This window comes from Mycobacterium sp. 20KCMC460, assembly GCF_022179425.1.
GTDB lineage: Bacteria > Actinomycetota > Actinomycetes > Mycobacteriales > Mycobacteriaceae > Mycobacterium > Mycobacterium kiyosense.
Window position 1 is genome coordinate 4,517,517 of sequence record NZ_AP025524.1, and the last position, 113,466, is coordinate 4,630,982.

The 113,466-nt window shown below is 66.3% G+C and carries 108 protein-coding genes, 2 tRNA genes, 3 rRNA genes and 1 pseudogene (2 of these 114 running past the window's edge); 34 read left to right on the top strand and 80 right to left on the bottom strand.

What is annotated here, in order from left to right; genetic code table 11:
* From MKCMC460_RS20810 to MKCMC460_RS20845, 8 genes are all read right to left on the bottom strand, one after another.
* Positions 1-395, bottom strand: the start of a protein-coding gene (locus tag MKCMC460_RS20810; protein ID WP_236976779.1) for an acyl-CoA dehydrogenase family protein. It extends 652 nt beyond the left edge of the window; only the first 395 of its 1,047 coding nucleotides appear in the window; the start codon lies at positions 393-395; its stop codon lies beyond the left edge, outside the window.
* Positions 395-1,249 carry an amidohydrolase family protein gene (locus MKCMC460_RS20815; RefSeq protein WP_236976781.1) on the bottom strand — a complete coding sequence of 285 codons (855 nt, stop codon included), beginning with the start codon at positions 1,247-1,249 and terminating at the stop codon, positions 395-397. The genes MKCMC460_RS20810 and MKCMC460_RS20815 overlap by 1 nt, the downstream gene beginning before the upstream one ends.
* Entirely contained in the window at positions 1,246-2,877 is a 1,632-nt protein-coding gene (locus MKCMC460_RS20820) for an acyl-CoA synthetase (RefSeq protein WP_238304756.1), read from the bottom strand. The genes MKCMC460_RS20815 and MKCMC460_RS20820 overlap by 4 nt, the downstream gene beginning before the upstream one ends.
* A gap of 3 nt (positions 2,878-2,880) precedes the next feature.
* Positions 2,881-4,092: an amidohydrolase family protein gene (locus MKCMC460_RS20825; protein WP_236976782.1), complete on the bottom strand. Its 1,212-nt coding sequence runs from the start codon at positions 4,090-4,092 to the stop codon at positions 2,881-2,883.
* A gap of 27 nt (positions 4,093-4,119) precedes the next feature.
* A complete protein-coding gene (locus MKCMC460_RS20830) occupies positions 4,120-5,010 on the bottom strand; it encodes an enoyl-CoA hydratase (RefSeq protein ID WP_236976783.1) in 891 nt (296 codons plus the stop codon).
* A gap of 130 nt (positions 5,011-5,140) precedes the next feature.
* Positions 5,141-6,052, bottom strand: coding sequence for an alpha/beta hydrolase (locus MKCMC460_RS20835; protein WP_236976784.1), 912 nt, complete (start codon positions 6,050-6,052; stop codon positions 5,141-5,143).
* 10 nt (positions 6,053-6,062) lie between these two features.
* Positions 6,063-6,689 (bottom strand): TetR/AcrR family transcriptional regulator, encoded by a 627-nt coding sequence (locus MKCMC460_RS20840; protein ID WP_236976785.1) that lies wholly within the window; start codon positions 6,687-6,689, stop codon positions 6,063-6,065.
* Positions 6,686-8,017 carry an NAD(P)/FAD-dependent oxidoreductase gene (locus MKCMC460_RS20845; protein WP_236976786.1) on the bottom strand — a complete coding sequence of 444 codons (1,332 nt, stop codon included), beginning with the start codon at positions 8,015-8,017 and terminating at the stop codon, positions 6,686-6,688. The genes MKCMC460_RS20840 and MKCMC460_RS20845 overlap by 4 nt, the downstream gene beginning before the upstream one ends.
* 194 nt (positions 8,018-8,211) lie before the next feature.
* On the opposite strand from MKCMC460_RS20845, the gene MKCMC460_RS20850 reads away from it, so the two are divergent.
* A complete protein-coding gene (locus MKCMC460_RS20850) occupies positions 8,212-9,426 on the top strand; it encodes a CaiB/BaiF CoA-transferase family protein (protein WP_236984288.1) in 1,215 nt (404 codons plus the stop codon).
* Between the two features lie 21 nt (positions 9,427-9,447).
* Here the strand turns inward: MKCMC460_RS20850 and MKCMC460_RS20855 are convergent, their stop codons facing one another.
* Positions 9,448-10,449: a dihydrodipicolinate synthase family protein gene (locus tag MKCMC460_RS20855; protein WP_238304757.1), complete on the bottom strand. Its 1,002-nt coding sequence runs from the start codon at positions 10,447-10,449 to the stop codon at positions 9,448-9,450.
* A 265-nt stretch (positions 10,450-10,714) separates the two neighbouring features.
* On the opposite strand from MKCMC460_RS20855, the gene MKCMC460_RS20860 reads away from it, so the two are divergent.
* A complete protein-coding gene (locus tag MKCMC460_RS20860; protein WP_236976787.1) occupies positions 10,715-11,506 on the top strand; it encodes a TetR/AcrR family transcriptional regulator in 792 nt (263 codons plus the stop codon).
* On the opposite strand, the gene MKCMC460_RS20865 is transcribed toward MKCMC460_RS20860, so the two are convergent.
* Positions 11,503-12,402: an enoyl-CoA hydratase/isomerase family protein gene (locus tag MKCMC460_RS20865; protein ID WP_236976788.1), complete on the bottom strand. Its 900-nt coding sequence runs from the start codon at positions 12,400-12,402 to the stop codon at positions 11,503-11,505. The two genes, MKCMC460_RS20860 and MKCMC460_RS20865, sit on opposite strands and share 4 nt — an antisense overlap.
* Positions 12,399-13,097: a PaaI family thioesterase gene (locus MKCMC460_RS20870; protein ID WP_236976789.1), complete on the bottom strand. Its 699-nt coding sequence runs from the start codon at positions 13,095-13,097 to the stop codon at positions 12,399-12,401. Before MKCMC460_RS20870 ends, MKCMC460_RS20865 begins: the two co-directional genes overlap by 4 nt.
* A 131-nt stretch (positions 13,098-13,228) precedes the next feature.
* On the opposite strand from MKCMC460_RS20870, the gene MKCMC460_RS20875 reads away from it, so the two are divergent.
* Genes MKCMC460_RS20875 through MKCMC460_RS20900 form a run of 6 tightly spaced genes read left to right on the top strand, consistent with a single transcriptional unit; the run spans position 13,229 to position 20,124 of the window.
* Positions 13,229-14,050, top strand: a complete 822-nt coding sequence (locus MKCMC460_RS20875; protein WP_236976791.1) for an enoyl-CoA hydratase/isomerase family protein — start codon at positions 13,229-13,231, stop codon at positions 14,048-14,050.
* Between the two features lie 14 nt (positions 14,051-14,064).
* Positions 14,065-14,886 (top strand): enoyl-CoA hydratase/isomerase family protein, encoded by an 822-nt coding sequence (locus MKCMC460_RS20880; RefSeq protein ID WP_370652922.1) that lies wholly within the window; start codon positions 14,065-14,067, stop codon positions 14,884-14,886.
* The gene (locus tag MKCMC460_RS20885; RefSeq protein ID WP_236976795.1) at positions 14,886-15,671 is read left to right on the top strand and encodes an enoyl-CoA hydratase/isomerase family protein; all 786 of its coding nucleotides are present in this window, start codon (positions 14,886-14,888) and stop codon (positions 15,669-15,671) included. The genes MKCMC460_RS20880 and MKCMC460_RS20885 overlap by 1 nt, the downstream gene beginning before the upstream one ends.
* A complete protein-coding gene (locus tag MKCMC460_RS20890) occupies positions 15,671-17,137 on the top strand; it encodes a class I adenylate-forming enzyme family protein (protein WP_236976796.1) in 1,467 nt (488 codons plus the stop codon). Before MKCMC460_RS20885 ends, MKCMC460_RS20890 begins: the two co-directional genes overlap by 1 nt.
* Positions 17,127-18,614, top strand: a complete 1,488-nt coding sequence (locus tag MKCMC460_RS20895) for a class I adenylate-forming enzyme family protein (RefSeq protein WP_236976797.1) — start codon at positions 17,127-17,129, stop codon at positions 18,612-18,614. Before MKCMC460_RS20890 ends, MKCMC460_RS20895 begins: the two co-directional genes overlap by 11 nt.
* The gene (locus MKCMC460_RS20900) at positions 18,607-20,124 is read left to right on the top strand and encodes a class I adenylate-forming enzyme family protein (RefSeq protein WP_236976798.1); all 1,518 of its coding nucleotides are present in this window, start codon (positions 18,607-18,609) and stop codon (positions 20,122-20,124) included. Before MKCMC460_RS20895 ends, MKCMC460_RS20900 begins: the two co-directional genes overlap by 8 nt.
* A gap of 5 nt (positions 20,125-20,129) precedes the next feature.
* On the opposite strand, the gene MKCMC460_RS20905 is transcribed toward MKCMC460_RS20900, so the two are convergent.
* The gene (locus tag MKCMC460_RS20905) at positions 20,130-20,498 is read right to left on the bottom strand and encodes a hypothetical protein (RefSeq protein ID WP_236976799.1); all 369 of its coding nucleotides are present in this window, start codon (positions 20,496-20,498) and stop codon (positions 20,130-20,132) included.
* A gap of 282 nt (positions 20,499-20,780) precedes the next feature.
* Between MKCMC460_RS20905 and MKCMC460_RS20910 the strand changes: the two genes are divergently transcribed.
* On the top strand, positions 20,781-22,142 hold the full coding sequence (locus MKCMC460_RS20910; protein WP_238304758.1) for an HNH endonuclease signature motif containing protein: 1,362 nt from the start codon (positions 20,781-20,783) through the stop codon (positions 22,140-22,142).
* Between the two features lie 180 nt (positions 22,143-22,322).
* On the opposite strand, the gene MKCMC460_RS20915 is transcribed toward MKCMC460_RS20910, so the two are convergent.
* From MKCMC460_RS20915 to fabG, 5 genes are read right to left on the bottom strand one after another with little or no spacing between them, the layout of a single operon-like run.
* Entirely contained in the window at positions 22,323-23,024 is a 702-nt protein-coding gene (locus MKCMC460_RS20915) for a GntR family transcriptional regulator (protein WP_238304759.1), read from the bottom strand.
* A 4-nt stretch (positions 23,025-23,028) separates the two neighbouring features.
* On the bottom strand, positions 23,029-24,222 hold the full coding sequence (locus MKCMC460_RS20920) for an acyl-CoA dehydrogenase family protein (protein ID WP_236976800.1): 1,194 nt from the start codon (positions 24,220-24,222) through the stop codon (positions 23,029-23,031).
* Positions 24,219-25,412, bottom strand: coding sequence for a CoA transferase (locus MKCMC460_RS20925; RefSeq protein ID WP_236976801.1), 1,194 nt, complete (start codon positions 25,410-25,412; stop codon positions 24,219-24,221). The genes MKCMC460_RS20920 and MKCMC460_RS20925 overlap by 4 nt, the downstream gene beginning before the upstream one ends.
* Positions 25,409-26,635 (bottom strand): acetyl-CoA C-acetyltransferase, encoded by a 1,227-nt coding sequence (locus MKCMC460_RS20930; protein WP_236976802.1) that lies wholly within the window; start codon positions 26,633-26,635, stop codon positions 25,409-25,411. Before MKCMC460_RS20930 ends, MKCMC460_RS20925 begins: the two co-directional genes overlap by 4 nt.
* Positions 26,632-27,372, bottom strand: coding sequence for a 3-oxoacyl-ACP reductase FabG (fabG, locus tag MKCMC460_RS20935; protein WP_236976804.1), 741 nt, complete (start codon positions 27,370-27,372; stop codon positions 26,632-26,634). The genes MKCMC460_RS20930 and fabG overlap by 4 nt, the downstream gene beginning before the upstream one ends.
* A gap of 102 nt (positions 27,373-27,474) precedes the next feature.
* On the opposite strand from fabG, the gene MKCMC460_RS20940 reads away from it, so the two are divergent.
* On the top strand, positions 27,475-28,638 hold the full coding sequence (locus MKCMC460_RS20940; protein WP_236976806.1) for an acyl-CoA dehydrogenase family protein: 1,164 nt from the start codon (positions 27,475-27,477) through the stop codon (positions 28,636-28,638).
* Positions 28,639-28,741: 103 nt separating this feature from the next.
* Positions 28,742-28,867, top strand: a pseudogene (locus MKCMC460_RS31870) (response regulator transcription factor); the annotation flags it as partial.
* Between the two features lie 9 nt (positions 28,868-28,876).
* Here the strand turns inward: MKCMC460_RS31870 and MKCMC460_RS20945 are convergent.
* From MKCMC460_RS20945 to MKCMC460_RS20980, 8 genes are all read right to left on the bottom strand, one after another.
* Positions 28,877-29,941 carry a phosphotransferase family protein gene (locus MKCMC460_RS20945; RefSeq protein ID WP_236984290.1) on the bottom strand — a complete coding sequence of 355 codons (1,065 nt, stop codon included), beginning with the start codon at positions 29,939-29,941 and terminating at the stop codon, positions 28,877-28,879.
* 164 nt (positions 29,942-30,105) lie between these two features.
* The gene (locus tag MKCMC460_RS20950; RefSeq protein WP_236976808.1) at positions 30,106-31,842 is read right to left on the bottom strand and encodes an ABC transporter ATP-binding protein; all 1,737 of its coding nucleotides are present in this window, start codon (positions 31,840-31,842) and stop codon (positions 30,106-30,108) included.
* Complete coding sequence (locus MKCMC460_RS20955; protein ID WP_238304760.1) at positions 31,839-34,421, bottom strand: ABC transporter ATP-binding protein/permease; 2,583 nt, start codon at positions 34,419-34,421, stop codon at positions 31,839-31,841. Before MKCMC460_RS20955 ends, MKCMC460_RS20950 begins: the two co-directional genes overlap by 4 nt.
* Positions 34,351-35,133: a TetR/AcrR family transcriptional regulator gene (locus tag MKCMC460_RS20960; RefSeq protein WP_236976810.1), complete on the bottom strand. Its 783-nt coding sequence runs from the start codon at positions 35,131-35,133 to the stop codon at positions 34,351-34,353. Before MKCMC460_RS20960 ends, MKCMC460_RS20955 begins: the two co-directional genes overlap by 71 nt.
* Positions 35,134-35,217: 84 nt before the next feature.
* Positions 35,218-35,838, bottom strand: coding sequence for a TIGR03085 family metal-binding protein (locus MKCMC460_RS20965; RefSeq protein ID WP_236976812.1), 621 nt, complete (start codon positions 35,836-35,838; stop codon positions 35,218-35,220).
* A 61-nt stretch (positions 35,839-35,899) separates the two neighbouring features.
* Positions 35,900-37,120 (bottom strand): acyl-CoA desaturase, encoded by a 1,221-nt coding sequence (locus MKCMC460_RS20970; protein ID WP_236976814.1) that lies wholly within the window; start codon positions 37,118-37,120, stop codon positions 35,900-35,902.
* 10 nt (positions 37,121-37,130) lie between these two features.
* Entirely contained in the window at positions 37,131-38,261 is a 1,131-nt protein-coding gene (locus MKCMC460_RS20975; RefSeq protein ID WP_236976815.1) for a ferredoxin reductase, read from the bottom strand.
* A 470-nt stretch (positions 38,262-38,731) separates the two neighbouring features.
* Positions 38,732-38,815 (bottom strand) — tRNA-Leu (locus MKCMC460_RS20980).
* Positions 38,816-38,920: 105 nt separating this feature from the next.
* Here MKCMC460_RS20980 and MKCMC460_RS20985 point away from each other — a divergent pair.
* Both MKCMC460_RS20985 and MKCMC460_RS20990 read left to right on the top strand, forming a co-directional pair.
* Entirely contained in the window at positions 38,921-39,304 is a 384-nt protein-coding gene (locus MKCMC460_RS20985; RefSeq protein ID WP_236976816.1) for a hypothetical protein, read from the top strand.
* On the top strand, positions 39,301-39,669 hold the full coding sequence (locus tag MKCMC460_RS20990; RefSeq protein ID WP_370652925.1) for a DUF3817 domain-containing protein: 369 nt from the start codon (positions 39,301-39,303) through the stop codon (positions 39,667-39,669). Before MKCMC460_RS20985 ends, MKCMC460_RS20990 begins: the two co-directional genes overlap by 4 nt.
* On the opposite strand, the gene rdgB is transcribed toward MKCMC460_RS20990, so the two are convergent.
* From rdgB to clpS, 8 genes are all read right to left on the bottom strand, one after another.
* Positions 39,647-40,273 carry an RdgB/HAM1 family non-canonical purine NTP pyrophosphatase gene (gene rdgB / locus MKCMC460_RS20995; protein WP_236984296.1) on the bottom strand — a complete coding sequence of 209 codons (627 nt, stop codon included), beginning with the start codon at positions 40,271-40,273 and terminating at the stop codon, positions 39,647-39,649. The two genes, MKCMC460_RS20990 and rdgB, sit on opposite strands and share 23 nt — an antisense overlap.
* Positions 40,270-41,049 carry a ribonuclease PH gene (rph, locus tag MKCMC460_RS21000; RefSeq protein WP_236976817.1) on the bottom strand — a complete coding sequence of 260 codons (780 nt, stop codon included), beginning with the start codon at positions 41,047-41,049 and terminating at the stop codon, positions 40,270-40,272. The genes rdgB and rph overlap by 4 nt, the downstream gene beginning before the upstream one ends.
* A gap of 87 nt (positions 41,050-41,136) precedes the next feature.
* Complete coding sequence (locus MKCMC460_RS21005; protein WP_238304761.1) at positions 41,137-41,913, bottom strand: cyclic nucleotide-degrading phosphodiesterase; 777 nt, start codon at positions 41,911-41,913, stop codon at positions 41,137-41,139.
* Between the two features lie 70 nt (positions 41,914-41,983).
* Positions 41,984-42,814, bottom strand: coding sequence for a glutamate racemase (gene murI / locus MKCMC460_RS21010; RefSeq protein ID WP_236976818.1), 831 nt, complete (start codon positions 42,812-42,814; stop codon positions 41,984-41,986).
* Between the two features lie 3 nt (positions 42,815-42,817).
* Positions 42,818-43,474 (bottom strand): rhomboid family intramembrane serine protease, encoded by a 657-nt coding sequence (locus tag MKCMC460_RS21015; RefSeq protein WP_238304762.1) that lies wholly within the window; start codon positions 43,472-43,474, stop codon positions 42,818-42,820.
* Positions 43,475-43,574: 100 nt separating this feature from the next.
* Entirely contained in the window at positions 43,575-44,621 is a 1,047-nt protein-coding gene (locus MKCMC460_RS21020; protein WP_236976819.1) for a P1 family peptidase, read from the bottom strand.
* A gap of 17 nt (positions 44,622-44,638) precedes the next feature.
* Positions 44,639-45,220, bottom strand: coding sequence for a DUF2017 domain-containing protein (locus tag MKCMC460_RS21025; protein WP_236976821.1), 582 nt, complete (start codon positions 45,218-45,220; stop codon positions 44,639-44,641).
* A 25-nt stretch (positions 45,221-45,245) separates the two neighbouring features.
* Positions 45,246-45,551 (bottom strand): ATP-dependent Clp protease adapter ClpS, encoded by a 306-nt coding sequence (clpS, locus tag MKCMC460_RS21030; RefSeq protein WP_180914679.1) that lies wholly within the window; start codon positions 45,549-45,551, stop codon positions 45,246-45,248.
* Positions 45,552-45,667: 116 nt separating this feature from the next.
* On the opposite strand from clpS, the gene MKCMC460_RS21035 reads away from it, so the two are divergent.
* The gene (locus MKCMC460_RS21035) at positions 45,668-46,915 is read left to right on the top strand and encodes a nicotinate phosphoribosyltransferase (protein ID WP_238306031.1); all 1,248 of its coding nucleotides are present in this window, start codon (positions 45,668-45,670) and stop codon (positions 46,913-46,915) included.
* A gap of 15 nt (positions 46,916-46,930) precedes the next feature.
* The gene (locus MKCMC460_RS21040; protein WP_236976822.1) at positions 46,931-48,901 is read left to right on the top strand and encodes an ATP-dependent DNA helicase; all 1,971 of its coding nucleotides are present in this window, start codon (positions 46,931-46,933) and stop codon (positions 48,899-48,901) included.
* On the opposite strand, the gene glgP is transcribed toward MKCMC460_RS21040, so the two are convergent.
* Positions 48,898-51,489, bottom strand: a complete 2,592-nt coding sequence (gene glgP / locus MKCMC460_RS21045; protein WP_238304763.1) for an alpha-glucan family phosphorylase — start codon at positions 51,487-51,489, stop codon at positions 48,898-48,900. The two genes, MKCMC460_RS21040 and glgP, sit on opposite strands and share 4 nt — an antisense overlap.
* A 273-nt stretch (positions 51,490-51,762) precedes the next feature.
* Between glgP and MKCMC460_RS21050 the strand changes: the two genes are divergently transcribed.
* Positions 51,763-53,859 (top strand): alpha-1,4-glucan--maltose-1-phosphate maltosyltransferase, encoded by a 2,097-nt coding sequence (locus MKCMC460_RS21050; protein ID WP_238304765.1) that lies wholly within the window; start codon positions 51,763-51,765, stop codon positions 53,857-53,859.
* 6 nt (positions 53,860-53,865) lie between these two features.
* The gene (gene glgB, locus MKCMC460_RS21055) at positions 53,866-56,061 is read left to right on the top strand and encodes a 1,4-alpha-glucan branching protein GlgB (protein WP_236976823.1); all 2,196 of its coding nucleotides are present in this window, start codon (positions 53,866-53,868) and stop codon (positions 56,059-56,061) included.
* A gap of 7 nt (positions 56,062-56,068) precedes the next feature.
* Here the strand turns inward: glgB and MKCMC460_RS21060 are convergent, their stop codons facing one another.
* Both MKCMC460_RS21060 and MKCMC460_RS21065 read right to left on the bottom strand, forming a co-directional pair.
* Positions 56,069-57,004 (bottom strand): tetratricopeptide repeat protein, encoded by a 936-nt coding sequence (locus MKCMC460_RS21060; protein ID WP_236976824.1) that lies wholly within the window; start codon positions 57,002-57,004, stop codon positions 56,069-56,071.
* 168 nt (positions 57,005-57,172) lie between these two features.
* On the bottom strand, positions 57,173-58,354 hold the full coding sequence (locus tag MKCMC460_RS21065; protein ID WP_238304767.1) for an acetyl-CoA C-acetyltransferase: 1,182 nt from the start codon (positions 58,352-58,354) through the stop codon (positions 57,173-57,175).
* 81 nt (positions 58,355-58,435) lie between these two features.
* On the opposite strand from MKCMC460_RS21065, the gene mce reads away from it, so the two are divergent.
* Positions 58,436-58,894, top strand: coding sequence for a methylmalonyl-CoA epimerase (gene mce / locus MKCMC460_RS21070; protein WP_236976826.1), 459 nt, complete (start codon positions 58,436-58,438; stop codon positions 58,892-58,894).
* A gap of 8 nt (positions 58,895-58,902) precedes the next feature.
* On the opposite strand, the gene MKCMC460_RS21075 is transcribed toward mce, so the two are convergent.
* Both MKCMC460_RS21075 and nucS read right to left on the bottom strand, forming a co-directional pair.
* Positions 58,903-59,190: a hypothetical protein gene (locus MKCMC460_RS21075; RefSeq protein ID WP_236976827.1), complete on the bottom strand. Its 288-nt coding sequence runs from the start codon at positions 59,188-59,190 to the stop codon at positions 58,903-58,905.
* On the bottom strand, positions 59,190-59,852 hold the full coding sequence (gene nucS, locus MKCMC460_RS21080; RefSeq protein ID WP_236976828.1) for an endonuclease NucS: 663 nt from the start codon (positions 59,850-59,852) through the stop codon (positions 59,190-59,192). The genes MKCMC460_RS21075 and nucS overlap by 1 nt, the downstream gene beginning before the upstream one ends.
* Before the next feature lie 76 nt (positions 59,853-59,928).
* Between nucS and MKCMC460_RS21085 the strand changes: the two genes are divergently transcribed.
* From MKCMC460_RS21085 to MKCMC460_RS21105, 5 genes are all read left to right on the top strand, one after another.
* On the top strand, positions 59,929-61,578 hold the full coding sequence (locus tag MKCMC460_RS21085; protein WP_236976829.1) for an adenylate/guanylate cyclase domain-containing protein: 1,650 nt from the start codon (positions 59,929-59,931) through the stop codon (positions 61,576-61,578).
* 23 nt (positions 61,579-61,601) lie between these two features.
* A complete protein-coding gene (locus MKCMC460_RS21090) occupies positions 61,602-61,778 on the top strand; it encodes a hypothetical protein (protein WP_236976830.1) in 177 nt (58 codons plus the stop codon).
* An 11-nt stretch (positions 61,779-61,789) separates the two neighbouring features.
* Positions 61,790-62,281: a hypothetical protein gene (locus MKCMC460_RS21095; RefSeq protein WP_236976831.1), complete on the top strand. Its 492-nt coding sequence runs from the start codon at positions 61,790-61,792 to the stop codon at positions 62,279-62,281.
* Positions 62,282-62,356: 75 nt separating this feature from the next.
* Positions 62,357-63,856, top strand: a complete 1,500-nt coding sequence (locus MKCMC460_RS21100) for a DNA-3-methyladenine glycosylase 2 family protein (RefSeq protein ID WP_238304768.1) — start codon at positions 62,357-62,359, stop codon at positions 63,854-63,856.
* A complete protein-coding gene (locus MKCMC460_RS21105; protein ID WP_236976832.1) occupies positions 63,853-64,344 on the top strand; it encodes a methylated-DNA--[protein]-cysteine S-methyltransferase in 492 nt (163 codons plus the stop codon). The genes MKCMC460_RS21100 and MKCMC460_RS21105 overlap by 4 nt, the downstream gene beginning before the upstream one ends.
* A 127-nt stretch (positions 64,345-64,471) precedes the next feature.
* Here MKCMC460_RS21105 and rrf read toward each other — a convergent pair.
* The 4 genes from rrf to murA form a co-directional block, all read right to left on the bottom strand.
* Positions 64,472-64,585: ribosomal RNA gene (gene rrf / locus MKCMC460_RS21110) — 5S ribosomal RNA — on the bottom strand.
* A 94-nt stretch (positions 64,586-64,679) separates the two neighbouring features.
* Positions 64,680-67,791 (bottom strand): 23S ribosomal RNA (locus MKCMC460_RS21115).
* A gap of 281 nt (positions 67,792-68,072) precedes the next feature.
* Positions 68,073-69,602, bottom strand: a 16S ribosomal RNA gene (locus tag MKCMC460_RS21120).
* The 16S, 23S and 5S rRNA genes sit together here, the layout of an rRNA operon.
* A 317-nt stretch (positions 69,603-69,919) precedes the next feature.
* The gene (gene murA / locus MKCMC460_RS21125; protein WP_238304769.1) at positions 69,920-71,173 is read right to left on the bottom strand and encodes a UDP-N-acetylglucosamine 1-carboxyvinyltransferase; all 1,254 of its coding nucleotides are present in this window, start codon (positions 71,171-71,173) and stop codon (positions 69,920-69,922) included.
* A gap of 72 nt (positions 71,174-71,245) precedes the next feature.
* On the opposite strand from murA, the gene MKCMC460_RS21130 reads away from it, so the two are divergent.
* Positions 71,246-71,821 (top strand): cob(I)yrinic acid a,c-diamide adenosyltransferase, encoded by a 576-nt coding sequence (locus tag MKCMC460_RS21130; protein ID WP_236976833.1) that lies wholly within the window; start codon positions 71,246-71,248, stop codon positions 71,819-71,821.
* On the opposite strand, the gene MKCMC460_RS21135 is transcribed toward MKCMC460_RS21130, so the two are convergent.
* From MKCMC460_RS21135 to argS, 22 genes are all read right to left on the bottom strand, one after another.
* A complete protein-coding gene (locus MKCMC460_RS21135; RefSeq protein WP_236976834.1) occupies positions 71,822-72,214 on the bottom strand; it encodes an NINE protein in 393 nt (130 codons plus the stop codon).
* A 135-nt stretch (positions 72,215-72,349) separates the two neighbouring features.
* Positions 72,350-72,793, bottom strand: coding sequence for a DUF2550 domain-containing protein (locus tag MKCMC460_RS21140; protein WP_236976836.1), 444 nt, complete (start codon positions 72,791-72,793; stop codon positions 72,350-72,352).
* Positions 72,794-72,801: 8 nt separating this feature from the next.
* Positions 72,802-73,167: a F0F1 ATP synthase subunit epsilon gene (locus MKCMC460_RS21145; RefSeq protein ID WP_236976838.1), complete on the bottom strand. Its 366-nt coding sequence runs from the start codon at positions 73,165-73,167 to the stop codon at positions 72,802-72,804.
* Between the two features lie 33 nt (positions 73,168-73,200).
* Positions 73,201-74,664, bottom strand: coding sequence for a F0F1 ATP synthase subunit beta (gene atpD / locus MKCMC460_RS21150; RefSeq protein WP_236976839.1), 1,464 nt, complete (start codon positions 74,662-74,664; stop codon positions 73,201-73,203).
* A 23-nt stretch (positions 74,665-74,687) separates the two neighbouring features.
* On the bottom strand, positions 74,688-75,620 hold the full coding sequence (locus MKCMC460_RS21155; RefSeq protein WP_236976840.1) for a F0F1 ATP synthase subunit gamma: 933 nt from the start codon (positions 75,618-75,620) through the stop codon (positions 74,688-74,690).
* A gap of 6 nt (positions 75,621-75,626) precedes the next feature.
* Positions 75,627-77,291, bottom strand: a complete 1,665-nt coding sequence (gene atpA / locus MKCMC460_RS21160; RefSeq protein ID WP_236976841.1) for a F0F1 ATP synthase subunit alpha — start codon at positions 77,289-77,291, stop codon at positions 75,627-75,629.
* Positions 77,292-77,348: 57 nt separating this feature from the next.
* A complete protein-coding gene (locus tag MKCMC460_RS21165) occupies positions 77,349-78,689 on the bottom strand; it encodes a F0F1 ATP synthase subunit B/delta (RefSeq protein ID WP_236976842.1) in 1,341 nt (446 codons plus the stop codon).
* Between the two features lie 8 nt (positions 78,690-78,697).
* Positions 78,698-79,189 carry a F0F1 ATP synthase subunit B gene (locus tag MKCMC460_RS21170; RefSeq protein WP_370652931.1) on the bottom strand — a complete coding sequence of 164 codons (492 nt, stop codon included), beginning with the start codon at positions 79,187-79,189 and terminating at the stop codon, positions 78,698-78,700.
* A 24-nt stretch (positions 79,190-79,213) separates the two neighbouring features.
* A complete protein-coding gene (locus MKCMC460_RS21175) occupies positions 79,214-79,468 on the bottom strand; it encodes a F0F1 ATP synthase subunit C (protein ID WP_236976844.1) in 255 nt (84 codons plus the stop codon).
* Positions 79,469-79,510: 42 nt separating this feature from the next.
* On the bottom strand, positions 79,511-80,263 hold the full coding sequence (gene atpB / locus MKCMC460_RS21180; RefSeq protein WP_236976845.1) for a F0F1 ATP synthase subunit A: 753 nt from the start codon (positions 80,261-80,263) through the stop codon (positions 79,511-79,513).
* Positions 80,256-80,738, bottom strand: coding sequence for an ATP synthase subunit I (locus MKCMC460_RS21185; protein WP_236976847.1), 483 nt, complete (start codon positions 80,736-80,738; stop codon positions 80,256-80,258). The genes atpB and MKCMC460_RS21185 overlap by 8 nt, the downstream gene beginning before the upstream one ends.
* Before the next feature lie 227 nt (positions 80,739-80,965).
* The gene (gene rfe / locus MKCMC460_RS21190; protein WP_236976848.1) at positions 80,966-82,168 is read right to left on the bottom strand and encodes a glycosyltransferase family 4 protein; all 1,203 of its coding nucleotides are present in this window, start codon (positions 82,166-82,168) and stop codon (positions 80,966-80,968) included.
* Positions 82,169-82,225: 57 nt separating this feature from the next.
* Positions 82,226-82,879, bottom strand: a complete 654-nt coding sequence (locus MKCMC460_RS21195; protein ID WP_236976849.1) for an L-threonylcarbamoyladenylate synthase — start codon at positions 82,877-82,879, stop codon at positions 82,226-82,228.
* On the bottom strand, positions 82,872-83,735 hold the full coding sequence (gene prmC, locus MKCMC460_RS21200; protein ID WP_236976850.1) for a peptide chain release factor N(5)-glutamine methyltransferase: 864 nt from the start codon (positions 83,733-83,735) through the stop codon (positions 82,872-82,874). The genes MKCMC460_RS21195 and prmC overlap by 8 nt, the downstream gene beginning before the upstream one ends.
* The gene (prfA, locus tag MKCMC460_RS21205) at positions 83,732-84,808 is read right to left on the bottom strand and encodes a peptide chain release factor 1 (protein ID WP_236976851.1); all 1,077 of its coding nucleotides are present in this window, start codon (positions 84,806-84,808) and stop codon (positions 83,732-83,734) included. The genes prmC and prfA overlap by 4 nt, the downstream gene beginning before the upstream one ends.
* Before the next feature lie 99 nt (positions 84,809-84,907).
* Entirely contained in the window at positions 84,908-85,144 is a 237-nt protein-coding gene (rpmE, locus tag MKCMC460_RS21210; protein ID WP_236976852.1) for a 50S ribosomal protein L31, read from the bottom strand.
* Between the two features lie 92 nt (positions 85,145-85,236).
* A complete protein-coding gene (gene rho, locus MKCMC460_RS21215) occupies positions 85,237-87,144 on the bottom strand; it encodes a transcription termination factor Rho (protein ID WP_238304770.1) in 1,908 nt (635 codons plus the stop codon).
* 273 nt (positions 87,145-87,417) lie between these two features.
* Positions 87,418-88,374 carry a homoserine kinase gene (gene thrB, locus MKCMC460_RS21220; protein WP_236976854.1) on the bottom strand — a complete coding sequence of 319 codons (957 nt, stop codon included), beginning with the start codon at positions 88,372-88,374 and terminating at the stop codon, positions 87,418-87,420.
* A 2-nt stretch (positions 88,375-88,376) separates the two neighbouring features.
* A complete protein-coding gene (gene thrC / locus MKCMC460_RS21225; protein ID WP_236976856.1) occupies positions 88,377-89,453 on the bottom strand; it encodes a threonine synthase in 1,077 nt (358 codons plus the stop codon).
* Positions 89,450-90,775 carry a homoserine dehydrogenase gene (locus MKCMC460_RS21230; RefSeq protein ID WP_236976858.1) on the bottom strand — a complete coding sequence of 442 codons (1,326 nt, stop codon included), beginning with the start codon at positions 90,773-90,775 and terminating at the stop codon, positions 89,450-89,452. Before MKCMC460_RS21230 ends, thrC begins: the two co-directional genes overlap by 4 nt.
* Before the next feature lie 3 nt (positions 90,776-90,778).
* Complete coding sequence (gene lysA / locus MKCMC460_RS21235) at positions 90,779-92,113, bottom strand: diaminopimelate decarboxylase (protein ID WP_236984300.1); 1,335 nt, start codon at positions 92,111-92,113, stop codon at positions 90,779-90,781.
* 80 nt (positions 92,114-92,193) lie between these two features.
* Positions 92,194-93,846, bottom strand: coding sequence for an arginine--tRNA ligase (argS, locus tag MKCMC460_RS21240; RefSeq protein ID WP_236976860.1), 1,653 nt, complete (start codon positions 93,844-93,846; stop codon positions 92,194-92,196).
* A gap of 122 nt (positions 93,847-93,968) precedes the next feature.
* On the opposite strand from argS, the gene MKCMC460_RS21245 reads away from it, so the two are divergent.
* Positions 93,969-94,044 (top strand) — tRNA-Arg (locus MKCMC460_RS21245).
* A gap of 118 nt (positions 94,045-94,162) precedes the next feature.
* Positions 94,163-94,393 carry a hypothetical protein gene (locus tag MKCMC460_RS21250; protein ID WP_236976861.1) on the top strand — a complete coding sequence of 77 codons (231 nt, stop codon included), beginning with the start codon at positions 94,163-94,165 and terminating at the stop codon, positions 94,391-94,393.
* A gap of 76 nt (positions 94,394-94,469) precedes the next feature.
* Here the strand turns inward: MKCMC460_RS21250 and MKCMC460_RS21255 are convergent, their stop codons facing one another.
* Positions 94,470-94,613 carry a hypothetical protein gene (locus MKCMC460_RS21255; protein WP_236976863.1) on the bottom strand — a complete coding sequence of 48 codons (144 nt, stop codon included), beginning with the start codon at positions 94,611-94,613 and terminating at the stop codon, positions 94,470-94,472.
* 25 nt (positions 94,614-94,638) lie between these two features.
* Positions 94,639-95,115, bottom strand: coding sequence for a very short patch repair endonuclease (locus tag MKCMC460_RS21260; RefSeq protein ID WP_236976865.1), 477 nt, complete (start codon positions 95,113-95,115; stop codon positions 94,639-94,641).
* Positions 95,116-95,137: 22 nt separating this feature from the next.
* Here MKCMC460_RS21260 and MKCMC460_RS21265 point away from each other — a divergent pair, with 22 nt between their 5' ends.
* Positions 95,138-95,962, top strand: coding sequence for a hypothetical protein (locus MKCMC460_RS21265; RefSeq protein ID WP_238304771.1), 825 nt, complete (start codon positions 95,138-95,140; stop codon positions 95,960-95,962).
* On the opposite strand, the gene MKCMC460_RS21270 is transcribed toward MKCMC460_RS21265, so the two are convergent.
* The 10 genes from MKCMC460_RS21270 to MKCMC460_RS21315 form a co-directional block, all read right to left on the bottom strand.
* On the bottom strand, positions 95,920-97,149 hold the full coding sequence (locus tag MKCMC460_RS21270) for a DNA cytosine methyltransferase (protein WP_236976869.1): 1,230 nt from the start codon (positions 97,147-97,149) through the stop codon (positions 95,920-95,922). The genes MKCMC460_RS21265 and MKCMC460_RS21270 overlap by 43 nt on opposite strands.
* 290 nt (positions 97,150-97,439) lie before the next feature.
* The gene (locus MKCMC460_RS21275; protein WP_255730797.1) at positions 97,440-98,294 is read right to left on the bottom strand and encodes a phage major capsid protein; all 855 of its coding nucleotides are present in this window, start codon (positions 98,292-98,294) and stop codon (positions 97,440-97,442) included.
* A gap of 172 nt (positions 98,295-98,466) precedes the next feature.
* The gene (locus MKCMC460_RS21280; protein WP_236976871.1) at positions 98,467-98,958 is read right to left on the bottom strand and encodes a hypothetical protein; all 492 of its coding nucleotides are present in this window, start codon (positions 98,956-98,958) and stop codon (positions 98,467-98,469) included.
* Positions 98,959-98,963: 5 nt separating this feature from the next.
* Positions 98,964-99,269, bottom strand: a complete 306-nt coding sequence (locus MKCMC460_RS21285; RefSeq protein ID WP_236976872.1) for a hypothetical protein — start codon at positions 99,267-99,269, stop codon at positions 98,964-98,966.
* Positions 99,266-99,835, bottom strand: coding sequence for a hypothetical protein (locus MKCMC460_RS21290; RefSeq protein WP_236976873.1), 570 nt, complete (start codon positions 99,833-99,835; stop codon positions 99,266-99,268). Before MKCMC460_RS21290 ends, MKCMC460_RS21285 begins: the two co-directional genes overlap by 4 nt.
* Positions 99,832-100,344, bottom strand: coding sequence for a hypothetical protein (locus tag MKCMC460_RS21295; RefSeq protein WP_238304772.1), 513 nt, complete (start codon positions 100,342-100,344; stop codon positions 99,832-99,834). Before MKCMC460_RS21295 ends, MKCMC460_RS21290 begins: the two co-directional genes overlap by 4 nt.
* Positions 100,341-100,697, bottom strand: a complete 357-nt coding sequence (locus MKCMC460_RS21300; protein ID WP_236976875.1) for a hypothetical protein — start codon at positions 100,695-100,697, stop codon at positions 100,341-100,343. The genes MKCMC460_RS21295 and MKCMC460_RS21300 overlap by 4 nt, the downstream gene beginning before the upstream one ends.
* Positions 100,698-100,890: 193 nt before the next feature.
* Positions 100,891-102,486 (bottom strand): AAA family ATPase, encoded by a 1,596-nt coding sequence (locus tag MKCMC460_RS21305; RefSeq protein WP_238304773.1) that lies wholly within the window; start codon positions 102,484-102,486, stop codon positions 100,891-100,893.
* A 94-nt stretch (positions 102,487-102,580) separates the two neighbouring features.
* Entirely contained in the window at positions 102,581-102,781 is a 201-nt protein-coding gene (locus MKCMC460_RS21310) for a helix-turn-helix domain-containing protein (protein WP_236976878.1), read from the bottom strand.
* Between the two features lie 145 nt (positions 102,782-102,926).
* Positions 102,927-104,075 (bottom strand): site-specific integrase, encoded by a 1,149-nt coding sequence (locus MKCMC460_RS21315; RefSeq protein WP_236976879.1) that lies wholly within the window; start codon positions 104,073-104,075, stop codon positions 102,927-102,929.
* Between the two features lie 350 nt (positions 104,076-104,425).
* Here MKCMC460_RS21315 and MKCMC460_RS21320 point away from each other — a divergent pair, with 350 nt between their 5' ends.
* Positions 104,426-104,980 (top strand): VOC family protein, encoded by a 555-nt coding sequence (locus MKCMC460_RS21320; protein ID WP_236976880.1) that lies wholly within the window; start codon positions 104,426-104,428, stop codon positions 104,978-104,980.
* Between the two features lie 117 nt (positions 104,981-105,097).
* Here MKCMC460_RS21320 and MKCMC460_RS21325 read toward each other — a convergent pair whose 3' ends face one another.
* Positions 105,098-106,492 (bottom strand): NAD(P)/FAD-dependent oxidoreductase, encoded by a 1,395-nt coding sequence (locus MKCMC460_RS21325; RefSeq protein WP_236976881.1) that lies wholly within the window; start codon positions 106,490-106,492, stop codon positions 105,098-105,100.
* Between the two features lie 8 nt (positions 106,493-106,500).
* The gene (locus MKCMC460_RS21330) at positions 106,501-107,316 is read right to left on the bottom strand and encodes a DUF1295 domain-containing protein (RefSeq protein ID WP_236976882.1); all 816 of its coding nucleotides are present in this window, start codon (positions 107,314-107,316) and stop codon (positions 106,501-106,503) included.
* Between the two features lie 105 nt (positions 107,317-107,421).
* Between MKCMC460_RS21330 and MKCMC460_RS21335 the strand changes: the two genes are divergently transcribed.
* Genes MKCMC460_RS21335 through MKCMC460_RS21345 form a run of 3 tightly spaced genes read left to right on the top strand, consistent with a single transcriptional unit; the run spans position 107,422 to position 109,669 of the window.
* Entirely contained in the window at positions 107,422-108,066 is a 645-nt protein-coding gene (locus MKCMC460_RS21335; RefSeq protein WP_236976883.1) for a TetR/AcrR family transcriptional regulator, read from the top strand.
* Positions 108,067-108,080: 14 nt separating this feature from the next.
* Positions 108,081-108,923 (top strand): hypothetical protein, encoded by an 843-nt coding sequence (locus tag MKCMC460_RS21340; RefSeq protein WP_236976884.1) that lies wholly within the window; start codon positions 108,081-108,083, stop codon positions 108,921-108,923.
* Positions 108,920-109,669, top strand: a complete 750-nt coding sequence (locus MKCMC460_RS21345; RefSeq protein ID WP_236976886.1) for a hypothetical protein — start codon at positions 108,920-108,922, stop codon at positions 109,667-109,669. Before MKCMC460_RS21340 ends, MKCMC460_RS21345 begins: the two co-directional genes overlap by 4 nt.
* 180 nt (positions 109,670-109,849) lie before the next feature.
* Here MKCMC460_RS21345 and MKCMC460_RS21350 read toward each other — a convergent pair whose 3' ends face one another.
* Both MKCMC460_RS21350 and MKCMC460_RS21355 read right to left on the bottom strand, forming a co-directional pair.
* Positions 109,850-110,269 (bottom strand): hypothetical protein, encoded by a 420-nt coding sequence (locus tag MKCMC460_RS21350; RefSeq protein ID WP_236976888.1) that lies wholly within the window; start codon positions 110,267-110,269, stop codon positions 109,850-109,852.
* Positions 110,270-110,525: 256 nt separating this feature from the next.
* Complete coding sequence (locus MKCMC460_RS21355; RefSeq protein WP_236976890.1) at positions 110,526-111,377, bottom strand: virginiamycin B lyase; 852 nt, start codon at positions 111,375-111,377, stop codon at positions 110,526-110,528.
* Positions 111,378-111,652: 275 nt separating this feature from the next.
* On the opposite strand from MKCMC460_RS21355, the gene MKCMC460_RS21360 reads away from it, so the two are divergent.
* The 3 genes from MKCMC460_RS21360 to MKCMC460_RS21370 all read left to right on the top strand — a co-directional run.
* Entirely contained in the window at positions 111,653-112,390 is a 738-nt protein-coding gene (locus MKCMC460_RS21360) for a DUF998 domain-containing protein (protein ID WP_236976891.1), read from the top strand.
* Positions 112,387-113,223 carry an alpha/beta fold hydrolase gene (locus MKCMC460_RS21365; RefSeq protein ID WP_236976892.1) on the top strand — a complete coding sequence of 279 codons (837 nt, stop codon included), beginning with the start codon at positions 112,387-112,389 and terminating at the stop codon, positions 113,221-113,223. Before MKCMC460_RS21360 ends, MKCMC460_RS21365 begins: the two co-directional genes overlap by 4 nt.
* A gap of 182 nt (positions 113,224-113,405) precedes the next feature.
* Positions 113,406-113,466: the 5' portion of a hypothetical protein gene (locus MKCMC460_RS21370; RefSeq protein ID WP_236976893.1), read on the top strand. 383 nt of this gene lie beyond the right edge of the window; 61 of the gene's 444 nt are visible here — the first part of the coding sequence; it begins with the start codon at positions 113,406-113,408; its stop codon lies off the right edge, out of view.

A 113,466-nucleotide genomic window follows, 5' to 3' on the forward strand; every position in this document is an offset into this window, starting at 1 on the left:
GTCGATTCCGGCGCGACGTCGAGTCCCAGGATGCGGCTGCCCTTGACCACGTCGGCAAGATCGGCCTCGGCGACGCCGAGCCGTTCGGCCAGCCGCGCCGCGCAGACGTGCTCGATCCACGGCACCGGGGCCAGCGCCCGACCCAATTCCTCGGCCACCAGTGCGAGATCCACCAGCGTCGCGCCGTCGCCGCCCGAGTCCTCCCCCACCGCCATCGACGTCGCGCCGGTCGCGCACAATCGCTCCCACAAGCTCTTGTCGAACCCGGTTTCCTGTGCTGCCCAGACGGTTTCGATCGGGCAGTGGGTTTCCAGCAGCTGCCGATAGGCGGACTGAAGAGCCTTGTGGTCGTCGGTCAGGCTGTAGTCGACTCGGCGTAATTCGTAGCGATCCATCAGGGCTCCTGATCCTCGTCCGCGTTGAAGAAGAATGTGTCGGCATTGTTGTACAGGTAGTTGTCCAGGACTTCCGCGGGCAGGTCCAGGGCGTTGGCCTCCGGCACCACCCGGTGCTGGCGCAGCACCGGCCAGTCCGAGGCGAAGATCACCTTCTCGGCACCGCGGCTGCGCATGTAGTGAATCAGGCTGTCCGGCAACCGCTTCGGTGACCACGCTGAGGTCATCAGCCGCAGGTTGCGGTACTTGATCAGCATCCGGATCGCGATCTCCCACCACGGGTCTGCACCGTGAATCATGCACAACTTGAGTTCCGGGAAACGCACGCACACCCGGTCCAGATGGATCGGGTTCTGTACCTCGCCGGGGATCGGTGGGCCCGGGATGCCGGTGTTGACGCAGAGCGGCAGCCCGATCTCGGCGCATTTGGCATACAGCGGGTAGTAGACGGCGTCACTCGGCGGGTATTGCCCGTCTGCCCAGAAGCTGGGCCCCACAACGGTATAGGCGACCGGAAGGTCGGCCACCGTGGCGGCCAACTCGCGCAGCGACGCCACCGGGCGCAACAGGTTGACGCCCCCCATGGCGAGCGCGAAGCGGTCCGGGCGGGCTTCGACGAACTTGCGGGCGGTGACCGAAGGCTTGGCCAGGTTGTCCATCAGGATGGCCTTGCGCACCCCGTGCTGGTCCATCTCGTCGAGCAACTCAGGAAGCTCCACCGGGTCGAACATCGACTTGGGGCCCTTGAAGTAGTCGTCGCGGACTCTCTTCATGAATTCCGGTTGGGTCTCGGTCTCGCCGAAGTGGACGTTGACCAGGCAGTCGATGACTCGGCGGGGTCCGGACGGCGTCATCGGTGCATCCTTGCCGTGTCCGTGGCCTGTCGTCGGGCCCAGCGGTAGTCGGCCTTGCCGTTGCCCAGCCGGCGCACCTTGTCCACCACGATGAAGGCTTTCGGCGTCTTGAATCGCGCCAGCTCGGCGTTGCAGTGCTCCCGCAGCTCTTCCTCGGGCGCCTCGGCCCCGTCGCGTAACTCGACGAGCGCCACCACCTCCTGCCCCCAGCGTTCGCTGTCGCGGCCGATGACCAACGCGTCGGCGATGGCGGGATGGGCGCGCAGCACCTCTTCGACCTCCTCGACGAACACCTTCTCGCCACCGGTGTTGACCACCAGGGAATCGCGGCCGAACAGCCGCAACGTGCCGTCGGCGTCGACGGCGGCCCGGTCACCGGAGATCACCACCCGCTGTCCCTGCACCACCGGGAACGTCTTTGCGGTCGCGGCCTCGTCCTCGAAGTAGCCCAACGGGATTCGGCCGGTGCGGGCCACCCACCCGACGTGTGGTTCGCCCGGCCGCAGGAAGCGGGCGTAGTCCTCCGACAGCACCAGGCCGCCGGGCCGGATGGTGAAGGTGTCGGCCTGGGTGTCCTGCTTGCTGTGCCCGAATCCCATGTTTCCGGTCTCCGAAGATCCGTAGCCGTTGATCACGGTGATGTGCGGCAGGTACTTCAGCAGCGCCCGTTGGTGTTTGACGTTGGTGGCCGCTCCGCCGGTGCCGATGGCGAACAGACTGGACAGGTCGTAGCGGCGCCGGCCGAGTTCCTCGACGATCGGCGCGGCGTATGCGTCACCGACCATCGTCATCAGGCCCACTTTCTCGCGTTCGGCGATCTGCAGCACCGCGGCCGGGTCGAACTTCTGGCGGGTGTCGTAGAGCACGACGGTCTGCCCGTTCAGGATCGCCGAGAAGGCGGTCCACATGCCGGCCGCATGCATCAGTGGGGACACCGCGAACCAGGGCGCCCCGGCGTGTTGCACGCGCTGGTGGATTTCGGCGGCTTCCGCGTGGTCGGCACCGTTCATCGAGGACACATAGATGTCGGCCTGGCGCCACAGCACCCCCTTGGGGCGTCCGGTCGTGCCGCCGGTGCAGATCATCAGCAGATCATCCGGCTGCGGCGTCGTTGGGTGGTCGGAATCACCTTGTGCCAGTGCATCTTCGAGTGGCACAGCACCGGACAGCTCGGGCAGCTCGCTGCCGTCGTCGATCGAGATCAGCAGTTCGGTGCCTGCCCAGGACAGCGCGGGCAGGACGTCGGCGAACTTGGCGCCCAGCGCGCGGTGATAGATGACGCCGCGCGGCTTGACGTAGGCCAGCAGGTCGGCAACCTCGCGCGGGGTGTAGTAGTGATTCACGTTGACCGGAACCACCCGCGCCTTGAGGCACGCGATCACCATTTCTGGATACAGGTCGTTGTGCATGATCAGCGCGACCCGGTCCTGACCACACTCCCAGTTGCCCAGCTGGTCACGCTCGGTGTGCACGCCGAATCCGTTGGCCGCCAGGTAATTGGCCAGCCGGCGGGTCCGGTCCGCGGATTGCGCGAAGGTACTGCGGCGACTGCCACAGATCGTCATCAGCCGATCGGGCACTGCGTCGGCGACCGCGTCGAGGACCGCCCCGATCGTCCATTCGCCCATCGGCTACGCCGACACCGGCACGTTCGCACCGAGCAGGTCAAGTGCGTTGTCGCGCATGACTTTACGGGTATCCTCGGCGCTGAACTCGGGGAACTGCGGTATGTCGGCGGTGAACGCCATCGGGTCGGCCAGTCCCTCCCCGTGCGGCCAGTCCGAGCCGAACAAGATCTTGTCCACCCCGATCGTCTCGGCGAGCAGCTTCACGTCGTCCTCGTAATACGGTGCGATCCAGACGTTGTTACGCAGCTGCGCGACCGGGTCCTCCTTGAAGTGATAGGGCGCGGTGTTGGCGGCCTTCTTGAGACGCTTGATCAACCGGTAGACGAAGTAAGAGCCGTTCTCGATGCTGGCGACCTTCAGCTTGGGATGCCGGGTGAAGACCTGATGCACGATCATCGACGCCATGGTGTCGTGGATCGCACGGTCGTCGAGCAGCACCTGGTCCAACGGATCCTTTTTGCCGAATCCTTCGAAAGTCGCCTTGCCACCCCACAGCGCGTTGATCGCCAGGTAGCCGCTGTCGCTCAGGTGAAAGCCCACCGGCACACCGGCTTCGGCCAGCCGCGCCCATACCGGGTCATGCAATGGGTCGCCCAATGAACGCGGTTTGACCACCCCGGGTACCGGCGCGGGACGCACCAGCACCATTTTCGCTCCCCTACCGAGCACGAATTCCACTTCCCCGACCGCCATTTCGGGATCGGCCAGCGAGATGATGGGCGCCGAGATGATCCGGTGGTCGGGACGGTCGAAGCCCCAGTCGTCGTCGAGCCACTCGTTGAAGGCGTGCACCGACGCCATCGTCGCGGGAATGTCGTGCTTGAGGGCCTCCTCCACGCCGCAGGCGAAGGTCGGCAGCATGAACACGGTCTCGAGGTTCTGGGTGTCCATCACCTTCACCCGGGCGTCCCGGTTCTGGTATTCGGGATGATTCTCCAGCCGGTCCACCTTCATCAGCGAGGCGGGGTCGACGCCTTCGGGGATCTCGCCGCGGAACAACAGATCCAGGCAGCCCGGCTCGATGATCGGGTCGAAGGTGGGGTTCGGGATGAACTGGTTGATCCGCTCACCGATCACCGCCCAGGTGCGCTTGCCGTCCCGCAGCATCTGCACACCGCGGCGCTTGAACTCCTTGGGCAGGTACCGGGTGAACGAGTCGATCGGTTCGTAGTAGTGGTTGTCGACGTCAATCGCTCGGTAGTCCAACGTGGTCATCGTGGACGTCCTCTCAGTCTGCAATCTCTAATCTTCGGGGCTGTGATCTTCGGGGCTGTCGTCTATCTTCGGGGCGGTCAGAGATGGAAAGTTCGGCGCACGCTTCTGGAAGAACGCGGTGATGCCCTCGATGAAATCGCTGCGGGTCATCGATTCGTGCATCAGCTGCTCGGCCTTCTCGCTGGTCTGCACGATCGGCAGCTCGGCGTCGGCGTAGAGCTGCTGTTTCATCACCGCCAGCGAGCTGGGCGCGCAGTTGCGGGCGATGTCCTCGGCGTAGGACAGGGCGCGACCCAGCAACTGCTCACCCGGCACCACTTCTTTGACCAGACCCAGCTCGAGCGCCTCCTCGGCCAGGAAGGTGCGCCCGGACAGCAGCAGGTCGATGGCCGCGCCCCAGCCGACCAATCGTGGCAGGATCCACGAGATCCCGTACTCGGCGACCAGTCCCCGGCGCGCGAACGACGTGGTGAACTTCGCCCCGGCAGCGGCAAAGCGGACATCTGACATCAGCGCCAGCGACAGTCCGATGCCGGCGACCGAGCCGTTGATCGCGGTGATCACCGGCTTGCGCAGCTGAGTCAGGAAATACGGATGCTTTTCGGCGACCAGGGAACGGACATCCGTCTTGCCGGCCGACTCGATGGTGGTCGACGAGATCGAATCCAGGTCCCCCATGTCCGCACCGACGCAGAACGCACCGCCGCTGCCGGTCAGCAGGATGACCCGGACGTTGCTGTCCGCCTCGGCCGTTTCGACATAGCGGAAGAACCGATCCGTCATCCCCCCACCCCAGGCATTGCGGCGCTCGGGACGGTTGAGGGTGATCACCGCGACGCCGGATTCGGAGACTTCGTAGAGCACCGGCTCGCTGGACGCGATCGGCCGCTCGGCGACCGCGCTGCCGTCGGTGGTCATCGGGGCTGTCCCTTCGTCATGCGGCAACCGTCGGGGGATGACCGGTCATAGGTTGGTACATACTGTATACCTATCGGTACTGCTTTCTGCAATGCGGCCCACCGGTGCCACCGACCCGTCGAACGCCTGCTCAGACCGGCAGTTGCGCCGGCCCCAATGCTCTTGCCAGGAAGCCGATCTGGTCGTTGGACGCTTGGTCGAACCAGTCATGACCGGGCCACACGTCGAAGTGATCGCACGGGTAGTGGTGCACCTGCGCCCGGCCGTGCACGGCGGTCTTGGCGATCGAGGACGCCGGCACGAACCGGTCGAAGTCCGCGATTTGGATCAACAGGGCCGCCCGCAGGCTCTTCGCGGCCGCTTTGGTCTTGACCTTGGCCAGTTCGAACCCCACCCCGGAATCCACTTCGTTGCGCCAGGACGGCCCGGCGATCGAGAGGTAGTTCTCGTACGCTCCGTCCAGCGACAGCGCGCCGTGTTCGCCGGGTCGGGAGGTCAGTTTCATCAGCACCGGGGTGCGCCCGCGCGCTACCGCCCAGCGACTGCGCACGCCGTCGACGGTCGTACGCAGCGCCGTACCCAGGGTGTGCTGTTTGAGCACGGCAGCACCGGTGGCCAACGGATCGGTCAGCGGTGTCATGGCGATCACCGCGACGACGTCGTCGCGACCCGCGGCCACCCGCAGCACGTGCCCGCCGGACATCGAAACACCCCAGAGCACAACGCGGTTCGGGTCGACTCCGGGCAGCGCCTTGGCGCAGGCGACAGCTGCTTGGTAGTCCTGCTCCTGTCGCTTGATCGAAATAGACTGCCGCGGAGCGCCTTCGGAGGTGCCGAAGCCACGGTAGTCGAACGCCAGCACGTCGAGGCCGGCGGCGCTGAACTTCTCCGCGAAGGGTTGCAGACCGGAATCCTTGGTGCCGCCGAAGCCGTGCGCCATCACCACCACCGGCCGGGCCGGCGTACCGTCATCGCGGCCGGCAAAGTGCCAACCGCTGCACATGCTGTCCTGCGATCGGAATGTCAGTTCCTGATAGGACATCTCGCACTCCTCATCGTGTCGGTTCCGCGACGATTCCATAAACCGCACCCAGCCATATCGCCGCCGCACCGTCGAGCAGTTCGGTCCGGTTCAGCGGGCCGCCCAAGGTCATCCGTTCCAGCATGCGGTCGTTGACTTCCAGCAGAACGGTGGCCAGAATCGTCGCGTCGATTCCCTCCGGCGCGGTACCCGCGACGCGTTCGGCACGGATCATGCCGGCCACCGATTCGACGAACGTGGCGCGCCCGTCATCCCACATCCGCCTACCCGCCGCGCTGTGTCCGCGGGCTTGCAGGGCGGCCTTGAACATCGACCGATGCCGCTCCCAGGTGTCGAACAACCCCTCGAGCATGCCGCGTACCCGCTCCCGCGGCGGGCAGTCGCTCATCGTGAAGATGTCGTTGACGAACATGGTGTCGTCGACCATCCGCTCCATCAACGCCGCGACAGCCGACGCCTTGCTCTCGAAGTAGAAGTAGAAGGCCGGCCGGGTGACCCCGGCGCGGGCAGCCACCTCGGCGATGTTCACGTCGTCGAAATCGTGCTCCTGCAGCGTCTTTTCGAGCGCGTCGAGGATGGCCTCGCGGCGCTGGTCGCCACGCTGCGGGGCACGGCGGTCGGTGCGCGCCCGGGTCACAGCGCAGCCCCCGCACGGGCTTCGGCACGCTTCATGCCGGCCGGGATCTCGCGGGCCCGCAGGTCGTGCTCGTAGTAGAAGTAGTCGACCTGCTGGGTGTGCCGCGGCCGGTCGACACAATGCCCGGTGTACAGGCGCTGGTCGGCGTCGATCACCCGCTCCATCTCGTCGACGGACGGCAGCGCGTAGCGGCCGACGGCGTATGCGGCGAGTAACCGAGACTGGCATTCCACGAACGGGAACAGCGTGGGAATGGCCTGGGCGAAGCCGATGAACACCAGGTTGTCCACGCCGGGCTTGAACATCCGCTTGTAAAGCCGGATCTGGTTGTCGGGCGCGTCGATGAAGTCGGGGTCGAAGAACGGGAAGGTGATGTTGTAGCCGGTGGCGTACACGATCACGTCGAAGACACCGCTGGAGCCGTCTTCGAAATGTACTGTGTCACCGTCGAGTCGGGTCACATTGGGCTTGGGCGTGATATCACCGGACCCGAGCCGCAGCGGCAGTTCGACCGACTGGGTGGGGTGGGCTTCGAACAGTTTGTGGTTGGCCGGCGGCAGACCGTACAGGGTCGGGTCGATACCCAGCATCGGGGCCATCAGCTGCGCCAGTTTCCGCTGCCAGGACAGCGGCAGATAGGGCGTGGTGCGGAAGAAGCGGTCGCCGGGCTGGCCGGCGAGGTACTTCGGCACAATCCACGCGCTGGACCGGGTGGACAGGGTGACGGTGTTCTGCAGTGTGCGGGAAGACAATTCGACGGCGATGTCCGCGGCGCTGTTGCCGATTCCCACCACCAGGATGCGCTTGCCGGTGAGCTCCAGCGGGGTGTGCGGGTCGATGTAGTGATGCGAATGGATCGACTCCCCGGTGAAGGTACCCGGGAAGTCGGCCAGGCGGGGATCCCAGTGGTGTCCGTTGCCCACCACCAACAGGTCGAATTCGCGCGTCGCACCGCGCTGATCTTCGATCTCCCAGCCGGCACCCACTTTGCGCGCGTGCACTACGCCGTTATTGAACTCGATGTGCTCGAGCAGCCCGAATGCCTGGGCGTAGGAGTCCAGGTAGGCCTTGATGTCGGAGTGATGCGGAAACGACGGGAAGTCCTCGGGGATCGGAAAATCCTTGAACGACAAGCGATGTTTCGAGGTGTCGATGTGCAGCGACCGGTAGGCGCTGCTGTGTCCGTTGGGGTTGCCGAACGCCCAGTTGCCGCCGATTCGGTCGGACAACTCGAAGGTGGTGTAGGGAACGCCGTAATCCTTGAGCATTTTGCCGGCGGTCAGGCCGCTGATGCCGGCGCCGATGACCGCGGTGCGTGGACGCAACATCACCGGAGGCTAACACCCGTTTTTGACGCGGGTCAATGATTTCTGACAGATGTCAAAAGGTCGGGTGATGGCCGCCGGCACTCGGTTACTGTTGGATCAACTGTACTGGATTCGGCTGATCTGCAGTACGCTGCCTAAGGTGACCGCGCCGCGCTGCCGGTCACCTTCGACAAAGGGTACGAATGATCAAAGTAATGCAAGGCTTTCGGGTCCTGGAGGTCGCACAGTTCACCTTCGTCCCGGCGGCCGGCGCCATTCTGGCCGACTGGGGCGCCGACGTCATCAAGGTGGAGCACCCGCTGCGCGGCGACACCCAGCGAGGTTTCATCAACATGGGCGGCATCCAGGTCGACCCGGAACGGCATCCCCTGATGGAGCATCCCAACCGGGGCAAACGCAGCGTCGGAATCGACATCTCCACGCCGGGTGGTCAGGAGGTGATCTACGAACTGGCCAAGACCGCCGACGTGTTCCTGACCAACTACATGCCCCGGGTGCGGCAGAAGAACAAGTTCGACCTGGAACACATCCGCGCGGTCAACCCGGACATCGTCTACGCGCGTGGCACCGCCTACGGCGACAAGGGCGCCGAACGTGACGTCGGCGGGTTCGACGGCACGGTGTTCTGGACGCGCAGCGGCATCGGGTACGCCTGCACCCCGGAGGAGCTGGGTGCGCCACTGTCGCAAGGGATTCCCGCGTTCGGCGATTCCATCGGCGGCATGTTCATCGCCGGTGGCATCTCGGCCGCCCTGCTGCATCGCGAACGGACCGGCGAGGCGCTCGAACTCGACGTCTCGCTGCTCAGTACCGCCTGGTGGGCGGCCGGCGCGAGCGTCACGCAAGGCATGGAGACCGGCGAGGTGATGCGCGCACCGATGCCGGGAACCACCGGCCCACTGGTGAATCCGTTCATGGGCAACTACCAGACCTCCGACGGCGGCACCATCAACCTGTGCATCATCAGCCCGACCGGGCTGATCCGCGACACCTTCGAGCATCTCGGCATCCCCGAGGCCGCCGACGATCCACGCTTCTCCGAGGTGCTCCCACTGATCCAAAATGCCGGCGAGGCAGCCGAATTGATCGCGAAGGCGTTCGCCGGCAAGCCTTTCGACTACTGGCGAGAGCACCTGAGGACGATGCGGGGCCAGTGGGCGCCGTTCCAAAGCCTCGTCGAGCTGGCCAGCGACGAGCAGGCGCTGGCCAACGACATGATCGCCGAGGTCGAACTCGCCGGCGGCGGTGCGCCGTTCAAGGTGGTGCGCGGCCCGGTCCAGTTCAACCACGAACCGCTGGAGACCACCAGAGCCCCGCAAGCCTCCGAGCACACCGAGATCGTGCTGATGGAACTGGGCATGGACTGGGACCGCATCGCCGAGCTCAAAGACTCGGGCGCCATCGCCTGAACGGGTACGGCCACCTCGCGACTAGATCAGGCCCAGCTTCTGGTAGGCGGCTTGCATCTGGATCCTGGCTTCCTCCGGCAACTCGGCCTGCGGCGGCCGGGAATGCGGATAAGCCCCGATCGGCAAGCCCAGCAGCGAGGCCGCGTACTTGAACGCGCCGCCCCAGTGGGTGAAGTACTCAGGTCGTCCCGGGTAGCAGGTGAACCAGGACCCCATGTCGAGCTCGAACTGGTCCAAGCCCGAATCGCGGCCGTAATCCATGGCTTCCAGCAGCTTGCCGCTCTGGATCAGGTCCCAGTACTCGGAGAAGACAGGGCGTGCCGGGGTTTCGTGGAGGTAGCCTGCGGTACCCAGTTGAGCGGGGCACACGATCCCCTCGCGCAGCCAGCCCGCCCGATACACCGTCTTGTCGCATTCCCACAGCACCAGCCCGGGCGCCAACTCGTGCAGTCGCCGGCTGGCCGCGGGACGGAACGCACCCTCCTTGGTGGCACACACCGCCGGTACTTCGTGGTAGATCCGCGCGCTTTCGGCCGGCGTCAACACGTAACCGGAGGACGGCGAATTGAACATGCCCAGCGCGATGTCGGTACGGGCGGCGATGTACTTGATGAACCGCAGCACGCCCTCGCCGCCGTGCGTCTCCATCATCGGCGTCTGGATGTAGGCGATATCGGCGCCCGACCGCTGGGCGTGCAGCGTGAGATCGAGGCAGTCCTTGGCCGTGATGGCCGCCGTGCAGGCTTGCACGACGACGTCGGGGTTGATCGCACGCGCCTCTTCGACGGCGACCTCGAGCAAGCGCTTGCGCTCGTCGAGGGTCAGTGCCCAGAATTCGGCGATCCCGCTGGTGCACCACAACATCGGGTGGCCCAGATCTTTGACGCAGTAACGCACCAATGTGCGATAGGCGTCCCAGTCGATGTCGTCGCCGTCCTCGCCGCGGAACGGCGTGTACAGGGAGTTGCCGATACCGCGTAGCGCACCGTGCGCCCAGGTGCGCGCCTGCGCTGCCGTAGCCATCGTCCACTCCTCCTGCCGGACAACTGTTTTCAGCCAGCTTCACGTAGTTTCCGGGACACCGGTGCCCCACGCCCGCGGAGGCGCCGGCGCAGCGGCAGATCCGGTGCCACCACTACCGCCGCAGGGCGCTCGGAGACGAGATACCAAAATGCCTACGATAGGGATTACAGTAGCAGAGGTAACATCGGATTCAGCGAGCATCGCCAAGGGCTACCGGTAAGCTAGTCGATCAACGAAACGCCCGGAATACGCAGCACGGATCGTCATGGAGGTGCCCGTAGTGGCAAAGCAGGCAACCGCCGAGAAACGTCAGCGACGCGAACGCGGTTCCATCAATCCCGATGACATCATCAGCGGTGCATTTGAACTCGCCGAACAGGTGTCGGTCGACAACCTCAGCATGCCGTTGCTCGGCAAACACCTGGGTGTCGGTGTGACGAGTATCTACTGGTACTTCCGTAAGAAGGACGACCTGCTCAACGCGATGACCGACCGCGCGCTGGGCAAATACGTCTTCGCCACGCCGTACGTCGAAGCCAGCGACTGGCGCGAGACGCTGCGTAACCACGCCCGCTCCATGCGTAAGACGTTCATGGGTAACCCGATTCTGTGCGACCTGATTCTGATTCGTGCGGCGCTGAGCCCCAAGGCGGCGCGGATGGGCGCTCAGGAGATGGAGCGCGCGATCTCCAATCTGGTGGAGGCCGGGCTGTCACCGGAGGACGCGTTCGACACCTATTCGGCCGTCTCCCTGCATGTCCGCGGATCCGTGGTGCTGCAACGACTGTTCGAGAAGAACCAGACCCCGGACAGCGGCCCGCGCTCGATCGAGGACGCGGTGGGTATCGACCCGCAGACCACTCCACTGATCGCTCAGGTCACCGGCAAGGGTCACCGCATCGGCGCCCCCGACGAAACCAATTTCGAATACGGCTTGGACTGCATCCTCGACCATGCCGAGCGACTCATCGAAGAGGGCGCGAAGTCCGCCAAGACCGGGGCACGGCCACGCAAGGCCGCCAAGTCCAGCACGCCGCGCGCCAAGACGAACGGTTAGGTATCCGTCAGGCGTTCCGGCTCCGGCACGTGAAAGTGCTCGTCGCGCAACCGGAAAGCCTCCTTGGTCCCGTGTTCGGCGCGGGTCTTGACGAAATTGAATTCGCCGGGGCCGAACTGCAGATTGGTGCCGTAGGCGTGGAAGAGATAGCTCGCGACTTCCTCGCCGTTGTAGGCCTGGGTCTGCTCGACGAGCCGGAACGCCTCCTTGGCGATCACGATCCCGTCCGCCGGCATCTTGGCGACCTTCTCGGCCCAGTACCGTGCGCGGGCGGTGACCATGCCGGGATCGCAGGTGTCGGTAAAGATTCCGAGGTGCTCGAGCTGGCCCGCCTCGATGATGTCGCCCGTCAGCAGCAGCCGGCGCGCCAGCACCGGTCCGAGCCGATGGAAGAACATGTGCAGGCTGCCCAGCGCGGGACCGAGGAACCGTGTTGCCGGCATCCCGATCTTGGTGTCGCGGCCGATCACCGAGATGTCGGTCATCAGCGCCATTTCGAAGCCGCCGCCGAGGGCGTAGCCGGAAATCTCTCCGACCGTCACCTTCGGAAAGCCCATCAGGTTGTGATAGAAGCCGAATGATTTGCGGTCCACAGTAAGTCGGCGGCGCTGGCTGGGCCGGCTCCGCTGCGGTCGTTGCTCTTTGCCGGCTCCGTACCAGCCGTAGGCATTGTTCATGTCGGCGCCGGTGCTGAAGACGCCGTCGGCGCCGCGCAGAATGACCACGGTGATGTCGTCGTCGTCGGCGACGTCGTCGAGGTGACGGGCGACGGCGTTACGCATCGCGGCGTCATAGGAGTTGCGCTGCTTGGGGTTGTTCAGGGTGATCGTGGCGATGCGCCGGTCCGGGTCGACGTCGTAGCGCACCCGATCGTCGGTGGTGTCGGTGTCTGTCATGCTTGGGTCTCCGTTCTGCGCCTGCCGAACCGGGTGGTGGACAACTGATCCGGTCGCGACGCCAGGGTGCTGACCTCACCGGTGCACAGCACCTCGCCGTCGAGCAGCAACCGCGCCGTCGAGGTGATCCCCCGCTCCACCTGCGAGCGGGCGATGTCGAAGCCTAATTCGGTCAGCAGCGGTGTCGGACGACGGAAGGTGATGTTCAGCGACCTCGTCTTGCCCGAGCGCCCGGTGTGGCAATTATGGTGCTGTATAACGCAATCGAAGAAGACACCGAGAAAGCCACCGTGCACCAGGCCGGGCGGGCCTTCATACAGCACCGGGAACGTGACGCGTCCGGACGCGGCGTCGGGGTCGAGTCGCTCGAACCGGTATTCGGGGAAACAGGGATTGTAGGCCCCGATGTCGGTGGCGTGGTTCAGATAGACCCGGCGGGCGTCGTTCTCGCGCTCACCGATGCGCGGGGCGCTGTCGGCCGGGGCGGCAGCGGCGAGCTCGGCCTCCCACTCGGCGAACTTGGCCACCATGGCGTCCACAGCCGGGTGCGGGGATTCCAGCGACAGCATCAGCGAAGCGAGCCGGCGCATCGCAGCGGCCGCGGCGACGGTCTGGTCCAGCGGCGTCTCGCCGAATCTGACGGAGGCTTCGGACGGATCGTCGGACGGGCGGCGGCTGCTGGTGCCCTCGGCCATTTCCCCTCTTTGGTCGCCGGTTCCACCGGCCCCGTTTCCGCCGGTTGGGTTTCTTGCTAACTTATACACGTCAGCAATCGTATTGCCTACTGTATGGGTAACCGTAGGGCTGGGGAAGGTCGGAGTCCAGCGTGAGCCACGAGGCGCAGACCGCCGCCGGCGACGGTTCGGTGGCGCTCAGCCGTGCCGACGCGGTGTTGCGGATAACCCTGGATCGCCCGTCTCGGCGTAATTCGTTGACGCCGTTGATGATCGACGCCCTGATCGACGCCTTGACCGACGCGGCCGCGGACGATTCGCTGCGCGCGATCCACATCTGCGGCGCCGGGGACGATTTCTGCTCCGGCTCTGACTGGGTGACCGCGAACCGCCCCGGCGCCGCGCGCCCGCGCGCCGGTGACCTGGTGCGCCGGGTGCCGCACGGAGCACACCGCGTCATCGAACTGGTCCACACCATTCAGTTGCCGGTGGTCTGCAGCGTGCGCGGCTGGGCGGTGGGGCTGGGTTGCAACCTGGCGCTGGCCGCCGATTTCACCGTGGCCAGCCGGGATGCCACCTTCTGGGAGCCGTTCGTGGACCGCGGGTTCAGCCCGGACTCGGGCTCGACGTGGCTGGTGTCCCGACTCGTCGGGCTGGCCCGGGCCCGGCGGATGTTGCTGCTCGCCGAGCAGATCAGCGGCGCCGACGCGGCCGACTGGGGCCTGATCCACCAGGCGGTGACGGCGGACGAGCTCGACGACGCCGCCGAGCGCCTGCTCGCGCGGCTGGCCGGCGGAGCGACGGTGGCGATCGGCCTGGCCAAGCAGGCATTGCAGTACGGTCAGCGGGCAACCTTGGCCGAGTCCCTGAACCAGGAGCTCTACAACCTCGAACTGTCTTGCCGCACTGGTGATTTCAAAGAGGGTCTGGCAGCATTTCGGGAGCGCCGCGCGCCGCGGTTCGAGGGCCGCTGAGCGGTGACACGACCATGAAGGGAACCCCTATGCCCGCGTTCGACAACATCCGCTACGAGGTCGACGGGCACACCGCCACCATCACACTGGACCGCCCCGAGGCTCTCAACGCGCTGAGCCCACACATGATCACCGAGCTGCGAGCCGCCTATGAGGAGGCGGAGAACGACGACCAGGTGTGGCTGACCATCGTCACCGGAACCGGCCGCGCCTTCTGCACGGGCGCCGACGTCAAGGAGATTCCCGAAGACGGCAAGGTGATCTACGAGCGGCCCTACCTGTCGACCTACGACCAGTGGGAGGCGCCGCAGGAGGGCACCCCGCCGTTTCGCACCGCGGCCAAGCCGGTGATCACCGCAGTCAACGGATTGTGTTGCGGCGCGGGCATGGACTGGGTCACCACGACCGACATCGTCATCGCGTCCGAACAGGCCACCTTCTTCGATCCGCACGTCAGCATCGGACTGGTGGCCGGCCGCGAGATGGTGCGGGTGTCGCGGGTGCTTCCCCGCTCGATCGCCCTGCGGATGGCCCTGATGGGCAAGCACGAACGGATGAGCGCCCAGCGCGCCTACGAATTGGGGTTGATCAGCGAGGTCGTCGAGCATGAGCGGCTGCTGGACCGGGCCCGCGAAATCGGCGACATCGTCAATTCCAATGCGCCGCTGGCCGTTCGCGGCACCCGGCTGGCGATCCTGAAGGGACTCAACGTCAACCTGCACGAGGCCGAGATCCTCGCCGAGACGTTCCGCGAGCGGGTGCTGCGCACCGAGGACGCCCAGGAGGGACCGAAAGCCTTCGTGGAGAAGCGCAAACCGGACTGGCAGTGCCGCTGATGACCACAGCTTTCCAGACCATCCTGCTCGACGTCGACGCCGCCGACCACGTCGCGACGATCACGCTGAACCGGCCCGAGCAACTCAACGCCTTCAACCGCACCATGTGTGAGGAGATGGCCGAAGCCTGGCGCAGCGTCAAATTCGACGATGCGGTGCACGCGGTCGTGCTGCGCGCCGCCGGTGATCGTGCCTTCAGCGCCGGACTGGACATCAAGACCTCCTATGGGCAGCCCGACAATGTCTGGAATCACGAGGATCCGGGCGAGTTGCTCAGCCCGAAGTGGCAGAAGATGTGGAAACCGGTGGTGTGTGCGGTGCAGGGGATGTGCACCGCGGGCGCGTATTACTTCGTCAACGAGTCCGACGTGGTGATCTGCTCTACCGACGCAACGTTTTTCGACTCGCACGTATCGGCCGGCCTGGTCTGCGCGTTGGAACCGATCGGCCTGATGCGCCGGGTCGGCCTGGGCGAAGCGCTGCGGATCGCGCTGATGGGGAACGACGAGCGGGTCTGCGCCGACACCGCGCTGCGGATCGGCTTGGTAACCGAAGTGGTTGCCCCGGAAAGCCTCTGGGCGCGGGCCCATGAGATCGCCGCGACCATCGCCGCCAAACCGCCCACGGCGACCCAGGGCACCGTGAAGGCCATTTGGGAGTCGCTGGACAAGCCCTACCGCACCGCTATGGAGCAGGGACTGATTTACACCAGGCTGGGCAATCCGCTGGGCACGGCCGAGCTTGCCGCCCAGCCGAAATCGTCCGGCGCGCCCAGGCTGCGGTGATGAGCCGGCATCCCCTCAGCCGGCGCATCGGGCAGGTGCCGGAGCTTGAGCCTGGCGCGCCTGCCATCGAATACGGTGCCGACTGGTATACGTGGGCGTGGGTCGGCGAAAACGCCCGCCGCATAGCGTCGTTGACCTGTGACCATCCGCAGGTCGGCATTCTGCTGCGCAACCGGCCCGGGCACGTGGCTGCATTCCTCGGGGTGCTGCTGGGTGGCGGCACCGTCGTCACCATCAACCCGTCCCGCGGCGACGACCGCACCCGAGCCGACATCGCCGAACTGCGACTGCCGTTGGTGATCGGCGAAACCGACGATCTGGCCCGATTCGTGGCGGCGGGCACGCCCACGGTCACTATCTCCGGGACGTTGGCGGAGCCCGGGGATCTTAGTCAACCCGTCGGCGATGGAGCCGGTTCGGCTGTCGCGGTCCGCATGCTGACCAGCGGGACCACCGGGCCGCCCAAGCGAATCGACCTCAGCTACGACATGCTGGCGCACAGCGTGATGGGCGCCGGGTACGCCGGCGCGGCCGCGCCCACCGAATTGCGGCGTGGGGTCGCTATCGTCAATTCCCCGCTGGTGCACATCGGCGGCGTGTTCCGGGTACTTCAGTGTGTCGTGGAGCCGCGACCCTTCGTGTTGCTGGAAAAGTTCGAGTTGCAGGCGTGGGCCGACGCGGTACGGCGACACCGGCCCCGCGCGGTTTCGCTGGTGCCCGCAGCGCTGCGCACGGTATTGCACTCCGAGATGACGCGTGCCGACCTGGCCGGCATCCGCGCAGTCACCTGCGGTACCGCGCCGTTATCGGCCGACGACGCCGACGCATTCACCGAGAAGTTCGGTATCCCGGTGCTGACCTCCTACGCCGCAACGGAATTCGGCGGTGGCGTGGCCGGCTGGACACTTGCTGACCATCAGCGGTACTGGCGGGAAAAGCGCGGCAGCGTGGGGCGCATCAATCCCGGCGCCAAGCTGCGGGTGGTCGGCGAGGACGGCGAACCACGCGCGTTCGGCCAGCCGGGCCGGCTCGAGGTCAAACCCGCTCAGCTCGGCCCCGCCGCCGACTGGATGCCGACCAACGACATGGCCCGCATCGACGAAGACGGCTTCGTCTGGATTCTGGGGCGCGCCGATCAGGCGATAATCCGCGGCGGATTCAAGGTCATGCCCGACGACGTGCGCGCCGCCCTGGAGGCACACCCCGCCGTCGCGGGCGCGGCGGTGGTCGGCCGGATCGACGACCGTCTCGGCGAAACCCCGGTCGCCATGGTGGAATTGCGCGCCAGCGCCGAACCCGACGAGCTGGTGGATTTCCTGCGAACACGATTGGCCCGCTACGAGATCCCCACCGATATCGCGATCGTCGACGCCATCCCGCGCACTGCGTCCGGCAAAGCGGACCTCAGCGCCGTGCGTGCCTACTTCCGGCCGGCACCCGCAGACCCCGGCAACCATGTCCGGTGAACCCTGCACGGTCGCCGCCACCTTGCGACGACAAGCCACCGCGCGGGCCGAGCACACCCTGTTGGTATGCGACCGCGAGCGGATCTCGTACGCCGAAGCCGACCGGCGCTCCGCGGACCTCGCCCACGGATTGATCGCCCTGGGGGCGGGCAAGGGAACCCATATCGGGCTGCTCTACCCCAACGGCCCCGAGTTCGTGGTCGCGATGCTGGCCGCGGCGCGCATCGGTGCGGTGGTGATCCCGTTCTCGACCTTCGCCACCCCGCGCGAGATCCGCGAGCAACTGGTGCACAGTGACACCGCGATATTGCTGAGCGCCCGGTCGTTCCGTACCCACGACTACGTCGAGCGACTGCGGGACGTGAGTGCGGGTGCGCCGCTGTTGCGCCACGTGGTGTTCGATTGCGATGAGCTGGCCTGCGATGCCGACGCCGCACTGCTGAACGCACTCGAGGCCGATGTCGACGGCTGCGACGTGCTGGCCATCGTCTACACCTCCGGATCCACCAGCGCCCCGAAGGGGGTGGTACACACTCACGCCGGCCTGCTGGGAAACCAGCTCGGCCTCAATATGATTCGCGGTCTCACCGCCGCCGACAGACTATTCTGCAACTCACCGTTCTGCTGGATCGGGGGGTTCGCGTTCGGGCTGCTGGCCACCCTGTCCGCCGGCTCGACCTTGGTGTGTTCCAACGCCGCCGATGCGGGCGTGACACTCGATCTCATCGAGAACGTGAAGCCGACCATGACAAACGGTTTCGTTTCCGGAATCAGGCATCTCATCGAGCACCCCAGCTACCCCGCACGGGATTTCTCCTCGTCGCGGCGGGGCAATCTCTACCCGATCAACGCACCGGACACACGGCCGGCCGATCCGGAATTGCGGCACAACATGTTGGGGATGACCGAAGCCGGGTCCGTGTTGCTGATCAGCGACGACGAGTCCGACCAGCCCGAACATCGGCGCGGATCCTACGGACGCCCGGCCCCGGGTTTCGAGACCAAGGTCCTCGACTCGGGCGAGCTGTGCATCCGCGGGCCCTACGTGATGCAGGGCTACTACAAACGCAGTCGCGAAGAATGCTTCGACGCCGACGGATGGTTCCACACCGGCGATCTGGTGCGTGTCGACGGCGAGGGATACGTGTACTTTCTCGGACGGATGTCCGGCATGATCAAGACCGCCGGCGCCAATGTCTCCGCCGCGGAAGTCGAAACGGCGATTGGCCGTGCGGGTTTGACGGCCCACGTAGTTGGTCTGCCCGACGCCGGGCGCGGTCAGGTGGTGGCGGCGGCGATCGTGCTACCGGACGGCGTGGCCGGCTTCGACGAAGCAGCGCTGCGTGATCGGCTGCGCACCGAACTTTCGGCGTACAAGATCCCGCGCCGATTCGTCGCCGTCCCGCGCGCGGACGTGCCATTGCTGTCCAGCGGAAAAGTCGACCTGGCGCAACTGAAAAAGCTGTTCGATGCCTGACACCGTCGATGGGCTACTACGGCGCCGTGCTCTCGGCGCAGCGGGCAAGCCAGCGGTGATCGACCCGACGACCCGGCTCAGCTACGCCGAACTCGACTCGACGACAACCGAACTGGCCGCTGCGCTGGTCGCGCTGGGGGTGAGCAAGGGCACCCGGGTCGGACTGATCATGCCCAACAGTGTGCGCTGGGTACAGATCGCCCTGGCGGTCACCCGCATAGGTGCGGTGCTGGTGCCGCTGAGCACGCTGCTGCGGCCACGCGAACTCCGGGCGCAGCTGCGAATGGCGGCCGTTCAGGTGCTGATCAGCGTGCAGGAGTTCCGCAGGCACCGCTACATCGACGACGTCCGGGCCGTGCCACGGATGGATCTACCAGCGCTACATAGTGTTTGGTTGGCAGACGAGCTCTCTTCGGCGCCCTTTGGTGACCGTGGGGCCGTCGCAACGATAGCTGCCACCGTCACGCCGGCCGACCCGATGGTGATCATCTTCACCTCGGGCAGCAGCGGAGCGCCCAAGGGGGTCGTGCACTCACACGGCAGCGCGTTGGGCGCGGTGGGCTCCGGCCTCCACGCGCGCTGCATCGATGCCGGCACCCGGCTGTATCTGCCGATGCCGTTCTTCTGGGTAGGCGGGTTCGGTGGCGGCATCCTGTCGGCGCTGCTGGCCGGTGCCACGCTGGTGACCGAAGAGTCCCCACAACCCAATACCACCCTGCGGCTGCTGGAACGCGAACGAGTCACGCTGTTCCGCGGCTGGCCCGACCAGGCCCAGATGCTGGCACGCCACGCGCAGCGGGCACAGACTGACCTGTCCGCACTGCGGCCGGGCAGCCTGGAGGCACTGCTGCCACCGCAGCAGCGAACGCAACCGGGCGCCCGCGCAACGCTGTTCGGCATGACGGAGTCGTTCGGGCCGTACTGCGGCTGGCGCGCTGACACCGACCTGCCGACATCGGCCTGGGGTAGTTGTGGAAAACCGTTCTCCGGCACGGAAGTTCGCATCGTCGATCCCCATACCGGGGTGCCGGTCCCGTCCGGAACTGTCGGGATGATCCAGTTGCGTGGCCCGCATACGCTGCGTGGCATCTGCCGCCGCAGCCGCGAAGAAGTCTTCACCGTCGACGGCTTCTACCCCACCGGCGACCTCGGGCGTCTGGACGCCGAAGGCTTCCTGTTCTACCACGGCCGCTGCGACGACATGTTCAAGGTCAGCGGCGCCACCGTCTACCCCAGCGAAGTCGAGAAGGCACTGCGCACCGTCGCGGGAGTCGAAGCGGTCGTCGTCACCAATGTGCCCGTCGGCGCTGGGCAGCGGGTGGGAGCCGCGGTGGTGTGCCGTGAAGTTGGGGTCGACCAATTGCGTGTTGCGGCACGCGAATTGCTGAGCGCCTTCAAGGTCCCGACCGTGTGGTTGCTGCTGGACTCCGTCGACGATCTGCCCCGCGGCGGCACCGGGAAAGTCGACGTCAGGTTGCTGCGCGAGATGCTGACCGAAGCGGGGTCTTAGCGTCGCTACGGAACCCGCGTCCACGGTTGGCAGTTCTGCGATTCGAAGGCCTTGACCGATGTGTTGATGTTGGCGAACATCGGCCCGACCGAGATATTCGTCTGCAGGACATGCTCTTTGTTCGCATCCGGCGTGCTGTAGGTGAACCAGGCGCACATCGAATCCTGGGTCGGCACATTGTTGATCCAGACGCCGAACGTCGACGCCGACCCGGCCGTACGGTAGAGCCCCGGGACGATGTCGGGTCCCACGACGAAGACACCGTTACCCGGGATGGGATCCAGCGGTTCGGCAACGGCGGGTGGCGCCAGTGGGATCGCCGACAGGCAGGCGAGCGCTGCGGCCGATGCGCGGGAAGCGAACGTGTGCGGCATTTGGTTCTTCCTCTCATGCCACCCCCAGGCACAGTATGCCGTTTCGCGCAAGTCACCACCACGGGCCGATCCGTTGTCTGACCATCACTTTTGGGCACCTCTGGAGGTCGTTGGCCGCTCCCGGACTCGATATTGCGGGCGATATCTGTTGTGCGGCTTGCTTTTTCGGTATCTCCGCCATTCGGCGGCGTGGGCTATCCACAGTTGAGGGTTGATCCACAGGCTTGCTTTTGGGCTGGCGACGGCCGGGGTGGTGTCGCCGCGGGGCGATTTCATTCGAACATGCTTGCGAACACGCGTGCGGAGATCGTCGAGGTCCTCGACGCGTGTGATGCGGCCGTCGAGCGGTTGTGTGAGTTGCGGTTTGAGGTGCTGAGCACCCCGGAGCGGATGGCGATCCTGGAGCGCTTGGAGACGGTGGCGCGGCGGCTGCCGGTGCCGCAGCATCAGCTGCTCAACCAGTTGGGCACCGCCACCAAAGAGGAGCTGGGCGACACCCTGCGCAATACGCTGGCCGACCGGCTGCGCATCACCCGCGCCCAGGCCAGCCGGCGCATCGCCGACGCCGCCGACCTCGGTCCCCGGATGTCGCTGACGGGGGAGCCGCTGCCCCCGAAGCTGGCCGCCACCGCCGCCGCCCAACGCCGCGGCCGCATCGGCAGTGAGCACGTGGCGGAAATCCGCAAATTCTTCACACACCTGCCCGCCGACATCGACGCCGGCACCCGCGAACACGCCGAAGCCGACCTGGCCGACCAAGCCGCCACCACCCGGCCCGACGAGGTCGCCGACTACGCCACCGCACTACTGACCTACCTGCACCCCGACGGGGAATTCTCCGACGACGAACGCGCGAAAAAGCGCGGCCTGAGTCTGGGCAAACAAGACCCCGACGGCATGTCCAAACTCACCGGCTGGATCACCCCCGCGCTGCGCGCCGCCCTGCAAGCCGCCTGGGCCAAGCTGGCCGCCCCCGGCATCGCCAACCCCGACGACCACCTGCCCCACATCGACGAGGGCGAGCCCGACCCCGAGGCGGTCCGCCGCGACACCCGCACCACGGCTCAGCGTCAGCACGATGGGCTGCAGGCCGGGCTGCTGGCGCTGCTGGCCTGCGGCAAACTCGGCCACCATAACGGGTTGCCGGTCACCCTGATCGTCACCACCACCCTGACCGAATTGGAAGCCGGCACCGGCAAAGCCCGCACCGGCGGCGGCAGTCTAGTGCCGATGTCCGATGTGATCCGCTGGTCGGGCGCCGCGCACCCCTACCTCGCCCTGTTCGACGGCGCCACACCGCTGGCCCTCTACCACACCAAGCGGCTGGCCAACCGCGCCCAACGCCTGATCCTGTATGCCCGCGACCGCGGCTGCACCCGCCCCGGCTGCACCACCCCGGCCTACCACTGCCAGGTCCATCACCTCACCGCCTGGCAAACCTGCCACAGCACCCACATCACCAACCTCGCCCTGGCCTGCGGCATCCACAACCGCCTCGCCGACAAAGGCTGGACCACCCACACCACCAGCCGCGGCCTCACCCAATGGCTACCCCCCACCCACCTCGACCACGGCCAACCCCGCATCAACACCTTCCACCACCCCGAACGCCGCTACCCACCCGACGACGACGCCGATCCCTAGGGGCGCAACGACTTCGGCGTACCCGCGGAGCGCGAACGTGCTCCGTGATCGGTGACGCCTCGGCCGCCTGCTGGGTGAAGCAGCCATTGTGGCGCACGGCGCGCCGGGACGTACGACGGGAACTCGAGCGCATGATGGAGCAGCGGCTGTTCAACCGCCGACGTCAGGCATCCGCCGCGGCTACTGCGGCGGCGCCGCAGCATCCGACGCCGGTTGCGCAACCACTCCCCGCTCGATGAGATGCTCGATCAGCGGAATAGCGCTGGCGGCAAGGTGTTCCGACATCGCCCGACGAGCCGACTCCTCGTTGCGCTCAGCCAGCGCGGCGAGCACCCGACGGTGGTCCTTGACGGCCTGGTCGGGCCAGTGCTCGATCATCGGGAACACCGATTCGGGCGCGTACCGGGTGATCTGAGACATCACCTGAGCCAACTTCGGCGAATCCGCGGCGATGTTGATCGCCCGGTGAAACTCGTGGTTGAGCCGGATGGTGCGCTCGTCATCGTGGTCTGCATAGGCCTCCTCCAGCTGCGCCTGAATCTCTTTCAGTTCCCGCAGCTGGGCATCGGTGATGTGCGAGGCGGCCCGAGCCGCCAGCTCGCCACCCACGTGGGCCTGCACATTGGCGACATCGGCGAGGTCGCGCCGGGTCAAGGGCAGCACCTGGAAACCACGTCGGGGCTGTTGCGCGACAAGGCCTTCGGCGCGCAACGCGAACAACGCCTCACGCACCGGCGTGACGCTGACGCCCAGTTCTGCGGCTAACTGGTCCAACCGCACGTACTGACCGGCGGCGTAGGTGCCCTCGAAGATCCGCTTTCGGACAAAGGCCGCGACGTCCTCGGAAAGCTGAGGACGCGCACCGAAATCCGGAACCGTCATCGCCTCACATCCGATACTCGTCGAGCAGGCGTTTGCTGATGATCTGCTTCTGGATTTCGCTGGTTCCCTCGCCGATCAGCAGGAACGGCGCGTCACGCATCAGCCGCTCGATCTCGTACTCCTTGGAGTAACCGTAACCGCCGTGGATCCGGAAGCTCTGCTGCGTCACCTCCGAGCAGAATTCGCTGGCAAGGTATTTCGCCATTCCCGCCGCCACGTCGTTGCGCTCGCCGGAGTCCTTGAGCCGCGCCGCGTTGACCATCATCAGGTGCGCGGCTTCGACTTTGGTGGCCATCTCGGCCAGCTGGAACGCGATGGCCTGGTGCTCGGCGATCGGCTTACCGAACGTCTGGCGCTGCTGGGCATAGCGCACCGCCAACTCGAAGGCGCGGATACCGACGCCGCAGGCCCGCGCCGAAACGTTGACACGACCGACTTCGATGCCGTCCATCATCTGGAAGAAACCCTGCCCCGGCTTGCCGCCGAGAATGTCATCGGCGCTGGCACCGTAGCCGTCGAAGATGAGTTCGGTGGTGTCGATGCCTTTGTAGCCGAGCTTGTCGATCTTGCCGGGAATGATCAGGCCGGGCACGACTTCACCGAAGCCGACCGGCTTTTCGACCAGGAAGGCGGTCAGGTTGCGGTGCGGCTTGTCGGCGCCCTCGTCGGTGCGTACCAATACGGCGACCAGCGTGGAGCTGCCGCCGTTGGTCAGCCACATCTTCTGGCCGTCGATCGTGTAGGTGCCGTCCGCATTGCGGGTCGCGCGGGTCCGGATCGCGGCCACGTCGGAACCCAGCTCCGGCTCCGACATCGAGAAGGCGCCACGGGTTTCGCCGACCGCCATCCGCGGCAGGAAGCGCTGCTTCTGTTCCTCAGTGCCGTGCTGGCGCAACATGTAGGCCACGATGAAGTGGGTGTTGAGCACGCCGGACACGCTCATCCAGCCGCGCGCCAGCTCTTCCACGCACAACGCATAGGTCAGCAGCGACTCCCCCAGACCGCCGTACTCCTCGGGGATCATCAACCCGAACAGGCCCATCTCGCGCAAGCCGTCCACGATCGCCTGCGGGTAGGTGTCGCTGCGCTCGAGTTCGGGCGCGTTCGGAATAATCTCCTTATCGACGAACTGCCTTACCGTGGTGACGATCTCGGTCTGGATCTCGGTCAGGCCGAGGGTCTGGGCGAGTCTTGTCATTGCGTCCCTATCGTTTTCGCGGCCACCAGGCGCGCGATCTCCGCCGCGGTCAGACCCAGTTCGGAGAGCAGGTCGGCGGTGTCGGCCCCCAGCCCCGGCGCGGCGATGCTGGCCGGATGTTCACCGTCGAACGCCACCGGCAGGGCGGGAGCCAAATACTCCCCCACACCCGGCTGTTGCAACCGGGAAAACAGCGGATTCGCAGTCACTTTCGGGTCGGCGGCCACTTCGGCGAAGGTACGGTACCGCTCGAAGAGCACGGTGCTGCCCGAGAGCCCGGCCTCGATCTCTTCGGCGGTGTGGTCGGCGAACCAGGTGCCGAAAAGCCCGGAGAGTACGTCGCGGTAGCGGTATCGGTCACCCTCCGTGCCGAAGTCCGCACCCAGCGCGTCGGCCAGTGCGGCCATCGCCGCCCCGGTGCCGGTCACCTCGACCAGATCGCGAAAGTGCCTGCGCGTCAACAGCACCACCATGAACCTGGCTCCGTCGCGGCTGACGAAGTCCTGACCGTACTGGCCGAAAATGGAATTGCCGACCCGCGGTCGCTGGGTTCCGAGTATCTGCGGTTCGGTGAGCAGCCCGAGGTTGCCCGCGGTGGCCAGCGCAACGTCTTCCAGCGCCAGGGTGATTCGCGCACCCGATCCGGACTGGTCGCGGCGGTGCACCGCGGCGACCACGGCGAGTGCAGCGTACAGACCACAGCTGACGTCCCACGCCGGCAGCACGTGGTTGATCGGACCTGCGTAGTCAGCCGGACCGGTGACCAACGGGAATCCAATGGCCGCGTTCACGGTGTAGTCCACCCCGGTGGATCCGTCACCGCGCCCCAGCAATTGGAGGTGGATGACGTCGGATCGCTTGGCCGCCAATGCTTCATGGCTCAGCCAGGACAGCCCGGCCGAGTTGGTGACGACGATTCCGTCGCCTTCCACGATCAGCCGCTGCACCAGATCCTGTCCCTCGGGTGAGCGCAGATCGATGGTGGCCGAACGCTTTCCCTTGTTCAGTCCGGTCCAGTAGATCGAGGTGCCGTCCTCGGCCAGCGGCCACCGTTGGGTATCGGAGGCACCGCCGATCGGATCGACGCGGATCACCTGCGCACCGAGTTGACTCAGCGTCATGCCGCACAGCGGCGCGGCGACGAAGCTGGACACCTCGACGATGCGCACACCGGTCAGTGGCAGCGTCACAGCGCCCCGACCCGCTCGAAGATGGCAGCCAACCCCTGACCGCCGCCGATGCACATGGTCTCCAGGCCGTAGCGCGCCTGGCGCCGGTAGAGTTCACGCGCCAGAGTGGCCAGCATCCGGCCGCCGGTCGCCCCGACCGGGTGGCCCAGCGAGATGCCGGAGCCCAGCACATTGGTCCGGTCATGGTCGGCGGCGCCGAAGTTCCACTCCCGCATCACCGCGAGCGCCTGGGCGGCGAACGCCTCATTGAGCTCGATGAGGTCGATGTCGCTCAGCTTCAGGCCGGCCTTGGCCAGCGCGGCTTCGGTAGCGGGCACCGGCCCGATTCCCATGACGTTCGGCGCCACCCCGGCTTGCGCCCAGGACACCAACCGCACCAATGGCGTCAACCCGAGTTGGGCGGCCTTCTCCGGTGTGGTCACCACGCACATGGCGGCCGCGTCGTTCTGGCCACTGGCATTGCCGGCGGTCACCGTCGCATCCGGATCGTCTTTGCCGAGAACGGGTTTGAGCCTGCTCAACGACTCCACCGAGGTGTCGGCGCGGGGATGCTCGTCGGTGTCGATCCGCTCGTCGCCCGAGCGGGTGCGGACCGTGACCGGGATGATCTCTTCGGCTAGCAGGCCGTCCTTCTGCGCGGCCACCGCACGCTGGTGTGAGCGCACCGCGAGCTCGTCCTGTTCCTGCCGGGAGATGCCGTACTGCCGGCGCAGGTTCTCGGCGGTCTCCAGCATGCCGCCGGGCACCGGGTAGTTGCGGCCGCCGGCGGTGCTGCGGCCGCGGGCCAGGGCGTCGTGGATGCGCACCCCGGATCGCGCTCCGCCCCAACGCATATCGGTGGAATAGAACGTGACGTTGCTCATGCTCTCGCAGCCACCGGCAATCACCAGGTCGTCGTTGCCGGTGCTCACCTGCAGGCATGCCTGGATCACCGCCTGCAACCCCGAGCCGCAGCGACGGTCGACCTGCATGCCAGGCACCGTCACTGGCAGCCCGGCATCCAGCGCCACCACCCGACCGATGGCCGGGGCCTCGGCGCTGGGATAGCAGTGCCCCAGGATGACATCCCGGACCGCCTCGGGAGCGATGCCGGTGCGGTCGAGCAGACCCTGCAGGGCAGCGACGCCCAGCTCAACGGCGGACAGCGACTTGAACATTCCGCCGTAGCGGCCGATCGGAGTGCGGACCGGTTCGCAGATCACGGCCTCGTGCCGAGCGGTCACAGGTGTCGGCCCCCGGTGATCTCCATCACGGTCCCGGTCATGTAGGACGAGAGGTCAGAGGCCAGGAACAGGGCGACACTGGCCACTTCGCTGGGTTCACCGGCGCGGCCCATCGGCACCTCGGCGACCTTGGAGTCCCAAATCCGCTGCGGCATCGCTTCGGTCATCGCTGAACGAATCAGACCGGGCTGGATCGCGTTGACCCGAATACCCAGGTAGGCAAGCTCTTTGGCGGCGGCCTTGGTCATGCCGACGATGCCGGCCTTGGCCGCGGAGTAGTTGGTCTGCCCGATCATGCCGACCTTGCCCGAGATCGAGGACATGTTGATGATGACGCCGCGCTTCGTCTCGCGCATAACTGCGGCGGCCAACCGCGTGCCGTTCCAGGTGCCCTTCAGGTGCACTGCGATCACCTGGTCGAACTGTTCTTCGGTCATCTTGCGCATGGTCGCGTCGCGGGTGATGCCGGCGTTGTTGACCATGATGTCCAGCGCGCCGAAACGGTCGATCGCGGTCTGGATCAGGTTCTGCACCTCGTCCGCTTTCGTGACGTCGCAGCGGACCGCGACGGCCACCTGCTCGCCGCCCAGTTTCTCGGCCGCGGCCTGCGTCGCTTCGAGGTTGACATCACCGAGCACCACTCGCGCACCCTCGGCGATGAACCGCTCGGCAATGGCGAAACCAAGGCCTTGCGCACCCCCGGTGACCACCGCGGTCTGACCCTCCAGCAACGACATCTCGCTCCCTTTCCTGGCCCGAACCGGGCACTTCGGTCGTAAATCATATTTCATATATGATATTGGTTCACCCTATCAAGCCGGTCGAAGGAGCACCGAACGATGTCCGTTGCCGAGGTCTCCGACGAGGACTTCCGCGAGATCCTGGCGCAGACGCGCCATTTCGTGCGCACCGCGGTGATACCGCGCGAGCAGCAGATCCTCGACGACGATCAGGTGCCCGACGACCTGCGCGACCAGGCCAAGAAGATGGGCCTGTTCGGCTACGCGATCCCCCAGGAGTGGGGCGGGCTGGGCTTGAACCTGATCCAGGACGTCGAATTGGCCATGGAGTTGGGCTACACCTCGCTGGCGCTGCGGTCGATGTTCGGCACCAACAACGGCATCGCCGGGCAGGTGCTCGTCGGCTTCGGCACCGACGAACAGAAGGCGCGCTGGCTGGAGTCCATCGCATCAGGTGAAACCGTCGCCTCCTTCGCCCTCACCGAACCCGGCGCTGGCTCCAACCCGGCCGGCCTGAAGACCAAAGCCGTTCGCGATCAACAGGATTGGGTGATCGACGGCCAGAAGTGCTTCATCACCAACGCACCCGTCGCGAACCTGTTCATCGTCTTCGCCCGCACCCGGCCCGCCGACGAACGGGGGCCGGGCATCGCCGTCTTCCTGGTCCCGGCCGATACTCCCGGCGTCCAGGTCGGTGTCAAGGACGCCAAGATGGGCCAGGAGGGCGCCTGGACGGCCGACGTCACCTTCACCAATGTCCGGGTCGACGACAGCGCGTTGATCGGCGGCGCCGAGGACATCGGTTACCGGGCGGCCATGACCTCGCTGGCGCGCGGCCGCGTGCACATCGCCGCGCTGGCGGTCGGCGCGGCACAGCGTGCGCTGGACGAATCCGTGGCCTACGCCGCGACCGCGACACAGGGCGGCACGCCCATCGGGAAGTTCCAGTTGGTGCAGGCGATGCTGGCCGACCAGCAGACCGGGGTGCTCGCCGGGCGTGCGCTGGTCCGCGATACCGCACGCGCGTGGGTCGCAAACGAGGACCGGCGCATCGCGCCGTCGGCGGCCAAACTGTTCTGCACCGAGATGGCCGGCAAGGTCGCCGATCTGGCGGTGCAAGTGCACGGCGGCAGTGGCTACATGCGCGGCGTACCGGTGGAACGGATCTATCGCGACGTGCGGTTGCTGCGACTCTACGAGGGCACCAGCGAGATTCAGCGGTTGATCATCGGCGGCAACCTGGTCAAGGGAGCCCAGCGCTAAGCGGCAAGCTGGCACTTTCGCAGCAAGGCCGCGTTGACTCTGCGCCCAGGGCTTCGAAACGCGAGTGCGATGCGCCCTCAGCGCAGGATCGACCGCGCTGGGCAAGGACATCGGCGCCCGGCTGTTCATCTCGCCGCGCACCGTGCAAACGCATCTAACCCACGTCTACAGCAAGCTTGGGCTCACTTCGCGCATGCAACTGGTTCACGAAGCGGGGCGCCACAATTGACTGTCCGGCTCAGCCGATCAATTCCAGCGTGCCCAGATCGCGAACCGCCTGGCAGCCGCGAGCGAGCATGGTCAGCACCATGTCGTCGCCGCGCTCGGTGGAGCTGGCGAAGGCGAACCCGAACGCCGAGATCAGCAAGGCCTGCGGCACCCCGAGCCGGTAGTCCCGCCAACAGGTTTCACGGTCGTAGCCGCTCACCCCGTAATCACACAACGCCCGGTGATACTGCTCGACCAGCGATTCCTCGATGGCCGGCCGCAGTTGCGAATCCAGGCTGGTCGCGGTGAAGTAGGCGAGGTCGCGCGCCGGCAGCCCGACACCGAGCGTCTGCCAGTCCACTACGCTCACCCGGGTCCGTTGCGGGTCGAACAGCAGATTGTCCAGCCGGTAGTCGCCGTGCAGCAGCGCGAACCGGTCGTATTCGGACATCAGCCACGGCGCCACCAAACTCATTGTCGTGGAGAAGGTCTCGCGATCGGCTGCGGTCATCCGGTCGCCGAGTTTCTGCAGCGTGATATCCACGCTCATTTTCGCGACCTCGCCCATGCCCTTGGCGCCCTCGGCGTCCGGGCGCGCAAAAGCGATGCCCTGGAAGTCCAGCCAGACCGGATCACACCAGCTGGGTGCGTGCAGCCCGGCCAGCGCGGTGACCGCCAGCCGCGCCTCCTGCTCGCCGCAGCCGGCGAGTTGATCGCCCTGAACCGCGGGCGCCTGGTCGGCCAGCAACAAAGCGAAATTCGCTGCGTCCTCGCTGATTTCGCTGTAGAAGCAGTCCGGTGTCGGCACCTGTACCCGGTCGGCCACCGAGGCGTAGAACGCACACTCGCTGCGGTAGCCGAAGACCACCCGGTCGCGCACCGCGTCGTCCTGGGCCGGCAACTTGATCACGAACGTGGTGGGCAGCTCACCCTGATCCGAACCGTAACCGGCCGTCACCCGGTAGGTGGCGCCGGTCTGCCCGGTGCCGATCGGTTCGACGCGGGTCTCGCTCACCTCGACCGGGGTGCCGCGTTGGCTGAGCACCCGCGACAGCCATTCGGCGGTCACGTCGGTGGGATACCGGGGAATCGACATCAGGGCACTCACAACACGCCTCCCGCTACAGCCAGCTGAACTCCCCGACTGTAAGCCATACGGAAAGAGTTACGGCAGTCGTCCCCTCGCGAGGCTGACGGCACAGTGACAAATCCTGCCGAGGTTCGCAGCAGGGTCACCACGGCGGAACCGAAGCCAGCCGCCTACTCCGCGGCGATCCGCCATTCGGCCGCCTCGTGCTGCTGGCGCCAGAACTCGCTGAACCGGCCGCCCGCGGCCAGCAACTCGTCGACCGGCCCGTCCTCGACGACCCGTCCGTTCTCGACGAACAGGACCCGGTCGGCGTGCCGGATGCTGGCCAACCGGTGCGCCACGATCACCCTGGTGTGCGACTCCGGTTCGGCGGTCAGCGCTTCGACCACCGCGACCTCGTTCTCGTTGTCCAGGGCGCTGGTTGCCTCGTCGACCAGCAGGATCGGCGACCCTTTGAGCAGGGCACGGGCGATGCTCACCCGCTGGCGCTCGCCGCCGGACAGCGCCGAGCCCGCCTCGCCGACGACCGCGTCGACCCCGTCCGGCAGCCTGCCGGTCAGTTCGTCGACCCGGGCCAGCCGGATCGCCCGGGTGAACCGGTCTTCGTCGGCTCCCGGATCGCCGGCCAGCACGTTCTCCCGAATGGTCCCGTGAAACAGGTACGGATGCTGGAACACCACGCTGCTCGCGGCGCGACGGGCATCGGCGGTCAGTGCGGCGGCGTCGACACCGTCGATCAGGACGCGGCCGCGGGTCGGCTGATGCAGTCCGGCGATCAGCGCCAGCACCGTGCTCTTGCCGGATCCCGACGGACCGACGATCGCGGTCGCAGTACCCGGCTCCAGCGCGAAGCTGACACCGTCCAGCACCGGATGGCTGCCCCCGTCGTAACCGAAAGTGACACCGTCGAACTCGATGCGTGGCGCGGATTGGGAAGGCAGCGATTCGGCGCCGGCCGCAACCCTCGGCGCGGTCAGCACCGACCGGATGCGGTCGAGGGTGGCGCGGGTGCTCTCCAGAGCCGGCGCCAGTTCGCTGACGGTAGTGAAGGGCTCCAGGTAGCGGGCGATCACCACGATCAGCGCAATGGCCTCCGGCACGGTGAGCGTGCCGCCGACCGTCAAGGCCGTGGTGGCGCCGGCGAGCAGGATCAGCGCCACCTGGCTGGCGATGCTGAACAGCAACTGTCCCGGAATCTGCATACCCAGCAGCCGGATCGTCGCACTGTGCTGCCTGCTCAACGCGTCGCCGACCATGCTGCGGGCCGGCTCGACACGGCGCGCGGCACGCAACGCCTGCTGGGTACGGGCGAATTCGATGATCCGCTCGGTCAGCGCGCTGTTGGCCGCACCGGCCGCGGCGTCGGCTTTGCGCGACAGCCGCACCGACGCCCACAGCGCGGCCAGCATCAGCGGCACCCCGGCCAGCGCGGCCGCACCGAGTTGCCAGGAGATCGGCAACAGCACCAGGGCGATGACCGCGGGCAGCAGCACCGCGCTGATCAGTGGCGTCAGCAGGTTGACCACCAGGCCGACCAGTTCGGGACCGGTCGAGGCGATGGCTTGCCGTGTGGTCGCGGTGTTTTCGGCGGTGAACCAGTCCAGCCGGACATCGGGGAGCCGGTCGGCCACGTCGTGCTGGGTGTGGTCCAATACGGCGAAGCCCAAGTCGAATCCGAGGCGCGCGGTGGTGGTGTCGATCAACCAGCCGAGCACGGTCGCCGCGGTCAGCCAGCCCAGCCACACCAGCGCCTGCCGCGGGGTGTCGCCGAACAACGCGGCAACCAACGGGACCAGTAGCACGGTGCCGACCGCCCGAACGACCACCGAGACGAAAGTCAGTGTCGCATAAGCGATCACCTTGCTCCGGCGCTCGGCCGGTACCAGGCTGAGCCAGGCGCGGATCATCGGGCACCCTCCTGACCGGCGCTGACAGCCGCCCGGGGCCGGCCGGTATCCCAGAGGCGGCGGTAGCGGCCATCGGCGGCCAGCAACTCGTCGTGGGTGCCGCGCTCGACGATGCGTCCGTGGTCGAGCACGACGATCTGGTCCGCACCGGTGACGGTGTGCAGCCGGTGCGCGATCACCAACACGGTTCGGTCCTGAGTCAGCCGGTTGAGCGCTTGCTGCACAAGGTATTCCGATTCCGGGTCGGCGTAGGCGGTGGCTTCGTCGAGAATCAGCACCGGGGTGTCGGCCAGGATCGCGCGGGCGATCGTCAGGCGTTGGCGTTCCCCACCGGACAGCGCGGCCGCGGCGCCCAGCACGGTGTCATAGCCCTGCGGCAGCCGCAGGATGCGGTCGTGGATCTGCGCCTGCGTGGCCGCGGACTGAATCTGCTCACGGGTGGCGTCGGGCACGGCCAGCGCGATGTTCTCGGCGACGGTGCCGTGCACCAGCTGGGTCTCCTGCAGCACGAATCCGACGCGGGTGTAGAGTTCGTCGGCGGTCAACGACCGAATGTCTTGTCCGCCAACCCGGATGGACCCGGCCTGGATGTCGTGGAACCTGGCCAGCAGCGCGGCCAGCGTGGACTTTCCGGAACCGGACGGACCGACCAGGGCGGTCACGGTGCCGGGCCGCAACTGCAGCGACACGTCGCGGATCACCGGCACGTCCGGGCGGTAGCCGAAGCTGACGGCGTCGAACACCACACCCGCGGCGGAGTGGGAAACCGGCAGCTCTTCGACGGTGAGCTCCGGTTCGGCGAGCGCGATCTGCAGGCGCCGTGCGGCCAGCATGCCGCCCCTGATGCCGCCGAGCCCGTAGCCGATGCCGAGCAGCCGGGCCCCGAAGGTGGTGCCCAGCAACAAGAACGGCAGCAGATCGACCGGATTCATCCGGTGGGTGACCACCAGCAGCGTGCCGGTGGTCGCGATCAGCCACAGGAACGTCGCGGGACGGGTGGCCAGATCCATCAGCGTCTTCTTGCCGGTGAACGGCCGCTGCCAGGCGACGAGGAAGCCGACGTACTGGTCGAGCAGCCGCCGGAAGTTCGAGGCGGCGGCGCCCCCGAACACCCGGATCACCGGCTGGCCTTCCAGGTAGGCGCCGGCTTCGGTGTTCATCCGCTCCGCCCACCGCTGGGCCTGCGCGATGCGTGGCCCGGACTGGACCATCATCACCGACATCGTCACCAGGTAGACCAGCACGGGCACGAACAGCACCAGCCCCACTCGCCAGTCGACGACGAACAGATACAGCAGCACCGCCACCGGGGCCACCACGGCGTTGACCGCGTCCGGGATGGCGTGGGTGACCAGATAGTGCAGGGACAGCGTGTCGTCGCTCACCAACTGCTTGATCGCCCCCGACCCGCGGGCGGTGAACCAGCCCAGCGGCAGCCGGGACAGCTTGGCGAGCAGCCGGGAACGCAGGTCGGTGGCGAACCGCGCGTCGACCACGTGCAGCCACAGCGTCAGCGCCGAACCGAGCAGCACGCCCAATCCCAACAGCGACACCGCCCACAGCCCGAGATTCCACAACCGGGACTCCTCAGCGCCGGCGGCCAGCAACCGGGCAAGCTCGACCAGCAGCACGAACGGCGCCAACTGCACCAGCGTGACGATGGCCTGCAGCACCCCGGAGACGATCAGCGCCGAGCGCAACGGCGCCAGCAACTGGCCGGCGGCCTGCGCGCGCCAGCTGCCCCGGGTGGCCGGCACGGCTGGCGCCTCGACGGATTCCGGTTGCGCCGCAACAACTTCCGGTTCAGCCGCGGGCGCCTCAGCGGGCTCGTCGCCGCGCCGGGTACCCATCTCCTTGCCGGCGCTCCAATACGCCTGCGCGTGAATCTCGGACTTGGGGAACCCGAACTCGTCGCGTAGCCGTTTGCGGACGTGCTTGAGCGCGTTGGCTTCCGGGGTCGCCCAGCAGTACCAGTTCGACCAGTCGCGACTCTCGATCGCGTTGGCCAGTGCCTTCTCGTCCCGTCGGGGCACCCAGTGCACCCGCACCCGGGGATGCGGCGTGATCGGGATCAGCGGGTCGTTGTCGTGGTGCTGTTCGAGGTACGTCTCGATCGGGATGTCATCCGGGACGGTTTCGATGATCCCGTTGATCCCGGGAATGGACGCCGAGTCACCGATCAGCAGGTATCCGGCCGGCTGTTCCTCGGGCACGTCGAAGCGCGTGGAGCCCATCAGCACCATCACCGCGATGCTGGCGCCGGGTGCGACGTTGCGGGCCCAGGTCGATGCGGGTCCGGCCGGCTCGTGCAGCACCACGTCGACGGCGAACCGACCGGTGGCCGGGTCGGCTTCGGAAAGGGTGTAGCCGCGCTGGAATTCGGTCTTGGATCCTTTCGGATCCGGGAACCAGAACCGCAACCACGCCGCCGGCTCGGGCTCGACCTCGTCGAACAGCGTCGTCGACTCCATCCGGACCCGCACCATATGCGGTGCGATCAGCTGGGTTTCAAGCACCGTCGCCATATGGTCGCGCGCGCCGTAGCCCCTCATCACCACGCCGGAAAATCCGCGTGCCATCAACGGTCCTCTCCCGCGGCGGTGTGGCCGCCACGACTTCGGTGATCGGACGCCCGGGCGGGATCTCCCCGACCAGCCCCTTGATCGACGCGGCCAGCAACAGCCGCACGTACTCCGCACTCGCCAACTCCGGGAGCACACCGTGTGCGGCGCCCAGCCGCGGGTGCCCGGCCAGCCGCTGCGCCACGGCGTCGCGTTCCGCCGCGAACCTGTCGGCCTGGTCGCCACCGGTAGTGCTGGTGTTGCTTTCTTCGCGGGCGGCCAGGCTGATCGCCAGGGTGGCGACGGCGCTGCTCAACACGATCGCCGCCTCTTCGGCGTAGCCGCGCCGACTCAGCGCATCGACCTCGGTGACCAGCAACCGCACCCCGGCGTCGCCGCGTGGGAACAGCACCTGCAGATAGGACGCCAGACCGGGATGCTCGACGGTGTAGTGCCACAGCTGCAGCCCGAAGGACAGCAGGTGGCCTTCGATGCCGTCGTCGGGGTCGTCGCGCAGTTCGAGCTCGGCGAGCAGACTCTCGCCGACCAGTCGCTCCAACTCCCAGCGACTCTCCACGTGCCGGTACAGCGCGGTCGCCGAGACCCCGAGTCGTGCGGCGACCGCGTTGACGCTCAGCCGCCGCAGACCCAACTCGCGACCGACGCGGACCACGTCGTCCACCGCGATCAGCGCTGGACGGCCGCCTACCCGCGACGTCACGGTGCTCATATCCAGGCCCACCCCGAGCTAGTAAGTTACCCCCACAAACTAAGGGTTGCCTTACTGCAGGTCAACTCCGGGTGCTCTGCGGCACTACAGGCCCTTGGGCGCATCCTTGACGGCTTGCACCGCGGACTCGTCGCCCTCGAAGTCCACCCGGGCGGTCCGGCCGACGGCGAACAGCAGCAATTCCTCGGGATTGCCAGTGACGGTAACGGCCGGGCCGTGGCCGGCGATCAGGATCGTCTTGCCGTCGTTGGTGCGCAGGGCCACCCGGCCCGGCACCTTCGACAGGGTCAGCCGGCCCATCAGCGGCACGGTTTTGCGCAGCCGCTCGACGAGCTTCGGCTCCAGTTCGCGCGGCTCCCAGCCGGGCTGGGCGCGGCGGACGTCCTCGTTGTGGATGAACATCTCGGCGACGTTGGCCACCGCGTCGAGCAGTTTGAACGGCGAGTAGGCGGGCGGGCCGGAGGCGACCTTGTCCACCAGCGTCTCCCAGTCCGTCTCCTGAGCGACCTTGTTCTGCAGCTTATCGGTGTGGCCGGCGAAGTACGGGATGAGGATGCCCGGCGCGGCGTCCGGGCGGTACTCCCTGATCACCAGGTGGGCCGCCAGATCTCGGGTGTCCCAGCCCTCGCAGAGGGTGGGGGCGTCGGGGCCGGCGCTGCGCATGGTCTCTACCAGAGCGGCACGCTCGCGTCGTGCGACGGACAATTCCGCCCTCCCTTCATTCGTCGGGGCGTTCGGAGGATCGTATCCCGGCCCGCCGGGCGGCTCACGCCGCCCGCAGCTCCCGCAGTGCGGTGCGCAGACCGCGCCGCTTTCCGGTCTCCGGGTCGACGAAGCTGTCCCGGACGCCCTTGCGGATCGCGAACTTGCGTTCCGAGCGGGTCTCCGGCGCGTCGTCGGAGGAGGCCTTGAGGTACTTGTCCGGCAACGCCAGCTTCAGGATCGTCCAGAACGACTGGAAGTACTGTCGCCCAAGCGATCCCGTGGTGTAGGGCAGGTCGTACTTGTCGCACAGTTCGCGCACCCGCACTGCGATCTCCGCGTACCGGTTGCTGGGCAGGTCCGGGAACAGGTGATGCTCGATCTGGTAGCACAGGTTCCCGCTGACGAACGCCATGATCGGTCCGGCGTTGAAGTTCGCCGATCCGAGCATCTGCCGCAGGTACCACTCGCCCTTGGTCTCGTTCTCGAACTCCTCGACGGTGAATTTCTCGGCGCCGTCCGGGAAGTGGCCGCAGAAGATCACCATGTACGCCCAGTAGTTGCGAATCAGGTTGGCCGTCATATTGGCCTTGATGGTGTGCTTCCAGTTGCGTCCGGTCAGCGCCGGGAAGACCACGTAGTCCTTGCCGGCCTGCTTGGCGACCTTCTTGCCGATGATGCGCAGATCCTTGCGGGCCTCGGCCCAGGTCTTCTCCTTCTTGCGCAGCTTCTTGGACTCGATGTGGTGCAGCGCCACCCCCCATTCGAACAGGGTGCCCAGCAGCATGTTGTAGATCGGGTTGCCGAGATAGTAAGGCTCCCAAGGCTCGTCGCGGGTGACGCGCATGATGCCGTACCCGACATCGGCGTCCAGGTCCACGACGTTGGTGTACTTGTGGTGCACGAAATTGTGCGAGTGCTTCCACTGCACGCTCGGGCAGGTGGTATCCCACTCCCATTCGGTGGAGTGGATCTCTGGGTCGTTCATCCAGTCCCATTGCCCGTGGGTGATGTTGTGGCCCAGTTCCATGTTCTCGATGATCTTGGCCATCGCGAGCATTCCCGTGCCGGCCAGCCACGCGTAGCGGTTCCGGCTGGCGAACAACGCAGCTCGGCCGCCGGCGGCCAGCGCCCGCTGCAACTGGATGGAGCGCCGGATGTAGCGTGCGTCGCGTTCGCCGCGGGACTCCTCGATGTCGGCGCGGATCGCGTCCAATTCTTGAGCGAGTTGCTCGATGTCCTCGGTGGTGAGGTGGGCGTATTCCTTGATGTCGGTGATAGCCATGTAATTTCTCCTAGATCTTGAGCGTGCAGTCGCCGGAGGCGGTGGAGATGCAGGTCTGGATGCGGTCACCTTCGCGGTGCTCGATTCCCGACCGGATGTCGCGCACGTGACCCGCCTCCAACGGGAGCACACAGGATTGGCAGATACCCATCCGGCAGCCGAACGGCATCTGGATTCCGGCTTCTTCACCGGCTTCCAAAAGCGTTGTGGCACCGTCGATCTCCAGCGTCTTGTCGGAGATCGCGAAGGTTACGGTGCCGCCTTCACCGCCCTTGTCGGTGGCGGCGATGGTGAACCGCTCCATATGTAGCTGATCGTCGAGATCTGCTTCTTTCCAGCATTTCTCGGCCTCGTCCAGCAACGCCGGCGGCCCGCACACCCACGCCGGACGTTCCTGCCAGTCGGCCACGATGTCATTGAGGTCCCCGAACTCCAAATGTCCCTGACTCTCGGTGAGCTGCAGGTGCAGCCGGTAGCCCTCTTGCTTCTTCTCCAATTCCCGCAATTCGTCACAGAAGATGACGTCGTCGATGGTCGGTGCGGAATGGATGTGCACCACGTCGGCTTGTTGTCCGCGGGAATTCAGGGTGCGCAACATCGCCATCACCGGGGTGATACCGCTGCCGGCGGTGATGAACAGGATCTTCTCCGGCGGCGGATCGGGCAGCGCGAAATCGCCTTTCGGACTTGCCAATCGCACGATGGTTCCCGGTTTCACACCTTTGACCAGGTGCGTCGACAGAAAGCCTTCGGGGGTGGCCTTGACGGTGATGGTGATGTTCTTGTTGTCGCGCTTGGGAACTGACGTCAGCGAGTAGGAGCGCCAGTGCCAGCGCCCGTCCACCCGCAGCCCGATGCCGACGTACTGTCCCGGGTCGTACTTGCCGGAGAAACCCCAGCCAGGTTTGATCGTGACCGTCGCCGAATCGGAGGTTTCCGATTTGACGTCCACGACGCGCCCGCGCAGCTCCCGCGCCGACCAGAGCGGATTGAGCAGCTTGAGATAGTCGTCGGGAAGCAACGGGGTGGTGGCCCGGGCGGCCAGGCCCCGGGGAATGTTGACCCAGGGTTTCGATGCCGTCTCGACGCCTTTGGCGGGAGCCGAGCTCCACCGGGTGAGGCTGCGAAGAGTCGAACTCATAGTTCTTCTTCCAATGTTGGATCGGGCTCGGATCGGGTACGCCGCGCGAGAGGCTTGAATGCGCGGTCCCTAACGGCTTCCCAGGCCTCCGGTTCGCTAAACACTTGTTCGCCCAAACTCGGGCACCAGCCTCGCGGCCGGCCCCCGATACCACCCGGGTCAGCTCGGCACCCTGCGGCGATAGCCGAATACGAGAACAGCCAGCGGGCACGTGTTCAGTCAGGAGGGTCGGTGCACACCCGGGACCGCCGAGTGCGGGCTCAGCGCCAACGCTCGAACAGGCGGCGAGGCTTGCGTCCCTGCTGCCCCAGCTCGGCGCAACAGGGTCCGTAGAAGTTGCCTTGCGGCGTCCGCCGCGACTGCCATAACGGCACATTTCGTTCGCAGAAAAAGCAGGTGACCGACCAGACGCTCCAACTGCCCATGCGCTCACCCTACGGCTTCAAAGCGCCAGCGCCGATGCTCACCGGTGCGGGCGGTGGGACTCGAACCCACACGCTCTCTCGAGCACCGGCACCTAAAGCCGGCATGTATGCCAATTTCATCACGCCCGCGCGCTCAGCGATCCTACCGCCGCACGCGGCGGATCCGTCGGCCGCGCGCGACTCGGTGGGTTCGTCCGGCACCAGCCATGACCGCCACCGCGGTACCGTCATGGGGTGTCCAAGCAGGCCAACACCCGGCACCACCGGCTCGCGGCGATCGCCTTGGTGATCGCCGCGGCATGCGGCTGCCTGGCACTGGGCTGGTGGCAGTGGACGCGGTTCCAGTCCGTGTCGGGCAGCTACCAGAACCTCGGATACGCGCTGCAGTGGCCGATGTTCGCCGCGTTCTGCGTCTACGCCTACCGGAAATTCGTCCGATACGAGCAAGCACCGCCGCAGCCCAGCGGCACCGTCACCGAGATACCGGCCGGGCTGTTACCGGAGCGGCCGCAACCCGCAGCAGAACAGACCGATGACCCGGCTCTGCGCGAGTACAACGCTTACCTGGCCGAGCTCGCCCAGCACGACGCCGAGAAACAGAACAGGACCACCGCATGAGTACATCCGAGACACCCCCCGAAGCGACGGGCGTCGAGCGCGGCGCCTCGGTATTCCCCGTCGAGAAGATCCGCACCGCGTTGCTCGCGTACCGGGTGATGGCGTGGGTGACGGGTATCTGGCTGATCGCGCTGTGCGGGGAGATCGTCTCGCACCTGGTCTTCCACCGCGAGATCCGCTGGATCGAGGTGGTGCACGGCTGGGTCTACTTCATCTACATGCTGGCCGCATTCAATCTGGCGATCAAAGTCCGCTGGCCGATCGGCAAGACCGTCGGTGTGCTGCTGGCCGGCACCATCCCGCTGCTGGGCATCCTGGTCGAGCAGCGACAGACCCGCGCCGTCAAAGCGCAGTTCCCCGTCTAGCCGTCGACAGCGCCCGCAGGGCCGGCAGCAGCAGCTGCAGCGCCCGCCCGCGGTGCGAGACCGTGTCCTTCTCGGCCGGACTGAGCTCGGCCGCGGTCCGGCCGCCGGCGTCATCGGGAAGAAATACCGGGTCGTAGCCGAAGCCGCCGTCGCCGCGCGGCTCCCGGCCGATGGCGCCGGTCCACTCCCCGCGCACCACCACCTCGTCCGTGGGAGAGACCAGCGCGCACGCCGAGACGAACGCGGCGCCGCGGCGCCCGTCGGGCACGTCGCGAAGTTGCGCCAGCAGCAGAGCCGTGTTGGCCGCATCGTCGCCGTGCCGGCCCGACCAGCGTGCCGACAACACCCCGGGCATCCCGTTCAACGCGGCCACTTCCAACCCGGAATCGTCGGCGACGCTCGGCAACCCGGTCGCGGCGAATGCGTCGCGCGCCTTGGCCAACGCGTTGTCCTCGAACGTCGCGCCGGTCTCGGGGGCCTCGTCGAACGGCTCGACGTCGTCCAAGGACACCAACGTCATCCCGGACAACCCCGCAGCGTCCAACACCCGCTGCAACTCGGCCAGCTTCTTGCGGTTACGGCTGGCCACGAGTAACCGGCTCAGCTTCCGAACGCCTTCGGTTGCGGCTTGCGCTCGGGCAGCTCACCCGGGTAGGGCAGCGCCAGCGCCTCGCGCTGGGCGGCGAACAGCTTGTCGCAACCCGCCAGCGCCACGTCGAGCAACTTGTCCAAAGTCGACCGCGGAAACGTCGCACCTTCGCCGGTGCCCTGCACCTCGACCAGCGTCCCGGTGTCGGTCGCGACGACGTTCATGTCGACCTCGGCGCGCGAGTCCTCCTCGTAGGGCAGGTCGGCGCGGACCCGACCGTCGACCACCCCGACACTGATCGCGGCGATGGCGCACGACAACGGTCGGGGATCGGACAGCTTGCCCAGTGCGGACAGGTAGGTCACCGCGTCGGCCAGCGCCACGTACGCGCCGGTGATGGCGGCGGTCCGGGTGCCGCCATCCGCCTGCAACACATCGCAGTCGACGGCGATGGTGTTCTCCCCCAGCGCCCCGAGATCGATACACGCCCGCAACGAGCGACCGACCAACCGGCTGATCTCCTGGGTGCGGCCACTGGGCCGGCCCTTCACCGACTCACGGTCCGACCGGGTGTGGGTGGCCGACGGCAGCATCGCGTACTCGGCGGTCAGCCAACCCAGGCCCGATCCCTTACGCCAACGGGGCACGCCTTCGGTGACGCTGGCGGTGCACAGTACCTTGGTGCGGCCGAATTCGATCAACACCGAACCCGCTGGATTCTCGGTGAAACCCCGGGTGATGACCACTGGACGTAGCTCGTCGTCGAGGCGGCCGTCTTCTCGTTTTGACACGACGCCTACCCTATCGGTCGCACCGCGAGCGCATCGGCGGCGCGGGATTTCGGCACGATGTTGGCAGCCGGTCACATCCGCGGCGGACTAGGAGTTGCGGACCTCGAACGTCTCACCGGGCACCACTGCGTGCACCGGACCCTCGAACTCGGCCTTGGCCTCGCTGATCACGTCCTCCCGCGACGTCCACGGCGGAATGTGGGTCAGCAGCAACTCGCGCACTCCCGCCTGAGCCGCGGCCCGGCCGGCCTCGGTGCCGGAAAGATGCAGCGCCGGCGGATGTTTCGGCGAATGCGTCCAGGACGCCTCGCACAGGAAGGCGTCGGCGCCGCGGGCGAGCTCGACCAATTGTTCGCACGCGCCGGTGTCGCCGCTGTACACCAGCGACGCCCCGGTGGGGTCGGTGAAGCGCAGACCGAACGACTCGGTGGGATGCGCGACCACCCGGGGCACAATGGTCAGCGCGCCGATCGTCACCGCTTCGCCGTCAACCCAGTGGCGAACGTCGAAAATGTCCGAGCAGTCATCGATTTCGCCACCGTAGGGCGACGACGCCGCCCCCATCCGGGACCAGGTGTCGCTGGGCCCGTAGAGCAACGCCTTGCCACTGGGCCGCGACGTCGGGTGGTACCGGCGCCAGACGAACAGTCCCGGCAGATCCAGACAGTGATCGGCATGTAGATGCGACAGCAGCACGTGCACCGAGCCCGGGTCGGCGTGGCGCTGCAACGCTCCGAGCACGCCCCCGCCGAAATCGATGACAAGCGGCGGCGTGTCCGGCGCCCGAAGCAGGTAACCCGACGCGGGCGAGTCCGGGCCCACGACGCTACCGGAGCATCCGAGCACGGTTAGTCGCACGGACACCACTGTGCCATGCCCGCTACCACGATGGGGAAAACATCGCCGCATTTTGAGGTCGGAATCATCGGCATTCCTAGTGGACACGTGTATGACGAACGGGTTCGACGCCCGTCACGGCGGGACCCAGGAACCGGGCCGCCAGCCGGGTGAACGCCTCCGGGTCGCCGGTGGCCTCGAACACCCGTGACGGCGGGGCTGCGCCGTCGGATTCGACCGGGTGGGGCCGCAGCAGTTCCCGTTCGGTGAGAACGCGCAGCACCTGCTTGGCCGTCTCCTCGGCACTGGAGACGAGTGTGACCTCGTCCCCCATCACCAGTTGGATCAACCCGGACAACAGCGGGTAGTGCGTGCAGCCCAGCACCAGCGTGTCCACTTCGGCGCGTTGCAGCGGCTCCAGGTAACCCTCGGCCAGGCCGAGTACCTGACGACCGCTGGTGACGCCCCGCTCGACGAAGTCGACGAACCGCGGGCAGGCCACCGCGGTGATCTCGGTGTCGCGGGCCGCAGCGAACGCATCCTGGTAGGCGTGTGAGGTGATGGTGGCCCGGGTGCCGATCACCCCGATCCGCCCATTGCGGGTGGCGGCCACCGCGCGGCGCACCGCCGGCAGGATCACCTCGACGACGGGCACGTCGTAACGTTCCCGCGCATCCCGCAGGCAGGCGGCCGAGGCCGAGTTGCAGGCGATCACCAGGACCTTCACCCCGCGGCCGACCAGGTCGTCACCGATGGCCAGCGCGTGGGCACGGATCTGCGGGATGGTCAGCGGACCATACGGACCATTGCCGGTGTCGCCGACGTAGATGATCTCCTCATCCGGCAACTGGTCGATGATCGCCCGCGCGACCGTCAAGCCGCCCACGCCGGAGTCGAATATCCCGACCGGCGACAGCGGCGTACTCATGGCTCAACGGGAAGCACGGATGGACCGCTTCCGTTCCCGGGCTTTGCGTTCCGGCGATGACAGCAGATACGCCGCCACCACTCCGGCCAGTGCGCCGCACAGGTGCCCCTGCCAGGACACGCCGCCACACACCCCGAGCACCGGCAGTGCGCCCAGCAGCACACCGCCGTACACGAACAGCACCGCCAGCCCGATGACGATGTTCCACAGCTTGCGCACGAAGATCCCGAACACCAGCAGGAACGCCAGCCAGCCGAAGATCAGGCCGGAGGCTCCGATGTGGTCGGTCGGACGGCAGCTGCTGCCCATATCGCCGATCAGCCAGGTGCCGAAGCCACCCAGGATCCAGATGATCGCGGTGGCCCAGACGAATCGGGACAATCCGGCCAGCGTCATCAGAAAGCCCAGCACCAGCACCGGCACGGTGTTGGCGATCAGGTGCCCCCAGTTCGCGTGCAGCAGCGGCGCGAACAGGATGCCCCACAAGCCGTCGGTGGTCTGCGGCCTGATGCCGTTGCGATCCAGCCGGCCCCCGGTGAGTTGGTCGATCAATTCGACGAGGTAGAGGAGCGCGACGAACGTGCCGATCGTCGTTGCCCCGATAACCCAGGCCGGCTTCTTGTCCTGCGCCGCCGGCGGGCGCGACCCGCTTCTGCCCATAGCTGCCCTTCCAGCGCGTCCCCCGCATCGACCAGGCTACCGGCGCAACCGCGATCGGCGGCGCATCGCCTCGACCAGGTGGACGCGGATCACCAGCACGCTAACCGGTGTGCTTGGCGAACGCGCCCGGCACCACGTCACGGTAAGCCGGTATCCCGGCCACCGACTCGGCGGCGATCACCCCGGACACCACCGCCCGCGCCAGGCAGTCGGCCGCGGCGGCACCAACCGCGGTGATCACGGCCGTTTCCGGCGACAACGCGGCGGGGGTATTGGGTGACGGCGGCACCTCGATTGCGCCCGTCGCCAGCGCGAAGACGGTGTCACCGTCCAGCGGCGTGTGCGCCGGACGCAGGGTGCGCGCCAGACCGTCGTGCGCGGCGACCGCCACCCTGCGGCAGGCCGCCGGGCTCAGCACCGCGTCGGTGGCCACGACGGCGATGGTCGTGTTCAGCTGGCTCAGCGGCGACGGCAGTTCCGCCAGCGCCGCGACCTGGTCGTGCGGCGGTGGCGTCAGCGCGAACTCGCCGATCAGTTCCGCCATCCACGGCAGGCCGGTAGCCCGGTCGACGGCGTCACCGGCGGCGTTCACAATGGCCAGCGCGCCGACAGTCACTCCGGACGGCAGCGTGCGAGACGCGGTTCCCACGCCGCCCTTGAGCACCCCGGCACGCGCACCCACGCCGGCCCCGGCGATGCCCAGCGGGACGGGCGCCGCGTCGCCGGCTGTATCGGCGGCTTGGCATGCGGCATAACCGAATTCGGCGGTCGGCCGACAATCCCAGGCCCCGACCGGCAGGTCGAACACCACCGCGGCCGGCACGATCGGCACCACACCGCCGCCCATCGCCACCCCGCGCTGGTGTTCCTCCAGCCAGCGCATCACGCCGTCGGCGGCGGCCAATCCGTAGGCGCTGCCGCCGGACAGCACCACCGCGTCCACGTAGCGGACGCTGTTGATCGGGTCGAGCAGGTCGGTCTCCCGGGTGCCGGGCGCGCCGCCGCGGCAGTCGACGGCACCCACGGTCCCGGGCGGCGTCAACACCACCGTGGTGCCACAGGCCCAGCCGCCGCCGAGGAACGCGTCGGGGTCCAGCCGGTGGTAATGGCCGACGCGGATTCCGCCGACGTCGGTGAGCGAGTTCATCGGGCCCGCCACCGGGGTTACCGGTGGCCCATCAGCACCAGCACCAGATACTCCTGCAGCACCGTCAGCCATTGGTAGACGTCGAAGTGCGCGGCCAGCGGGTGGTCGGCCGGCAGGCGTTCGGGCCCGTTCGGCCCGACCTCGAGCATCACGCCCAACGTCAGGCGCAGGTCGTTGACCGCCGAAATCCAGGCGTTGGCCGCGTCCTCGGTCAATTCGAACCGGCCGCCGTTCTGCGGCACCGTATCCAACAACTGCTGCGCCGCAGCACGTTTGGCGTCGATGATGTCGGGCTCGTGCAGACTGCGCAGTGCCGAGTTGAGCGTCTCGGAGGCGTCGAGGTCCAGCGGATCCCCCTCACGCCGGCGATAGAAGTCCGGCAGCAGCCGGCCCAGCGTCGGGTCGGCCGGGCGCTGCGAGTGCCCGGTCTTGATGCCGGTGATCTCTTCGAGTTCGTCCGACGGCGAGGATGACTGCCGCTCGTCCAGCAGGCCGACCATCGCACCGACCAGGTTCTGCAGCAGGGCCGCTTCGTGCGGGGCCAGCGACGACCGAAAACGGGGACCGTTACGGGTCTCGACGCGCTTCCATTTGCGCACTATGACTACCGGCTACCCGCGGATCTCATTTGTCCTGCTGCATCGTCGCCCACAACCCGGCGGCATGCAGTTTGGACACGTCGACCTCCATCGACTCCCGACTGCCCGAGGACACCACGGCCTTGCCTTCGTTGTGCACCTGCAGCATCAGCTTGGTGGCCTGCGGCTCGCTGTAGCCGAACAATTTCTGGAACACGTAGGTCACGTAAGTCATCAGGTTGACCGGGTCGTCCCAGACGATCGTCACCCACGGACTCGTCGTAGCGTCGACCGGAGCGGATTCGCGCTGCCCCGTACTGCCCGGCTTGGCCGGCGCTTTCGCTACCACCATGGGGGTAAGGATACCGAGAGCGCACCGTCGCAGTCAGCCGATACCGTTGGCGAGGTGAATGCGCCGTGAATGACATTGCATCAGCTGGGTTGTTGACCGACAAATACGAGTTGACCATGCTGGCGGCGGCCCTGCGCGACGGCACCGCGCAGCGACAGACCAGCTGGGAGGTGTTCGCGCGCCGGCTGCCCGCCGGCCGGCGGTACGGGGTGGTCGCCGGCACCGGCCGGCTGCTGGAGCTGTTGCCGCAGTTCAGGTTCGACGACGCCGCATGCGATCTGGTGGCCGAATTCCTCGATCCCGACACGGTGGATTATCTGCGCAACTTCCGGTTCGGTGGCGACATCGACGGTTACGCCGAGGGCGAGCTGTACTTCCCCAACTCCCCGGTCCTGTCGGTGCACGGCAGCTTCGCCGAGTGCGTGCTGCTGGAAACGCTGGTGCTGTCGATCTTCAATCACGACACCGCGATCGCTTCGGCGGCCGCGCGCATGGTCAGCGCCGCCCGCGGCCGTCCGGTCATCGAAATGGGCACCCGCCGCACCCACGAGCGTGCCGCGGTCGCCGCGGCGCGGGCCGCCTACATCGCCGGCTTCGCCGGCACGTCGAACCTGGAGGCCCAACGGTTGTACGGGGTGCCCACGGTGGGCACCGCCGCGCACGCCTTCACCATGGTGCACACCCAGCAGAGCGGCACCGAGGAATTGGCCGCCTTCCGGGCACAGGTCGCCGCGCTGGGCCCAGGCACCACGCTGCTGGTGGACACCTACGACGTGACGACGGGGGTCGCCAACGCGATCGCCGCCGCCGGCCCGGAGCTGGGTGCGGTCCGCATCGACTCCGGCGACCTCGAGGCGCTGGCCCACCAGGTGCGTACCCAGCTCGACGAGCTGGGCGCCAGACACACCCGCATCGTGCTGACCGGTGACCTCGACGAGTTCTCCATCGCCGGGCTGGCCGCCGCGCCGGTCGACCGCTACGGCGTCGGCACGTCTCTGGTCACCGGGTCGGGCGCACCGACGGCGAGCATGGTCTACAAACTCGTCGAGGTGGACGGCATCCCGGTGCAGAAACGCAGCAGCCAGAAGCAGTCCCGCGGTGGCCGAAAAGCGGCGCTGCGGCTGGCCCGGCCGACCGGCACCGTCACCGAGGAGGTCGTGCACCCCGCCGCCCGCCCGCCGGACGTCACCGAGCCGCACCGCGTGTTGACGACGCCCTTGGTGCGCGCCGGGCGCGCCGTCTTCCAGACCGATCTGTCCGCGGCACGGGAACTGGTGGCGGCGGGGTTACGCAGCCTGCCGTGGGAGGGGCTGAGCTTGTCCCCCGGCGAACCGGCGATCCCGACGCAGACCATCCCTACCTGACCGAAGGGGCAGCTGGTGTCCGAGGCTGAATCCGTCAGGGCGCTGCTTGGCAAGGCGGTCGCCGCGCTCGGCGGCAGCGAGCGCAGCGGCCAGCAGCAGATGGCCCACGCGGTCGCCCGGGCCTTCGAAACCCGCCAACACCTGGTGGTGCAGGCCGGCACCGGCACCGGCAAGTCGTTGGCGTACCTGGTTCCCTCGATCGTGCGCGCGGTCAACGACGACGCACCGGTGGTGGTGTCGACGGCGACGATCGCCCTGCAGCGCCAGCTCGTCGACCGCGACCTGCCCCGCCTGGCCGACTCGCTGGCTGACGCACTGCCTCGCCGGCCCACCTTCGCGTTGCTCAAAGGGCGACGAAACTATCTGTGCCTGAACAAGATTCACGGCGCCGTCACCGACGACCCGGACGAGCCGCCGCAAGAGGAACTATTCAACCCGATGGCGGCCAGCGCCCTGGGTCGCGACGTGCAACGCCTCACCGAGTGGGCGTCGAGCACCGAAACCGGGGATCGTGACGACCTCAAACCCGGTGTGCCGGAACGATCCTGGTCACAGGTCAGCGTGTCGGCACGCGAATGCATCGGGGTGGCCCGCTGCCCGTACGGCAGCGAGTGCTTCTCGGAAAGGGCGCGGGCGCGGGCCGGCGGCGCCGATATCGTCGTCACCAATCACGCGCTGCTGGCCATCGACGCGGTGTCCGACTCCGCGGTGCTGCCCGAACACGAACTCCTGGTCGTCGACGAAGCGCACGAGTTGGCCGATCGGGTGACGTCGGTGGCCACCGCGGAGTTGACGGCCGCGTCGTTGGGGGTGGCGGCGCGGCGCATCACCAGATTGGTGAAGCCGGAGCTGGTCCAGCGTCTGGAAGCGGCATCGACGACCTTCTCCTCGGCCATCCACGACGCTCAGGCCGGGCGCATCGACTACCTCGACGACGAGCTCGCCACCTACCTCGCCGCGCTCCGGGACGCTGCCAACGCGGCTCGCTCGGCGATCGAGGGCACCAGCGACACGCGGGCCGCGGCCGCGCGGGCGGAGGCGGCCGCGACGCTGATCGAGATCGCCGACACGGCCGCGCGGATCCTCGAGTCGTTCGGGCCGGCCATCCCGGACCGCACCGACATCGTCTGGCTCGACCACGAAGACAACCGCGGGACCCCACGTGCGGTGCTGCGGGTGGCTCCGCTGTCGGTGGCCGGGCTGCTGGCCACGCAGGTGTTCGCCCGGTCGACGACGGTGTTGACCTCGGCGACGCTGACGGTGGGCGGGACCTTCGACGCGATGGCCCAGGCCTGGGGCCTTCAGGGTTCGGACCGCGCCTGGTGCGGGCTGGACGTGGGGTCTCCGTTCGAGCACGCCAAGTCCGGGATCTTCTACATCGCCGCCCATCTGCCGCCACCGGGCCGCGACGGTGTCGGGTCGGCCGAGCAGCTCACCGAGATCGCCGAACTGATCACCGCGGCCGGCGGTCGCACGTTGGGCCTGTTCTCCTCGATGCGCGCGGCGCGGGCCACCGCCGAGGCGATGCGCGACCGACTGTCCACCCCGGTGCTGTGCCAGGGCGACGACAGCACCTCCGCGTTGGTCGAGCAGTTCAGCGCCGAGCCGGAGACCTCCCTGTTCGGCACGCTGTCGCTGTGGCAAGGCGTCGACGTCCCGGGGCCGTCGCTGTCGTTGGTGCTGATCGACCGCATCCCGTTTCCGCGGCCCGACGACCCGTTGCTCAGTGCCCGCCAGCGCGCGGTCGCCGCCCGCGGCGGCAACGGCTTCATGGCCGTCGCCGCCAGCCATGCGGCGCTGCTGCTGGCGCAGGGATCGGGCCGGCTGCTGCGCCGGGTGACCGATCGCGGGGTGGTCGCGGTGTTGGACTCACGCCTGGCCACCGCCCGTTACGGCGACTACCTGCGCGCCACGCTGCCGCCGTTCTGGCAGACCACGAATGGCGCGCAGGTCCGGGCGGCGCTGGCCCGGCTGGCACAGAGCTAAGCCAGGGTGACCAGCCCGAGTTCGCTGCTGTCGGCGAGCATCGGATGGCGCGGCAGCACCCGCACCGTGTAGCCCAGCGACCCGGCCAGCGGCAGCGGTGTCGTCGTCGAGAACACCTGGTAGCCCCCCTCGGCGCTGCCGGTGTACGTCATCTCGACGGTGAACGGATCCTGCAACTCGTCGGCCGCGTCGACCCGGCCCAACACCGCCTGCACGGTCACCTCGTCGGGCGACAGGCCGGCCAGGTGCATGGTGGCGGTCAGCGTCAGCTTCGATCCCAGCAGCGGGGTGTCCGGCAGTCCGGTGCTGTCCACATCGGTGATGTCGATCTTCGGCCAGGCCTCTTCGGCGCGACGCCGGTAGGCGGCCAGTTCCCGGGCGGCATCGAATCGGGCGCCACCCTCGTGAGCCGCGACGATCTGCCGCAGCGACCTCGCGGCCGGCGTGTAGTACTGCTCGACGTAGTCGGTGACCATCCGGGAGGCCAGCACCTTGGGCCCCAGGGTCTGCAGCGTGTGCCGCACCATCTCGATCCAGCGCGGTGGCGTCCCGTGCTCGTCGCGCTCGTAGAACTTGGGCGCCACCGCCTCCTCCAACAGCTTGTAGAGGGCGGTGGCCTCCAGGTCGTCGCGCCGGTTCTCGTCGGCCACGCCGTCCGCCGAAGGGATCTCCCAGCCGTTCTCGCCGTCGTACCACTCGTCCCACCAGCCGTCTCGGATGGAGAGGTTCAACCCGCCGTTCAACGCGCTCTTCATCCCCGACGTTCCGCAGGCCTCCAACGGCCGCAACGGGTTGTTCAGCCAGACGTCGCAGCCCCAGTAGAGCAGCCGCGCCATCGACATGTCGTAATTGGGCAGGAAGGCGATCCGGTGCCGCACCTCGGGGCGGTCGGCGAACCGCACCACCTGCTGGATCAGCGCCTTGCCGCCGTCGTCGGCGGGGTGCGACTTACCGGCGACGATCAGCTGCACCGGCCGCTGCTCATCGAGCAGCAGCCGTTCCAGCCGAGCCGGGTCGCGCAACATCAGGGTCAGCCGCTTGTACGTCGGAACCCGCCGGGCGAACCCCACGGTGAGCACATCGGGATCGAATGCTGTTGATATCCAAGTTAATTCGGCTTCCGATGCGCCGCGTTCCAACCAGGACTGGCGCAGCCGCAGCCGGACGTCCTGAACCAGCAGCGCGCGCAACTGGGATCGGATCCACCACAGGTGCCCCGGGTCGACCTGCTGCAGCCGCAGCCACACGGCAGGCTCGCCGAACGAGTCCGACCCGGCCAGCTCGCGCCCCAACTCCAGCCACTGCGGAGCGGCCCAGGTGCGCGCATGAACGCCGTTGGTGATCGATCCGATCGGGACTTCCGCAGGGTCGAAGCCGGGCCACAACTCGTTGAACATGACCCGGCTGACCCGGCCGTGCAACAACGAGACTCCGTTGGCCCGCTGCGCCAGCCGCAGACCCATGTGCGCCATGTTGAACTTGGTCGGGTCGTCCTCGGCGCCCAAGGCCAGCACCCGCGCCGTCGGCACGCCGGGCAGCAGCGTGGACACCTGGTCGCCGGCATCGTCGAAGTAGCGCTGCACCAGCTCCGCGGGGAACCGGTCGATGCCGGCCGGAACCGGGGTGTGGGTGGTGAAGACGGTGGCCGACCGCACCACGGTCAGGGCGGTGTCGAAGTCCAGTCCACCTTCCGTCAGTTCGCGGACACGCTCCACGCCGAGGAATCCGGCGTGGCCCTCGTTCATGTGGAACACCTCGGGGCCGGGGCGCCCCTCGATGGCGGTGAAGGCACGGATCGCCCGCACCCCGCCGATACCGGCCAGCAGTTCCTGCACCATCCGGTGCTCCTGGTCGCCGCCGTACAACCGGTCGGTGACGGTGCGCAGCTCGTGCTCGTTCTCCGGGACATCGGAGTCCAGCAGCAGCAACGGGATGCGCCCGACCTGCGCGACCCAGATCCGCGCCCGCAGCCGCATGGAGTCCGGCAACGCCAACTCCACGAGCGCCGGGCTGCCGTCGGCGTCGGTGAGCAACCGCAACGGCAGCCCCTGCGGGTCCAGCGAGGGGTAGGTCTCGTGCTGCCAACCGTCGGCGGTCAGGGACTGCCGGAAATATCCGGAGCGGTAGTACAGGCCCACCGCGATCAGCGGCAGCCCCAGGTCCGACGCCGATTTCAGATGGTCTCCGGCGAGGATTCCGAGACCACCGGAATAGTTGGGCAACACCTCGGCGACACCGAACTCCATCGAGAAGTAGGCGATGCCGGTGGGCAGGTCGGCGCCGGCAGACTGTTGCTGCTGATACCACAGCGGGCGGTTCAAATAGTCGTTCAAGTCGGCGGCGAGTTCGTCGAGCCTGCGCAGAAACTCCTCGTCGGTCGCCAGTTCGTCGAGCCGCGCCGGCTTCACTGCGCCGAGCACGGCCACCGGGTCCTTGCCGCATTTGTTCCACAGCTCGGGATCGATGGTGGCGAACAGGTCCTGCGTCGGTTTTTCCCACGACCAGCGCAGGTTGGTCGACAGCTGGTCCAGCGCGGCGAGGCGTTGTGGAAGGTGGGCACGCACGGTAAAGCGACGGAGGGCTTTCACGCATTTCAACCTTACTGAGGTTTTCCCAGCTTGCAGCCTTCGGCCACCGCGATTCGGGCAGTCGGCTGCGCCACCTTCGGTGTAGCCGGCCACTAGGGTGGGTATGGGCGCAAGGAGGCGAGCAGACCGGCCTGAGGAATCAAGACCTGTGCAAAACCCCGACGAGGAACGCTGCGGTTTCCGCGGGTGAGAACGTCCAAGAACCCTCCCGCGACGATGCGGTCCGCACCCGCGGACCGAGCAGGAGCCGGAGAATCGGATTGGAGTGATTGGGTGCCCGGTCGTATCGAGATCGACGACGTCCAGCCCGTCGTCTCGTGCGGTACTTATCCCGCAAAAGCTGTCGTCGGTGAGGTGATCCCGGTTCGTGCCGCGGTGTGGCGCGAGGGACACGAAGCGGTGGCGGCAACACTGGTGGTGCGGTACCTGGGTACGCGTTACCCGCAGGTCACCGAGGTCCGCCGGATCAAGGCCGCGCAAGCCACCGAAAGCGAGGTGGCCGGTAGGCCGGACGCCGCAGCCGCCGACGAGCGCGTCAAGCCGCTGCACCTGCCCATGACGATGGGCCTGGAACCCTATGTTTTTCACGGTCTGTTCACACCTGACCGGGTTGGGTTGTGGAGCTACCGGGTCGACGGCTGGGGCGACCCCATTCACACCTGGCGGCACGGTTTGATCGCGAAACTCGATGCGGGCCAAGGCGAGCAGGAGCTCTCCAACGACCTGCTGGTGGGTGCGACGCTGTTCGACAGAGCCGCCGCGGGGATGCCGCGCCAGCAGCGCCAACCACTGCTGGAAGCGGCCGCCGCTTTGCGGTCCCCCGGGGACCCGCTGACCCGCACCGCGCTCGCACTTGCCCCGGAGATCGAGGAGCTGCTGCACGAGTTCCCGTTGCGGGAATTGGTCACCCGCGGTGAGCAATTCGGCGTCTGGGTCGACCGGCCGGCGGCGCGCTTCGGGTCCTGGTACGAGTTTTTCCCCCGCTCGACCGGCGGCTGGGACGCCGACGGCAACCCGGTGCACGGCACTTTCGCCACCGCCGCAGCGGCGCTACCGCGGATCGCCGGCATGGGCTTCGACGTGGTCTATCTGCCGCCGATCCACCCGATCGGCAAGGTGCACCGCAAGGGACGCAACAACAACCCGACCGCCGCGCCCGGAGACGTCGGCTCACCGTGGGCCATCGGCAGCGACGAGGGCGGCCACGACGCGGTACACCCCAGCCTGGGCACCCTCGACGACTTCGATGATTTCGTCTCCACGGCAAGGGAATTGGGGATGGAAGTCGCGCTGGACCTGGCGCTGCAGTGTGCACCGGACCACCCATGGGCGCGTGCGCACCGCAACTGGTTCACCGAGCTCCCCGACGGCACCATCGCCTATGCGGAGAACCCGCCGAAGAAATACCAGGACATCTATCCGCTGAACTTCGACAACGATCCGGCCGGTCTTTACGACGAGGTGCTGCGCGTGGTGCGGCACTGGATCGACCACGGCGTCAAGTTCTTTCGGGTCGACAACCCGCACACCAAGCCACCGGACTTCTGGGCCTGGCTGATCGGCCAGGTCAAGTCCGTCGACCCCGACGTGCTGTTCCTGTCCGAGGCTTTCACTCCGCCGGCGCGCCAGTACGGCCTGGCCAAACTGGGATTCACGCAGTCCTACAGCTACTTCACCTGGCGCACCGCGAAGTGGGAGCTGACCGAGTTCGGCAACGACATCGCTCGCCTCGCCGACTTCCGCACCCCCAACCTGTTCGTCAACACCCCGGACATCCTGCATGCGATCCTGCAGCACAACGGTCCCGGCATGTTCGCCATCCGGGCGGTCCTGGCGGCGACCATGAGCCCGGCCTGGGGGGTGTATTCGGGCTACGAACTGTTCGAGCATCGGGCGGTACGTGAGGGCAGCGAGGAGTACCTGGACTCAGAGAAGTATGAGCTGCGCCCCCGCGACTTCGCGGGCGCGCTGGCCGAAGGAAATTCGTTGGAGCCGTTCATCACCCGGCTCAACGAGATCCGACGATTACATCCCGCACTACAGCAGCTGCGCACCATCGCCTTCCATCACCTGGACAACGACGCCCTGCTGGCCTACAGCAAGTTCGACCCGGCCACCGGCGACTGCGTGCTGGTGGTGGTGACGCTCAACGCATTCGGGCCCGAAGAATCAACCCTGCATCTGGACATGGCGGCGCTGGGCATGGAGCCCTACGACCGGTTCTGGGTGCGCGACGAGATCACCGGCGAGGAATATCAATGGGGACAAGCCAACTACATCCGCATCGACCCGGGCCGCGCCGTGGCCCATGTCGTCAACATGCCCATCGTTCCCGAGGATGCCCGAGTCGCGCTGCTGCGCAGGAGGTGAGGGGAAATGAACCGCACTGAACAACTCGCCACGACACATCTGGCGCCCGATCCCGCCGAGGTGGGCCGCTTGGTCTCCGGCGTACACCACAACCCGCACAGCATCTTGGGCGCTCATGAATACGGTGACCACACCGTGGTACGCGCCTTCCGCCCCCACGCCGCCAGCGTGGTGGCGCTGGTGGGCGAGGACCGGTTCCCGTTGCAGCACGTCGATTCCGGAGTGTTCGCGGTCGCGTTGCCGTTCGTGGACCTGATCGACTACCGGCTCGAGGTGACCTACGAGGGCTCCGGCCCGCACGTCGTCGCCGACGCCTACCGGTTCCTGCCCACGCTGGGCGAGGTGGACCTGCACCTGTTCGCCGAGGGCCGCCACGAGCGACTCTGGGAAGTGCTCGGCGCGCATCCCCGTTCGTTCACCACCCCCGACGGCGAGGTGACCGGGGTGTCGTTTGCGGTGTGGGCTCCGAATGCCAAGGGCGTCAGCCTGATCGGCGAATTCAACGGCTGGACCGGAAACGACGCGCCGATGCGGGTGCTGGGCTCCTCGGGTGTGTGGGAGCTGTTCTGGCCCGACTTCCCGGTCGGAGGTCTCTACAAATTCCGGGTGCACGGCGCCGACGGCGTGGTGACCGACCGCGCCGACCCGCTGGCTTTCGGCACCGAAGTGCCACCCCAGACCGCATCGCGGGTCACGGTCAGCCAGTACACCTGGGGCGATGGCGAGTGGATCGCGCAGCGTGCGCAACGCAACCCGGTGTTCGAGCCGATGAGCACCCTCGAGGTGCACCTCGGCTCCTGGCGGCCCGGGCTGAGCTACCGGCAGCTCGCCGAGCAGCTCACCGAATACGTTGTCCAACAAGGGTTCACCCACGTCGAGCTGTTGCCCGTGGCCGAGCACCCGTTCGGGGGATCCTGGGGGTACCAGGTCACGTCGTACTACGCGCCCTCGTCCCGGTTCGGCACCCCCGACGAATTCCGCAGCGTCGTCGACGCACTGCACCAGGCCGGCATCGGCGTCATCGTCGACTGGGTGCCCGCGCATTTCCCGAAGGACGCCTGGGCGCTGGGCCGCTTCGACGGCACCGCGCTCTACGAGCACTCCGATCCCAACCGCGGAGAGCAGCTGGACTGGGGCACTTACGTATTCGACTTCGGCCGCCCCGAGGTGCGTAACTTCCTGGTGGCCAACGCGCTGTACTGGATCGAGCAGTTCCACGTCGACGGCCTGCGCGTGGACGCGGTGGCCTCGATGCTCTACCTGGACTATTCCCGCCCGGAGGGCGGTTGGACGCCGAACATCTACGGCGGACGGGAGAATCTGGAAGCGGTGCAGTTCCTGCAGGAGATGAACGCCACCGCACACAAGGCCGCGCCGGGCATCGTCACCATCGCCGAGGAGTCTACGTCTTGGCCGGGTGTCACGCGCCCGACCAACCTTGGCGGCCTTGGCTTTTCGATGAAATGGAACATGGGCTGGATGCACGACACGCTCGACTACGTCAGCCGCGACCCGATCTACCGCAGTTTCCACCACCATGAGATGACGTTCTCGCTGCTGTATGCGTTCAGTGAGAACTACGTGCTGCCGCTGAGCCACGACGAGGTGGTGCACGGCAAGGGCACGCTGTGGAGCCGGATGCCCGGTGACAACCACGCCAAGGCGGCCGGGCTGCGCAGTCTGCTCGCGTATCAGTGGGCACATCCGGGCAAGCAACTGCTGTTCATGGGCCAGGAGTTCGGCCAGCGTGCCGAGTGGTCGGAGGAACGCGGCCTGGACTGGTGGCAACTCGACGAACAGGGCTTCTCCAACGGAACCCTGCGCCTGGTGCGCGACATCAACGCCATCTACTCCAGCCATCCGGCGCTGTGGAGTCAGGACAACACCCCCGAGGGCTATTCCTGGATCGACGCCAACGACTCGGCCAACAACGTGCTGAGCTTCCTGCGGTACGGCAGCGACGGCTCGGTGCTGGCGTGTGTGTTCAACTTCGCCGGCGCCGAGCACAGCAACTACCGACTTGGACTGCCGCTAGCCGGCCGCTGGCGGGAGGTGCTCAACACCGATGCCACGGTCTACAACGGTTCGGGAATCGGCAATCTCGGCGGCGTGGACGCCACCGAGGACGCCTGGCACGGCCGTCCGGCCTCGGCGGTGATGGTGTTGCCGCCGATGTCCGCGCTGTGGCTGGAACCGGAGTAGCAGACGCTCAGTACAGCGCGTTGGCAAGGTTGCGGCGGCCGGCGACGACTTCCGGGTCGGCGGGATCGAAAAGCTCGAAGAGCTCGATCAGGCGGGTTCGCACCTTGGTCCGGTCGTCCCCGGCGGTGCGACGCACCAACGCAATCAGCCGGTCGAACGCGCCGCTGACATCCTGGTTCAACAATTGGAGATCCGCGGCGGCGAAGGCCGCGTCGATGTCGTCGGGCGCGGCGTCGGCGACCAGCACCGCATCCGGGCGTTGCGCCGTTGCGCGGGTGAGGAAGTCGATCTGGCGGATTGCCGCCTGCGCTTCGACGTTGCCCGGGTTGGCGTCCAGGACCTCCTGATAGGACGTTTTGGCCGCTTCGAAGTCGCCGGCCTCGAGTTCCTGGCGGGCCCGCGCCACCGTCGGGTCGACCTGCGCCGGCTCACCGGAGCCGGACGGACCCCTGAGCTTTCCTTCGGTCGCCTCGAGCAGCTTGTCGATCCAGAGCCGCAGCTGATCGCCGGGCTGTGCACCCTGAAAGCTGGAAATGGGTTGCGCCGCGGCCAACGCCACCACGGTCGGAACTGCCTGCACGCCGAATACCCGTGCCAGCCCCGGCGCGGCGTCGACATTGGCCGCTGCCAGCGCCCACTTGCCGTTGTCCTCGGCGACCAGCCCGGACAGCGTCTCGAGCAACTCGACACAGACCTCGCTGCGCGGTGACCACAACAGCACCACCACCGGCACCTCGTCGGAGCGGTTGATCACCGCGTCTTCGAAGTTGGCCTCGGTGACCTGAATGATCTGCCCGGCGTCGGGTCCACCCGGTTGCCCCGCCGGTCCACTGCCCGCTGCGGAACCCGACGCCGCGGTGGACTGCTGAGCGCGTTGTTTGAGGCCGGACAGGTCGACCGCACCGGCCAACGCCGGCCCGATCGAGGGACGGGGACGAGTCACGCCGTCAATTTTGGCACGCCGCTTTCGACCCGGCCGACCCGGTGGCGCCGACTGCGTATCCGCCCGGTACCGGCCGGTAACTTATCGATATGAGCAATCTCACAAATACGGCGAGGCGGCCGCGCGCCGAGCCAGCCAGCAAACTCCGGCGCCACACCCCCTGAATCGCTACGGGGCCCGCAGAACGAGCGCGTCGCCCTGGCCGCCGGCGCCGCACAGCGCCGCTACGCCATAGCCCGAACCGCGGCGCGCCAACTCCAGCGCCACGTGCAAGGTGATGCGCGCTCCCGACATGCCGATCGGGTGCCCGACGGCGATCGCGCCACCGTTGACGTTGACGATCTCCGGGTTCACCCCGAGCTCCCTGGTGGAGGCCAGCGCCACCGCCGCGAAGGCCTCGTTGATCTCGACGACGTCGAGCTGATCGACGGTGATGCCCTCCCGGTCGAGCGCTTTCTTGATCGCGTTGGCCGGCTGGGACTGCAGAGTGGAGTCCGGCCCGGCCACCACACCGTGAGCACCGATCTCGGCGAGCCAGCTCAGCCCCAGCTCCTGGGCCTTTTCCTTGTTCATCACCACCACGGCGGCCGCCCCGTCGGAGATCTGCGAGGCCGAACCCGCGGTGATGGTGCCGTCCTTGCGAAACGCAGGTTTGAGGCCGGACAGCGAGTCGGCGGTGGTGTTGGCGCGGATACCTTCGTCCTCGCTGAACTGCAGCGGGTCGCCCTTGCGCTGCGGAATGCTGACCGGCACGACTTCGTCGGCGAAGACGCCGTCCTTCCACGCGGCGGCGGCCTTCTGGTGCGAGGCGGCGGCGTATTCGTCCTGCTGCTGGCGGGTGAACTGGTCGACGTCGTTGCGCTGTTCGGTCAGCGCGCCCATCGGCTGATCGGTGAACACGTCGTGCAGCCCGTCGTAAGCCAGATGGTCGAGCACGGTGACGTCGCCGTACTTGTAACCCGATCGGCTGTCCATCAGCAGGTGCGGCGCCTTGGTCATGGACTCCTGCCCACCGGCGACCACCACGTCGAACTCGCCGGCCCGAATCAGCTGGTCGGCCAGCGCGATGGCGTCGATACCGGACAGGCACATCTTGTTGATCGTCAGCGCTGGAACGTCCCAGCCGATACCGGCCGCGATCGCGGACTGCCGCGCCGGCATCTGCCCCGCACCCGCGGTCAGCACCTGGCCCATGATCACGTACTCGACCGCAGATGCAGGCACGTTGGCTTTTTCCAGCGCCGCCTTGATCGCGATACCACCGAGATCGCTGGCGCTGAAATCCTTCAGCGAACCCATCAACTTGCCGATGGGTGTCCGTGCCCCAGCAACGATCACCGACGTCGTCATGAAACCTCCTACATGCATGAGAGCGGGCGATTGTGCCAACCCGGAGAAGCAGATTCTTCGCTATGAGGTTACCGTTATGAGATGACGACCGATCAAGTTGACGCCCGTCGCAGTTTGGCTACTTCCCTGGTGACTGGACTCGATCACGTCGGCATCGCAGTCGCCGACCTCGATGCCTCGATCGAGTGGTACAACGACCACTTGGGCATGATCCTGGTGCACGAGGAGATCAACGACGACCAGGGGATTCGCGAGGCCATGCTGGCGGTGCCGGGCACTAGTGCGCAGATCCAGCTGATGGCTCCGCTCAACGAGGACTCGGTGATCGCGAAGTTCATCGACAAGCGCGGACCGGGCATCCAGCAGCTGGCCTGCCGGATCAGCGACCTCGACGCCATGTGCGCGCAGTTGCGCGAACAGGGCGTGCGGCTGGTCTACGAGAACCCCCGTCGCGGCACGGCTAACTCGCGGATCAACTTCATCCACCCCAAGGATGCCGGCGGGGTGTTGATCGAACTGGTCGAGCCGGCTCCTCGCTGAGCTAGGACCTAGGACCACTTCCGCGTCGGACCGCGGTTGCCGCGATTGGCCCAGCACGGCGTATGCCAGTGCCGCCGATCCTGCACCGCCTCCGCCGAATCTGCCCGCCACGCCACTACATGCGCTGTGCCGGAACGGATTTCGTGATCACATCCGGGGCAGCGATAAGTCTTGACCGCGCGCGCGGCCGCCACCGGCCGGACCTGGTACTCGTAGCCGTCCGGTCCGGTCTCCACCCGTTGCGCCAGCCTCGGCGGCGCGGCGGCGCGTTGTGGCCGAGTGCGGCGCCGGGCCATCAGAACAGCCGGTACTCGTCGCTGTCCATCCCCCGCATTTTGTCGTAATCCAATGTCAGACAACGGATTCCGCGGTCGGCGGCGAGGGTACGGGCCTGCGGTTTGATCTGCTGGGCGGCGAAAACGCCCTTCACCGGTGCCAGCACGGTGTCGCGGTTGAGCAGTTCGAGATAACGGGTGAGCTGTTCCACCCCGTCGATCTCACCGCGCCGCTTGATCTCCACGGCCACCGAGCCGCCGTTCTCGTCCCGGCACAGCAGGTCGACGGGCCCGATCGCGGTCATGTATTCGCGGCGCACCAGCGTGTACCCGTCGCCTAGCAGCCCGACGTGCTCGGCGAGCAGCGCCTGCAGGTGGGCTTCCACGCCGTCCTTCACCAACCCGGGATCGACACCCAGGTCGTGACTGGAGTCGTGCTCGACGGCCTCGACGGTGATGCGTAACTGTTCGCCGGCCTTGTTCTCCACCACCCAGATCGGTCCCGGTTCCTCGGTCAGCCAGCACGGCGGGCTCATCCAGTTCAGCGGCTTGTAGGCGCGGTCGTCGGCGTGGACGCTGACCGAGCCGTCCGCCTTGAAAAGCAGCAACCGGCGTGCGGAGGGCAGATGCGCGGTGAGGCGACCGACGTAGTCGACGGTGCACTGGGCGATAACGAGACGCACCCGCATCACCTTAGAGGCTTCGTCGCAGAGCGTGTGCGAAGGAATCAGCGGCCCACGAATTAGGCTGGGCGCAACCATGTCGTCCAAACAGCCGTCCAGGCGGTCGTCCCAGCAGAGTTTCGCGCAGCGGCTTGGCCGCATGCTGGAGAGGTTGACCCGGCAGAGCGGGCGACTGCCGGCCACCCCCGCTTACGGCTCCTGGCTGCTGGGGCGCGTATCGGAGGATCAGCAGCGCCGGCGAGTCCGCATCCAGGTCATCATGACCGTGCTGATCCTGGGTGCGAACCTGATCGGCATCGCCGTGGCGGTACTGCTGGTGACGGTCGCGGTGCCGGTGCCGGACGTGTTCGAGGACGCCCCGTACTGGGTTTCCTTCGTGGCGGCCCCGGCCTACATCCTCGCGGCGTTGGCCGTGGGGACGTTCTCGATCACCCGTGGCACCGTCGAGGCGCTGCGCTGGGCGATCGAGGAACGCGAACCCTCCCCCCGCGACGAGCGCAATACGTTCATGGCGCCGTGGCGGGTAGCCGTCGGCCACCTCGTCCTGTGGGGCATCGGCACGGTGTTGCTGACCGTGCTGTACGGCATGGCCAACACCATGTTCATTCCCCGGTTTCTGATCGCGGTCAGCTTCTGTGGGCTGCTGGTGGCCACCAGCAGCTACCTGCTCACCGAGTTCGCGCTGCGCCCGGTGGCCGCCCAGGCCCTCGAAGCGGGGCCACCGCCGCGGCGACTGGCGCCGGGAATCCTGGGCCGCACCATGATGGTCTGGCTGCTCGGCTCGGGCGTGCCCGTCGTCGGAATCGGCTTGATGGCCATCTTCGAGATGGCCATGCAGAACCTGACTCAGACGCAGTTCGCGGTCGGCGTGCTGATCGCCGCGGCGGCCACGCTGATCTTCGGATTCACGCTGATGTGGATCCTGGCCTGGCTGACGGCCACCCCGGTTCGGGTGGTGCGTGCGGCGCTCAAACGCGTCGAACAGGGCGACCTTCGCGGTGACCTGTTGGTGTTCGACGGGACCGAACTCGGCGAGCTGCAACGGGGTTTCAACGCGATGGTCGACGGGCTGCGGGAACGCGAACGGGTGCGCGACTTGTTCGGCCGGCACGTCGGACGAGAGGTAGCGCTGGCGGCCGAGCGCGAACGCCCGAAGCTGGGTGGCGAGGAGCGCCACGTCGCCGTCGTCTTCATCGACATCGTCGGGTCCACCCAGCTGGTAACCAGCCGTCCGCCCGCTGACGTGGTGCAACTGCTCAATCAGTTCTTCACCATCGTTGTCGAAGAGGTCGACCGCCATCACGGGCTGGTGAACAAGTTCGAGGGCGACGCCTCGCTGGCTATCTTCGGTGCGCCCAACCACCTGGACAGTCCCGAGGACGCCGCGCTGGCGGCCGCCCGGGCCATCGCCGAGCGGCTCGCCCACGAAATGCCGGACCTCAGGGCCGGCATCGGGGTGGCGGCCGGGCAGGTGGTCGCCGGCAATGTGGGGGCCAAGGAGCGCTTCGAGTACACGGTGATCGGTGAGCCGGTCAACGAGGCGGCCCGCCTGTGCGAGCTGGCCAAATCACGCCCGGGCCGGTTGCTGGCCTCCGCGCAGACGCTGCAGGGGGCCGGCGAGGAGGAGCAGGCCCGATGGCAGTTGGGCAGGCACGTCCGGCTGCGCGGCCACGATCAGCGCATTCGGCTGGCCGCACCGGCTGAGCCGGCCAGACGGGCCAAGTAGTGCCTTGGACGTAATCTCTTTGCATGGGTACCGGCAGCTGGGTGTTTCTCGTGTACGGATCGGTACTCCTGGTCTTTCTCGGGATCATCGCTTACAGCATCAAGGTGACCCGCGGCGACGGTAGATTCCGCAACAGCGACGTGCCGGACACCGGAAGTGACCGCAAGCCGCGCGACCGGCACCGCGCCGGCGAGGAATGACGTCCTGTCTCATGCGCAACGGACCCCGGGCGGGCGCGGCCATTAGGGCCCGACGCGTCGGGGCAGCGTTCGCGGTCGTCGCGGCGTTGTCGACAACGGTTCCGGCGGCGGCAGATCCTCCGTCCGGCGCTGATGCGATCGATGCTTACCCGTTGGCACAAGGGCATTTTTCCTCGGCCGGTGACTTCTACTGGAAGTTCTTCAAGACCCCAGACGGCCGCTCCTGTGCGATCGCCCCCAACGGCGGCGTCTCCGGATGCGACGCGGTTCCCATTGTCGCTCCGGCCGGCACCAACCAGACCGTGGTCAGTAGCTGGGCGGCAGCACAGTACCGGCACGCCGACCCACCCGGATTCGCCCGCGACGTCGACGTGCTGCCCGAAGGTCAGCGGCTGGAGAACTGGGGCACCACCTGCGGTGTCGGATACCAAGGCACGGTCACCTGCAAGGCTCCCGGGTCGCACGGCTTCATTCTGGCCAGCACCTATGCGGCGCTCTGGTAGCGCAGGTTGTGGCCTGTCGACATTGATGTCGCTTTTCCGCCAGTCATGGCGGCCCGACGGTGTAACTGTTGAGGGGTGCACGAAGATTTCGAACGCTGTTACCGGGCGGTCCAGGCCAAGGACGCCCGGTTCGACGGCTGGTTCGTCATCGCGGTGCTGACCACCCGGATCTACTGTCGGCCCAGCTGCCCGGTCCGGCCTCCGCTGGCCCGCAACGTGCGCTTCCTCCCGACGGCCGCCGCGGCCCAGCACGAAGGCTTCCGGGCCTGCAAACGCTGCCGTCCGGACGCCTCACCGGGGTCTCCGGAATGGAACGTACGCGGTGACGCCGTAGCGCGCGCCATGCGACTGATCGCCGACGGCACGGTGGACCGCGAGGGCGTGACCGGTCTGGCCGGTCGCCTGGGTTACACAACACGGCAATTGGAGCGGTTGCTGCAGGCCGAGGTGGGCGCCGGCCCGCTCGCGCTAGCCCGTGCGCAGCGCATGCAGGCCGCCCGGGTGCTGATCGAGACGACGGACTTGCCGTTCGGCGACGTGGCGTTCGCCGCCGGGTTTTCCAGCATCCGTCAGTTCAACGACACGGTTCGGCTGGTGTGCGACAGCACCCCGACGCAGTTACGCAGCAAGGCGGCCGCCCGCTTCGGCGCCCTGACCAGCTCGCCCGGTGCGATATCGCTGCGACTGCCGGTACGGACTCCGTTCGCGTACGAGGGCGTGTTCGGCCACCTGGCCGCCACCGCGGTACCGGGTTGCGAGGAGGTCCGTGACGGCGCCTACCGGCGCACTCTGCGGCTGACCCGGGGAAACGGTGTAGCGACGCTGACGCCCGCCCCCGATCATGTGCGCTGCCTGCTGGTCCTCGACGATTTCCGCGATCTGGCGACCGCGACCGCCAGGTGCCGCCGCCTGTTGGACCTGGACGCCGACCCTGAAGCCGTGGTCGATGCGCTCCGCGCGGACCCGGATCTGGCGCCGGTGGTCGCCAAGGCGCCGGGCCAACGGATCCCGCGCACCGTCGACGAGGCCGAACTGGCGATACGGGCGGTGCTGGGTCAGCAGGTGTCCACCAAGGCCGCACGCACCCACGCGGCCCGGCTGGTCACCGCGTATGGTCGGCCGGTACCAGATGCCGCGGGCGGGTTGACCCACACCTTCCCCTCGGTGCCCGACCTCGCGGACATCGACCCGATGCATCTGGCCGTGCCGCAGTCGCGGCGACGTACGTTGACCGTGCTGCTGTCCGCCCTCGCCGACGGCAGTGTCACCCTTGATCCCGGATGCGACTGGACGCGTGCTCGACGGCAGCTGCTGAACCTGCCGGGAATCGGACCCTGGACCGCGGAGGTGATCGCCATGCGCGCCCTCGGCGACCCGGACGCATTCCCGTCCGGCGATCTCGGCCTTCGACTGGCGGCCAACCAGCTGGGCTTGCCCGATCAGGAACGGAGCCTGACCGAGCACAGCGCCCGCTGGCGTCCGTGGCGGTCGTATGCCACCCAGCACCTGTGGACCACCCTCGAACATCCGGTCAACCAATGGCCACCGGCAGAGGCACCGAAAGGAGCGGCATGATTGTCTACCGCACCATTGACAGCCCCATCGGGCCACTGACTCTGGCGGGCCGGGACGGGATTCTGACGAATCTGCGGATGGTCGATCAGACATATGAGCCGAGCCGTGCCGACTGGACCCGGGACGACACCGCGTTCGGTGCCGCGGTCGACCAACTCGACGCCTACTTCGCCGGCGAACTCTGCGACTTCGACGTCGAAATCGACATGCGCGGCACGGGATTTCAGCAGCGCGTGTGGAACGCCCTGCTGACCATTCCCTACAGCGAGACCCGCTCCTACGGAGAAATCGCGGCCCAGGTCGGGGCTCCCGGAGCGGCTCGCGCCGTCGGATTGGCCAACGGCCACAATCCGATCGCGATCATCGTTCCCTGTCACCGGGTCATCGGCGCCAGCGGGAAGTTGACCGGGTACGGCGGGGGCCTGGACCGCAAGCAGACGTTGCTGCAATTGGAGAAGCGGCGAGCAGCGCTGACGCTCTTCGACTGACCCGATTCGCACGGAGTAACCCCGAGTCCGATTTCCGGTTGGTTCTTTCACCGGGCGGTTGCATTCGCCGACGACTGAACCCGGAATACAAAAACACCCCCAAATGAATGGGGGTGTTTTTGTATATGTTCGGCGGTGTCCTACTTTTCCACCCGAATTGGGCAGTATCATCGGCGCTGACAGGCTTAGCTTCCGGGTTCGGGATGGGACCGGGCGTTTCCCTGTCGCTGTGGCCGCCGTAACTCTATTTAATTGGTGCATTCAAGTTGTATTGATGGGGGGTGTGGTGTCCGCGCAATTAAGCCGGCGAACAGATAGTGGTTGCGATTGGTTGTGTTGGTAAGTTTTCGGCCGGTTAGTGCCAGTCCCCTGCACTCATTACTGAGCTTCCAGGTCTGGCCTATCAATCCCGTGGTCTGCGGGGGGCCTTATCCCTCCTAGAGGGTGAGAAACCTGATCTTGGAGAAGGTTTCCCGCTTAGATGCTTTCAGCGGTTATCCTGTCCGAACGTAGCTATCCAGCGGTGCCCCTGGTGGGACAACTGGTGCACTAGAGGTTCGTCCGTCCCGGTCCTCTCGTACTAGGGACAGGTTTCCTCAAGTTTCTGACGCGCGCGGCGGATAGAGACCGAACTGTCTCACGACGTTCTAAACCCAGCTCGCGTGCCGCTTTAATGGGCGAACAGCCCAACCCTTGGGACCTGCTCCAGCCCCAGGATGCGACGAGCCGACATCGAGGTGCCAAACCATCCCGTCGATATGGACTCTTGGGGAAGATCAGCCTGTTATCCCCGGGGTACCTTTTATCCGTTGAGCGACACCCCTTCCACTCAGAGGTGCCGGATCACTAATCCCGACTTTCGTCCCTGCTTGACTTGTAAGTCTCGCAGTCAAGCTCCCTTGTGCATTTACACTCAACACCTGATTGCCGTCCAGGTTGAGGGAACCTTTGGGCGCCTCCGTTACATTTTAGGAGGCAACCGCCCCAGTTAAACTACCCACCAGGCACTGTCCGTGAACCGGATATACGGTTCGACGTTAGGTGTCCAATACGATCAGAGTGGTATTTCAACAACGACTCCGCCCTAACTGGCGTTAGAGTTTCACAGTCTCCCACCTATCCTACACAAACCGTACCGAACAACAATACCAAGCTATAGTGAAGGTCCCGGGGTCTTTTCGTCCTGCCGCGCGTAACGAGCATCTTTACTCGTAGTGCAATTTCGCCGAGTCTATGGTTGAGACAGTTGAGAAGTCGTTACGCCATTCGTGCAGGTCGGAACTTACCCGACAAGGAATTTCGCTACCTTAGGATGGTTATAGTTACCACCGCCGTTTACTGGGGCTTAAATTCTCCGCTTCACCCTTACGAGTTAACGGGTCCTCTTAACCTTCCAGCACCGGGCAGGCGTCAGTCCGTATACATCGTCTTGCGACTTCGCACGGACCTGTGTTTTTAGTAAACAGTCGCTTCTCACTGGTTTCTGCGACCGGCTTCCGCTCCCACCGCAAGGGTGTTCACGACATGCCGGCCCCCCTTCTCCCGAAGTTACGGGGGTATTTTGCCGAGTTCCTTAACCATAGTTATCTCGTACGCCTTGGTATTCTCTACCTGACCACCTGTGTTGGTTTGGGGTACGGGCCGTGTGTGAACTCGCTAGAGGCTTTTCTTGGCAGCAGAGGATCACCGAATTCGCCTCAATCGGCTATGCGTCACCTCTCAGGATTAATGAGCGACGGATTTGCCTATCGCTCTCCCTACGGGCTTGCCCCAGTATTACCACTGACTGGTACGGCTACCTTCCTGCGTCACCCCTTCGCTTGACTACTACCAACCGGGGTCCCACGCAGCCGGTCACCGTCGCACCCCGAAGGGATTGATCAGCAACCATTTGGGTGGTTAGCACAATTGATTCATCACGGGCGCGCACACACGGGTACGGGAATATCAACCCGTTGTCCATCGACTACGCCTGTCGGCCTCGCCTTAGGTCCCGACTCACCCTGGGCGGACTGGCCTGGCCCAGGAACCCTTGGTCTTTCGGCGGGCAAGGTTCTCACTTGCCTATTCGCTACTCATGCCTGCATTCTCACTCCCCCACCCTCCACCGGCGGTTACCCGACGGCTTCGCTGAATGAGGGACGCTCCCCTACCCACACCTACTTACGTAGATGTGCCGCGGCTTCGGCGGTGTGCTTGAGCCCCGCTACATTATCGGCGCACAATCACTTGACCAGTGAGCTATTACGCACTCTTTCAAGGGTGGCTGCTTCTAAGCCAACCTCCTGGTTGTCTTTGCGACTGCACATCCTTTCCCACTTAGCACACGCTTTGGGGCCTTAGCCGGCGATCTGGGCTGTTTCCCTTTCGACGTACGGAGCTTATCCCCCGCCGTCTCACTGCCACGCTTGACACCACGGCATTCGGAGTTTGGCTGACGTCAGTAACCTAGTAGGGCCCATCGGCCATCCAGTAGCTCTACCTCCGCGGTGAACCACGCAACGCTGCACCTAAATGCATTTCGGGGAGAACCAGCTATCACGGAGTTTGATTGGCCTTTCACCCCTACCCACAGCTCATCCCCTCAGTCTTCAACCTAAGTGGGTTCGGGCCTCCACGCGGTCTTACCCGCGCTTCACCCTGGCCATGGGTAGATCACTCCGCTTCGGGTCCAGAACATGCCACTACACCCCTTACGGGGATACGCCCTATTCAGACTCGCTTTCGCTGCGGCTACCCCACACGGGTTAACCTCGCGACATGTCCCTGACTCGCAGGCTCATTCTTCAAAAGGCACGCCATCACCCCACAAGGAGGCTCTGACGGATTGTAGGCACACGGTTTCAGGTACTCTTTCACTCCCCTCCCGGGGTACTTTTCACCATTCCCTCACGGTACTAATCCGCTATCGGTCATCGAGAAGTATTTAGGCTTACCGGGTGGTCCCGGCAGATTCACAGCAAATTCCACGGGCTCGCTGCTACTCGGGAAATTGATACGAGGCAGGTGCCGAGTTTTCGCGTACCGGGCTCTCACCGTCTATGGCGGACCATCCCAGGCCACTTCCGCTAACTACGACACTTTTTGACTGCCCCTCAGCCAGGTAGAACTGAGAAGTATCACTCCCACAACCCCGCACACACAACCCCTACCCGGTATCACATGCATGCGGTTTAGCCATTTTCCGCGTTCGCTCGCCACTACTAGCGGAATCACAATTGTTTTCTCTTCCTACGGGTACTGAGATGTTTCACTTCCCCGCGTTCCCCCCCGCACCCTATATATTCAGGTACGGGTAACACGACATCACTCGTGCTGGGTTTCCCCATTCGGAAATCCTCGGATCAACGCTCGGTTGACAGCTCCCCGAGGCATATCGCAGCCTCCCACGTCCTTCATCGGCTCTCGATGCCAAGGCATCCACCATGCGCCCTTAGACACTTACAAACACTACAAAAACCAAAGAATAAAATTGCACAAAAAAGAACGCGCTACCGCGAACGGCAACGCATCTGTTTTGATGCTCGCAACCACTATCCAATTCTCAAACACCACACCCCACCACCAAGGTGGCGGGACAACACCTGGACAAACTCAAGTGTTGCCTCAGGACCCAATAGTGTGTCTGGCTTGCTTGTTGTTGTGCACCCGGCTCCCGTCCACTACAGACAGGAACCCCTCACGGCTCGCACCCCACCAATTGGAGTGCTTTTCGTGGTGCTCCTTAGAAAGGAGGTGATCCAGCCGCACCTTCCGGTACGGCTACCTTGTTACGACTTCGTCCCAATCGCCGATCCCACCTTCGACAGCTCCCTCCCAAAGGGTTAGGCCACTGGCTTCGGGTGTTACCGACTTTCATGACGTGACGGGCGGTGTGTACAAGGCCCGGGAACGTATTCACCGCAGCGTTGCTGATCTGCGATTACTAGCGACTCCGACTTCACGGGGTCGAGTTGCAGACCCCGATCCGAACTGAGACCGGCTTTAAAAGGATTCGCTTAACCTCGCGGCATCGCAGCCCTTTGTACCGGCCATTGTAGCATGTGTGAAGCCCTGGACATAAGGGGCATGATGACTTGACGTCATCCCCACCTTCCTCCGAGTTGACCCCGGCAGTCTCTCACGAGTCCCCGGCATTACCCGCTGGCAACATGAGACAAGGGTTGCGCTCGTTGCGGGACTTAACCCAACATCTCACGACACGAGCTGACGACAGCCATGCACCACCTGCACACAGGCCACAAGGGAACCGACATCTCTGCCGGCGTCCTGTGCATGTCAAACCCAGGTAAGGTTCTTCGCGTTGCATCGAATTAATCCACATGCTCCGCCGCTTGTGCGGGCCCCCGTCAATTCCTTTGAGTTTTAGCCTTGCGGCCGTACTCCCCAGGCGGGGTACTTAATGCGTTAGCTACGGCACGGATCCCAAGGAAGGAAACCCACACCTAGTACCCACCGTTTACGGCGTGGACTACCAGGGTATCTAATCCTGTTCGCTCCCCACGCTTTCGCTCCTCAGCGTCAGTTACTGCCCAGAGACCCGCCTTCGCCACCGGTGTTCCTCCTGATATCTGCGCATTCCACCGCTACACCAGGAATTCCAGTCTCCCCTGCAGTACTCAAGTCTGCCCGTATCGCTCGCACGCTCACAGTTAAGCCGTGAGATTTCACGAACAACGCGACAAACCACCTACGAGCTCTTTACGCCCAGTAATTCCGGACAACGCTCGCACCCTACGTATTACCGCGGCTGCTGGCACGTAGTTGGCCGGTGCTTCTTCTCCACCTACCGTCAATCCGAGAAAACCCGAACCTTCGTCGATGGTGAAAGAGGTTTACAACCCGAAGGCCGTCATCCCCCACGCGGCGTCGCTGCATCAGGCTTGCGCCCATTGTGCAATATTCCCCACTGCTGCCTCCCGTAGGAGTCTGGGCCGTATCTCAGTCCCAGTGTGGCCGGACACCCTCTCAGGCCGGCTACCCGTCGTCGCCTTGGTAGGCCGTCACCCCACCAACAAGCTGATAGGCCGCGGGCCCATCCCACACCGCAAAAGCTTTCCACCACAGGACATGCATCCCGTGGTCCTATCCGGTATTAGACCCAGTTTCCCAGGCTTATCCCGATGTGCAGGGCAGATTACCCACGTGTTACTCACCCGTTCGCCACTCGAGTACCCCGAAGGGCCTTTCCGTTCGACTTGCATGTGTTAAGCACGCCGCCAGCGTTCGTCCTGAGCCAGGATCAAACTCTCCAAACAAAAACCCCTCGCTAACGAGGTGAATTTACAATCAGAGAAAATCTGACCTAACAAGTGACACCAAAACTGGCATCTTAAATTGCGACCACACCCACACACGGGGGGTGCTAGGTGTAGTCAAAAAAACAACAACAAACAAAACACCAAACACACTATTGAGTTCTCAAACAACACTTTTCGATCTTGTTTCGCCCGTTTCGGGGCAACCCTGCCAGCTTAATACAGATCCGGCTGGGGTGTCAAGTCCTGGTTTCGATCTTCTTCTTGGGAAGTTGTCTTCGCTTGGAAGTTGATCGCGCCGATCGGGCGTGACTCGGCTACTGTACCCGCTCGATCTCCGCTCCCAAAATCGCCAGGTTCTCGACGAAAAGTGGGTAGCCGCGGTCGATGTGGAACACGTCGTGGACCTCGGTGTCACCGTCGGCGACGAGCCCGGCCAGCACCAGCCCGGCGCCGGCCCGGATGTCCGAACACCACACCGGCGCGCTGGACAGTTGAGGCAGTCCGCGCACCACGGCGTGATGCCCGTCGGTGCGGGCGTCCGCACCGAGCCGGATCATCTCCTCAACGAACCGAAACCGCGCTTCGAAAACGTTCTCCGTGATCATCGAGGTTCCGTCGGCGATCGAGGCCAAGGCAATCGCCATCGGCTGCAGATCCGTCGGAAACCCGGGAAAAGGCAAGGTCGCGACGTTGACGGCTTTCGGACGCTCATATTGAGCAACCCGGAAACTATCGTCGGTCTGGGTGACCGTCGCACCGGCATCGTGCAACTTATGCAGCACCAACTGCAGATGCGCGGGATCTATTCCCGTGACCGTGATGTCGCCGCGCGTCATGGCAGCGGCAATCCCCCAGGTGGCCGCGACGATGCGGTCCCCGATTACCCGATGTTCGGTGGGGTGCAGTCTCGGCACCCCGGTGATGGTCATGGTCGGCGAGCCGGCGCCTTCGATCTGGGCGCCCATCTGGTTGAGCATCGTGCACAGGTCGACCACGTCGGGTTCGCGCGCGGCGTTGTGAATAGTGGTGACGCCCTCGGCCACGACGGCCGCCATCAGGATGTTCTCGGTGGCCCCCACGGACGGGAACTCGAGCTGAATCTCCGCGCCGCGCAACGTTTCTGCGTGTGCCACCACACAACCGTGCTCGATGTTGCACTGCGCGCCGAGTTGGCGCAGACCGGCCTGGTGCATGTCCAGCGGCCGCGATCCGATCGCGTCGCCGCCCGGCAGCGCCACCTTGGCCCGTTTGCACCGGCCCACCAGCGGGCCCAGCACACAGACGGAAGCGCGGAACTGGCGCACCGCGGCGAAATCGGCGTCGTACTTGGGTTCGTCGGGTGAGGTGATGCGGGCGACGTCACCGTCGAGTTCCACGGTGGCGCCCAAACCGCGCAATACCTCGGCCATCAACGGGACGTCGAGGATGTCAGGACAGTTGGTGATGGTGCTGGTGCCCTCGGCCAGCAGCGTCGCGGCCATCAGCTTCAGCACGCTGTTCTTGGCGCCCCCAACAGCGACTTCGCCTGCCAACCGGTTGCCACCAGTCACCACGAATCGCTCCGCCACCCGCGTCAGTCTAGTGGGGGGCCATCGCCTTGTCAGTTAGGTGAGAGGGTCGCGCCCGGTAGCGTCTTGTGCATGGCTGTCCATCTGACCCGCATCTACACCCGCACCGGCGACGACGGCACGACGGGATTGAGCGATTTCTCACGCGTCGCCAAGACCGACGCACGCTTGGTCGCCTACGCCGACTGCGACGAAGCGAACTCGGCGATCGGCGTCGCGGTGGCGCTGGGCAACCCGGACGACGCGCTGCGCGAGGTGCTGCGGCAGATCCAGAACGATCTGTTCGACGCCGGCGCGGACCTGTCGACACCAGTTGTCGCCGACCCCGAGCATCCGCCGCTACGCATCACCCAGCCCTACATCGATCGGCTGGAGAGTTGGTGCGACAGCTACAACGAGAACCTGCCGGCGCTGAATTCCTTTGTGCTGCCGGGTGGTTCGGCTCTCTCGGCGCTGCTGCACGTCGCCCGGACGGTAGTTCGCCGCGCCGAGCGATCCGCCTGGGCCGCGGTCGACACGCATCCGGACGGGGTCAGCGTGCTGCCGGCGAAGTACCTAAACCGGCTCTCGGATCTGTTGTTCATCCTGTCCCGGGTGGCAAATCCGGAGGGCGACGTGCTGTGGCGCCCGGGCGGCGGCGCGCGTTGATCAGTCGCGCAGGGTGCGCCCCTGCGCGTCGGGAACGTTGCCCATCAGGATCATGATCCCGTCGACCAGTGGCCAGATGGCGCCGACGCCACACGTGCAGATGGTCACGGCGATCTGGATCAGGGCGATGTTCGTGTAGCCGAGGTAGAACCGGCCGACCGCGAAGGTGGACAGGAAGATCTGCATGAGTCCGGCCGCAACCTTGCTTTTATCGGACAGCGGTCGGCCGTAGGCATCCACTCCGTACGGGGCGCCGCCATAGGCCGGACCGCCATAGGAGGCCGGAACGGCCGCGGCGGCGTCGTGGCGCCACTGCCCGCCGTCCCAATACGCCTGACCGGGTTGGCCGCTGGGGTCGGGGTACCAGCCGGGGGCCGGTGAGCCGCTGGTCATAGTCGTTTACCTCTTCCTGTCGGTGGCCGAACCGGAAAGGCTCAACGCGGCTCGGTCGCTGGTTACGGGCCTGGATATCAGAATTGAAGCAGACCGGTGTGAATACTGCCCGAGTCTTCTTGGAAGATTCTTGGCTCAGCTGCTGCGACGACGGGCGCGTGGCGACGGCCGCGATTCCAGCCAGGACTGGAATGCCGTCAAAGCGCCTCTGTCCAAAGCGATTTCGTAACCCATCCGCCGCTCCTGGGTGGTGTCGCGCAGCTCCAGGATGGTGATCTCGTCGGTCATGATGTCGAACTCGTCACCACGCGGGGCGCGCCGGGTGACAACCTCCACCCCTCGTCGACTCAGTCTGCGGTCGGGCCACAGCCGCACGCTGGACAAGCGGTAGAAGGCAGCCTCTCCGCCGCGGTACCGGATCACGCCGTGCCGCCAGCCGTGGCCGCCTACCGCCGGGATGTCGCGCATGATGGCCGCGGTCCCGCCCTGACGCAGCTTCCACAGCCGATAACTCAGACCGAGCACCGCCGCGCCCAGCACGACGACGAGCACGACCATGCCGACCATGGGCGCGCTCATTTTGCGAATCAGTCGAGCGCGCCGACGGCGCGCAGTCTGGCGCGGCCCCTGGCGGCAGTTTGCGGATCATCCGATTCGGCGTCCTGCCGGGCGGATTCTTCGTTGATCTCCGACTCGAACTCGGCGGACTCGGCGAGGATGGTCACGCTCTCCTCGGTCACCGAGAGGAAGCCGCCGTCGACGGCGACCCGAAGGTCGTCGTCGCCTTCTCGTTCCACGCGCACCATGGCGTCGTCAACCAACTGAGCCACCAGCGGAATGTGGTGAGGCATGATGCCGATCTCGCCGACGGTGGTGCGGGTGAAGAGGAATTTCGCCTCGCCGGACCAAATCTTCCGGTCGACGGCAACGATCTCAACGTTCATTTCCGCCATGCCACACCTCCTTTCGTGCCAGCCGGACTCTCATCACAGCTTCGCGCCGAGGCTCTCGGCCTTCTTGGCCAGGTCGTCAAGGCCACCGATCAGGAAGAACGCCTGCTCGGGGACGTGGTCGAACTCACCCTTGCTCAGCCGGTCGAATGCCTCGATGGTCTCCTTCACCGGCACCGTCGAACCGGGCTGGCCGGTGAACTGCTCGGCCGCCATCATGTTCTGCGAGAGGAACCGTTCGATGCGACGTGCGCGCTGCACAAGCTGCTTGTCCTCCTCGGACAGTTCGTCGATACCGAGAATCGCGATGATGTCCTGAAGGTCCTTGTAGCGCTGCAGGATTCGAATGACTTCCTGAGCCACCCGGTAGTGCTCGTCGCCGACCACACTGGGGTCAAGAATGGTCGAGCTGGAGGCCAGCGGGTCCACCGCCGGGAAGATGCCCTTGGAGAACACCGACCGGGACAACTCGGTGGTGGCGTCCAGGTGGGCGAAGGTGGTCGCGGGCGCCGGGTCGGTGTAGTCGTCGGCGGGCACGTAGACGGCCTGCATGGAGGTGATCGAGCGGCCACGCGTCGAGGTGATGCGCTCCTGCAGTTCACCCATCTCGTCGGCCAGCGTCGGCTGGTAACCCACCGCGGACGGCATACGACCGAGCAGCGTCGACACCTCGGATCCGGCCTGGGTGAACCGGAAGATGTTGTCGATGAACAGCAGCACGTCCTGGCCGGCCTCGTCGCGGAACCACTCGGCCATGGTCAGCGCGGACAGGGCCACCCGCATACGAGTGCCGGGCGGCTCGTCCATCTGACCGAACACCAACGCGGTGTCCTTGAGCACGTCGGCTTCCTTGAGCTCGACCCAGAGGTCGTTACCCTCTCGGGTGCGCTCCCCCACCCCGGCGAAAACCGAAGTGCCACCGAAGTTTCGGGCGATACGGTTGATCATCTCCTGGATGAGCACGGTCTTGCCCACGCCGGCACCACCGAACAGGGCGATTTTGCCGCCACGCACGTACGGTGTCAGCAGGTCGACGACCTTGAGACCGGTTTCCAGCATCTCGGTGCGGGGCTCGAGGTCTTCGAACTTCGGCGGTTTGCGGTGAATCGACCAGTGGTCGAAGTCCTCACCGTATCCGGGCTTGTCCAGGCAGTATCCCAACGCGTTGAAGACGTGGCCCTTGACCTCCTCGCCGACCGGCACCGAGATCGACGCTCCGGTGTCTTTGACCTCGACGCCGCGCACCAGACCATCGGTGGGCTGCATCGAGATGGCGCGCACCAGGTTGTCGCCCAAGTGCTGAGCAACTTCGAGGGTCAGGGTCTTCTTCATCGCCTCGAAGGTGATCTCGGCGTGCAGCGCGTTGAACAGCTCAGGAACCGAACCGCGCGGGAACTCGACGTCGACGACGGGCCCGGTGATCCGGACGATGCGGCCGTTGGTGTCGGAGCTTCCCGACTTCTTGTCGGTCTTCTCGGTGGTGTCTGAAGTGGCAGCCATAACCTTTTCGCTTCCTCGTCGGCCTATTTGGCGGCGTCGGCGAGCGCGTTTGCGCCACCGACGATTTCGCTGATCTCTTGGGTGATTTGGGCCTGCCGCTCACGGTTGGCTTGCAACGTCAGGTCCTTGATGAGGTCGTCGGCGTTGTCGGTGGCCGACTTCATCGCACGTTGGCGGGAGGCCAGCTCGGAGGCGGCCGATTCCAGCAGCGCCGCGTACACCCTGGTGGTCAGGTACCGCGGCAGCAGCTCGTCGAACAACGTCGTCGCGTCCGGCTCGAAGGAGTACAGGGTGTGTGGCCCGGTGTCTTCCTCGACATATTCGACCAGCATCGGAGCAATGCGGTGTGCCACCGCGGTCTGCGACATCATCGACTTGAACTCGGAATAGAGGATGTGCAATTCGTCGACACCCTGCACCCCGTCCGAGTCGTCGGATTGGTGGTCGGACTCGTCGTCGCCGGTGCCGGCCATGAACGCGTCCACCAGTGTGGCGCCGATCTCGGCGGCATTCTCGTACTTGGGCTGCTCGGAGAACCCCGTCCAGGACTGCTGAATGTCCCAGTTACGGAATGTGTAGTAGTTCTGCGCCTTTCGGCCGACCGTGTAGAGGATCGGCTCCTTGCCTTCCTCGCGCAGCAACGAGAAGAGCTCCTCCGAGCGACGGAAGATGCTGGAGTTGTAGGCACCACACAGACCGCGGTCCGATGACACCACCAACACGCCGGCCCGCTTGGGGTTCGGCCGTTCCACCAGCAACGGATGGTCCAGCGCGGCCTCAGCGGAGAGCGTGGTGAGCATCGCGGTGATCTGAAACGCGTAAGGCCGGGCGGATTCCAGCCTGGCCTGCGCCTTGCCGATGCGCGAGGTGGCGATCAGCTCCTGGGCTTTGGTGATCTTCTTGATCGACCCGGCCGAGCGGATCCGCCCACGCAGTTCGCGAAGTGTTGCAGCCATTGTTAGCTACTTCTTGTCCTTCTTGTTGTCCTTCTTGGGCTTTTCCTTCTTGACCTGTACCGACTCCTTGGCCAGGTCGCTTTCGTCCAACGGCTCGACGTGCTCGTCGGGCACCACCGAGCCGCCGCCGGTGGCCGCGAAGCCCTTCTTGAACTTGTTGATGATGTCGGTGAGCTTCTCTTCTTCTTCCTCACCGAGTTTCTTGGTCTTGCGGATTCCCTCGAGGAAGCCCTCCTCCGACGCCTTCATGTGGTCCAGAAGTTCGGCCTCGAACCGCTTGACGTCCTCCACCGGCACCGAGTCCAGGTGACCGGCAGTGCCCAGGAAGATCGAAACCACCTGCTCCTCAACCGGCATCGGCGCGAACTGCGGCTGCTTGAGCAGTTCGACCAAGCGCTCCCCGCGCTCCAGCTGCTTCTTCGACGTCTCGTCGAGGTCGGAGGCGAACGCCGCGAAGGATTCCAGCTCGCGGTACTGCGACAGATCCAGCCGCAGCGACCCGGCCACCTCTTTCATCGCCTTGATCTGCGCGGCACCACCGACACGGGACACCGATACACCGACGTTGATGGCGGGCCGGACACCCTGGTTGAACAGGTCGCTCTCCAGGAAGCACTGTCCGTCGGTGATCGAGATGACGTTGGTGGGGATGTAGGCCGAAATGTCGTTGGCCTTGGTCTCGATGATCGGCAGGCCGGTCAGCGAACCGCCGCCGAGTTCGTCCGAGAGCTTGGCGCACCGCTCGAGCAGCCGCGAGTGCAGGTAGAACACGTCACCGGGGTAGGCCTCGCGGCCGGGCGGACGGCGCAGCAGCAGCGAGATGGCACGGTACGCCTCGGCCTGCTTGGTCAGGTCGTCGAACACGATCAGCACGTGCTTGCCCTCGTACATCCAGTGCTGGGCGATCGCCGAACCCGTATACGGCGCAAGCCATTTGAAGCCGGCGGAGTCCGAAGCCGGTGCGGCGACGATGGTGGTGTAGTCCATGGCGCCGCCCTCGTCCAGCGCGCGCCGCACCGAGGCGATGGTGGTGCCCTTCTGGCCGATCGCGACGTAGACGCAGCGGACCTGCAACTTCTCGTCACCGCTCTCCCAGTTCTGCCGCTGGTTGAGGATGGTGTCGACGCAGACCGCGGTCTTGCCGGTCTTGCGGTCGCCGATGATCAGCTGGCGCTGGCCACGCCCGATGGGGGTCATCGCGTCGATGGCCTTGATGCCGGTCTGCAGCGGCTCCGACACCGACTGCCGCTCGACCACGGAAGGGGCCTGCAGTTCCAGGGCGCGACGGGTATCGGTCTCGATGTCGCCGCCACCGTCGATGGGCTGGCCGAGCGGGTTGACCACCCGACCCAGGAATGCGTCGCCGACCGGCACCGACAGGACGTCGCCGGTGCGCTTGACCTGCTGGCCCTCTTCGATGGTCTCGAAGTCACCCAGGATGACCGTGCCGACGCTGTGCTCGTCGAGGTTCAGGGCCACACCGAGCACCCCACCCGGGAACTCCAGCAGCTCCTGGGTCATCACCGACGGCAACCCCTCGACGTGCGCGATGCCGTCACCGGCGTCCACGACGGTGCCGACCTCCTCGCGGGAGGTGTCGGCGGTGAAAGACTCCACGTACTCTTCGATGGCGCTCTGAATGGCATCAGCGGAGATTGTCAACTCGGCCATGTCTTTTCGTCTTCCTACTTCGATTTGTGCTGACTAGTTTGTGTTCGGTGGAGCGGTTCAGTCGGGCAACTGCGCTTCGGCGGCGGCCAGTCGAGACTTGAGCGTGCCGTCGATCACCTCGTCGCCCACCGAGATCAAGAGCCCACCGAGTAGTTCGGGATCGATTTGCAGCTGGACCGCCACCGGATGTCCGTAGATCCGGCCCAGCACCTCGCTGAGGCGAGTCCGCTGGGAGTCGCTGAGCTCGGCCGCGGCGCTGACCTGTGCGACAACCTCACCGCGTCGAGCGACCGCCACCTGGGCCAGGAACAGTACGGCCTCCTCGGCCGGCTGACCCCGCAACAACTCGACGGTCTGGGACAGCAGCGACACGGCGACCGGGTTGACTTTTCCGCTCGAACTCTCGAGCACCTTGCGCAGCAACCCGACTCGGCCCTCGGCCGGCGCGGTGTCGGAACCGAGCAGGACGGCCAGTCGCGGCTGCGCATCGAGGATGCGCGAAAACCGGAACAACTGGTCCTCCACCTCGTCGGTGGTCCCGTCCTGTTCAGCCACCTCCAGCAGGGCTTGGCGCGACACATGCTCGATCGCGTCGATCAGGTCGGCGTTGGCCGACCAGCGCTCCGCGACCGCGGCCCGCAGCACCTCGAGGGTGGGGGCGCCGACCTTGCCCTCCAGGATGCGTTCGATCAACCGGACCCGGGGCGCCGAATCTTCGGCCGGCACAGTGAGATACCGGGTGGCAACGGTCTCCCGGTGCAGGAGCGCAGCCACCGATGCCAATTCCTCGGCCAGGGTGTTCAGGCCCTGCTTGTCGAGGTCCTTGATGATGTCCTTGAACCGTTCGACCAGGTCGTCCAGCGCGTGGCGACTGGCCGCACGCATCTTGGCCAGCAGCGGGTACTCGACGTCGACCGCTTCGGGCGCCATGTCGTCGAGTTCGTCCAGGAAGCGATCGACGGTGGCTGCCTGCTGGTCGGCGTCGGCGACGTAGTTGCGCACCAGTTCGCCTGCCTGGCGCACGGATTCGTGGCCGAGCTCCAACCGCAGCTGACGGGTCATTTGAGCACGCAGCAGCTCAGACTGGCGACCACCTTGTGCCCTGATGCGTTCGGCTTCGGATTCGGCCTGCGACCGCATCTGTTCCTCGATGCGCGCGGAATCCGCCTTGGCGTCCTCGACGAGGCGCTTCGCCTCTTTCTTCGCCGCTTCCACGGCCTTGCTGTGCGCGGTGGTCGACTCCTCGAGACGCCGAGCGGCCTCCTTGGAGTCCTTCAACTGCTGGCGCACAGCCTCCTGCCGCGCGGTCATCATGTTGCGCACCGGCGGCACCACGAAGCGCCAGACCAGCAGCGCGATGGCCACGAAACCGACCAGCTGTCCGATAAAGGTGTCCATATTTGGGGCTACCTCGCCGTGGCGGTAGGGGCGACGTCGACGCCGAGGATCCGACTGGCCAGGGTGGCTGACATGGTCCCGACGTTGGCACGCAGATCCAATTCCACGGCGTCGCGCTCCCGCTTCAACTGTTCGTTGGCTTGCGCCAACGTCTCTGCCACCTGCTGCTCGGCTTCGGCGCGCGCGTCGTCGATGGCCTTACGACCCTCGTTGCGGGCGTTGTCGCGGAACGACGACGCCTGGACCCGGGCTTCCTTCAGCGCTTCCTCGTAGTCGGCTTCGGCGGCGGCGAACTGCTCGGACGACTTCTTGTTGTCGGCCTGCGTCTTAGCGACCATGGCGTCGCGTTCCTTGAGTACCTTCAGGATCGGCGGTACGACGAACGTGCCGATCACTCCGAGCACCACCAGGAAGATGGCCAGCACGAAGAAGAAGGTGCCGTTGGGAATGAGGAAGTTGTTACCTTCCGCCACTGCCTGGCTGGACGCCAGAACATTCATGGTCGTGTCACCCACCACGACGAACTAGGACGCGCCGGGTGTGGCGAAGACGAACAACGCCATGAACGCCAAGTTGATGAAGTAGGCCGCCTCGACCAGACCGACGGTGATGAAGAACGGCGTGAACAGCCGTCCCTGCGCCTCGGGCTGGCGTGCGACGCCGGAGATCAGGGCGTTACCGGCGATACCGTCACCGATACCGGCGCCGATGGCGCCACCACCCATGATGATTCCACCGCCGATCAGGGCCCCGGAAAGAATTTGGGGGTCGAGAGCCATCGTTATCCTCCTTGATAATTGGGTTTGCAAGCACTGACAGTGTTAGTGGTGGTCTTCTTCTAGCTCCATGGCCTGGCTGAAGTACAGGATCGTCAGCAGCGAGAAGATGAAAGCCTGAATCGCGCCGACGAACAGGTCGAAGGATTTCCAGATCGCGTTCGGCAGCCACAGGATGTAGGGCGGGAACATCGCGATCAGTGCGACGAGGATGCCGCCGGCGAAGATGTTGCCGAACAGTCGCAGCGACAGCGAGATCGGCTTGGCCAGCTCTTCGACGATGTTGATCGGCGCCAGGATGGCGACGTGACCCTTGAGGACCCTGAGCGGGTGGCCGATGATGCCGCGGCGCCAGATCCCGGCGGCGTGGTAGCAGACGAAGACGAACAAGGCCAGCGCCAGTACGTAGTTGATGTCGGCGGCGGCCGAGGACAACAACTCGCTGGTCTTGCCTTCTTTGTCCTTGTACTGCAGCGGCAGTACCGACAGCCAGTTGGAGATCAAGATGAACACGAAGATGGTCACCGCGAGCGGCAGCACGAACGGCGCGATGCGCATCCCGATGGCGCTTTCGATCTGGCCGCGCATCTGGATGGTGACCGCCTCGAAGAACAGCTGCACCCCGCCCGGCACATCGCTGGACGTGACCTTAGATTTCAGCCAGAAGGCCAGCGCGATCACGATGACGGCGGCGATCGCGGTCGAATAGATCGTGTCGGTGTTGACGGTCAGCCCCAGCCACTTGGCCGTGTGGTGCTCGCCGACCTCGATCTGGCCGGCCAGGATCGACTTAGTCATCGCCGGCGCTCCTCACTTCCGTCCCTTCCGATACCGCCACTACCCCGCTCGCCGCACTCTCGGAGTCCCCGGCCCGCAGCTTCTTCCACACCGGCAAGGCCGTCGAGGCCACCAAGAGCACCTGGAAGATCGCCAAACCGAACACCACGCCCAGGCCTTCCGGCTTGAAGATGAAGGCGATGATCAGCGCCAGGATGGTGATGATCGCGATGCGCGACGCCGAATTGACGGCCATCGACCGCTTCAGCGGATGCTCGCGTCCGGTGATCGACTCGACCGACCGCTTGACCATGACGGCGTTGAGCAAACCCAGCAGCAAACCGACGCCCAGGAACAGCCCGACCATCGGATGGCCGGTGAAACCGGCTGCCAGGGTTCCCGCCGCGGTCAGCGCGAGGCTGATGACCAACAACCGCACGGGGCGGAAGGCAACAGCGGGAAACACCAACGGCGCGTCCTGCGCTGGTGTCGTCACTGCAGCACCTCAATCCCGGGTTGTTGGAGCGGAAACGCCGGATCGCCCGATCCGTGGCCCGCCGAGCGTATCGCAAGGCTCGAGCTGGACTTACCCAAGGGGTAGCTCCCTGTGTCGGTCGTTGTTCGGCACCGCCGGATGCGCGTCCGCCGAGCCGGGAAGGCCACAACCCGCGAAGTTCGTTTTCGGGGTTCTACCAGCACCTTACCATAACTACGACCGACCTACTACCGATCGTCGTAGTCCTCGTCCCAGTAGTCGTCGCGGCGCCGGAGTAGCGGAATGGCCGTCGCGACGCCCGCCACGACGATCGCACCCAGCATCACCGCCGCGGTGTGCCGCGGGTCGAAAAAGATGGTGCTGGCCGCCCCGAACGCGACGATGCCCACCCACAGATAGATGAGCAGCACCACTCGTCGATGCGAATGGCCGATCTGTAGCAGCCGGTGGTGCAGGTGCATCTTGTCCGGCGTGAAGGCGCTGCGGCCCGCGCGGGTGCGCCGCACGATCGCCAGCAACAGGTCGAGCATCGGCACGAACATCACCGCGACCACCAGCAGGAAGGGCGACAACAGAGCAAACACGTCGCGGGCGCCGTAGGCGTTCTGCGAAATGGGTCCCGCCGCCGTCGTTGACGCCGCCGCCAGCATCAGGCCGATCAGCATCGAACCCGAATCGCCCATGAAGATGCGGGCGCGGTGAAAGTTGTGCGGCAGAAAACCCAGACAGGCGCCGGCCAGCACCACCGAGATGACCGCGGGCGGGTAATACAACACGTCGCCGCCGTGGTCGCGGAGCAGACCCACCGAGAACATGCAGATGGCCAGCGCGGTGATCAGGCCCAGCCCGGCGGCCAGCCCGTCCAGCCCGTCGACGAAGTTCATCGCGTTGACGATCGAGACGGTCAGCGCCAGCGTGAGCAGGATCGAGGAGGCCTGGTCCAGCACGATGGTTCCCACCCCGCCGACCGGGATGTACAGCACGCTCCAGGCCACGCCCATGGTCACCAGCACGCTGGCCGCGGTGATCTGACCAGCGAACTTCGTCAGCGCATCCAGGCCCCAGCGATCGTCGATCAGGCCGATGCCCATGATCACCGCCCCCGCCACCAGCACCGCGGGCATCCCGGTGGAATAGACGAACCCGCGGGTGAGGGCCGGCAGCTGCGAGGCCAGGAAAACGGCGGAGACCACGCCCAGGAACATCGCCAGCCCGCCCATCCGCGGGGTCGGCGTCACGTGCACGTCGCGTTCGCGCGGGTAGGCGACCGCGCCCAGGCGGGTCGCCAGCACGCGCACCGGCCCGGTGGCGAAATAGGTGATGATCGCCGCGGTCAGGCCCACCAGGGCGAGCTCGCGCAAGGGAACGCCCGCGCTGCGATCCGAGAGTGCGAGCACACCACCGGCAAGGCTGGTCACATCGCTGGACACCTCGAGACCCTATCAACGTCCCCTGTCAGCTACCTGAGCCGCGGACCGTCGTGTGCGCTAAGCGATCAGCGAGGCGGGGTCGACGCCCAGTACTTCGGCGACCCGCTGGGTGCTCACCGGCCCTTCCCGCAGGATGCGCGGGGTGCTGCCGCTCAGGTCGACGATCGTCGACGCGGCCTGCTGCGCGGACGGGCCGGCGTCGAGATAGACGTCGACGCGCGGCCCGAGTTGGCGGCGCGCCTCGTCGGCGTCGACGGCGGCGGGCTGGCCCGAGACGTTGGCGCTGGACACTGCCATCGGCCCCACCTCGCGCAGCAACTCGAGGGCGACCGGGTGCAGCGGCATCCGCAGCATCACCGTGCCGTGCGCGTCGCCCAGATCCCACTGCAGCGACGGCGCCTGCACCACCACCAAGCTCAGCGCACCCGGCCAGAACGCCCGGACCAGGTCGCGGGCGCCGTCCGGCATCCCGTACACCAGCCCTTCGATGGTGTGCCAGGAACCGACCAGGACGCCTACCGGCATGTCGCGCCCGCGCCCTTTGGCCGCCAGCAGCGCGTCCACCGCGGAGCTGTCGAACGCGTCGGCGCCCACACCGTAGACGGTGTCGGTCGGCATGACGACCAGTCGTCCGGCCTTGAGCGCACCCGCCGCGGCGGCGATTCCGCGCGACCGCTGATCGGGGTCGGCGCAGTCGAAGGTGTCAGTCATCGGCACTCTTTCTGCGGGCCGTCACGAACCTCGGCCGGCCGGCGAGATCCGTTCGGGCCACGATGTCATCGAATAATCCTGTCTTGTCCAAGAATTCGACGGTAGGCCCCGATGTCGTGTCGTCGTGCTCGACGGCGAAGAATCCGCCGGGCCGCAACCAACGTCCGGCCACTTCGACGACGGCCGCGATCACCGCCATCCCGTCCGGGCCGCCGAACACCGCATGATGCGGATCATGCTGTGCCACTTCGGGTTCCAACACCGCGCCGTCGGGAACATACGGCGGATTGGAAACCAGCAGATCCACCTGACCGTCGAGTTCGGGCAGCAACCCAGGCGTACCCACGTCGGCGCGCACCAGTTCCACCGCGGTGCCCGCGGCGTTTCGTCGCGCGTAGTCCAGTGCCGCCGCGGAGTCGTCGATGCCGACGACCCGGGCCTGCGGGCGGTGCCCGGCCAGCGCCACGGCCAGTGCGCCCGATCCGGTGCATGCGTCGACGATCACCGGACGCACCGGAAGTGGTTGTGCCCTAGCCCATTCCAGCATGGCCTCGGTCTCCGGGCGCGGTATGAAGACACCCGGGCCGACCTGCAGCAGCACCGGACCGAACGCGACGGTCCCGACCAGGTGCTGCAGCGGGACCCGTCGAGCGCGGGCACAGACGGCGTCGTGGTAGCGCCCGTAGAACTCTTCGGCGGGCGCGTCGAGCAGCGCGAGGCGACCGCGGTCGACACCGGCCACATGCGCGGCGAGCAGTTCAGCGTCGTGGCGGGCGGAATCGATACCCGCTTCGGCCAGCAGCGCCGCCGCGGAGGCGATCGCCTGCCGCAGGCCGTGCGTCGCCGGACGGGTCATGTCGCCTGTTGCAGCCGGGCTTGTTTGTCGGCTTCGCTCAACGCGTCGAAGAGCGCGTCGAGGTCACCGTCGAGAACCTGGTCGAGGTTGTGCGACTTGTAACCGATGCGGTGATCGGTGATCCGGTTCTCGGGGAAGTTGTAGGTGCGGATTCGTTCGCTGCGGTCCACGGTGCGGATCTGGCTGGCCCGATCGGCCGAGGCGTCGGCCAGTGCCTGCTCTTCGGCCAGCACCTGCAGGCGCGCCGCGAGCACCTGCAGGGCGCGGGTCTTGTTCTGCAGCTGTGACCGTTCGTTCTGGCAGGTCACCACGATCCCGGTGGGCAGGTGGGTGATCCGTACCGCCGAGTCGGTGGTGTTGACTCCCTGGCCGCCTTTACCCGAAGACCGGTAGACGTCGATGCGCAGGTCGGATTCGTCGATCTGGACCTCGCCGACCTCCTCGGGCTCGGGATAGACCAGCACCCCGGCCGCCGAAGTATGTACCCGCCCTTGGGATTCCGTCACCGGGACGCGCTGCACCCGATGCACGCCACCCTCGAACTTCATCCGCGACCACACGCCGTCGGCGCTGTCGCCCTTGGAGGCGATGGCCAGGGTGGCGTCCTTGTAGCCGCCGAGATCCGATGTCGTCTCCCCCAGCACCGTCACCGTCCAGCCGTGCCGCTCGGCGTAGCGGATGTACATCCTGGCCAGGTCGGCAGCGAACAACGCCGATTCCTCGCCGCCCTCACCGGATTTCACCTCGAGCAGGATGTCGTCGGCATCGTGGGGGTCGCGCGGCGCCAGCATGTCGGTGAGCTGGGTGTCCAGTTCGGCGACCCGCGCCTCCAGCTCGGTGACCTCCTCGGCGAACGACGCGTCGTCGGCGGACAGTTCGCGGGCCGTCTCCAGGTCCTCCCGGGCGGTCACCAGCTTGCGGTGGGTGGCCACGATAGGGGCCAACCGGGCGAAGCGGCGGCCCACCTTGCGCGCCTCGTCGGGATTGCTGTGCAGGTCGGGGTCGGCCAGCTTGCGCTCCAGCTCGGCGTGCTCGGCGAGCAGGACGTCGATCGTCTGCACCGGTTGCGTCATGTCTGCACCTCCCTACCGCCTTGCCGCGAGCCCTACCCCCGAACGCGAACCGACGCCCGGCCTGCGCGTTGCTGCGCAGTTCGGGCGTCGGTGAGCCGGCTACTTGTCGGCCTCGGCCTTGTCGGCAACCTTGCGCTTGCCGTAACGCTTCTCGAACCGGGCCACCCGGCCACCGCTGTCCAGAATCTTCTGCTTACCGGTGTAGAAGGGGTGGCACTGCGAGCAGACCTCGGCCACGATGCGGCCACCCGGCTTGGTGCTGCGGGTGGTGAAGGTGTTCCCGCAACCGCAGACCACGGTGGTCTCCTCGTAGGCGGGGTGAATGTCAGTCTTCATGTTGTCCTCTTCGATGCTGAAGTCGCGGGCCGATTATGCCAGCTCAATCACTGCCATCCCAAAACGCGGGGATGGCGTCGGGCATTCCCGGGTCAGTCCCCGTCCATGTTGCCCGGTGTCGTCTTGGACACCTGGACCAGGAACTCGTAGTTGGTCTTGGTCTTGCGCAGCTGCGACATCAACAGGTCGATGGCCTGGTGGGAGTCCAGACCCGACAGCACGCGACGCAGTTTGTGCACGATGCCGAACTCGTCGGGCGACAGCAGCAACTCGTCCTTGCGGGTGCCGGACGGGTTGACGTCGACCGCCGGGAACACCCGCCGCTCGGCGATCTTGCGGTCCAGCTTGAGCTCGGCGTTACCGGTGCCCTTGAACTCCTCGAAGATGACCGTGTCACCGGTCGACCCGGTCTCGACCATCGCGGTGGCGATGATGGTCAGCGACCCGCCCTCCTCGATGTTGCGTGCCGCGCCGAGGAACCGCTTGGGCGGGTACAGCGCGGTGGAGTCGACACCACCGGACAGGATGCGGCCCGACGCCGGCGAGGCGTTGTTGTAAGCACGACCGAGTCGGGTGATGGAGTCGAGCAGCACTACGACGTCCTTGCCCTGCTCGACCAGACGCTTGGCGCGTTCGATGGCCAGTTCGGCGGCCTGGGTGTGGTCCGACGGCGGCCGGTCGAAGGTCGAGGCGATAACTTCGCCCTTGACCGAGCGCTGCATGTCGGTGACCTCTTCGGGTCGCTCGTCGACGAGCACCACCATCAGGTGACATTCGGGGTTGTTGCGGGTGATCGCGTTGGCGATGTCTTGCATGATCGTGGTCTTACCGGCCTTGGGCGGCGACACGATCAGCGCACGCTGGCCCTTACCGATCGGCATGATCAGGTCGATCACGCGGGTGGTCAGCCGGTCGGGAGTGGTCTCCAAGCGCAGCCGCTGGTTGGGGTACAGCGGGGTCAACTTGCTGAATTCGGGCCGCTTCTTGGCGTCCTCGATGGAGCCACCGTTGATGGTGTCCAGGCGCACCAGCGGGTTGAACTTCTGCCGGGGGTTCTTGTCGCCCCCTTCGCCCTCGCGGGGCACCCGCACGGCACCGGTCACGGCGTCGCCGCGGCGCAGACCGTTCTTGCGGACCATGTTCATGGAGACGTAGACGTCGTGGGGTCCGGCCAGGTAGCCGGAGGTGCGTACGAAGGCATAGTTGTCCAGGACATCGAGAATCCCGGCGACCGGCTGCACGACGTCGTCCTCGCGCAATTCGGCCTCGCCGCCACCCTCACCGGTGCGTTCGCCGCGACGCCGGCGGTCACGGAAGCGCCGGCCACGCCGGCCCTGGCGGCCGTCGCCGTCGTCGTCCTGCTGATTCGAGCCGCCGCGCTGTTGACCGCCTTGCTGGTCACCGCCCTGGTCGCCGCCCGAGTCGCCGGAGCGCTCGTTCTTAGCCTGCTTCTGGTCGCGCTGCCCGTCGCCGCTGTCGTCGCCGCCGTTCTTCTCGGCGCCGGCGGCGCCGGCATCCCGGGAGGCACCGCGACGTTCGCGACGCGGCGTGTCGTTCTTCTGCGTGTCGTTTTTCTGTTGCGTGTCGTTCTGCTGCTGCGCGTCGGCCGGGGCGCCTTCCTGAGCCGCGGCGCCTTCCTGAGCCGAGGCGTCCGCAGTGGCGTCCGATCGCTTCTGGGCGCGCGCCTCCTGCGCGGAGTCCTTCTGCGGCGGCGTGTCGGCCTTGGAGGCGTCCTGCGCCGTCTTCGCCGACGCCGACCCTCCGTTGGCCTGTCCGCGGCTTTCCTGGATCGCGGCGATCAATTCGTTTTTGCGCATGCCCGATGTCCCTTTGACACCGGCCTGGTTAGCCAGGGCACGAAGTTCGGGCAGCACCATGGTGGCCAGCGAGCCGGTATTGCTCTTGACGTCGGAGACGACGGCAGAGTCTGTCCTCACGGCGTTCGACAGCTTCTCGCTGTCGGTGCTTTCGCCAGCCGTGATGAGGTCCGTATCAGTCACGGATTTCCTTTCTTGCCCCGCTGATCACGTCAAACGGGGGATTCCTGCATCGGACGAATATTCAGGCAAAGTCCCGAGGGCGCCCAATCATCGACTCTGAAACGGTGATCGCCGGTTGGGCGACGAAACAGCGAACCTCGTCCACGAGAAGAATTTGGTTTGTCCTAGCTTCAAGCAGTATGGATGCAGATGCAGATGCTGCGGTTGCTGGACGGCTCCGAGAATAACCCGCTTCCTGGCGGGAAGCAAGAAACCCCGCCGCCACGCTGTGGATCAGCCCGCGACGGCGACTCCCGGCCTCCAGCGAACTCCGCCGCCGGCCGCCATCGGCCGGATCGCGAATCCATTCGCGGTTCCGTACTCGACCGCTTCACCTGGCAACTCCGGCTCGGTGCTCATCGCTATCAGCGAGGGTCCCGCCCCGGAAAGCGTTGCCGCAACGTTATGACGCCGCAGCAGCCGCAAATATTCCGCCGAGGCCGGCATCGCCGGCGCCCGTTGCGGCTGGTGCAAAACATCTTCGGTGGCGGCCGGCAACAGGTCGGGCCGCTGGGTGAGCGCGACGACCAATAACGCGGCGCGGCTGAGGTTGAATCGCGCGTCCTCGTGGCTGACCTGGGCGGGCAACAGAACTCGCGTCTCGGCGGTCGACGACCGCTCCTCGGGGATTGCAACGAACAAGTGGATGTCGGGGTGCAGGGCCAGGGGAACTGCACGGTAGTCGGCTTGAGTGCCGCGGTGGTCGACGTGATGTTCTGTCCACGCAACCACCGCACCGCCGAGCACCGCGGCCGCCGCGTTGTCCGGGTGGCCCTCGAACTCCGACGCCAGCTGGATCAGCTCGGCTGCACTGAATGGTTCCGAATCGGTCTGCGCGACAAGGCCGTTGACGGCGGCGAGCCCACTCACCACGGCCGCCGCCGAGGAGCCCAGGCCTCGGGAGTGCGGGATGTCGTTGCGGCAGCGCACCACCAGACCCGCAGCCTGGAAGCCCGCGGCCTGCAGACCGCGCTGGATGGCACGCACCACCAAGTGATCGGGGCCCAGCGGCACCTGGCCGGCCCCTTCGCCCTCGACCATCACCACCAGACCGGAACCCGTTGTCTCGACCACGATCTCGTCGCACAAATTCAGCGCCATGCCGAGGCTGTCGAAGCCGGGACCCAGGTTGGCGCTGGACGCCGATACCACGGCAGAGGCGATGAGCCCGGCAGGCAGCGTCTGAGTCACCGCTACTCGAGCCCGAGTTGCTCGACGACCAGAACCGGATCGACCGGCAGCGCAGCCACTTCCGGCATATCCCGCAGTGCGGTGTCGGGATCCTTCAGGCCGTTGCCGGTCACGGTGCACACCACCGTCGAGCCGCGCGGCACCCAGCCGTCCTCGACGGACTTGAGCAGACCCGCGATGCTGGCCGCCGACGCAGGTTCGACAAAGACGCCTTCAAGGCTGGCCACCAGATGATAGGCAGCCAGGATCTCCTCGTCGGTGGCCGCCAAGAACTTTCCGTTGGACTGCTGTTGGGCTTCGACGGCCGCAGTCCACGACGCGGGGGCGCCGATGCGGATCGCGGTGGCGATGGTCTCCGGGTTGGGGACGGGTTCGCCGTGCACCAACGGCGCGGCGCCGGCCGCCTGGGTGCCGAGCATCCGGGGCAGCTTGTCGATCACGCCGTCGCGGTGATATTCGGTGTAGCCCTTCCAGTACGCGGTGATGTTGCCGGCGTTGCCCACCGGCAGCGCATGGATGTCCGGTGCGGCGCCCAGCGCGTCGACGATCTCGAACGCCGCCGTCTTCTGCCCCTCGATACGCACCGGGTTGACCGAGTTGACCAGTGAGATCTTCGGGAAGTCGGCGGTCATCTTGCGGGCCAGTTCCAGGCAGTCGTCGAAGTTGCCGTCGATCTGAATGATCTTCGCGCCGTGCATGACAGCCTGCGCCAACTTGCCCATCGCTATCTTGCCCTGTGGAATCAACACCGCACAGGTGATGCCGGCGCGAGCGGCGTAAGCGGCCGCGGAAGCCGAGGTGTTGCCCGTCGATGCGCACAACACCGCCTGCTGGCCGCGGGCCAGCGCATCGGTGACGGCCATGGTCATGCCGCGGTCCTTGAAAGAACCGGTGGGGTTGAGACCCTCGACCTTCAAATGGATTGTGCAACCGGTCTTCTCGGACAGCCGGGCCGCGGAGATCAGCGGGGTTCCCCCCTCGAGCAGGGTGACCGGCGTCCAGTCGTCACCCACCGGCAACCGATCCCGGTATGCCGCGATCAACCCCGGCCAGGGTTGGTGGACCACCGTGCGGCTCATAGATCGGTTCCTTCCAGTCTCAGCACGCTCGCCACGCTCTGCACGACGTCCAGGTCGGCGAGCGCTTCGACGGTCTCCGACAGCGCGGCGTCTGTGGCGCGGTGGGTGACCACCACGATGCGGGCCCCTACCCGCTGGCCACCCTGGTCTGTCACACCCTCCTGACGGACCTCGGCGATGCTCACTTCACGTTTGGCGAATTCGGCTGCCACCGCCGACAGTACGCCGGGCTTGTCCGCGACATTCATGCTCACGTAGTAACGGGTCTCGATGAAACCCATTGGCGCGACCGGCAGTTGGGCGTACTTCGACTCGCGCGGGCCACGGCTGCCCAGCACCCGGTTGCGGGCGGCCATCACCAGGTCGCCGGTGACCGCCGAGGCGGTGGGGGCACCGCCGGCGCCCTGACCGTAGAACATCAGCCGTCCGGCCGCCTCGGCCTCTACCACCACGGCGTTGAATGCGCCGTTGACCGTGGCGAGCGGATGCGACAAGGGCACCAGTGCTGGGTACACCCGGGCCGAAACCCGTTGCTGCCCTTCGTCGGTGGTGATGCGCTCGCAGATGGACAGCAGTTTGATGGTGCAGCCCAGCGATTTCGCCGACTCGAAGTCCGCCGGGGTGATCTTGGTGATGCCTTCGCGGTACACGTCGTCGGCGGTCACCCGGGTGTGGAAAGCGATGGACGCCAGAATCGCGGCTTTGGCGGCGGCGTCATAGCCTTCCACGTCGGCGGTGGGGTCGGCCTCGGCGTAGCCCAGCGCGCTGGCATCGGCCAGCGCCTTCTCGTAGTCGGCGCCGGTGCTGCCCATCTCCGAGAGGATGTAGTTGGTGGTGCCGTTGACGATTCCGGCCACCCGTAACACCGTGTCGCCGGCCAGCGACTGGGTCAGCGGGCGGATCACCGGGATCGCGCCCGCGACCGCCGCCTCGAAGTAGAGGTCCACGGCTTCGCTTTCGGCAGCCGCCGCCAACTCCCCACTGGACGTGGACAACAACGCCTTATTGGCCGTGACGACGGACTTGCCGTGCTCAAGCGCGGCCAGGATCGCCTTGCGCGCCGGCTCGACCGGGCCCATCACCTCCACGACGATGTCGACGTCGTCGCGGGTGACGAGTTCATCGATGTCGTCGGTGAGCAACTCGATCGGCACCCCGCGGTCGGCGGCAACGCGACGCACCCCGACACCGCGCAGTTCCAGCGGTGCGCCGATGCGGCCGGCCAGATCTTCGGCACTGCGCTCGATGATGCGCACGACCTCGCTGCCCACGACACCCAACCCGAGTACCGCTACGCCCACAGCTTTTTCGTTATCGGGCACAGCTCACCTCACTTCCAAACTCAGCAGATCGTCGAACGTCTCGCGGCGCAGGATCAACCGGGACTGTCCCCCGCGCACGGCCACCACGGCGGGACGGCCAACCATGTTGTAACGGCTCGACAGTGAATAGCAGTAGGCCCCGGTGGCGGCGACCGCCACCAGGTCGCCGGGGTGGATGTCGTCGGGCACCCAGGTGTCACGGACGATGATGTCGCCGCTCTCGCAATGCTTTCCGACCAGGCGGGCCTGCGCGGCGGGGGCGTCGGACAACCGCGAGACCAGACGCACGTCGTACTGTGCGTCGTAGAGCGCGGTACGGATGTTGTCGCTGATGCCGCCGTCGACGCTGACGTAGCGGCGCACCGCGGTGGCGCTCACGTCCACATCTTTGACGGTGCCGACTTCGTAGAGCGTGACGGTGCCCGGGCCGGCGATGGCGCGGCCGGGTTCGACCACCAGCCGCGGTGCGGGCAGCCCGACCGCTGCCGATTCGGCGCTGACGATGGCGCTCAACTTGGCGGCCAGCTCGTGGATCGGCGGGGGGTCGTCCGAGGGCTGATACGAAATGCCCAGTCCGCCACCGAGATCGATGGTCGACACTTGCGCGGTCTTCTCGACGCCGAATTCGGCGACGATATCGCGCAGCAGGCCGATCACCCGGTGCGCGGCGATCTCGAAGCCCGCGACGTCGAAGATCTGCGAACCGATGTGGCTGTGCAGGCCGACCAGACGCAGGTGGTCGGTTTCGAACACGCGGCGCACCGCGGCCATTGCCGCGCCGCTGGCCACCGACAGCCCGAACTTCTGATCCTCGTGCGCGGTGGAGATGAACTCGTGGGTGTGCGCTTCGACGCCGACGGTGAGGCGCACATATACGTCCTGCACGATCCCGGCTTCGCCGGCGATGGAGTCGAGGCGCTCGATCTCGATCATCGAGTCCAGAACGATATGGCCTACACCGGATTTCACCGCAGCGGTCAGTTCGGCGACCGATTTGTTGTTGCCGTGCAGCGCAATTCGCTCCGGCGGGAAGTTCGCGTGCAGCGCGACGGCGAGTTCGCCGCCGGTGCAGACGTCCAGGGACAGACCCTCTTCGGCGATCCAGCGGGCGATCTCGCTGCACAGGAAAGCCTTGGCGGCGTAGTGCACGTTGGCTCCCCCACCGAAGGCGGTGGCCGTCTCCTGGCAGCGGGAGCGGAAGTCGTCCTCGTCGACGACGAACAACGGGGTGCCGTACTGCCGGGCCAGTTCGGTGACGGCGACTCCGGCGATGGTGGCCACCCCGCCCTCGTCACGAGTGGTGTTGCGGGGCCACACATTCGGGGCCAGACGCAGCAGTTCGTCAGCCGACTGCGGGCGCGGCGGGCTGCTGACTTGCCGGGCGTCCTCGGCGTACCGGGGGCCGGCGGGGTGCACGTTCACATTCTCTCCGGGGCGCTGACTCCGAGGATGGCCAGTCCGTTGGCGATGACCTGGCGCGCGGCCTGGCACAACGCCAGCCGGGCGGTGTTCAGATCGGTGGGCTGTTCGTCGCCCTGGGGCAGGATCCGGCACGCGTCGTAGAACCTGTGGTAGTCGCCGGCGAGGTCTTCCAGGTACCGGCAGACCCGGTGCGGTTCGCGCAGCGACGCAGCGGTTTTCAGCACCCGCGGGAACTCGCCGATGGTGCGCAGCAGAGTGCCCTCTTTGTCGTGGCTGAGCAACTCGAGGTGCCCGGTGTCGGGGATCAGGCCCAGCTCGGCGGCGTTGCGGGCCAGGGCCGACAACCGGGCGTGCGCGTATTGCACGTAGTAGACCGGGTTTTCGTTGGACGCCGAGGACCACAGCGCCAGGTCGATGTCGATCGGGGTGTCCACCGAGGAGCGAATCAGGCTGTAGCGGGCGGCGTCCACGCCGATGGCCTCGACCAGGTCGTCGAGCGTGATCACGGTGCCAGCCCGCTTGCTCATCTTGACCGGCTGGCCGTCGCGGACCAGGTTGACCATCTGCCCGATCAGCACCTCGACGGTGGCGGGGTCTTCGCCGAAGGCGGCCGCTGCGGCCTTGAGCCGGGCGATGTAGCCGTGATGGTCGGCCCCGAGCATGTAGATGCACAGGTCGAATCCGCGCTGCCGCTTGTCCAGGTAGTAGGCGAGGTCTCCGGCGATGTAAGCGGGCTTGCCGTCGCTTTTGACCACGACGCGGTCTTTATCGTCACCAAAGGCGCTGCTGCGCAACCAGGTTGCGCCGTCCTTCTCGTAGATGTTGCCGGTGTCGCGGAGTTTGGCGATCGCTTCGTCAACCCGGCCGCTGGTGTGCATGGAGTCTTCGTGGGTGTAGACGTCGAAATCGGTGCCGAATTCGTGCAGCGATTCCTTGATGTGGGCGAACATCAGGTCCACGCCGATCTCACGGAACGTCTCGTGCATCTCGGCGTCCGGCAGGCTCAGCGCGTCGGGCTCCTTCTGCAGCACCTGCGCGGCGATGTCGCTGATGTAGGTGCCCGCGTAACCGTCCTCGGGGGCCGGCTCGCCCTTGGCCGCGGCGACCAGGGAGTTGGCGAAGCGGTCGATCTGCGCGCCGTGGTCGTTGAAGTAGTACTCGCGGACCACCTCGGCGCCCTGTGTGGTGAGGAGCCGGCCCAGTGCGTCGCCGACGGCGGCCCAGCGAGTACCACCGATGTGGATGGGCCCGGTGGGGTTGGCCGAGACGAACTCCAAGTTGATCTTCTGGGCGTCGAGGTCGTTGGAGTGCCCGTATGCCGCGCCGGCGTCGATGACGCTGTTGACGACCTTGGCCTGGGCCGAAGTCTCCAGCCGCAGGTTGATGAAGCCGGGTCCGGCGGTTTCTGCCGCGGCGATGCCGTCGGCGTTGGCGAGCGCCTCGGCCAGCCATCCGGCCAGCTCACGGGGGTTTGCGCCGACCTTCTTGCCCAGCTGCAGGGCCAGGTTGGAAGCGTAATCGCCGTGCTCGGGGTTGCGTGGACGCTCGACGGTGACCGTGGACGGCAGCGCGGACACGTCGAGGCCATGCTCGGCCAGCACCGCCATGGCGGTGATTTTGAGCAGCTCAGCGAGGTCGGCGGGGGTCACGAGCGTCCATCCTATTGGCTGACCTGCCTCGGCCCCGAATCCATTACCGGTGCTCGGGCGGTCACCGGGATGCGCTACTCTGGCGGGGCTTGTTCATGCCCTATGGCGCATGCTGTTGGTGCGCCCCCGTAGCTCAGGGGATAGAGCGTCTGCCTCCGGAGCAGAAGGCCGCAGGTTCGAATCCTGCCGGGGGCACCAAGCGTTTGCGCAGCTCAGAGTCTATTTTTGAGCTGGTCGCGAGAACGCTGTGCAACATCCGGACTATTCGTCGTCGGCCGCCCCCGGTTCCCAGCTAACTGCGGTCTGAGGAGGGCAAATGGGCGGACACCTACTGCTATTCAGCCGGACGCGGACGCTCACGCCGGGCGGCCACCCGGGCGCCGGCATCACGGTCCACTCGCGCGGCGACGGGATCATCGTGCACATCACCGACCAGGAGGGGGCCTGGTACGAGGTCTTCCTCGACACGACCGCGACGACGAACCTCGTCGAGATGCTGACGGACGACCCGACCGTGTGGGGCTGGCGGCCACCGCCGAGGCCCTAGCGAGACCAGGACGCCAAACGCGCGGTCCCCCACCGGATTGCCCGCGTCGGGGGCCCTCGTCGTCTCTGGGCGGTACCTATTTCTGCTTCATCATGTGAGACTCGATGACGTCCACTAGCACTACCTCCAGCAGGAGCGGATCGATCAGCTCGAAGAGTTGCGTCGCGTCTATCGTGATGATGCGGTCGCCGTTGTCGTCGGTCAGCTCCAATCGCGCCATGTCCGAAGTCCACCACAGACGTCCGTCAGCGGTGGCGCACCTTGGCTGACCTCGACGGACGCGCCTTGCGGACCGCCTCCTCGATGCGGACGGCGGCCTGCGTCAGGTCCTCGTGCTCCCAGAAGCGCATGACGGTCCACCCCTCGGCAGCCAGCTGTTCGTCGGTCTGGCGATCGCGCTCCTGATTGCGTTGAATCTTCGCCCGCCAAAAGTCCGCGTTGGCCCGTGGCGCCGTGTAGTGAGTCGTGCAGCCATGCCAAAAGCAGCCATCGACGAACACGGCAATGCGCGCTGGCCTGAAGACGATGTCGGCGGTGCGGTTGAGAGACGGAATCGGCCGGGCCGAAACACGAAAGCGGAGCCCCAGCGCGTGGAGTGCCGACCTCAGCAGCTTCTCTGGCGTCGTGTCTCGGCTGCGATTCGCGCGCATCGTGGCGCGCGCGATGTGCGAGCTTGCCCACGACTCACTGCTGACGATCCCCGGCTGCAGACCCTTCGCCACCACCCAACCGTACGTTCACGCCGTGTCGCCGGTCGCGATCCCGGAGCCCGCTGCGAGAATCGAGGGCGTGCCGGCCCAAGACGATGCCCGCGAAAACCAGATGGTCTGGATGTTCAACCTGTCGGTGCCGCCGGACCGGGGGCGTTCCGACATTGACGCATACCTCGACCTGGAGGGGCATCCCGAGCCGATACCGTTCGAGCTGAAGTCAGCGACCAGTGACTCGGTGTCAACCGTCCGAGACTTCGGGCCGGAGCACATCGCGAAGTGGGCCCACCTGCATTGGCTGTTCGCGTTTTACGAGGCCGATGCTACAACACTGCGTCACTGCTACTACGCGTCGCCAGCGGACATGGCCGCGTGGATCGCGGACAAGCAGCAGTACGTGCGACCTGACGAGGTGCTGGCGCAACGCGTGCCCCAGCGAATCACCGACGAAGACCTCACGGAGGTAATGGGCCCGGAGGCTGACTTTTCCATATCGGACGCGAAGCGCATCATGAAGAAACAGTGGAAGGCTGCGCAGTACCGCGAGCGCGCCGACCTTCCCAACCAGCGCTACTCACGCAGCGCGATGCTGGAGGTCCTCCGTGAGCGATGTGGATACGTCATCCGCCGAGGGGCGACGCTCAACAATCCACATATCGCAGAGAGTTACCTCATTGACCAAGGGCTGCAGCCCATTACGAAGGACCACGCCGCTCGACTTCGGGAGCTCGTGCGCGAATACCTCGCGAATCGCGCGGAACAGCTAAAGGAAGGCGCCGTCCCCGCCGAGGACGTGGTCGACCCCGTGATTCTCGATCAGGCGGCCAAAGCGGCGGATACCGACGACGCAAGCGCGTAGGCCATCGGCGGCGGCACCGCATTGCCAAGTTGCCCTAGCTGCATATACGTTGCGCCGACCAGTGGCCAATCCTGCGGGAATCCCTGCAGCACAGCGACATCGGGCACAGCCAGTCTGAAATGGCCGTTCGCAGGCACGAAGGCTCTCGCCTCTTCGCGAGTACGCGCTACTCCGTTCGGCCAAATCTCGAGCTGTTCGAAGACTCGCTGTGCCGCAACACTATTGAGGATGCTGGTCGTGTGTCGCGGGCCGGTCAGTGTGCTGCGAATGGTCGGCGAGAGCGCATCAAAGCCGATATCGGAAAGCCCAAGAGCCTCGCGCGCTCCAAGGCACCGTTCCAACCCCTGGTCTTCGATCGACCACAAGCCGCCCTCATCGGTTTGCCTCGTATGGGTTGGTGCGGGCGGCACATAGCGCTGCGCGTCCTTCTTACGCGCGAATCCAACGAAGACGACGCGACGCCTAATCTGTGGCACCCCGTAGTCCTCTGCGCGAAGACACAACATCCGGACGTGATACCGACTGCCAAGCGGCTCAAGTATCTGAGTTCGTACGTAGCCCTCAAACTTCTTGGATGCGAGAGCTGGGACATTCTCGGCGACGAACGCCTGCGGCTTAGTCGTGTTGACGCAGCGGACGAACTCCGGCCACATATCGCGAACGTCGGCGGCGCCAGCTTGACGGCCAGCGATAGAGAACGGCTGACACGGAGGCCCGCCATGGACAACGGCTACTTCGCTTCGCAAAGGCGACCAATCCGCCTTGGTGACGTCACCGTCGATGCCACCGTTCACAGTCCAATCGGGACGCGCGGTCCGCAGCGTTTGCGCCGCGTGTTCAAGAATCTCGAAAGAGGCCGTGTGGTTGAACCCTGCCCGGTCGAAGCCAAGATCGAGGCCACCGCCGCCACTGAACAAGGACAGTGTCGGCAGGCCATTGGGCTCCAACTGTGGCATCAAGTCCCACGGGTCGAGCTTCGGCACGTTCACGTCGTGCAGGGGGGTAGTCACACCCCGCATTGCATCGAGCTTTGCTTGGCGCGACTTGACCGCGATATTGCGGAACTGTGCGCGTTGGCGGGCCGTAAGGTCGCGCGGCTGATGATGCGGATTCGTCGACTTGATACGTGAAGGCACGATCTCGTCGGAGTCGTCGTCTGGCAGATCCGACGTCAAATCGTTAGTCATGCGGAACCACCGACGAGAACCAAAGCGATACCTCTCCTTGAGACCGCAGTCTGTTGCCGTGATCGTAGTGTGACCCGACGACACTGCCGCGGATTCCAGAGGTTGTGTCGTCCTCGGCCCGAGCGCCCGACGGAAAAGTCCCAGACTCCGGCGACATCAGAGCCTCAATGCCATCCGTGGGTCGGTATGCCGTGCCGGGGGGGTATACCGGTGCCCCCGACCGGGGCACGGCCGGACCGGCACGGGCTGGCTGCTCAACCCGTCCGGCTCCCGGCCCGGCCGTCGCTCGGTTACGAGGTGGCGAGCCTCAGCTGCGCGATCGCCGCGGGGTGCGGGAAGCCGAAGCCCACGCGGAGCGTGCAGCGGATCGCCGTGCGGTCGCTCGTGAAGAACGCCGAGGAGTCCACCTGCACGTCGGCGTCCTGCCTCAGGACGAACAGTGAGTACTCCTTCGTGATGCCCCACATGACGGCGCTGGCGATGTCCGGGGTGTGGAGCACCGGCACGCCGCCGACGACGCGGCGGTACTGCTGGCTCGGGTCCGGCCCGAGCAGCGGCTTGTTCGATCCGGTGGCCTCCTTGATCTTGCCGAGCAGCGCGCCGTAGAACGGGTTGACCGCCCACGCGGTGAGCTTGCCGCCCGCGATCTCGACCTGGCTGGCGAGGTCGCCGAACACGTCGAGGTTCGAGCCGAAGGCGTTAGCCGTGCCGGTGAAGCCGTTGGTCACGCCGTTGCCGACCAGCGACGGGACGCCGCTCGGGCCGTTGGGCGTGGACGCGCTGAAGTACGCGGCGTCGACCTTGCGGCGCAGGCTGTTCACCAGTCGGCTGCCGACGAGCTTCGCCGCGTCCTCGGACGAGTCGGCCAGCAGCTCGTTGGAGACCACGGTCAGGCCCGCGACCTTCTTCGGCGTGATGACCAGCTCGGCCAGGTCGAGGTCGTCGGCGGTGATCTCGGTGCCCTCCGGCGTCCAAGAGGTGTCGGGGTCAGCGGCCACGATCGGCACGCGGTACTGGTTGCTGTCGGTGCGTACGACCGTCGAGACCTGTGCGGCGACGCTCTGCGCGAGCAGCGGCTTGATGACGAGTTCGCCCACCTGCTCGGGCGTGAGGATCGAGGTCGAGTTGACTGTCGTGTTAGTCACGACGGAACTCCTTCCCTGAGTAGCGAATAGGAACGACCGCGGGCGTGATCGCCTGCGGGTGAACCTGATTCGCCGCCGCGTCGGCGGACCCCTCAGGGGTGCCCCACTTTCCGCTGGGGTCAGCGGGCGGGCGGCGCGTCGGCTGCGGTCGCCCTTCCCGCCGATTCTATCGCTACCTGCGCAGGTACTTGGAGTGCTCGCGCAGCACCTCGCCGAACGTCGCGGGCTTCTCCGGCGGCACCCCGCCTGCCCTGCCCGCGGTGCGGACCGGCCTGGGCCTGCGCGGAACCCCGGCCTCGGACCGCGCGCCTTCCAGCGCAGTGGCCAGGCCTTCGGCGTCGACGGCGCCGTGCTCGTCGAGGTGGTCCTCGACCCTCACGCCCTTGGCAGTCGCGACGTCGGCGTCGAGGCCCGCGGCCCGGCACGCCTCCATGAAGGCCACCTGGCGCGACCATGACAGCTGCGAGCGCAGCTCGTCGCGCTCGGCCTCGGCGTCCTTGAGCCGCTGTCGGACACCCGGCTTTTTGGGCTGCTCGCCCTCGTCGTCGGCGTCGTGCTCGTCGTCGCCGGGCTCGGCGTCCGTGTCGGTATCCTCGACCCACTCGGCGGTGTCGTCGTCTGCGGTGCCGGCATTGTCGGCGGTGTGGTCGTCGGTGACGGTCATTGTGCTCACTCTCCCTGTGTCGCTTGATCTTTAAGCTGCGGCCAGCTCCGGTGCCGGACGCCCTCAGTGTGGAACTGGACTCGCGTCCTGAGGTCTGCGGGCAGCGCGTAACCGAGGTGCTCCAGCAGGATTCGCTCGGTCGGCGTCGCCGGTCTGCTCCACTGGCCCCAGTGGTCGCCGCGGGCTCGCGTGATGTCGCAGTCCTGCGTGCTGTCCTCAGACCGCTGTAGGTCGTCCGGCAGCCAGTCGAACGCCAGCCAGCCGCGGGGGTCAGGCTGGGGCTTCTGCGGCCCGATGTCGGTGTCGCTCATGGTGTTTCCTCCTCGGTGTGCGATTCGTCGCCCAGCTCGGCGAGCTGGCCCATGATGTGGGTCGTGATCCCGTCGAGGCGCTCGCCGACGTCCTGGTCGGCGAACGGCGCGGTCAGGAACGCGACCAGCTCGGCCGCGACCGTGACGACATCGAGCCCGTCGAGCAGCCCGTGGGTCCCGAGCCGTCGCCTGGCGAGGTCGTACAGGTGCGCCCAGGAGCTCCCCGGCTGGGCCAGCTGCAGGACCGCCATGCCGACCTCGGCCTCGGCGCGGGTGCTCGTGCCGCTCTGCAGGCCGTAGATGAGCCCGCGCCGGGCCTCGCCGAGCACGAAGTCCGCCGTCGCGGCGTCGCCGTCCCAGTCGTCGCTGCCGATACGCGCGGCCGCCATCCAGGACAAGCCGCCCGCCGCCGCCAGCAGCAGCGCCGGGTCGTGGCCCTCGGCGGCCAGCGCCGCCCCCGCGACCCGCTTCGCGCGCGGGGCGTCGCCGCAGGCGTGGCGCGCCACCGCGAGCATGTCCAGCATCGCGGCGCCCATCGCCTCCGTGGGCGGTGCCTCGGTTGTCATGGTGTCTCCCTTCTCTCTGTCCGCCGCCGGGCGACGGCGTAGCTGGCCTGGGCCCAGGCGCGGCCGATGCGCGCCACCTCGCGGCCCCTTGTGTGCCACTCGCCCTCCGCGTGGCCGCACGGCCGGGCGATCGGGCTGCCCAGGTCCGAGTGCAGGGCGAGCCGCCCGCAGGTCCAGCAGCGCATCCAGGCCGCCGCGGACCACGTCCAGCCGGACCCGTTGTGCTCGCCGATCAGCCCGGCCGCGGGGTCGTCTGTGCACAAGCGCTTGACGGCGGGCAGCGGGTTGGCGCCGACCAACAACAAGTCCCCGTCCCAGGCCCGCTCTGCGGCGTCGCGCTCGAGGCCGGGCGCGTGGGCCTCGAGGGAGGAGCCCGTGAGCCCGAGCGTGACGCGCATCAGCAGCGGGCGGCCGCCGTAGACGGTGAACCACCGCCGCCTGTGCGAGTAGGTCGTCGGCCAGTCCAGCCGCCGCGCGAACTCGCCCCACAGGGCGTCGTTGGGCCTCATGCGGTGCTCCCGGCGGTTTTCGGCCCCTGGTCGCCCAGCTCTCGCCTGGGGCGTCGTTTCGGGCGGTCCGGGCGCGGCGTCCGCTCGGGGCGGCGGTTCAGTCGGCCCGCCACGACGCCGGGCGGCCGCTGCGACCTCGGCAGCGACGCGAGCCAGTCCGAGCAGTCGCGCAGCGCCGGGCAGGTCCGGCACCCGGCCATCGCCTGGCGGACGCGCCAGGACGTCGGGTCCTCCTCGTCCCAGACATCGGCGCGGCCCTTGCAGTTCGCGCGGTCCAGCCGCGGGATCTCGCCCAGGACCGATGAGATGCTCTCGACGGGGCTCACGCGGGCCACCCGTCTGTGGTGCGGCATCCGAATCCCCGTGTACTAAGTACACGGTGGGTTTCGTGAATGCCCTGGGCGTGAATGCCAGTGATTGCCAACGTGATTGCTCTGCCAGCGGTTTTGCCGGAAACGTGAATGGCGTGAATGCCCCCGTGAATGCTTTGGGCGCGTGAATGCTCTGCCAGCGGTTTTCCAAAAAACGTGAATGGGGCGTGAATGCTCACAGCGTCACCGCCCCGCTCGCCGGGAACCAGGTGGTCGGCTGCTTTTCGCCGCCGCCGACGATACCGGCCACGCGGGCCAGAACGCCAGCGTCGGTGAGCTTGTCGAGCTTGCGCCGAGCCTTCTCCTCCTGCGCCCGCGTGGGCTTGCCCTCGACCGCGAACATGGCGATCGCGGCGTCGTGTGCGGTCATGCCGTCGGGCCCGCTGGCGGCGACGAGCGCCGCGAGGTCGGTCGCGTGGTGGACGGCGATCTGCCCGGCCTCCTGGTCGTGCAGGAGCTGGAACGGCCCGACCTCACTGGCCGGTTGGCGGATATGGCGGAACCCGACGATCGGGTCGCCGGGGGCGCCGCTGAGCATCACGATCGAGCCGGTGCCGTTGGCGATCCACGCCGAGCCGTAGACGTCGGCCGCGGTCGTCGGCGGCCCTCCGTTGGCGCCGCGCTTGGTCGTGTGGTGAAGCTCGCACAGCTCCACCCCGACGCGCAGTAGCATCTGCCGCGCTCGGTTGTACCCCGCGCCGACCTCGTCCTCGCTGAGCCCGATCGCCGCGTCCTTGACGGAGTCGACGAACAGCGTTGAGGCGTCGGCCGTCTCCGCCAGCAGGGTCAGCAGCTCGGGCCGCTTTGCCACGTCGGCGGGCGGCGGGCCCTGCCAGATCAGCAGTCGGTCGTCGAGTACCGCGCGATCGTCTTCGGTGAACTGCCGTGCCATCGCCCGCGCGATCTGCTGCGGCCGGTCCATCGCGAGGTACAGGATCTTGCCCCCGCGCGGCTTGACAGGGAGCCCGAGGAGGGTGCCGCCGCCCAGGCCGAGCTGGTTGCGGACGAGCAGGCCCGCGACGGTGGTCTTTCCCAGACCCATCGGCCCGGCGATCATCAGCGACTCCCCGGGTGCCCAGAGCACGTCGTTTCCGTCGCCCCACAGCGCGTCTGGCGTCTTCGGGACGTCGAGGATGAACGGTCCGCCGTGAGAGAACAGCGGTGCCTGCTGGTCGCCAGTGTCGGGCTCCAAACTGTCGGGCTCGAAACTGTATGCGTCGCCGTAGGTCTCGCCGCCGACGTGCGAGAGGTCGGCCGGCCCGGCCTGCTCGGCGCCGTCGAGCGCGGACGCGACGGTTGCGCCGACGCCGCGACCGGTTAGGCCCGAGCGCGCCCCAGCGTCCTCCATCGTGGCCCGCACGATCGCCAAGTCCAGGCCGGCGGCGAGCGCGACCCTCGCGGCGCGGTACGTCGCCGCGTTCAGGGTGTCGTTGCGGGCGCCCTCGGGCGTCCCGGCGACCTCAGTGGCGCAGCTGTCCAGCGTCGCCAGCGCGTAACGGCGCAGCCGGTCGGGCTCCGCGCCGGGCCTCACCACGGTGAGCGGCGGCCGCCGCTGCGGCAGCGGCGGGAACTGCTCGGGGAAGTGCCTGCGGGCCCAGGCGCGCAGGTAGTGCCCGCCGTGGTCCGGGTCATCGTCGTCGGGTTCCGTTACGCCACTGGTGATCTCGTCCTCGTCGGCGATAGACTGCTCTGCAGGCCTTCGCGGGTCGTTAAGTGGTGGGTCGCCCCCGGTCTGGTCGCCGGGGGCCTCTCCATATTCGGTGCCGCCCATGGTCTGGGCTCCTTCGCGGGGTTCCTTAGCCGGGCTCCCTTGCGGACCTACTTGCTGGTCTGGTGGATCACGCTGTACGAGTGCGTGTTTCGGCTTACGCTGCGCCGCCTACCGGGGCGGTGAGCCTCTCGATGTCGGCCACGCGGATTCGGATCAGCCTCGGGCCGACGCGCTGCGCGGGCAGGCGACCCTGCGCGATCCAGCGCCGGACGGTGATCGGGTGGACGTCGAGGTACTCGGCGGCGGTGTCGACGCCGACCATTTCCGGTGCGCGGGATTGCGATTGCTTCTTCATGAGCACGGACGCTATGCCGAGTGTCGGTCAGCCGCTCGGCCCGTTGAGCCGTTTCTGCACCACCAACAGACGTAAGCGCTGGTCGGCCCGGCGTTTCTCCCGCGTGCGGAAACGCCAGGGGCGCAACGGTTCCCGTAGACCCCCTCTACACGCTTCGCGGCGTGTTGCCCCCGTTCGCGAGCCCGGACAGCGCCTCGGCCACCTCGGCGTCGCGGCCGCTGGCGATCTGCTGGTAGATCAGCGAGGCGCGGACTGTCGAGTGGCCGAGGCGCCCCATGGTCTCGACGAGGTTGCCGACGCGGGCGGCCTGGGTGCCGCTGAAGTGGCGCAGGTCGTGGACGCGCACGCCCTCGACGTCGATCGCCTCCTGCGCGTCGACGAAGTAGTCGCGGAAGACCCGGTCGTTGAGGTGGCAGCCGCCCATCGCAGCCGGGAACAGAAGGGCGTCAGGGCCTTTCGCGACGTTCTCGTCCAGGTGCGCCCTGAGGTCGTCCCGGATGTGCGGCGGTACAACGACCTTGCGGCCCTTGCCCGACTTCGGGGTGTCCACGTGGCACTCGCCGTTGCGGTGGGTGGCGCCCCGCGCAATGGTGAGGACCGAGCAGTCTGCGCTCACGTCCTTGCGGCGCAGCTCGATCGCCTCGCCCCATCGCGGCGCGCACCAGGCCATCACCAGCACCATGGCCCGCAGCCGCTTGGGCTCGATCGCGTCGGCCAGCGCGGCGACCTGGCCGGGCTCGAGAATCGTCGCCTGCCGCTTGGTGGCGGCCGCCATCGCCTTGGTGATGTTGCACGGGTTGGCGGGCAGCAGGCCGTCGGTGACCGCGGTCGCGCACACCGCGTGGAGGATCTGGTAGGCGCGGGCGGTCGGCTTGTCCTTATCCATCGCGGCGTGCCACGCGCGGACCGCCTGGGGCGTCAGGTTGCGCAGCGGCACCGCACCGATCAGCGAGCCCTCGACGCGGCGCTCCAGGAGCGACTCGTAGCCCGCCTTGGTGCGCGGCTTGAGCGGCCGCTCCTCGACCCACGTCCTCGCGTAGTCGGCCACCGTGAGCGACCCGGCCAGCCGCTCGGCCTCGCGCCGCGCGGGCGGCGTCCACACGTTGAGCTCGACGAGGCGGCGCTCGTCGACCAGCCACCCTTCGGCGTCCATCTTCGCGGTGTAGGTGCGGGGCGCGTAGTGCCGCACGCAGTCGGGCCCGACGTAGCTGGCCTGCCACCGGGCAGACTTGTTGGGCAGCTGCCGGATCGAGCCCCAGCTCCGCCGCGCCGCATTCGCCTTCTTTCTCGCCACCTGGCTACCTCCGGGTCCGTGCGTCATCTGTGCGACCAGTGTGCTCTATTGTGCTTATAAGAGCTAACGCGATGGGTGTAGACTGGGTCTACAGTATCGGCTGGTCAGCGCGACTTTCCGCTAGTCACGGACGGTGCGGGGCAAACCGCGGGCGGCGTTTTCGAATCCTGCCGGGGGCACCCTCTAACTGCTGGTTTCACTAATGCCGGGACTACTTCTGGGCCATGGCGAGAGCGAAAGTGACGACCGACGACGAAATTGTCGAGTTCCGGTTCCAAGCACCGTCTGGTCAACAATCAAAGAGGTAGTGCTCGGCCAAACGGGTGGAGTAACCAGCAGAGGCGGGACGGATGAGATCGCGTGGAGTGAGTCACGTCGAGTTTGCAGTGCTGGACTACCAGGAGTCCGTCGAGTTCTACGACGCGATGTTCGGCTGGTTGGGGTTCAGCAGCTTCTCGACACTCGACATGGAGTATGAGTCCACCTACTACATGACGCGGTACCTAAACCCTCACAGCTACATCGGTATCCAACCCGCCGACACCGGCTCGCGGCTTGTCCATGCAGATCAATCGGTCGGGATCAATCACATCGCGTTGTGGGCGCGGAGTCGATCCGAGGTGGACCTTTTCCACCGAGAGTTCTTGGTTGGACGCGGAATTGAAGTCACCGACGATCCACGGGACTATCCCCAGTACCATCCCGGCTATTACGCCGTCTTCTTTGATGATCCGGTCAACGGCATTCATTGGGAACTGGCATGGGTGCCCAGAATCCCGAGCCCCCGCCAGGTCGCGGCCTACTACCGAGCGCTCCGTGGGTTCGCAAGACAACGCCGCGATCTGGCGAATACCGTGCCTGGCCTCGCCTGGCAGGCGAAGCGTCGCCTACCGAGACGGCGATAGGCTGGGAGATGACTGAGGTCGGCGGCGTGGTCGAGTTCGGGTTCAACGGCTGACACCGTCGGCGACACGACATGGACCCCGTCAGATTGCGGCCAGAATTTTGTCTCAGCGAACGCGTTATGCACCAATGCCTTCCGGATCGGCGTTGGTAGCCTCAGCGGGCAGTCTTCGACTCCGTCCCATGGATCGGCGCATGGCCAAGTTCGCGGCTGCGCGCTCACCCCAGGCGACCGCGGTGTTCTGCCCGGTCTGGGACAGGTAGTCACCCGCGAACTGGATGGGATCGGATTCGTCGATGCCGGCCACGAAATCGCCAATGGCGCGATAAACGCCCTGCTGAGTGTGGGGAAGGGCGATCGGCCAGCGGCGAACATAGGTGTAGTCGATCTCGCCCAGGTCGGGAAAGAGGCGACGCAGAGTTTCGACCGAACGTTCGATGATCGCGTCGTCGGTTGCGTCGAACCACGCGGCCGCGGCAGACATCTCCCACGAGATCGTGAACAACCCGTGGCCCGCCGGCGCGCGATCCGGAGCCTTTCGGTTCTCGACGATGATCATGGCGATGTTTCGGTCCTCGCTACGCGGTAGCTGCACCAGGAATGAAGGGTCCGAGGGCGCCCGGGTCGACCCGATGGCCACGTTGATGCCTCGAGTGAAGGTCAGCTTTGCAGCGAAAAGTTCCAGTCGCGCCCGATGATCGGGACAGATCCGGGCCGCCACGGGCAGGGGTGTGGCGACGACCGCGGCATCGAATTCCTCGACCCGGGGTTCACCGGAGGCGTCGCGGTAGCTGATCAGCACGCCGGCTGCGGTCTTAGCGACCTGATCGACGGGCGACGAGGTGCGTACCTCGCCAATCCTGTCGACCATGCGGTTGATGATGTCGGCTTGGCCGCCGATGGTCGTTCCGAGCGTGCCGGCGACTGCGTTGATCAGACCCGACATCAGCTCGACCCGGCTGACCTGGTCTGAGTTGGCCAGCAATAGTGCCCGGGTAACCGGCTCGGCAAAGAACTGATCCGCCTCCGCGCCGGCGACGCGCCGAACGTACGACTGAGCGGTCTCGTCGTCGAGAATGGCTGCCTTGCTGAGGTTGTCGTAGTCGAGCCGGCCGCGGGCTTTCGCTGTCACGATCTCGGCCACCAGTCGCGTCATCCGCAGTTTCGTCGGCCACGACAGGAGTTTGGTCCGCAGGCCCGAACGCACCAGATCGTCGAGCTTGAGAGAGTGTATCCGGCCATCGCGGACAACTCCGAGATACGGTGCGGTGGAAACGATTTCGCAGCCCAACTCCTCGGCGAGCGCGGTAAAGATCGGGTAGCGGGCCGCGATCGCGGTGGCGCCGGTGTCGACGATGTAGCCCTGATCCTTGATCGTCTCGACTCGTCCGCCGGCGTGGTCGGCGGCCTCGAGAACGACGACCTGCCAACCAGCCTGCTTGAGCCGAAGGGCCGCGGTGAGTCCGGCGATTCCACCGCCGACCACGGCTGCGCGCGGATGTGTGTCTGTCATGAGGCTCCTCAGCGGGCTATCGGTAGCGGTAGGAACGCCCGGGTTCGGGCCATCAGGGCTTGGTATTCGGGACGATCACCCATGACCTTGTCCTGGTAGGCGCTGCCCAGCACTTTGGTCAGCATCAAGGTGTTGACCGCGGGCCCGGCGACGGTCCACCAGATGTCGGGGTTGCCTGCGACGGCGACAATCCAAATGCCCCACCAGACCAGCGTGTTGCCGAAATAGTTCGGATGACGCGAGTATGTCCAGACGCCGGTGTTGAGGTAGCGGGGGCGCGTGGACAGCGCGAGGAACGACTGAAGCTGGCCGTCGGCGACCGTCTCGAAGTAGTAGCCGATCCCGAACACCGCTAGACCGACGGCGGTCAGGATCCCGATCTGACCGTTGATCTCGCGGTTACCGAGGATCCCCGCGGTCGACGGCAGCCCGACCAGAATGATCACCAGGGCTTGTGGCTCCATTACTCGGAAGAAGCTCTTCCACCAGTAGCCGTCGGCGTAGTCCTTGCGCCACTGCAGGTAGCGTGGGTCACCACCGTGGGTTGTGACGAACCGGCGCCATCGTGAGCCGAGGTACCAGCCGAGCCGGCAGCCGTGCAGTGCCACCATCAGGAGCAGCAATGCGGCCGTCTGTGAATGCGCGCCGCCGGAAGACCAGAAGCAAATCGCCGCGGGCAGGACGAAGCCGAATCCGTACCAGCCGTCCATGACCGAATGCTCACCCCTGATCAGGCCAAGCACCCAGATCGCAGTCACGATCGCAATCGTCACACCCGAAGCCAAGAGGAAGACCTCCACCTCGGCCGTCGTCAGATTCAGCACTGAATCCTCCCCATTTCCGTGATAGCACTTCGTTCCATTCGGAACGGTGTCATTTTTGACACGAGGTGTCAAACATGACTAGTATCACTCTTCGGGAGGCGACGCGTGAAGCATGAATTTCAGCGGCAACAGTCCGCGTGGCGCGATCGGAAGAAGGCGATGCTGCGCGCCAACATCGTGCGAAACGCGCTGGACCTCTTCGCCCGACACGGCTACGACGAGGTGTCTCTCGACGAGATCGTCGAGGCCTCGCATTGCTCGCGCAGTACCTTCCACCGGCACTTCGGAACGAAAGAAGACCTGCTCTTCCCGGGAGCCGACGAATACCTGACTGCGTTCGAACATGAGCTCGCCCAGGTCGACGACGGCGACGACCCGTGGGTTGCCGCACGTGCGGGTGCCATCCGCGGCCTGCACGGCTTCACCGAATCACTCGATCCCGACCTGAAGGCGAGCTTCGCCCGACTCTGGATGAGCGGCCCGATCCCACGACGTCGATACCAGGAGATCGTCATGTCATGGGAGGCAGTGCTGGTCGTCCATTTTGCTCGTTTCTTGGGTTCCGGCTCCAGCGACGGGCTGGAGTGTCAGCTGCTGGCCTCCATGGTCACGGCCGCGTTGAGGGCGGCCCTGAACGTGGCGGTGACGACGGGTGACGACGTCGACATCACCGCGGCCCGGGCCTTCGATCTCGTCGAATCAAGTCTTCTCGTCCATCAACTGCGCGCAGCCGCGCGTCCCGCCGTCTGAACCAGGAGACGACAATGTTCCCTCGCGGATCCATTCCGGTAACCAGTTTCGGTGACGATCGGGCCGTCAATGCCACCGCGGAGATGGTCGCGATCGTCGCGACCAGCGTTCTCGCCGTCGTGGTCATTGGGCTGGTCATCAAGCTCTGTATGCGTGAGCGAATCACGTGGCCGTTGTTCGTACTCGTCGGCGGCACGGTAACGGCTTTCCAGGAGCCGCTGTTCGATCACCTCTACGGCCTCTGGTTTTACACCGCAGGGCAGACCACTGCCTTCCAGACCTACGGCGTCCACGTGCCGGTGTGGTTGCCGATCATCTACATCTCGTACTACGGCGGACTGACCATTTTCTTCACTCGCCTGTTCTCGCGGGGCATCCCGCAGAAAAACATCGTGAAGTTCTTTCTGATGTCGGTCGCTCTGGCCGCGACGGCGGAGATCTTCTACATCAATATCTGCAACCTCTACGGCTATCAGGACCACCAGGCATTCGTAGTGTGGACCTATCCGGTGTGGGTGGCGTTCGTCAACGGGGTACCGCCGTTCTTGGCGGCGATCGCGCTGGCCCGCCTGGTACCCATTGCGCGTGGCTGGGCACAGCTGGGCTTGATGTTTGTCGTGCCAATTGCGTTCGCGGCGGACTCCTTTGGCACCGGGTTCATCTACCTATCGATCCGGCACGGAGCTTGGGAGAACGGACCAAACATGGGATTGGTGCATGTCGCGGCTCTTCTGACGGCGGCGTTGACCTTCGCGACTGTGCTCACCGCCGCCAAGATGGCCGACCTGAAAACGCCACGGCCAATCAACCCACCGCGACCCTCCGTTGCCGACCAGCCCAATCACGTACACGCATGACCAACACGACAGTGGAAATCGCCGGCACGTCGGCACTGAGCGAGAAGCACCAACGCCTCTGCGTGTGGGCCGGCCTTGCCTTCGTCCCCGTGTTCGGTGCGGTATTCATCTTCATGGGATGGCTACCGCCGCCGTCTCCAAACCTCGGTGCCGCCGAGATCGCTCAAATATTCAGCGACGACCGAATTCGCATCCGAATCGGGATGTACTTGCTCACCTTTGTCGCGCCACTCCTCGCCTTCTTTGGCGCGGCTCTGACGCACCAATGCCGAATGATCGTCGGCAACTCCCCATTAGTGTGGGTGCAGGCGTTGTCTGCCGCGGTGCTGACGCTGGAGTTTCTCATTCCCCAAATGGTTTGGCAGACAGCGCTGTTTCGGACTGAACGCACACCGGCGATGGTGCAGATGCTCAACGACCAGGCCTGGTTGCTGTATCTGGGCGTCGTCGGAACGGTGATGGTGCAACTCATCGTTCTTGCGATCTGCATCTTCCACGACCCGCGCGCGGAGCCGCTGATTCCGCGCTGGGCAGCCTACCTGTGTTTGTGGGTGGCGCTGGGCGTATCAGCCGGCGGATTGATTGTGTTCACCCACACCGGACCGGTCGCGTGGAACGGCATCATTTCATGGTGGATCGTGGTGATCTCATTCTTCGTCTGGATCGCCTCGATGTCGACTCTGATGCTGCGGGCCAGTCACCGGATCGAAGATGAACTCGCAGTGAGTATCACGACCGACGGCTGAGGCAGCGAGCCGCATCGGCCAGCTCGGCCTCGCTGGGCATCAGCAACAGGTCAACACGGGTACGACGCCCGTCGATGTCACGCACGTTGACCGGATTCAGGTTCGGCGCGCTGGGCGGTGCGGGACGATCGTTCGAGTATGCCGCTGCGACGACGGGTACCGACACGGCCCAACTCAATTTCAAGTCCGCAGGTCGTTTCCTTGCACCCAACCGACGTGATCCGATGTTTTCAAATGTACGGAATAGACTTTGCAAAAGGTGGTGGAGTTGAGATTGCAATCGCGGCCTACGCCGACTGCTTGCCCCTTGAACAGCGTGCCGGCCCACTGAAAGTTGCTATCCAACATTGGGGTATTGCGAATCGCTTCTGCTCTTACGCCGAGGTCGGCGAGGGCGGGTCCCGCCGAGAAGATCGCGGCTGCAACAGCTGTGCCTACGATGCTGCCCGCGACGGTGACGCGAGCGACCTTGGAACTGATCATTTTGTTGCCTTTCTCTTGGTTTGCACTATCGAGATGACGGCGGATTCCGCCTTGATTGGCAGAAGCTATTGCAGCTGACTTGGAGTTTTCTTGGCGAATCCGGCTGGCACGCCGCACGCGTTGTTGCCGTGAATACTGGCTTCTACGAACAGCTTTGCAATCGGCCCGGGGGCGTCGTCATTCGGTTCTGTTGTCACAGTTGCCGTTTCGACATAAACAACCCTAAGCGTTGGCTACCCAATCTGCCGTTTCCTCGGGGTTCGAACGTTGAGCATCGCCGCGAGGCGCCGCGCCATTTCTACTGGGCGCGCGATGCGTTCGGCCGTAATTCGCGAGCGATCAGAAAGAGCGGAAAGGTCACGCTAATTCCATGTCAGACTGTGGGCAGCCGCATCACGTACCCCGCTTCCAGCGCAGCCCACAGGGCGCCGTCCGGCCCGAGCGCGAGTCCGTGCGGCTCGCTGCCGGATGGCAGGTCGATCAACGTGACCTCACCGTCGGCGCTTACGCCGGCAATTTGATCGGAGCCCCACAAGCTCACCCACACCCCACCGATCGGATTGGCAATCACCGCGTGCGGCTTTCCGGGTAGCTCGAGCTCCTGTATGGCGTCGTCGATCGGGATGCGGCCCAGCTTGCCGGCCAGGATCTCGGTGAACCACACCGCGTCGTCGTGCGTCGCGGCGATGCCGACGGGCCCGGCGCGCGGCGTAGGCACATCGCGCACGGTCATCTCACCCGACGGCGTCAGCCTTCCGATTGCATTGCGCTGGTTCAGCGTGAACCACAGCGCGCCGTCGGGACCGGCAGCGATCATCGACGGCATGCCGCCCGGCGCAGCCACCTCCGTGACTACGCCGTCGACGCTGATGCGGCCCACCACGCCCGACGTCATGGCGGTGAACCACAGCGCCCCCTCCGGTCCCACAGTGAGTCCCAAAGGTGCACTGTCGCTGGGCAATTCGAATGAACTGAGGTCACCGTGAGTGGTGATCCGCCCGATCCGGTCGTCACCGGCACAGGTGAACCACAGCGCGCCATCCGGCCCGGCGACAATGATCGACGGCTTGCATTGCGGCGCAACCGGGTACACGTCTATGCCGCCGCCGTCGGTTACTCGGGCGATCGCGCCGCCGTGTATCAGCGTCACCCACATTGCGCCGTCCGGCCCGGTGGTGAGCGCGTACGGGCCGCCCGCGACGGGGACTTCCTGAATGCGACTCATGTCGACGTGGTCGGTAACAACTCGTCTCCCCCTCTTCGACCAGGGCACGATGCTCACTTACCATGGACGCCCCGGCGGGAACGTGGAGTTTCGCATCCCGCGAATAGCCGCCACCATACAAGTCCCGACCCGACACGTTGTAGTCGACCGAAGCCGCAACCGCGCAGCAAGTACGTGCCACGACTAGCGATCCCAACCGAGTCCACCGCCGGCGCGGCGCGCCCAACAGCGGCGAAGACGCCCGCTCCGACCGGTCCACGCGGCATGATGGATTCATGGCAGTGCAGCCACCCGCCGACCTGGTGGAAGGCACCGATCCCGAGCGCGGTGCGCTGCTGACGATGCTGCGCTGGGTCGCCGTCATCGGTCTCATCGCCGGTGCCGTGCTGTATTCGAACTGGCTTCTCGAGATGGTCTACACCCGCACGTTGCCCGACCCCGACCTTTACATCAGCGAACTCTCGGCGGCAGATCAGCCGCACGGCGGATGGTTCCGCGGCGGCGACCAGGCCTCGGCGGTCGTACTGCTCTTCGCCGCAGCCGCAGCGTTGATCGGCGTTCCGAGCTGCCGGTGGGGCCGCAGAGGATGGTGGGCACTGGGCGTCTTTGCCGTCGCGACCCTGCTGGACAGCACTGTGTGGCGACTGGTGTGCGCACCGAGCTCGGATGCGGTGTGCAAGGCCCGCGAAGCCTCGGGCACTGTGCCGATCGGCCATCAGCTGCATTGGCTCAGTAGCGGAATGGGCCTGGCCGCCGCGATCGCGTCGTTGCTGGCGTTCGTCCTAGCGGACCGCCGTGCTGTTGCCGCTGCGCCGGTGCGCCGGCTCGGGATATTCATGCTGGCGGCGCTGGTGGGTACCGCGATGTTGACCGGCGTCGCGATCGTCATCGACAGCACCGACCACGTGGGAGTGATCGGGATCGCCCAGCGAGCCGAGCTGGTGGCCTTCGCCGGGTGGTTGATCTATGTCGCGCTGCGCACCGCACTCACCTCGGCTGCCATCGATCCATGACAGCGCACGTCGATGTCGAAATCGGCGGCTATCGCGTGCGGATCCTCGTCGACGGGGGCACCGGTCCAGTCGTGGTGCTCTGCAGCGGACTCGGCGGCCGCGCACTGCACTGGACCGACACCGTCGAATACCTCAAGAACGACCACACGGTCGTGCGCTTCGACCGGCCCGGAACGGCCCAGACGCCGGCGGTGACCTGGCGTCCAACGCTCCGGGGCGAGGCCGATCGCATCGCTGCGGTACTGGACGCACTACGCAGGCCCGAGCCTGCGATCGTGGTGGGGCATTCGGTGGGCGGCTTTTACGCGGAGGGATTCGCCCGCCTGCACCCGCAGCGGGCCCGCGCACTATTGCTGCTGGATTCCAGCATCGCCTACGATAAACCGCGAATTCCGTTGCGGCCCAAGCTTGCCGCCGTTGAGGCGGCGGCGAGGTTGCTCGACACGGCGCACCTACAAGGCCCGCTTGCCCGCGCGGCCATCACGCTGGTGCAGCGACGCCGTCCCGACGGGCTCGACAGCCAAACGCGGTCACAAGTGCACAGCGCCGCGGCCGAGCCGGGACTCGCGCACACGGTGCTGGCCGAATATGTCGCCTACCCCGAGCTCGGGGCCGAGCTGTGCGCGCTACGGGCCGCCCATCCGCTGCCGCCCCTGCGATGCGTGGTCGCGACCGCTCACACCGGCTGGCGCTCCCGCGGCTGGCGCAACCGCCAGATCAGACTGGCCAGATCGCTCGGAGCCCAGCACGTCACCATCGCACCCGCCGGACACCTGGTCATGGTGGAACAGCCGCTGCGCACCGCCGGGCTCATCCGCGCACTTACCACCTGAGCGTCCACCGAGCGCATTTCTACGCAGCCTGAACATAACTCCTCGAACCCGGTTCCCGGTGCCCCGCTGAACCTCTTGGAATCTCCTATGAAAAGCCTGAATACGGCATCAAGCTGGATTTTTACCGATGCACTTCGTATATATTGCCCATAGTCAACGATGTCTTCGGCGCAAGGTGGCACATGAAACTCGACTTGCGAGTTGCCGGGGTTGCATTATCATCTCTTGCTTTTTGTGGCGTGG

Coding starts and splice junctions, on each gene's coding strand:
- MKCMC460_RS20815 (WP_236976781.1), bottom strand. CDS start 1,249: ATGACGCCGTCCGGACCCCGCCGAGTCATCGACTGCCTGGTCAACGTC.
- MKCMC460_RS20820 (WP_238304756.1), bottom strand. CDS start 2,877: ATGGGCGAATGGACGATCGGGGCGGTCCTCGACGCGGTCGCCGACGCA.
- MKCMC460_RS20825 (WP_236976782.1), bottom strand. CDS start 4,092: ATGACCACGTTGGACTACCGAGCGATTGACGTCGACAACCACTACTAC.
- MKCMC460_RS20830 (WP_236976783.1), bottom strand. CDS start 5,010: ATGACCACCGACGGCAGCGCGGTCGCCGAGCGGCCGATCGCGTCCAGC.
- MKCMC460_RS20835 (WP_236976784.1), bottom strand. CDS start 6,052: ATGTCCTATCAGGAACTGACATTCCGATCGCAGGACAGCATGTGCAGC.
- MKCMC460_RS20845 (WP_236976786.1), bottom strand. CDS start 8,017: ATGTTGCGTCCACGCACCGCGGTCATCGGCGCCGGCATCAGCGGCCTG.
- MKCMC460_RS20850 (WP_236984288.1), top strand. CDS start 8,212: ATGCAAGGCTTTCGGGTCCTGGAGGTCGCACAGTTCACCTTCGTCCCG.
- MKCMC460_RS20855 (WP_238304757.1), bottom strand. CDS start 10,449: ATGGCTACGGCAGCGCAGGCGCGCACCTGGGCGCACGGTGCGCTACGC.
- MKCMC460_RS20860 (WP_236976787.1), top strand. CDS start 10,715: ATGGAGGTGCCCGTAGTGGCAAAGCAGGCAACCGCCGAGAAACGTCAG.
- MKCMC460_RS20865 (WP_236976788.1), bottom strand. CDS start 12,402: ATGACAGACACCGACACCACCGACGATCGGGTGCGCTACGACGTCGAC.
- MKCMC460_RS20870 (WP_236976789.1), bottom strand. CDS start 13,097: ATGGCCGAGGGCACCAGCAGCCGCCGCCCGTCCGACGATCCGTCCGAA.
- MKCMC460_RS20880 (WP_370652922.1), top strand. CDS start 14,065: ATGAAGGGAACCCCTATGCCCGCGTTCGACAACATCCGCTACGAGGTC.
- MKCMC460_RS20885 (WP_236976795.1), top strand. CDS start 14,886: ATGACCACAGCTTTCCAGACCATCCTGCTCGACGTCGACGCCGCCGAC.
- MKCMC460_RS20890 (WP_236976796.1), top strand. CDS start 15,671: ATGAGCCGGCATCCCCTCAGCCGGCGCATCGGGCAGGTGCCGGAGCTT.
- MKCMC460_RS20895 (WP_236976797.1), top strand. CDS start 17,127: ATGTCCGGTGAACCCTGCACGGTCGCCGCCACCTTGCGACGACAAGCC.
- MKCMC460_RS20900 (WP_236976798.1), top strand. CDS start 18,607: ATGCCTGACACCGTCGATGGGCTACTACGGCGCCGTGCTCTCGGCGCA.
- MKCMC460_RS20905 (WP_236976799.1), bottom strand. CDS start 20,498: ATGCCGCACACGTTCGCTTCCCGCGCATCGGCCGCAGCGCTCGCCTGC.
- MKCMC460_RS20910 (WP_238304758.1), top strand. CDS start 20,781: ATGCTTGCGAACACGCGTGCGGAGATCGTCGAGGTCCTCGACGCGTGT.
- MKCMC460_RS20915 (WP_238304759.1), bottom strand. CDS start 23,024: ATGACGGTTCCGGATTTCGGTGCGCGTCCTCAGCTTTCCGAGGACGTC.
- MKCMC460_RS20920 (WP_236976800.1), bottom strand. CDS start 24,222: ATGACAAGACTCGCCCAGACCCTCGGCCTGACCGAGATCCAGACCGAG.
- fabG (WP_236976804.1), bottom strand. CDS start 27,372: ATGTCGTTGCTGGAGGGTCAGACCGCGGTGGTCACCGGGGGTGCGCAA.
- MKCMC460_RS20940 (WP_236976806.1), top strand. CDS start 27,475: ATGTCCGTTGCCGAGGTCTCCGACGAGGACTTCCGCGAGATCCTGGCG.
- MKCMC460_RS20945 (WP_236984290.1), bottom strand. CDS start 29,941: ATGTCGATTCCCCGGTATCCCACCGACGTGACCGCCGAATGGCTGTCG.
- MKCMC460_RS20950 (WP_236976808.1), bottom strand. CDS start 31,842: ATGATCCGCGCCTGGCTCAGCCTGGTACCGGCCGAGCGCCGGAGCAAG.
- MKCMC460_RS20955 (WP_238304760.1), bottom strand. CDS start 34,421: ATGGCACGCGGATTTTCCGGCGTGGTGATGAGGGGCTACGGCGCGCGC.
- MKCMC460_RS20960 (WP_236976810.1), bottom strand. CDS start 35,133: ATGAGCACCGTGACGTCGCGGGTAGGCGGCCGTCCAGCGCTGATCGCG.
- MKCMC460_RS20970 (WP_236976814.1), bottom strand. CDS start 37,120: ATGGCTATCACCGACATCAAGGAATACGCCCACCTCACCACCGAGGAC.
- MKCMC460_RS20975 (WP_236976815.1), bottom strand. CDS start 38,261: ATGAGTTCGACTCTTCGCAGCCTCACCCGGTGGAGCTCGGCTCCCGCC.
- MKCMC460_RS20990 (WP_370652925.1), top strand. CDS start 39,301: ATGAGTACATCCGAGACACCCCCCGAAGCGACGGGCGTCGAGCGCGGC.
- murI (WP_236976818.1), bottom strand. CDS start 42,814: ATGAGTACGCCGCTGTCGCCGGTCGGGATATTCGACTCCGGCGTGGGC.
- MKCMC460_RS21015 (WP_238304762.1), bottom strand. CDS start 43,474: ATGGGCAGAAGCGGGTCGCGCCCGCCGGCGGCGCAGGACAAGAAGCCG.
- MKCMC460_RS21020 (WP_236976819.1), bottom strand. CDS start 44,621: ATGAACTCGCTCACCGACGTCGGCGGAATCCGCGTCGGCCATTACCAC.
- clpS (WP_180914679.1), bottom strand. CDS start 45,551: ATGGTGGTAGCGAAAGCGCCGGCCAAGCCGGGCAGTACGGGGCAGCGC.
- MKCMC460_RS21035 (WP_238306031.1), top strand. CDS start 45,668: ATGCTGGCGGCGGCCCTGCGCGACGGCACCGCGCAGCGACAGACCAGC.
- glgB (WP_236976823.1), top strand. CDS start 53,866: ATGAACCGCACTGAACAACTCGCCACGACACATCTGGCGCCCGATCCC.
- MKCMC460_RS21065 (WP_238304767.1), bottom strand. CDS start 58,354: ATGACGACGTCGGTGATCGTTGCTGGGGCACGGACACCCATCGGCAAG.
- mce (WP_236976826.1), top strand. CDS start 58,436: ATGACGACCGATCAAGTTGACGCCCGTCGCAGTTTGGCTACTTCCCTG.
- MKCMC460_RS21075 (WP_236976827.1), bottom strand. CDS start 59,190: ATGGCCCGGCGCCGCACTCGGCCACAACGCGCCGCCGCGCCGCCGAGG.
- MKCMC460_RS21085 (WP_236976829.1), top strand. CDS start 59,929: ATGTCGTCCAAACAGCCGTCCAGGCGGTCGTCCCAGCAGAGTTTCGCG.
- MKCMC460_RS21090 (WP_236976830.1), top strand. CDS start 61,602: ATGGGTACCGGCAGCTGGGTGTTTCTCGTGTACGGATCGGTACTCCTG.
- MKCMC460_RS21095 (WP_236976831.1), top strand. CDS start 61,790: ATGCGCAACGGACCCCGGGCGGGCGCGGCCATTAGGGCCCGACGCGTC.
- MKCMC460_RS21105 (WP_236976832.1), top strand. CDS start 63,853: ATGATTGTCTACCGCACCATTGACAGCCCCATCGGGCCACTGACTCTG.
- MKCMC460_RS21130 (WP_236976833.1), top strand. CDS start 71,246: ATGGCTGTCCATCTGACCCGCATCTACACCCGCACCGGCGACGACGGC.
- MKCMC460_RS21135 (WP_236976834.1), bottom strand. CDS start 72,214: ATGACCAGCGGCTCACCGGCCCCCGGCTGGTACCCCGACCCCAGCGGC.
- MKCMC460_RS21140 (WP_236976836.1), bottom strand. CDS start 72,793: ATGAGCGCGCCCATGGTCGGCATGGTCGTGCTCGTCGTCGTGCTGGGC.
- MKCMC460_RS21145 (WP_236976838.1), bottom strand. CDS start 73,167: ATGGCGGAAATGAACGTTGAGATCGTTGCCGTCGACCGGAAGATTTGG.
- atpD (WP_236976839.1), bottom strand. CDS start 74,664: ATGGCTGCCACTTCAGACACCACCGAGAAGACCGACAAGAAGTCGGGA.
- MKCMC460_RS21155 (WP_236976840.1), bottom strand. CDS start 75,620: ATGGCTGCAACACTTCGCGAACTGCGTGGGCGGATCCGCTCGGCCGGG.
- atpA (WP_236976841.1), bottom strand. CDS start 77,291: ATGGCCGAGTTGACAATCTCCGCTGATGCCATTCAGAGCGCCATCGAA.
- MKCMC460_RS21165 (WP_236976842.1), bottom strand. CDS start 78,689: ATGGACACCTTTATCGGACAGCTGGTCGGTTTCGTGGCCATCGCGCTG.
- MKCMC460_RS21170 (WP_370652931.1), bottom strand. CDS start 79,189: ATGAATGTTCTGGCGTCCAGCCAGGCAGTGGCGGAAGGTAACAACTTC.
- MKCMC460_RS21175 (WP_236976844.1), bottom strand. CDS start 79,468: ATGGCTCTCGACCCCCAAATTCTTTCCGGGGCCCTGATCGGCGGTGGA.
- atpB (WP_236976845.1), bottom strand. CDS start 80,263: ATGACTAAGTCGATCCTGGCCGGCCAGATCGAGGTCGGCGAGCACCAC.
- MKCMC460_RS21195 (WP_236976849.1), bottom strand. CDS start 82,879: ATGACTGACACCTTCGACTGCGCCGACCCCGATCAGCGGTCGCGCGGA.
- prmC (WP_236976850.1), bottom strand. CDS start 83,735: ATGACCCGTCCGGCGACGCACGGCCTGCGGCAGGCGATCGCCTCCGCG.
- prfA (WP_236976851.1), bottom strand. CDS start 84,808: ATGACGCAACCGGTGCAGACGATCGACGTCCTGCTCGCCGAGCACGCC.
- rpmE (WP_236976852.1), bottom strand. CDS start 85,144: ATGAAGACTGACATTCACCCCGCCTACGAGGAGACCACCGTGGTCTGC.
- thrC (WP_236976856.1), bottom strand. CDS start 89,453: ATGAGCCGCACGGTGGTCCACCAACCCTGGCCGGGGTTGATCGCGGCA.
- MKCMC460_RS21250 (WP_236976861.1), top strand. CDS start 94,163: ATGGGCGGACACCTACTGCTATTCAGCCGGACGCGGACGCTCACGCCG.
- MKCMC460_RS21255 (WP_236976863.1), bottom strand. CDS start 94,613: ATGGCGCGATTGGAGCTGACCGACGACAACGGCGACCGCATCATCACG.
- MKCMC460_RS21270 (WP_236976869.1), bottom strand. CDS start 97,149: ATGACTAACGATTTGACGTCGGATCTGCCAGACGACGACTCCGACGAG.
- MKCMC460_RS21280 (WP_236976871.1), bottom strand. CDS start 98,958: ATGACCGTCACCGACGACCACACCGCCGACAATGCCGGCACCGCAGAC.
- MKCMC460_RS21285 (WP_236976872.1), bottom strand. CDS start 99,269: ATGAGCGACACCGACATCGGGCCGCAGAAGCCCCAGCCTGACCCCCGC.
- MKCMC460_RS21290 (WP_236976873.1), bottom strand. CDS start 99,835: ATGACAACCGAGGCACCGCCCACGGAGGCGATGGGCGCCGCGATGCTG.
- MKCMC460_RS21295 (WP_238304772.1), bottom strand. CDS start 100,344: ATGAGGCCCAACGACGCCCTGTGGGGCGAGTTCGCGCGGCGGCTGGAC.
- MKCMC460_RS21300 (WP_236976875.1), bottom strand. CDS start 100,697: ATGCCGCACCACAGACGGGTGGCCCGCGTGAGCCCCGTCGAGAGCATC.
- MKCMC460_RS21305 (WP_238304773.1), bottom strand. CDS start 102,486: ATGGGCGGCACCGAATATGGAGAGGCCCCCGGCGACCAGACCGGGGGC.
- MKCMC460_RS21310 (WP_236976878.1), bottom strand. CDS start 102,781: ATGAAGAAGCAATCGCAATCCCGCGCACCGGAAATGGTCGGCGTCGAC.
- MKCMC460_RS21320 (WP_236976880.1), top strand. CDS start 104,426: ATGAGATCGCGTGGAGTGAGTCACGTCGAGTTTGCAGTGCTGGACTAC.
- MKCMC460_RS21325 (WP_236976881.1), bottom strand. CDS start 106,492: ATGACAGACACACATCCGCGCGCAGCCGTGGTCGGCGGTGGAATCGCC.
- MKCMC460_RS21340 (WP_236976884.1), top strand. CDS start 108,081: ATGTTCCCTCGCGGATCCATTCCGGTAACCAGTTTCGGTGACGATCGG.
- MKCMC460_RS21345 (WP_236976886.1), top strand. CDS start 108,920: ATGACCAACACGACAGTGGAAATCGCCGGCACGTCGGCACTGAGCGAG.
- MKCMC460_RS21355 (WP_236976890.1), bottom strand. CDS start 111,377: ATGAGTCGCATTCAGGAAGTCCCCGTCGCGGGCGGCCCGTACGCGCTC.
- MKCMC460_RS21360 (WP_236976891.1), top strand. CDS start 111,653: ATGGCAGTGCAGCCACCCGCCGACCTGGTGGAAGGCACCGATCCCGAG.
- MKCMC460_RS21365 (WP_236976892.1), top strand. CDS start 112,387: ATGACAGCGCACGTCGATGTCGAAATCGGCGGCTATCGCGTGCGGATC.